A 114,508-nucleotide genomic window follows, 5' to 3' on the forward strand; every position below is an offset into this window, starting at 1 on the left:
GCTGGAGTACACGGTCATCCGCCGGGCGCGGCAGCTGCGCAACGAGAACCGGGCCCCCGACACCATGGTCCGCGCCCCGCTCGGCGCCGAGCAGACGCTGGAACTGGCGCTGCGGATGCGGGCGTTCGACGTGTGGGTGCACGAGCAGGACCTGCGGTGGGCGCTGGGCAAGCCGGGCAACCTCGACTCGCCGGGCGCGTACGTCGCCCGTGACATCCTGCTGCACACCCTGCCGAGAGTCGTCGCCAAGGACGCGGGCGCCCCGCCGAACTCGGCGGTCGTCTTCGACATCCACGGGCCGGTCGAGTTCCTGCGTACGGTACGGGTCGACGCCGACGGGCACGGCACCGTCGACGGCGCCCCCTCGCTCGGCCCGCTCGCCACGATCGCGATGGACTGGGAGACGTTCGTACGGCTCGCCTGCGGCCGGGTGCGCCCACACGCCGTCGCGGACCGGGTGAAGACCGAGGGCGACCAGGAGCTGGCGGCGGCGATCCTGCGGGACTTCGCGGTCACGCCGTAAGCCCGGCGGCTCTCACGCCGGTACGTGCACCGCCTCCACCCGGCTCGCCACCAGGCGTTCCCGCTCACGGTGCGCCGCGCGGGCGCGCAGCCGCAGGATCTGGGTGACGCCCAGTGCCTGGAGGAAGAACACCGAGGCGAACGCGATCCGGTAGTTGTCGCCGGTCGCGTCGAGCAGTACGCCCACCGCGAGCAGCGTCGTCATCGAGGCCGTGAAACCGCCCATGTTGACGATTCCGGAGGCCGTGCCCTGCCGCTCCGGCGGGTTGGCCGGGCGGGCGAAGTCGAACCCGATCATCGAGGCCGGGCCGCAGGCGCCCAGCACCACGCACAGGACGACGAGCAGCCACATCGGGGTGTGCGGCGCCGGGTAGGCGACGGCGGCGGCCCACAGGGCGGCGGTCGCCCCGACCGTGCCGAGGGCGAGCGGCGCGCGGGCCGCGTGGTGGCGGGCGATGACCTGCCCGTACACCAGGCCCACCACCATGTTGGAGAGCACGACCAGGGTCAGCAGCTCGCCGGCTGTCCCCCGCGAGTGCCCCTGCGCCTCGACCAGGTACGGCATCCCCCACAGCAGCAGGAACACCATGGCCGGGAACTGCGTGGTGAAGTGCACCCACATCCCCATCCGCGTCCCCGGCTCGCGCCAGGACTCGGCGATCTGGCGGCGTACGTAGGCCGCTCCGGCGTGGGTGACGGGCGCGGGCTCGTGGCCTTCGGGGTGGTCGCGCAGGAACAGGAGCAGCAGGACCAGGACGACCACTCCGGCGAGCGCGCTGCCCGCGAAGGTCCGCGTCCAGCCGATCCCGTGCAGCGAGCGGGAGATGACGATGGTGGAGACGAGGTTGCCCGCCATCCCGAAGAGCGCGGCGACCTGGGCGATCAGCGGTCCGCGCCGGGCGGGGAACCAGCGCGAGCCGAGCCGCAGGACGCTGATGAACGTCATCGCGTCGCCGCAGCCGAGCAGCGCGCGGGAGGCGAGGGCGGTGCCGTACGAGGGCGAGAGGGCGAAGCCGAGCTGCCCGGCCGTGAAGAGCACGACGCCGAGGGTGAGCACCTTCTTGGTGCCGAGGCGGTCAACCATGAGGCCGACGGGTATCTGCATGCCCGCGTAGACGAGCAGCTGGAGTATGGAGAAGGTGGACAGCGCCGAGGCGTTGACGTCGAAGCGGTCGGCGGCGTCGAGCCCGGCGACGCCGAGGCTGGTGCGGAAGATGACGGCGACGAAGTAGACGCCGACGCCGATGCCCCAGACGAGGGCGGCGCGGCGCCCGCCGGGAGGGTCACCGGGGAGGGAGGCTCCGGATGCGCTGGAGCTCATCGTTCCTCACCCCTGACCAGGACCTTGACCCAGCTCAGGTGCTGGCGCACGCAGTGCGCGGCGCGCTCGGCGTCGCCGTCCCGGATGGCGTCCAGCATCTCCTGGTGCTCGGCGATGTTCTTGGCGATCCGGTCGGGCTGGGCGTGCATCACGGCGACGCCCATCCGCAGCTGCCGGTCGCGCATCTGGTCGTAGAGCCGGGAGAGGATCTCGTTCCCGGCGTTGCGGACGATCTCGGCGTGGAAGCAGCGGTCGGTGACGGCGACGGCGGCGAGGTCACCGGCCGCCGCGTTCGCCTTCTGCTCCTCCAGGAGCTCTTCGAGCCGGGCGATCAGCCGCCCGGGCGCGGGGACGGCCCTGCGTGCGGCGAACTCCTCGACCAGGAGCCGTGTTTCGACCACGTCGGCGGTCTCCTGCGCGGAGACGGCCAGGACGAGGGCGCCCTTCTTGGGGTAGAGCCGGATGAGCCCTTCCACTTCGAGCTTCAGCAGCGCCTCGCGCACGGGCGTGCGCGACACCCCGACGGCCTCGGCGAGCTCCCCCTCGGTGAGGAGCGTCCCGCCCTCGTACCGCCGGTCGAGTACGGCCTGCTTGACGTGCATATAGACGCGGTCGGCGGCGGGCGGCCGCTTGATCGGGGCTGGGGCCGGTGTGGTTGCGGAGGCGGGAGCGGAGGGCATGCGCACAGGATAGATACAACAGGTGTACGTCAGAAAGGGGCGTCCGGATGCCGGAACGCCCCTTGCTTCCGCAGTTGAACGGCAGTGCCCCCGGACGCACCGGCGTCCGGGGGCACTGGTCCGCTTACGCCCAGGTGATCAGCCGCTTGGGCTGCTCCAGGATCGCCGCCACATCGGCGAGCACCTTGGAGCCCAGCTCTCCGTCGACCAGGCGGTGGTCGAAGGACAGCGCCAGCGTGGTGACCTGGCGGGGCTTCACCTTGCCCTTGTGGACCCAGGGCTGGAGCTTGATCGCACCGACCGCGAGGATCGCGGACTCGCCCGGGTTCAGGATCGGGGTGCCGGTGTCGACGCCGAAGACGCCCACATTGGTGATGGTGACCGTGCCGCCCTGCATCGCCGCCGGGGACGTCTTGCCCTCGCGGGCCGTCGAAACCAAGTCAGCCAGGGACGCGGCCAGTTGCGGCAGCGTCTTGTCGTGGGCGTCCTTGATGTTCGGGACGATCAGACCGCGCGGGGTGGCGGCCGCGATGCCCAGGTTCACATAGTGCTTGAGGACGATCTCCTGCGCCGCCTCGTCCCACGACGCGTTGACGTCGGGGTTGCGCTTGATGGCGACGAGCAGGGCCTTGGCGATGAGCAGGAGCGGGTTGACCCGCAGCCCGGCCATCTCCTTGTCGCCCTTCAGCTCCTCGACCAGCTTCATCGTGCGCGTGACGTCGACCGTCACGAACTCGGTGACGTGCGGCGCGGTGAACGCCGAGCCGATCATCGCCTGCGCGGTCGCCTTCCGTACGCCCTTGATCGGGATACGGGTCTCGCGCGCGTCCGAGGAGGCAACGGCCGCGACGGGCGCGGGAGTTGTTTCACGTGAAACGGGAGCCGGTTCGGTCACCGGGGCGGCGGCCGCGTGGACGTCCTCGCGGGTGATGACGCCGTCCGGGCCGGTCGGGACCACACGCGCCAGGTCGATGCCCAGGTCCTTGGCCAGCTTGCGGACCGGCGGCTTCGCCAGCGGCCTGGCGACCGCCGGGGCGGCGCCGTGGCCGTTCAGCTCGGCCTGCACGGCGGCGGCCGCGGCCTGCTCGGGGACCGGGATCCCCTTGCGCGGGCGGCGCTTGGTGGAGGACTCCGCGACGCCGTAGCCCACCAGGACCGGCTGGCGGCCCTTGGGCGCCTCCGGCTCCTCGGCGGGCGACTCGGCGACCGGGGCCTGGACGGGGGCGGCGGCCTCGGCGGCCGGCTCACCGGAGCCCGGGGCCACGTCCACCGAGATGATCACCTCGCCGACGTCCACCGTCGTGCCCTCGGGGAAGCGCAGCTCGTGCACCACCCCGTCGAACGGGATCGGCAGCTCGACGGCCGCCTTGGCCGTCTCCACCTCGCAGACGACCTGGCCGTCGGTGACGGTGTCACCGGGCTGGACGTACCACTTGAGGATCTCCGCCTCGGTGAGCCCCTCGCCGACGTCCGGCATCTTGAACTCGCGGAAGCGGGCAGAAGTTTCAGTCATGGTCACGGGACTCCTCAGTACGCCAGCGAGCGGTCGACGGCGTCGAGCACCCGGTCCAGACCCGGCAGGTACTCCTCCTCCAGGCGCGCCGGCGGGTACGGGGCGTGGTAGCCGCCGACCCTGAGCACCGGTGCCTCCAGGTGGTAGAAGCTGCGCTCGGAGATCCGCGCGGCGATCTCCGCGCCCGCGCCGTAGAACACCGGCGCCTCGTGGACCACGACCAGCCGGCCGGTCTTCTCGACCGACGCCTGGACCGCGTCGAAGTCGATCGGGGACATCGAGCGCAGGTCCAGGACCTCGATCGACTTGCCCTCCTCGGCGGCGGCCGCGGCCGCCTCCACGCAGACCTTCACCATCGGACCGTACGCCACCAGCGTCAGGTCCGAACCGGCCACGACCGTACGGGCCTTGTGCAGCGGGCCGGGGATCGCGTCGGTGTCGACGTCACTCTTGTCCCAGTAGCGCCGCTTGGGCTCGAAGTAGATGACGGGGTCGTCGGACTGGATGGCCTGCTGCATCATCCAGTACGCGTCGGAGGCGTTGGAGGGCGAGACCACCTTGAGGCCCGGCACGTGCGCGAAGAGCGCCTCGGGGGACTCGCTGTGGTGCTCGACCGCGCCGATGCCGCCGCCGTAGGGGATGCGGATGACGACCGGGAGCTTGATCTTGCCGAGCGCGCGGGCGTGCATCTTGGCGAGCTGGGTGACGATCTGGTCGTACGCCGGGAAGACGAAGCCGTCGAACTGGATCTCCACGACCGGGCGGTAGCCGCGCAGGGCCAGGCCGATCGCGGTGCCGACGATGCCGGACTCGGCGAGCGGGGTGTCGATGACCCGGCCCTCGCCGAAGTCCTTCTGGAGCCCGTCGGTGACCCGGAAGACGCCGCCGAGCTTGCCGACGTCCTCACCCATGATCAGGACCTTGGGGTCGGTCTCCATCGCCTTGCGCAGCGACTCGTTGATCGCCTTCGCGATGGGAAGCTTCTGTACGGTCATGGCTACTTGCCCTCCCCGTCGGCGAAGGACGCCTGGTAGGCCGCGAACTGGGCCCGCTCCTCGTCGACGAGCGCGTGCCCGTCGGCGTAGATGTTCTCGAAGATGGCCATCCGGTCCGGGTCGGGCATGGCGCGGACCGCCTCGCGGACCCGCTTGCCGAGCGTCTCGGACTCCTCTTCGAGGGAGGCGAAGAACGCCTCGTCGGCGTGCCCCTCGTTCTCCAGGTACGTCTTCAGCCGCAGGATCGGGTCCTTGGCCTCCCACGCCTCGCGCTCCTCGTCGGCCCGGTACTTCGTCGGGTCGTCGGAGGTGGTGTGCGCGCCCATCCGGTACGTGAACGCCTCGACCAGGGTCGGGCCCTCGCCGCGCCGGGCCCGCTCCAGGGCGGACCGGGTCACGGCCAGACAGGCCAGCACGTCGTTGCCGTCGACGCGGACGCCGGGGAAGCCGTAGCCCTGGGCGCGCTGGTAGAGCGGCACCCGGGTCTGGCGCTCGGTCGGCTCCGAGATCGCCCACTGGTTGTTCTGGCAGAAGAACACGACCGGGGCGTTGTAGACGGCGGAGAAGGTGAACGACTCCGCGACATCGCCCTGGCTGGAGGCGCCGTCACCGAAGTACGCGATCACGGCCGAGTCCGCGCCGTCCTTGGCCACACCCATGGCGTAACCGGTCGCGTGCAGCGTCTGCGAGCCGATCACGATCGTGTACAGGTGGAAATTGTTGCTGTTGGGGTCCCAGCCGCCGTGGTTCACACCACGGAACATGCCGAGCAGGTTGGTCGGGTCGACCCCGCGGCACCAGGCCACACCGTGCTCGCGGTAGGTGGGGAACACATAGTCGTCGTCCCGCAGGGCGCGGCCGGAGCCGATCTGGGCGGCCTCCTGGCCGAGCAGCGAGGCCCACAGGCCCAGCTCGCCCTGGCGCTGCAGTGCGGTGGCCTCGGCGTCGAAGCGCCGGGTCAGCACCATGTCGCGGTAGAGCCCGCGCAGCTCTTCGGGGGTCAGGTCAACGTCGTAGTCAGGGTGCTCGACCCGCTGGCCCTCGGGCGTCAGCAGCTGTACGAGCTGGGGGTCGGCGACAGCCTTCCCGGCGCTGCTACCGGTGCGCTTGCTGCTGCGTCGCGGTTTGCGCGCGGCAGTGCTCTCCACGGTCACGTGCGTGCTCCTCCGTCTGTCCGGCCCCCGGGTTCGCCGGTGTGGCCAGTTGCGGCTCCTCGCCTGCTTCCGGTCGCGGGGCACGGGGGTGGGTGCGCCTCACCGGGAACCAGGCGTGACAGGTGCCCCGGCGAGCGCCCTGTCATAGGCACGTTACCCAGTGCTGCGCATTACTGCGAAACCCCATTTGACCTGCGATTTTGCTTGGATTTCCAAGTAAATCGAGAAAGCGGGGAACAACCACTGGTCACAGCCTTGCAGGCCGCCGGAACAACGGCACGTTATCCCGGTCACCTGCGGCACGGGAAGAGCGAATGTGTGAGACTGATTCCGTGCGCGAACCAGGCAAAATCACCGTATTCCTGCTCGACGACCACGAAGTGGTCCGCCGCGGCGTCCACGAAATGCTCTCCGTCGAGGAGGACATCGAGGTGGTCGGCGAGGCCGGCACCGCGGCGGATGCCCTGGTCAGGATCCCTGCGACGCGTCCGGACGTGGCGGTCCTCGACGTCCGGCTGCCGGACGGGAGCGGTGTGGAGGTCTGCCGCGAGATCCGCTCCCAGAACGAGCACATCAAATGCCTGATGCTGACCTCGTTCGCCGATGACGAAGCCCTCTTCGATGCGATCATGGCCGGTGCGTCCGGATATGTCCTCAAGGCGATCCGGGGCAGTGAACTTCTTTCGGCCGTACGGGACGTGGCGGCGGGCAGATCCCTGCTCGACCCGGTCGCGACGGCCCGGGTCCTGGAGCGCCTGCGCGACGGGGGCACGGCCAAGGGCGACGACCGCCTGGCGAACCTCACCGAGCAGGAGCGCAAGATCCTCGACCTGATCGGCGAGGGCCTCACGAACCGGGTGATCGGCGAGCGCCTTCATCTGGCGGAGAAGACGATCAAGAACTATGTGTCGTCGCTGCTGTCGAAACTGGGAATGGAGCGGCGTTCCCAGGCGGCGGCGTATGTGGCCCGGATGCAGGCGGAGCGCCACTAGCGTGGCGGTTTACGGTCGGGTGCGGCCCGTCCGTGGCTGGTGGCGCGGTTCCCCGCGCCCCTGAGGTACTACGGCCGCAGCCGGAAACCCAGCTCGGCCACGGAGTCTTTCAGGGGCGCGGGGAACTGCGCGAGCAACCCGGCACGGTCCGCAGATGAACACCTGCCCCCGGGGCGAAGCCCCCGGGCCCGCCAGAGGCCACGCGGCCGAGCCGCACAGTGGCACAGCCGGGAAGGGGCGAGGAGGGGCAAACCCCACCCCCGCTACACCCCACGTGATCTAACATCTGGCGCGTGCCGCGCTCATATGCAACCCCGCCCGTGAGGGACCTGCTGCGCCGATACGCCTCGCTGGGCGAGCCGCTCACCTGCGAACCCGTCGCCCAGGGCCTCCTCAACCGCGGCTACCGCCTCGCCACCACCCGCGGCGAGTTCTTCCTCAAGCACCACCTCGACGGCGACCGCGAGGCCATCGCCCGCCAGCACGACGCCACCCGCCGCCTCCAGGCGCTCGGCGTGCCCGTCGCGCCCCCCGTACAGGACTGCGACGGCGACACCGTCACCGTCCTCGGCGGCCGCTGCTACGCCCTGCACCCGTGGGTGCACGGCCGCCACCGCGACGGCGCCCAGCTCGGCGCCGTCGGCTCCCGGCGGCTCGGCGCGCTGCTCGGCCTCGTCCACATCTGCCTGGAGCAGGTGATGGAGGGGCGCGGGCCCGCCGCCGACCACCTCAGCGCCGACCCCGCCGACACCTTCGCCCTCATCGACGACCTGCTCTCCCGCGCCCGCCGGCGCCGCCCCCGCGACTCCTTCGACGAGCTCGCCGAGCACCGGCTGCGCGAGCGCCGCCACCTCATCGAGCGGTACGCCCACCGCCGCCCGCCCCCGCAGACCACCGGCGGCTGGGTGCACGGCGACTTCCACCCGCTGAACCTGCTGTACCGCGGCAAGGAGCCCGCCGCGATCGTCGACTGGGACCGCCTGGGCGTCCAGCCCCGCGCGGAGGAGGCGGTACGGGCCGCCGTGATCTTCTTCGTACGCCCGGCCGGGGAGCTGGACCTCGACAAGGTGCGCGCGTACGCCCGCGCCTACCGGGGAGCCACCGGCGCGGACCCGGCGGAGCTCGCCGCCGCCGTCCACCGCGTGTGGTGGGAGCGGCTCAACGACTTCTGGATCCTGCGCTGGCGCTACCAGCTCCACGACCGAAGGGCCGACCCGCAGTTCCCCGCGGCGTCGGCCCTGGCGGTCTGGTGGACCCGTGAATACGAGGCGGTGTGCGAGGCGTTCGCGGGGTGAGGCGCGAACGCCCGGCGGCTCAGGGCGTCTTGGGCGTGCTGCCGCCGGCGCTCTGACCCGCGGTCGTCCCCGTGGTCGTGCCCTGGTTCGTCCCCGTGCTGGTGCCCGTGGTCGTCCCGGTGCTGGTGCCCTGGGTCGTACCGGTGCTGGTGCCCGTGGTCGTGCCCTGGTCGGTACCGGTCGTCGTGCCCTGGTCCGTCCCGGAGGTCGTCCCCGTGGTCGTGCCCTGATCCGTGCCGGTCGTCGTGCCCTGGTCCGTACCGGTCGTCGTCCCCTGGTCGGTGCCCGAGGTCGTGCCCTGGTTCGTCCCGGACGTGGTGCCCTGGTCGGTGCCCGGCGACGGCGAGCGCTTCTTGCTGTGCCTGGGCGACGGCGTGTACGGCTGCGGGTTGTCGCCGCCGGTCGTCGACGTCTGGTCCTGGCCCCGGGTGGCCTGGTCGTCGGGGCTCGGCGACGTCTTCGACTCGTCGGACGACGACGGACTGTGGGAGATCGGCGGCTTCTTCGGCGTGTGACCGCCGTCCTTCTTGTCCGCCGCCTTGATCGCGAACGCCACGCCCGCCGCGATCGCGATGATCGCGAGCACCACGAACAGGACGACCTTGCCCCGGCCGCCGCCGGAGCGGCGGCCGTTGCCGTTGTAGCCGCCGTTGTTGTAGCCGCCCGAGCCGTAACCCCCGTCGTATCCGCCGTCGTCCGGGTTCATCGGCGGCAGGATCGGACCGCGGAACTGCGAGGTCTCCCCGTGCACGGGGTGGCCCATGGCGCTGGTCGGCGCGGTCATACCCATGGCGGGGGTGTGGGAGCCCTCGTGCATGACCTCGACCGGACCGGTGTTCCAGGTGCCGGTGTGGCCGCCCTGCGCCTGGAGCATCTGCAGTCCGTACTGGACCAGGCCGCGCATCTCCTCGGCGGACTGGAAACGGTCGTCCGGGTCCTTGGCGAGAGAACGCATGACGAGGCCGTCGAGTTCCGGCGGCGCCACATCCGATGTCTGGGACGGCGGAATCGGGGTGTCCTGCACGTGCTGGTACACCACTGACAACGGTGTCTCACCGGTGAAGGGCGGGCGCAGCGCGAGCAGTTCGTACAGCAGGCAGCCCGTCGCGTACAGGTCGGAGCGGTGGTCGACGGCCTTGCCGAGCGCCTGCTCCGGCGAGAGGTACTGCGGCGTGCCCATGACCATGCCGGTCTGCGTCATCGTCGACTGCGCGCCGTGCAGGGCGCGCGCGATGCCGAAGTCCATCACCTTCACGGCACCGGTGTGCGTGATGATCACGTTGGCGGGCTTGATGTCGCGGTGCACGATGCCGTGCTGGTGCGAGTACGCCAGCGCCTCCAGGACGCCGGAGACGATGATCAGCGCCTGCTCCGGCGGCGGTGCGTCCGCCTGGACCAGCAGGTCGCGGATGGTGCGGCCCTCGACCAGCTCCATCACGATGTACGGGACGGTCTGGCCGCCCACCACGTCCTCGCCCGAGTCGTACACCGCCACCACCGCGTGGTGGTTGAGCCCGGCCACCGACTGCGCCTCGCGCGTGAAGCGGGCCTTGGAGACCGGGTCCTCGGCGAGATCGGGGCGCAGCAGCTTCACCGCGACGGTACGGCCCAGGCGTACGTCCTCCGCCGCGAAGACCTCCGCCATGCCGCCCCGGCCCAGCCGGTGCGTCAGCCGGTAGCGGCCGTCACCGACCAGTCCGCCGACCCACGACTCGTGGTCCTGCGCATCGGGCATCCCGGCGCCGTTTCCCTCGGGTTCGGGTGCCATCAGTCCTCGCCGTCGTGTCTGGCCGCGTCAGCGGTGGTTCCTTACGGGTCTTACGGTTGTGCAGTAGTGCACGCTACAGCGTTCATGCAGGCCGCCGGTTCGGGATGGACCGGCCATCCAATCGGTTCCGCGTGTACCCATGCAAATTCCATGCGATTCCTGTAACGCTTACGAGACGCTTCTTGCGCGTACGGTCACGGAACGGGCACCCGGCTTGACGTGTCGTACCCCTCGGGCAGACTTGGCTCGAAAATTCGCAGGATCATCGCTGGCCACCGCGGCCAAGGGGGATGCACAGTCATGAGCCAGGACGGCGCACAGGGCCGCTATGCGGGCGGGTCCATCGCGGGCGGGCGCTATCAGCTGCGCGACCTCCTCGGCGAAGGCGGCATGGCCTCGGTCTACCTGGCGTACGACGCCGCCCTGGACCGCCAGGTGGCGATCAAGACCCTGCACTCCGAACTCGGCCGGGAACAGTCCTTCCGCGAGCGCTTCCGCCGCGAGGCCCAGGCCGTCGCCAAGCTCCAGCACACCAACATCGTGTCGGTCTTCGACACCGGTGAGGACGAGCTGGGCGGCGCGATGATGCCGTACATCGTCATGGAGTACGTGGAGGGCCAGCCGCTCGGCTCGGTGCTGCACACCGACATCCAGCAGTACGGCGCGATGCCCGCCGACAAGGCGCTGAAGATGACCGCCGACGTGCTGGCGGCCCTGGAAGTCAGCCACGAGATGGGCCTGGTCCACCGCGACATCAAGCCCGGCAACGTGATGGTGACCAAGCGCGGCGTCGTCAAGGTCATGGACTTCGGCATCGCGCGCGCCATGCAGTCCGGCGTCACCTCGATGACCCAGACCGGCATGGTCGTCGGCACCCCGCAGTACCTCTCGCCCGAGCAGGCCCTTGGCCGGGGCGTCGACGCCCGCTCCGACCTGTACTCGGTCGGCATCATGCTCTTCCAGCTACTCACCGGCCGGATCCCGTTCGACGCCGACTCGCCGCTCGCCATCGCGTACGCGCACGTGCAGGAGGAGCCGGTCGCGCCCTCCACGGTCAACCGGTCCATCCCGCCGGCCGTGGACGCGCTGGTGGCCCGCGCGCTGAAGAAGAACCCGAACGAGCGCTTCCCGAGCGCGGCCGCGATGCGCGACGAGATCGCCCGCATCTCCGCCAGCGGCCAGACCGGCGCGGCCCCGGTGATCACCGGCGGCGGCCCGGTCGCCAGCGGCCAGGGCGTCGGCTCGACGGTCTTCCCGCCGCTGGACCCCTCGGCCCAGCAGGGCTACCAGGGCAGCGTCCAGACGCCGTACCAGGCGAGCCCGTACGGCCCGCCGACGCCGGCCCCCACGCCGCAGCCCTCGTACGGCTACCCGCAGCAGCAGATGCAGCCGCAGACCCCGATGCCCGCGCAGCACACCCCGCCGCCGTACACGATCGCTCCGAGCGCCCCGACCGGCGGCGGTTCTTCTTCGCGTTCCTCGAAGAAGAACACCCCTGTGATCGTCGGCGCGGTCGCGGTGGCGGTCCTGGCGGTCGGCGGCCTGGTCACCGCGCTGGTGATGAACGGCGACGACTCGGGCTCGGACGGCGACAAGAAGACCTCCGGCGAGAACGTCGCGGGCCACAAGGGTCCGGAGCGCAGCCGCACGCTGGACACGACCAAGTGCACCAGCCCGTCGAAGTCCGCCCTCGACCCGTCGAAGGTCCAGGCGCCCGACTTCACCTACAAGGACATCCTGTCGGTGAAGTCGTGCATCCAGGCCGCGGGCTGGAAGGTCAACACCGAGTCCGTGGACAACGGGCAGTGGGGCCAGGACACGGTGGTGACGCAGTTCCCGGCGGCGGGCGTCGACGTGGACCCGAAGGAAGCCCAGTTCACCCTGACGCTGTCGACGGGCAACCCGCCGCAGCAGTAGGTTCCGAGGCGGCGGCCCGGCTGACACACCCGGCTGACACACCCGGGGTGCCCGATATGTCGGCGCATGTGACGCTGACTCCATGGCTTCAGGGCTCCGGGCGCGGCTCCGGGCACGGCTCCGGACGCTGGGCGTGGGCGCCGCGCTGGCGGGCCTGCTGCTGGTGACCCCGCCCGGCACGCCCGCGCACGCCGAGGACCCCCCGCCGCCCGCCGCCCCCTCCGCCCCCTCCGCCCTGGACCAGCGCTTCGCGGGCACCCGGGCGGGGGAGGGCAGGGCCCGGCCGGGCCGCCCGCCGGGGACGCTCCCGTACGTACCCGACGCGTCGGCGCAACCGATCGCCGACCCGTTCGGCTCGCCCCCGCCGCCACCACCGAGCGCCCAGCCGGCGGTGGCCCGCAAGGTCCAGCCGTCCCGGCTGTCCACCACGTCCGACCTACGGGTGCACGTCCTGTCGATGGGCGCGGGCCTGACCCTGACGGGCCTCGGCCTGGGATTCCTGGCCCTGCGCCTGCGCCGCCCATGACGCACATCCATGTCCCGTCCGGGGGTGGATCACCTCTCCCCGGGGGCACAACGTGATGTGAGGCACGTGTGCGAGAGAATGGGCGGCATGGAGATGCCGAGGAACGAACAGTCGCCGGACAGCCCCCACATCCTGGTCGTCGGACAGGACGGCATGGCGATCGGCGGCGGTGACGACGAGTCGCGCGAGGTCCCGGTGACGGAGATGGTCGAACAGCCCGCCAAGGTCATGCGCATCGGCAGCATGATCAAACAGCTTCTGGAAGAAGTACGCGCGGCTCCTCTGGACGAGGCGAGCCGCGTACGCCTGAAGGACATCCACGCCTCCTCGGTCAAGGAACTGGAGGACGGCCTGGCTCCCGAGCTGGTGGAGGAGCTGGAGCGCCTGTCCCTCCCCTTCACGGACGAGGCGATCCCCTCCGAGGCGGAACTCCGCATCGCCCAGGCCCAGTTGGTGGGCTGGCTGGAAGGCCTCTTCCACGGCATCCAGACGGCCCTGTTCGCCCAGCAGATGGCAGCCCGAGCCCAACTGGAACAAATGCGCCGCGCCCTCCCCCCCGGCGCCCCGCACGACGACGAGGACGGACCGGGGGTGCGGTCGGGGCCGTACTTGTAGGAGTGCCGCAACGGGGCTGCCCTGCGGGCCTGGCGGTCCGGGGGCAGCCTTGTGGCTGTGCGCGAGAGGGTGCCCGGGGGCAGGCCCCGGTCACCACGATCCCGCTGAGGGGCGCGGGGGTAGCGCCACGCCATGTGTGCGGGCTGGGCGCAGGGGCACAGCCTCGCCGGGTGCGGGCCCGGGCACAACGATCCCGCTGAGGGGCGCGGGAGTAGCGCCGCGCCATGTGTGTGGGCTGCGCACAGGGGCACAGCCTCGCCGGGCGCGGGCCCAGGCACCACGATCCCGCTGAGGGGCGCGGGGAACTACGCGCTCAGGCCCCACCGGCCCGCAGCCGACGAACTACAACGGGGTGCAGGGGCGAAGCCCCGCTCAGGGTCCCGGGGATGGAGAACCCGGGAAACCCTTCCCCCCACCCAGCCGGGCGCAGCCCAAGGCGGGGTGCAGGGGGCGGAGCCCCCGCCCAGGGGTCCGGGGACGGAGTCCCCGGGGAACCCCCTTCCCCCACCCACCCCCACCCCCGGAGGGTTTAGGGAAGGGGCGGGGCGGGGGCTCAAACCACCAGCAAAACCTTCCCCACGTGCGCCCCCGCCTCCAACACCCGATGCCCCTCCGCCGCGTCAGCCATCCCCACCACCCGATCCACAACCGGCCGCACCCGCCCGGCAGCGACCAGCGGCCACACATGCTCCCGAACCGCCGCCACGATCGCCGCCTTCTCCGCCGCGGGCCGCCCCCGCAGGGTCGTCGCCGTCACCGCCCCCCGCTTGGCCATCAGCGCCCCGAGGTTGAGCTCACCCTTCACCCCGCCCTGCATCCCGATGACGGCAAGCCGCCCGTTGACCGCCAACGCCCGTACGTTCCGGTCGAGGTACTTCGCCCCCATGATGTCGAGGATGACGTCCGCCCCCGCCCCACCGGTCGCCGCACGGACCTCCTCCACGAAGTCCTGCTCGCGGTAGTCGATCAGCACGTCCGCCCCCAGCTCCGCGCACCGCGCCAGCTTCTCGGGCCCACCCGCCGTGACGGCGACCCGCGCCCCCACCGCCTTGCCCAGCTGGATCGCCATCGTGCCGATCCCGCTCGCACCGCCGTGCACCAACAGCGTCTCGCCGGGCCGCAGATGGGACACCATGAACACGTTGGACCACACCGTGGAAACGGCCTCCGGCAGCGACGCCGCGACCGTCAGCTCCACCCCCTCCGGCACCGGCAGCAACTGCCCCACCGGCACCGCCACCTTCTCCGCGTACCCGCCACCGCTCAGCAGCGCGCACACCTCGTCGCCCACGGACCACCCGGACACCCCGGGCCCCAGCGCGACGATCCGCCCGGAGCACTCAAGGCCCGGATACGGCGAGGCTCCCGGCGGCGGCTCGTAGTGCCCCTGCCGCTGCAACACATCCGCACGGTTGACGGCCGCCGCCGCCACCTCGACGAGGACCTCGCCCTCGCCCGCCACCGGATCGGGCACCTCGGCCCAGACCAGCGCTTCGGGACCACCCGGCTCAGAAATCGTGATCGCATGCATACGGCCGACGCTACTCCGCCGCACCCTCCGAGGCCGCCCCGCCCGCCCGTACGATCGTGATCAGCCGGTCCGTCAGCTGAAGCGGGCTTGCCCGCACGTCGTCGTAGGCGAGCAGCCGATGGCCGCGCAGCACGCTGACCGTGAGGTCCTCGGTCTCCCGGACCCCCAGCCCCACCTCGCTCTTCTTCACAGGCCGTTCGACGAGGTCGAGCCCGCTGCCCTGCTGGATCAGGTCCTCCATCACCGTGCCCGCGCTCGGGCTGAGCACGGACAGCCCGAGCAGCCGCCCCGCCGCACTCGCGCTCGTGATCACCGCGTCCGCCCCGGACTGCCGCAGCAGCGGCGCGTTCTCCTCCTCCCGCACCGCCGCGACGATCTTCGCCCCCCGATTGAGCTGGCGTGCCGTCAGCGTGACCAGCACCGCCGTGTCGTCGCGCTGCGTGGCGATCACGACCTGCCGGGCCTTCTGCACCTCGGCCCGGAGCAGCACATCACTGCGCGTCGCGTCCCCGATGACCCCGACGAACCCCTCCGCGTTGGCGGCCTCGACCACCTTCGCACTGGGGTCGACGACCACGACCTGCTCCTTCTTCAGCCCGGTCGCACACAGCGTCTGAATCGCCGAACGGCCCTTCGTCCCGAAGCCGACGACGACGGTGTGGTCTCGCAAGTTCGCCTTCCAGCGTTTGAGCCGCCACTCCTCCCGGGTCCGCTCCGTGAGGACCTCGAGAGTCGTGCCGACCAGGATGATCAGAAAGAGCACACGCAGCGGCGTCACCAGCAGGATGTTGCAGAGCCTGGCGCTGTCGCTGTACGGGACGATGTCGCCGTAACCCGTCGTGGAGAGCGTGACGGTGGCGTAGTAGGCGGCGTCCAGCAGATCCAGCCCGCCACCGGCGTTGTCGTGGTAGCCGGAACGGTCGATCCACACGATGAACGTGGTCAGCACCAGTACGCCGAGCGCCATCAGCAGCCGCTTGCCGACCTGCCGCAGCGGCCGGTCGACCACCCGGCGCGGCAGCGTCACCCGCCGGGTAACCAGATTCTCGCCCGCCTGCCGGGCAATCGCGTCTTGGCCGGGCAGTTTCACGTGAAACACCGTTCGGTGATACGGGAGTTGGGGCTCAGGGCACGAGCTTCACGAGGTTTCACGTGAAACACCGCTCGGAAATACGGGCGTTGAGCCCAGGCGCGAGGTGTTTCACGTGAAACACCCTTTGTCGGTAAGTGAGTTGAGCCACGGGGCGGCCGGGTCGTTTCACGTGAAACACCCTTCGCCCGCCCCCAGTTGCCCCCACGGAAGGTCCAGTACCTCGACCTCCTGACCGGCCCGTACCCCGCCGGGCGGTACCACCGCCAGCCCGTCCGCCGCCGCGATCCCCCGCAGCATCGCCGGGCCGTTGTAGTGCAGCGGCACGACCCGATCGCCCCGGTGCACCACGGGCACGAGCCGGGTGTCGTACGGATGCCCGTGCACCTCGTCGCGCAGCGCGGCCGTGTACGGGCCGGTGGCCCCGGCGCCGCCCGCCCGCCCCGCGAGCTCCCGCAGCAGCGGCTCGGCGAGTGTGAGCAGGGCCGAGACGGCCGCGAGCGGGTTGCCCGGCAGGCCCACCAGGTGCTTCCCGGCGGCGATCCGGGCCAGCAGCATCGGATGCCCGGGGCGGACGGCGACCCCGTCCACCAGCAGCTCGGCGCCCATCGTCCGCAGCACAGGGTGCACATGGTCGACGGGCCCGGCCGCCGTACCGCCGGTCGTCATCACCAGGTCGGCCTCCGACCCGGTCACGGCCGCGAACAGCGCCTCGGCGTCGTCCTTGAGCCGCCGCGTGGCGACGACCTCCGCGCCGAGCATGCGCAGCCAGGGCCCCAGCATCGGGCCGAGCGCGTCCCGGATCAGCCCCTCGTGCGGCAGCCCCTCGGCCAGCAGCTCGTCGCCGAGGACGAAGATCTCGACGCGGGGCCGTGGCACGGTGGCCAGCTCGTCGTACCCGGCGGCCGCCGCAAGCCCCAGGACGGCCGGGGTGACCAGCGTGGCGGCCGGCAGCAGCTGGTCGCCGGAACGGCACTCCTGCCCGCGCGGGCGGATGTCCTGCCCGTTGACGACCTCCCGCTCGGCATGGAGCAGCCCCTTCGCCTCGTCCGCGCGGGCGTGCTCGCTGCGCAGGACGGCGGTCGCCTCGGCGGGGATACGCGCCCCGGTGGCGATCCGTACGGCCTCGCCGTCCGCGAGGGGAACGGGTGCGGCGCGCCCGGCAAGGATGCCGTCGGCCGCGCCCCGGATCCGCCAGGGCCCGGGGCCCGCGACGACCCAGCCGTCCATGGCGGAGGTGTCGAAGGACGGCAGATCGGTGAGAGCGGCGAGGGGGACGGCGAGGGTCTCGCCGAGGGCCTGGGCCAGCGGCACCCGGTGGCTGCGGCGGGGCGCCGCCCGCCCGGCCGCGACGGCGATGTCCCTGGCCCGGTGCCAGGGGGCGGCGCGGTGGTGGGGGCGGGGCCCCGGCGCGGGGCCAGGGGCTGGGGCGGGGACCGGAGCACTCACGAGGGCCAGCGCCTCCTCCACCCCGTCGTCGACGGGCGACACGAACGGCTCGGCGCCGGTCACGGGGTGAGCTCGTCCTTCTCGGCGGCCCACCGGTCGGCGAGGGCGGCGGCCTTGCGGGCCGCCTCGGCGACGTCGGCGCCCGTCCCGCCCGCCTTGGCGGCCGCGTAGCCGACCAGGAAGGTCGTGAGCGGCGCGGCGGGCCGGGCCACGCCGTGGGCGGCGTCCCTGGCCAGGTCGAGCAGCACGCCGGTGTCGACGTCCAGGTCGATGCCGAGTTCGTCCTTGACTGCGGTGATCCATTCGTCCAGCACGTTCCCATGCTCCCTGATCCGGGCCCGGGCCGCCGCGATGTCCTCCCAGGTGTCGCAGTCGAACGAGGCGAGGGGCTGGGGGGCGGGGAGGTGGACGAGGTCGAGTTCCCGGGTCAGCAGGCGCAGGGGGAGCCCGCCGAGGCCCCCGTGCTCGGCTGCGAGGAGGGCGAGTTCACGGCGGAGCGGCTCGGCCCGGTAGACGGCGACGAGCGGTTGCGCCCGCCCGCTCTCGTCAACGCACAGGACGCCCTCGCGCCCGCCGGTGCCGAGCGTGTCGAGGAGGCCCGTGACGGTGGTCTCGCCCAGGAAGGGCAGGTCGGCGGAGAGCGCGAGCACCGAGGGGGCGGTGGTCAGCCTGAGTCCCGCGTCGAGCGCGGCGAGGGGCCCGCCGCCGGCCGGCTCCTCCCGCGTCCACACCACGGGCCGCGCGGTGGTCCGGCGCCCTCCGACCACCACGGTGACTCCGGCCCCGGTGCAGGCGGCGAGCACCCGGTCGAGCAGCGCCCTGCCCCCCACCCGCACCCCTGGCTTGTCCGCCCCGCCGAGCCGCCGCGCGGCCCCTCCGGCGAGCACGATGGCGTCATAGGGGGTCGTCATCCCAGCAGTATGGGCGCGCGGGGCGCGACGCGTACCGCCCGGGGTGCGAGGGGCATCCGGGGCGGGACGCCAGGACATCACGCCTGGGGCACCCACGTCATCACACCTGGAGTACGGGGCGTCACGCCTGGAGTGGCAGCGCGTGAGGGGTACCGGCGCCCCGGTACCCCTGCCCCGCTACAGCGACCGCAGCAGCACCGCCGGCTGCTCCACGCAGTCCGCCACGTACCGCAGGAAGCCGCCCGCCGTGCCGCCGTCGCACACCCGGTGGTCGAACGTCAGCGACAGCTGGACGACCTGACGTACCGCCAGCTCGCCCTGGTGCACCCACGGCTTGGGGACGATGCGGCCCACTCCGAGCATGGCCGCCTCGGGGTGGTTGATGATCGGTGTGGATCCGTCCACCCCGAACACCCCGTAGTTGTTCAGCGTGAAGGTGCCGCCGGTCAGGTCGCCGGGTGTCAGCGTGCCCGCCCGGGCCGCCTCGGTCAGCCGCGCGAACTCCTCGCTGAGCGACGTCGCGCTGCGCGCCTGCGCGTCCCGGACGACCGGCACGACCAGGCCCCGCTCGGTCTGGGCGGCGAAGCCCAGGTGCACGGCGGGCAGCCGCACGATCTCCCGCGCCGCCGTGTCCACCGTCGAGTTGAGCTCGGGGTAGCGGTCGAGGGCGGCCGTGCAGATCCGTGCCAGCAGGGCCAGCACGGAGATCTTCGGGCCGCCCACCGCGTTCATCGCGGCCCGCGCCGCCATGAGTTCGGTGGCGTCCGCGTCGACCCAGCACGTGGCGTCGGGGATCTCGGTCCGGCTGCGCGACAGCTTGTCGGCGACCGCGCCCCGTATCCCGCGCAGCGGTATCCGCGTCCCGGCGGTGGCGGCACCGGCTGCCACCGGCGCGGGCCCGGCCGCCGCCGTGGGCTCGGCCTCGGCCCGCAGTGCCGACTCCACGTCGGAGCGCAGGATCAGCCCATGGGGCCCGGAACCGGTCAGCCCGCGCAGGTCCACCCCGTTCTCACGGGCCAGCTTGCGTACGAGCGGTGAGATGACGGCCACGGGGCCATCGGACGCCGCGGCGGGCGCGGACCCGCCCGTGGCCGTCGCGGCGGCTGCGCGCGCGTGGCCGGGGGCTGCGCCCGCCGGAGGCCCGGACGGCGTCACCGGCGCGGCGGGTGCTGCGCCCACCGGCGCCGGGCGCACCCGGCGCCGCCGCCGCACGGCCTCGCCCGTCCCGTAGCCGACCAGCACATTGCCGGAGTACTCCGAGGACTCGGCGTCGGCCGCCTCGGGCGCGCCCACGGCGACGGTCAGCAGGGGGGCGCCGACCGGCAGTTCCGTGCCCTCCTCGCCGAACCGCGCCGTCACCACGCCCCCGTAGGGGCAGGGCACCTCCACCATCGCCTTGGCGGTCTCGACCTCGACCACCGGCTGGTCGATCGCCACGACGTCGCCCACCGCCACCAGCCAGCGCACGATCTCCGCCTCGGTGAGGCCCTCGCCGAGGTCCGGCAGCTTGAATTCCAGGACCTTGGGCATCAGCTCTCCGCCTCCCACTGCAGCCGCGCCACCGCGTCCAGGACCCGGTCCACGCCCGGCAGGTGGTGCTTCTCCAGCATCGGCGGCGGGTACGGGATGTCGAACCCGGCGACGCGCAGCACCGGCGCCTCCAGGTGGTGGAAGCAGCGCTCGGTGACCCGGGCCGCTATCTCGCCGCCGGGTCCGCCGAACCCGGTCGACTCGTGGACGACGACCGCCCGGCCCGTACGCCGCACCGAGGCGCACACCGTCTCGTCGTCGAAGGGCACGAGGGAGCGCAGGTCGACGACCTCCAGGTCCCAGCCCTCGGCCGTGGCCGCCTCGGCCGCCTCCAGGCAGACCGGGACGGAGGGGCCGTAGGTGATCAGGGTGGCGCTGCGGCCGGGGCGGCGGACGACCGCCTTGCCGATCGGAGCCACCTCGGTGGGCGCGTCCGGCGACCACTCGGCCTTCGACCAGTAGAGCCGCTTGGGCTCCAGGAAGACGACCGGGTCGTCGGAGGCGATGGCCGCGCGCAGCAGCCCGTACGCGTCCTCGACGGTGGCGGGCGTCACCACGTGCAGCCCCGGGGTCGCCATGTAGTACGCCTCGGAGGAGTCGCTGTGGTGCTCCACCCCGCCGATCCCGCCCCCGTACGGCACCCGCACCACGAGCGGCATGCCCATGGAGCCGGCCGTGCGGTTGCGCATCCGGGAGACATGGCTGATCAGCTGCTCGAACGCCGGGTAGGCGAACGCGTCGAACTGCATCTCCACCACGGGCCGCAGCCCGTACATCGCCATGCCGACCGCCGTGCCGAGGATCCCGGCCTCGGCGAGCGGGGTGTCGGTGCAGCGGTCCTCGCCGAACTCCTTGGCGAGCCCGTCGGTGATCCGGAAGACCCCGCCGAGCGTGCCCACGTCCTCTCCGAGGACATGGACAGTGGGGTCCTCGGCCATCGCGTCGCGCATGGCGCGCTGCAGCGCCTGCGCCATGGTGGCGGGCTTCGCCGCGACCGTGGTCATCGCTCCCCCTCGTCCTCGTCCTGGTGCGCCGCCAGCTCGGCCCGCAGCTGGGCCTCCTGTTCGCGCAGCTGGGCCGTCTTCTCGGCGTACACGTGCGCGAAGAGGTCCATGGGGTCGAGCTCCGCGTCCGCGTTCATCCGCTCGCGCAGGGCGGCGGCCATCGTCTCCGCGGCCTCGGCCGCGGCCTCCTTCGCACTGTCGTCGAGGAATCCGCGGCTGGTCAGCTCGGCCTCCAGGAGCTGGATCGGGTCGTGGTCGCGCCACGCCTCCACCTCGGCGTCCACCCGGTAGCGGGTGGCGTCGTCGGCGTTGGTGTGCGCCTCGATCCGGTAGGTCACGGCCTCGATCAGCGTGGGGCCCCCGCCGCGCCGGGCGCGCGCGACCGCGTCGGCCAGCACTTCGTGGACCGCCGCCGCGTCGTTGCCGTCGACCAGCCGGCCCGGCATCCCGTACCCGACGGCCTTGTGGGCGAGGGAGGGGGCAGCGGTCTGCTTGGCCAGCGGCACCGAGATCGCGAAGCCGTTGTTCTGCACGAGGAAGACGACCGGGGCCTGCCAGACGGCCGCGAAGTTCAGCGCCTCGTGGAAGTCGCCCTCGCTGGTGCCGCCGTCGCCGACCATGGCGAGCGCCACCACGTCGTCGCCCTTGAGGCGGGCGGCGTGCGCCAGGCCCACCGCGTGCGGGAGCTGGGTGGCGAGGGGGGTGCACAGGGGGGCGATGCGGTGTTCGTGCGGGTCGTACCCGGTGTGCCAGTCGCCGCGCAGCAGGGTAAGGGCCTGTACGGGGTCGAGTCCGCGGGCGACGGCGGCGAGGGTGTCCCGGTAGCTCGGGAAGAGCCAGTCCTGCTCCTGGAGCACCAGCGCGGCCGCGACCTCGCAGGCCTCCTGGCCGGTGGAGGACGGGTAGACCGCGAGGCGGCCCTGCTTGGTGAGGGCGGTGGCCTGCGCGTTGTACCGCCGGCCGCGGACCAGCTCCGCGTACAGCCGCAGCATCAGGGCGCGGTCGAGCGGGGCCTCCGTGCCGAGCACGCGGTACGGCTCGGGGTCCGGGAGCAGCGGGGCGGGGTCGGTGCGGGGCCTCCAGGCAGGGGGAGGGGTGGGCCGGTAGGCGGCGGCACCGGCACCGGGCAGCTCTTGGACCGTCATGACGAAGCACCTCCTCGTGAGAGCGGGAAGGAGGCACGACAGTGTGATGCGCCTCACCTACCGATTGTTCGGTCGAGAGCGCATTTTGGCTACAGGCACCGCGAGCCTGTGGACAAACGGTTCTGCACAGCCTGGGATAGAGACAGGTCGTCCATGCTAGGGAGGCGGGGGGACATGGCAGCTGAACAAATGGCCGACGAGGGCCAGGGCACTCAGGGTGCGGCGGCGCGGCCGCTGGACGCCGTCGACCGCGACATCCTGCGCATGCTCCAGACCGACGGCCGCGCGTCGATACGCTCCGTCGCCGAGCGGGTGCACGTCTCCCGTGCCAACGCCTACGCCCGGATCAACCGGCTGCTGGACGACGGGGTGATCCGCGGCTTCACCGCGCGCGTGGACCACGAGAGGGCGGGCCAGGGCGCGTCCGCGTACATCACGCTCAAGATCGTGCAGAACTCGTGGCGCACGGTCCGCGAACAGCTCCAGGCACTGCCGGGCGCCGCGCACATCGCCCTGGTCAGCGGCGACTTCGACGTACTGCTGCTGGTGCACTCGCCGGACAACAGGGCGCTGCGCGAACTGGTCCTGACCAAGCTGCAGTCCATCCCCGAGGTGCTGTCCACCCGGACCCTGCTGGTCTTCGAGGAGACCGACCTGGATCCGGGCCCCGGCACGCCGTAGGCGGGGGCGCGGGCCGTCGCCGTCAGACGCGGTGCGGCCGCGTCACGGGTGGGTGCGCAGCCCGTCGAAGGCCAGGTGGACGATCGCCTCGGTGACCTGGGCGCGCTCGGCCTCCCCGTCGCGCTGCGGCCGGTACCACTCCACCAGCGAGTTCACCATGCCGAACAGCAGCCGGGTCGCCAGGCGTATGTCCATGTCGGAGCGGAGGTCGCCGTCGGCCGCCGCGGCCTTGAGCAGGTCGGAGACACGCTGGTCGAACTCCCGACGGCGCTCCATCGCCCAGCGCTCGGTCTTGGTGTTGCCGCGCACGCGCAGCAGCAGCGTGACGTACGGCAGCTCCGCCATCAGCACCTCGACCGTACGTCTGGTGACGTACTCGACCCTCTCGATCGCGCGCCCGCGCGTGGCGCCCGGCTCGTCCAGGACGGCGAACAGGCCGTCGATGGCGCGGCTGACGGCCCGCCGCAGCAGTTCCTCCTTGCCCGACACATGGTGGTAGATCGACGACTTGGAGATGCCGGCCGCCTTGGACAGGTGCTCCATGGACGTGCCGTCGTAGCCGCGCTCGTTGAAGACCCGCACGGCGACCGTGAGCAGGGTCTCCGGGGTGTACGTGTCGCGCTTGGCGGTGGTCATGAGGCGGTCTCCTCGCCGTTGCTGTACGACTGGCGGTAGAGGGCGAGCGAGGGCGCGTACCGCCCCGTGGGGCAGCGCTCATGCATCGCCGACAGCAGGTCGTACGCCCAGTCCTGACCGAGCCGGCGGCTCCACTCGACGGGTCCGAGCGGGTAGTTGACGCCGAGGCGCATCGCGGTGTCGACGTCCTCGGGCGTGGCGACGCCCCGGGCGATGGCGTCGGCCGCGAGGTCGGCGAGCATCGCGACGGTACGGGCGACGATCATGCCGGGGACGTCCCCGATGACGCTGACCTTCTTGCCGAGCTTCTGGAACAGGCCCACGGCCTCGCTCACCGCGCGCGTGGAGGTGTCCTCGCTCGCCGAGAGCGCGATGCGGGTCGCGCCCCGGTAGTCGAGGGCGAGGTCGAAGTAGACGACGTCCGCGTACTCGACGGAGGTGCGCCCGTCGGCCGGGACGAGCTGGCCGTCGCCCGGCAGCCCGATGTAGGGGCCGCCCGACTCGACGGTCTTCACCTCGATGCCGGCCTCGCGCATCATCGCGACGAGCTCGGCGGCGGGCCCGAGGTCGCCGACGACCGTGACGGCGGTGGGCGCATCGGCGGGTTCGGCGGTGTGCGGTTCGGGCTTCACCGCGCCGTCCCCGTACGCGTACCAGCCGCGGCCGCTCTTGCGGCCGTGCAGGCCCGATTCGACCAGCCTGCGCTGGGCCAGCGACGGGGTGAACTTGGGGCTCTGGAAGAAGGACTCCCACACCGAGCGGGTCACGGCCTCGTTGACGTCCTGGCCGATGAGGTCGGTCAGCTCGAAGGGCCCCATGGCGAAGCCGCCGCTCTCGCGCAGGACGGCGTCGATGGTGGCGGGGTCGGCGCCGCGCTCCTCGTGGACGGCGAAGGCCTCCGCGTAGAAGGGCCTGGCGATGCGGTTGACCAGGAAGCCCGGGGTGTCGGCGCACCGCACCGGCGTCTTGCCCCACGCCTTCGCCGTCTCGTACGCGCGCGTGGCGGCCGCCTCCTCGGTCGCGAAGCCGGAGACGACCTCGACCAGGGGGAGCAGCGGCGCCGGGTTGAAGAAGTGCAGCCCGACGAAGCGGCCGGGGTGGCGCAGGGAACCCGCGACGGCGGTGACGGACAGGGAGGAGGTGTTGGTGGCGAGCAGGCAGTCCTCGGCGACGATCTCCTCGATCGCCGTGAACAGCTCCCGCTTGACGTCGAGTTGTTCGATGACCGCCTCGACGACCAGCGCGGCGTCCGCGAGCTCGGTCAGCTCCTGGGCCGGGTGCAGCCGGGCGAGTGCCGCGTCGCGGTCGCCCGACGCGATCCGGCCTTTCTCGACGAGCCGCTCCAGGCGGGCCGCGATGGCGGCCGCGGCCTCCCGTGCCCGGCCCGGGACGGCGTCGTACAGCCGCACGGGGTGTCCGGCGACCAGGGCCACCTGGGCGATGCCCTGGCCCATGGTCCCGGTGCCGACGACAGCGACGGCGCGGTCCGGCCCGACGGCGGAGCTCTGTTCGATGGCGGTCATGACGCGATCCTCCCCGATGAGTTGTCCACAGGTTCGACGGACCCCCTTGTCCCGACCGATCGTTCGGTTACTCTAACTCTGTCCGCCCGTCCCTGCCCAGCTCGACGAGGAGTAGGTCCGTATGGCCGCCCAGCTCAGCCCGCAGCAGCTCACCGAGACCCACCGGACCACGCTCGACCAGGCCCTGGAAGCGATCCGTACGCGCGCGTACTGGTCGCCCCACCCCGAGCACCCCAAGGCGTACGAGAACGACGGCAAGGCCGCCTTCGACGCCCTGCTCGGCACCCGCCTCGACTTGGACCAGCCCGGCACCGACGACTGGACGGGAGCGGAAGTCTCCCTGTACGGCACCGAGTTGGGCATCACCTACCCGCACCCCGACCTGGACGTGCTGCTGCCCGCGATGAAGGCCGGGATGGGCGCCTGGCGCGAGGCCGGGCCCGAGCTGCGCGCCCTGGTCTGCCTGGAGATCATCTCCCGGATCTCGGCCCGCACCCCGGAGCTGGCGCACGCGGTCATGCACACCAGCGGCCAGGCCTTCATGATGGCCTTCCAGGCGGGCGGCCCGCACGCCCAGGACCGCGGCCTGGAGGCGGTGGCGTACGCGTACCAGGAGCAGACCCGCACCCCCTCGGACACGGCGCACTGGTCCAAGCCGCAGGGCAAGCGCGACCCGCTGGAGCTCAGCAAGACCTTCGTGCCCACCGCGCGCGGCATCGCCCTGATGATCGGCTGCAACACCTTCCCGACGTGGAACGGCTACCCGGGCCTGTTCGCCTCGCTGGCCACCGGCAACCCGGTGCTGGTCAAGCCGCACCCGCGCGCGGTGCTGCCGCTCGCCCTGACCGTCCAGATCGCGCGTACGGTGCTGGCGGAGGCGGGCTTCGACCCGAACCTGGTGGCGCTGGCCGCCGAGCGGCCCGGCGAGGGCATCGCCAAGACGCTGGCCGTCCGCCCCGAAATCAAGATCATCGACTACACGGGCTCGACCGCCTTCGGCGACTGGCTGGAGGCCAACGCCCGCCAGGCGCAGGTCTACACCGAGAAGGCGGGCGTCAACACGGTCGTGGTGGACTCCACCGACGACTACAAGGGCATGCTCTCCAACCTGGCCTTCTCGCTGTCCCTCTACAGCGGCCAGATGTGCACCACCCCGCAGAACCTGCTGATCCCCCGCGACGGCATCAGCACGGACGCGGGAGCCAAGTCCTACGACGAGGTGGTGGCCGATCTCGCCGCCTCGGTCGGGGGCCTGCTCGGCGACGACGCGCGCGCCAACGCGATTCTGGGCGCGCTGGTCAACCCGGATGTGAAGACCCGCCTGGAGGCCGCTGCCGGGCTCGGCGAAGTCGCCCTGGCCTCACGGGAGATCACCAACCCGGACTTCCCGGACGCGGTGGTGCGCACCCCGGTCATCGTCAAGCTGGACGGCGCCAAGCCGGACGCGGAGGCGGCCTACCTGTCGGAGTGCTTCGGCCCGGTCTCGTTCGCCGTGGCGGTCGACTCCACTGCGGGAGCCGTGGAGCTGCTGCGCCGCACGGTCCGCGACAAGGGCGCCATGACGGTCGGCGCCTACACCACGTCGCAGGAGGTGGAGCGTGCGATCGAGGACGTCTGCCTGGAGGAGTCGGCCCAGCTGTCGCTGAACCTGACGGGCGGGGTCTACGTCAACCAGACGGCCGCGTTCTCCGACTTCCACGGCTCGGGCGGCAACCCGGCGGCGAACGCGGCACTGTGCGACGGCGCGTTCGTGGCCAACCGCTTCCGGGTGGTGGAGGTCCGCCGCCAGGCCTGACGCGCGCGTCCCGGACCCGGCCGCTTCAGAGCACCGGGTCCGCGATCGTGGCGTAGCGCTGCACCCAGGCGTGCATCGCGATCGCGGCCGCCGCGCCCGCGTTGATCGACCGGGTCGAGCCGAACTGGGCGATCGAGCACACCGCCGAGGCGTGCTCGCGCGCCTGCTCGGTGAGCCCCGGCCCCTCCTGCCCGAACAGCAGCACACACCGCCGGGGCAGCACGGTGCGCTCCAGCGGGACGGCGCCCGGCAGGTTGTCGATCCCGATGATCGGCAGCCCCTCGGCGGCCGCCCACGCCGTCAGCGACTCGGTGTCCGGGTGGTGGCGGACATGCTGGTAGCGGTCGGTGACCATCGCGCCGCGCCGGTTCCAGCGCCGCCGCCCCACGATGTGGATCTCTTTCGCCAGGAAGGCGTTGGCGGTCCGTACGACGGAGCCGATGTTGAAGTCGTGGCCCCAGTTCTCCACCGCCACATGGAAGTCGTGGCGGCGGGTGTCCAGGTCCGCGACGATCGCCTCGCGTGTCCAGTAGCGGTAGGCGTCGACGACATTGCGCCGGTCGCCGTGCGCGAGCAGCTCCGGGTCGTACCGCTCCCCCTGCGGCCAGGGCAGCGGGTGCGGCCCGACCCCGACCTCGGGCGCGTAGCCCTCGTCGTACTGAAGCGGCTCCTCGGCCGGGGCCTCGGCGGAAGGGGAAGGGCTGGGACTGGTCTCGCTGCTCACGCCACGAGCGTACGGGGCCGCTGCTCCTCCTCCGTACGCCGCTGCGGGACCACCCGTGCCGCCAGCCGCTCGCGCAGCCGCCCGACACGGCCGCCCAGCCACCGCAGGAAGCCGGTCGGCAGGAACACCGCGTCCGCCGCGATCATCGCGAGCGAGAAGAACGGCAGCCCGAGCAGCAGGGCGATGCCCGCGTGCTCCATCATCATCGCCACCAGCAGGACGTTCTTGACCCGGCGATTGAAGAGCGTGAACGGGAACGCCACCTGGACGGCGACCGTTCCATAGGTGAGCAGCATGACGATCAGGCCGCTGCCGCCGAGGATGTCCGACAGGGCGGGCCAGGGCGAGAAGTAGTCCAGGTGCAGCGGGTAGTAGAGCGCGGTGCCGTCCTGCCAGCGCGACCCCTGGATCTTGTACCAGCCGGCGGTCGCGTAGATCAGACAGACCTCGGCCATGATCACAACCATGGTGGCGTTGTGCGCGAGGTTGGCGACGACATCGAGCAGGGCGCGCGGATCGCCCTGGGCGTACCGCCCGGCCGCCCACCACAGCGCCTGCACCACCCACAGACCCCAGAAGACCAGCAGCCAGCCCCCACCGGCGTCACCGAGCAGGGTGACGGCGACGAGAGCGACCCCGAGCACGGCCCACAGCACGGGCCCCACCCGGTCCGGCACCGGCTCGCCGGACGCGGCGGCGCGCGCGGCGGCCCGCTCGCGGCGCCGCGCGTCCAGCGACCAGACCTGGCCGCAGCGGGTGAGCACCAGATAGATCGCCATCAGATGGATGACGTTGTCACCGCCGTCCCCCATGAAGACGGACCGATTCTGCAGCGAGAGGACACCCACCATGAACAGCACGGACATGGTGCGGGTGCGCCACCCGAGCATCAGCAGTGCGCTGGAGAGCACGGCGAGGGCGTACACGACCTCGAACCAGAGCGTGCTGTCCGTCCACAGCAGCGCCGTGAAGGCGTGGTTGCCGGAGACGAGCCGCTGGGCCATGTCCCAGCTCCACGGGCCGTCGGGGCCGTACAGCTCACGGCGGTGCGGCAGCTCGCGCAGCAGGAAGAGCAGCCAGGTCGCCGAGAAGCCGATACGGACGACGGCGCTCTGGTACGGCCCGAGCGCGGCGCCCGTGACCCGGCGCAGGGCCTGGGCGGGCTTGGACTCGGGGGCGGGGGCAGAGATGTGGGGTGTGTGGGGTGCTTGGTGCTCAAGGGAGGCGTGCCATCCCTGAGAGGCAGGGGACGTACGCGGCGCCCCAGGCTGCCCGCCCGTCACCTCGCGCGTCGTGCCACCCACCGGCCCGCCCGCCACTTCACTCATGGGCTCACTCATGGACTCACTAATCGACTCGCTCATCGGCCGGCCTCCGTCCGCGCGTCGGCGGAACCGGCGCCGGCGGGGAGATCGGCGGGGGTCACGGTCCACCAGGGGACGACCCGGTAGTACGGCCGGGTGTCGATCTTCTCGTCGCTCCACCGCGGAGCCTTCACGGACGTCGTCACGGACCTGACCTGTACACGCTCGACGGTCCCGCCGTCACGCCGCGCGCCGAGGCGGAGCATCACGATCCGGTGGATGTAGCGGTCGGAGAGCTCGCCGCGCAGGCCGTTGGGCTTGTTGTCGTCGGTGTGGGAGTTGATGAAGAACTCCCAGCCCCGGCGCAGCTCGTTCTGCTGGGTGTGGCTCGGCAGCGGGTTGCCGCGGATGCCGGAGCCGTCCCCGGCCGACAGGTCGATCCAGCCGGTCGTCTTGCGGTTGCCGTCCGCCATGCGGATCTCGGCGCGTGCCTGGACCGCGATGTTCTGCTGGAGTGGATTGGGAGCGAAGAGCTTCCAGTTCTGCTCGAACTCGGGATAGATCCAGTCGTCGACGACCTTGCCGTGCTGCTTGGTGACCGTGTTCGACGGCGCGACGTGCAGGAACACCATGGCGATGTGGACGACCCCCACGACGGCGGCGCCGGCCAGCGCAAGCGCGGCCGCCACCTGGTACGGGAGCGAGAGCCCGGCGATACCGCGCCCGGGGACGCCGGGTTCGGGGGACTCATGAGCCGTAACGGCCGCGGAGGCGAGGGCGGACGCGCCGGGCGCGGGGGCGGACGTGTTCGAGGCGCCGGGAGCGGGCGCGACCGGGGCGCCGGGCGCGGAGGCGGCCGCGTCCGATGCGCCGGAAGCGTAGGCGGGTGCGTCCGGCGCGCCGGTCCGGGTCACGTCTTCGCTGGTCGGAGCGGGTGTGGCAGCGCCAGGGGCGGCCTGCGGGCCGCTGTCGGCGGCGTCGGGCCCGGGCCGCCGGGCCTGCTCCTCCCCGCCCGGCACGTCCTTCTCGTCGTACGAATCCATCCCGCCCCGATCCCGGTCGGCTCCACTGGGTTATCCACAGGGTTGACACCCTACGGGCCGTCGACTCACCATTGAAGTCAATGAACCGAACGATCGGTCGGGAGCGAGTGGCCCGGCGGACGGCCCGGAATCGACAGCTCGGCAGGGGGCTCGGATGACGGCAGTGACCGCGGAGACCGGCACCAACAAGCACGGCTCACCAGCGGCGGACGACAAGGACGCCTCGGCACAGGCGGCGGCGTTCGACGCCGCCGTGGCCGCGGACGAGCGCATCGAGCCGCGCGACTGGATGCCCGAGGCCTACCGGGCCTCACTGGTCCGCCAGATAGCGCAGCACGCCCACTCCGAGATCATCGGCATGCAGCCCGAGTCCAACTGGATCACCCGCGCGCCCTCCCTGCGCCGCAAGGCGATCCTCATGGCGAAGGTCCAGGACGAAGCGGGCCACGGGCTGTACCTGTACAGCGCGGCGGAAACCCTCGGCGTCAGCCGCGACGAGCTGCTCGACAAGCTCCACTCGGGCCGCCAGAAGTACTCGTCGATCTTCAACTACCCCACCCTGACCTGGGCCGACGTCGGCGCCATCGGCTGGCTCGTGGACGGCGCCGCCATCACCAACCAGGTCCCCCTCTGCCGCTGCTCCTACGGGCCGTACGCACGGGCGATGGTCCGCGTCTGCAAGGAGGAGTCCTTCCACCAGCGCCAGGGATACGAGCTGCTCCTCGCCCTCTCCCAGGGCACCCCCGAGCAGCACGCGATGGCGCAGGACGCCGTGGACCGCTGGTGGTGGCCCTCGCTGATGATGTTCGGCCCGCCCGACGACGAGTCGTCCCACTCGGCGCAGTCCATGGCCTGGAAGATCAAGCGGCACTCGAACGACGAGCTGCGCCAGCGCTTCGTCGACATCTGCGTGCCCCAGGCCGAGGCCCTCGGCCTCACCCTCCCCGACCCCGACCTGCGGTGGAACGAGGAGCGGGGACACCACGACTTCGGAGCCATCGACTGGACCGAGTTCTGGGACGTCCTCAAGGGCAACGGACCCTGCAACGAACAAAGGCTCACCCAGCGGCGCCGCGCCCACGAAGAAGGCGCCTGGGTCCGCGACGCGGCCGCGGCGTACGCGGCCAAGCAGCACACGAACGGGGAGGCAACGGCATGACCGCACACGACTGGCCGCTGTGGGAGGTGTTCGTGCGCTCGCGCCGCGGACTGTCCCACACCCACGCCGGAAGCCTCCACGCCCCGGACGCGCAGATGGCGCTGCGCAACGCGCGCGACCTGTACACCCGGCGGTCCGAAGGCGTCTCCATCTGGGTGGTGCCCTCCACCGCTGTCACCGCCTCCTCCCCCGACGAGAAGGACTCCTTCTTCGAACCGGCCGGCGACAAGCCCTACCGCCACCCGACCTTCTACGAGATCCCGGAAGGGGTGAAGCACCTGTGACGACCCCGGCCCCCACTCCGGCCACGGAGAAGACGGCGGACACGCCCACGGCCACGGCCGCGCTGGCCCTCGGCGACGACGCACTGGTGCTCTCGCACCGGCTGGGGGAGTGGGCCGGACACGCCCCCGTCCTCGAAGAGGAAGTGGCCCTCGCCAACATCGCGCTCGACCTGCTCGGCCAGGCCCGCGTCCTGCTCTCCCTCGTCGGCGACGAGGACCAACTGGCCTATCTGCGCGAGGAGCGGGCCTTCCGCAACCTCCAGCTGGTCGAACAGCCCAACGGGGACTTCGCCCACACCATCGCCCGCCAGCTCTACTTCTCGACCTACCAGAAGCTGCTCTACGGACAGCTCGCCACAGGCGACAGCGACCTCGCCGGGCTCGCCGCCAAGGCGGTCAAGGAAGTCGCCTACCACCAGGAACACGCCGAACAGTGGACCCTGCGCCTGGGCGACGGCACCGAAGAGAGCCACCAGCGGATGCAGCGCGCGTGCGAGGCGCTGTGGCGGTTCACCGGAGAGATGTTCCAGCCCGTCGACGGCGTCGACATCGACTGGCAGGAGACCGAGCGGAGCTGGCTCACCTCGGTCACCTCGGTGCTGCGGCAGGCCACCCTCACCGTCCCCGAGGGCCCCAGGACCGGCGCCTGGGCCGCCGGAGCCGGCCGCCAGGGCCTGCACACCGAACCGTTCGGGCGGATGCTCGCCGAGATGCAGCACCTGCACCGCAGCCACCCGGGGGCGACATGGTGACCGGCACGGCCGCGGCCGCCATGACACCGCTGGAACAGGAACTGGCCCGGCTCGCCGGATCCGTCCCCGACCCCGAGCTGCCCGTGCTCACCCTGGAGGAACTCGGCGTGCTGCGCGGAGTCCACCTGGAGAGCCCCGGCAAGGTCACCGTCCAGCTGACCCCCACATACACCGGCTGCCCCGCCATAGAAGCGATGACCGCCGACATCGAACAGGTACTGCACGAGAACGGCATCCCGGACGTCTCGGTCGTCCGGGTGCTCTCCCCCGCCTGGTCGACCGACGACATCAGCGCCGAAGGCCGCCGCAAACTGGCCGAGTTCGGGATAGCGCCGCCCCGGCCCCACACCGCCGAGGGACCCGTCGCCCTCACCCTCTCCGTGCGCTGCCCGAACTGCGGCTCCACCGACACCGAGCTGCTGAGCCGGTTCTCCTCCACGGCGTGCAAGGCCCTGCGCCGCTGCGTGGCCTGCCGCGAACCGTTCGACCACTTCAAGGAGTTGTAGATGTTCCATCCACTCCGGGTGAGTGAAGTCGAACGGCTCACGGACGACTCGGTGACCGTCACCTTCGACGTGCCGCCAGAGCTGCGCGAGGCCTACCGGCACCGCCCCGGCCAGCACCTCGCGCTGCGCCGCACCGTGCAGGGCCAGGAGATCCGCCGCACGTACTCGATCTGCGCGCCCGCCGTCGAACAGCCCGGCACCCCGGTCCTGCGCGTCGGCATCCGCCTCGTCGAAGGCGGCGAGTTCTCCACGTACGCCTTCAAGGAACTCACCGTCGGCGACATCGTCGACGTCATGGAGCCGATGGGCCGCTTCATCCTGGAGCCGCGCGCCGGATACTTCGTGGCCGTCGTCGGCGGCAGCGGCATCACCCCGGTGCTGTCCATCGCCACCACTCTGCTGGAGCGGGAGCCCGAAGCCCGCTTCTGCCTCATACGCAGCGACCGCACGGTGTCGTCCACCATGTTCCTGGAAGAGACGGCGGACCTGAAGGACCGCTTCCCCGACCGGTTCCAGCTGGTCACCGCGCTCTCCCGGGAAGAGCAGCAGTCCGGCCTGCCCTCCGGACGGCTCGACCAGGAACGGCTGACGGCGCTGCTGCCCGCGCTGCTCCCCGTGGACGAGGTCGACGGCTGGTACCTGTGCGGGCCGTTCGGCCTGGTCCAGGGCGCCGAGCGGGCCCTGCGCGACCTGGGCGTCGCACGCGGCCGCATCCACGAGGAGATCTTCCACGTCGACGAGGCTCCCGTGCAGAGCACCGCGGCGGCCTCGGCCCCGGCGCACGCCACACTGACCGCAACGCTCCACGGCCGCTCCGGCACCTGGCCGGTCCAGGACGGCGAGAAGCTCCTGGACACGGTGCTGCGAGCGCGCTCGGACGCCCCGTACGCCTGCAAGGGCGGGGTGTGCGGCACCTGCCGTGCGTTCCTGGTCTCGGGCGAGGTGCGGATGGACCGCAACTTCGCCCTGGAGGAAGACGAGACCGAGGCGGGCTACGTACTGGCCTGCCAGTCCCACCCGGCGACGAAGGAAGTGGAGTTGGACTTCGATCGGTGAGAGTTCAGGGTTCCCATCCCCTAGAACCTGTTCTATCTTGACGGTCCGTCAGATTCGGCGTGCCGGGAGGACAGGGCTGTGGACTTCACCTTCACCGAGGAGCAGCAGGCGGCCGTCGAGGCGGCGAGGGCGGTCTTCTCGGGGGTCGTGCCCGACGCGGTGCCGAGCCCCGCGCTGGCTCAGGGCGCGGTGGCCGAGGAGTTCGACCGCCCGCTGTGGGCCAAGCTCGCCGAGTCGGACCTGCTGAGCCTGGTCCTCGACGCCCGGTACGGCGGAGCGGGCCTCGACCCGATCGCCCTCTGCCTGGTGCTGCGCGAATCCGCGAAGGTGCTCGCCCGGGTGCCGCTGCTGGAGAGCAGCGCGGTGGCGATGGCCGTACAGCGTTACGGGGACGCCGAGTTGGCCCATGAGCTGCTTCCCGCCGCCGGGCGGGGCGAGCTGGTGTTCACCGTCGGAGCCAACGGCCGCACCGGCCACGACCCCGCCGAACTCGCGGTCACGGCACGGCCGGAGAGCGGCGGCGGCTGGGTGCTCGACGGGGTGCAGACCGGAGTGCCCTGGGCGCAGAACGCGGACCGTATAGCCGTGCCCGCGCACACCGGGGAGGGCCGCTCCGTACTGGCGCTGGTCCCCCGAGTCCACGACGGGATCACGCTCGCCGACCAGATCTCCACCAGCGGCGAGCGCTTCGCCGAGGTCCACCTCGACTCCGTACGCATCGAAGCGCGCGCCGTCATCACGGCCGAAGGGGCCTGGGAGTGGCTGCGCGAGCTGCTGGCCACCGGCACCTGTGCGCTCGCGCTCGGCCTCGGCGAAGGCGTACTCGCGATGACCAGCCAATACACCGGGAAACGCGAACAGTTCGGGTTCCCCATCGCCACCTTCCAGGCAGTCGCCGTCCAGACCGCCGACCGCTACATCGACCTGCGCGCGATGGAAGCCACCCTGTGGCAGGCCGCGTGGCGCATCAGCACCGGCGCCGGGGGAGCACTGCCCGTCTCCGGCGACGTGGCGGTGGCGAAGATCTGGGCGTCCGACGGCGTACGCAGAGTCGTACAGACCGCCCAGCATCTGCACGGCGGCTTCGGCGCCGACACCGACTACCCCCTGCACCGCTACCACGCCTGGGCCAAGCAACTGGAACTGTCACTCGGCCCGGCCGCAGCCCACGAGGAAGCCCTCGGCGACCTACTGGCCGCGCACCCCCTCGGGTAACGGGACGTACACCACTCGCACCGCAGCGCGAGTGGCCCCATCCAGGTGGTCGTCAGAGGACGAAGGCCGGGCCCTCGCTGTCGGTGACCATGGGGCGCCCGGCGGCGTCCCACGCCTGCATGCCGCCGTCGACGTTCACGGCGTCGATGCCCTGCTGCACCAGATACTGCGTGACCTGCGCGGACCGGCCGCCGACCCGGCACATCACATACGCCCGGCGACCGTCCTCGACGGCCTGCGTCACCTCGCCGAAGCGCGCCACGAAGTCACTCATCGGCACGTGCAGCGCGCCCTCGACATGCCCGGCCGCCCACTCATCGTCCTCACGGACGTCCAGCACCAGGGCGTCGGCCGGCACGCCAGCGACATCCACGGACGGCAGCTGGGCGAAATTCATGGGTCATGCCTTCTCTCGTACACGTCGGCCAGAGCGGCCGCTCAGCGGTGTCAGCCGTAAGGGCAGGTCATCGGGAACGCTACTGCACCAGCTCGGCCAGAACCGCCTCGCGCCCGGCCACCTCGGCCAGCAGCTGCTCGGCGATCTCCTCAAGGAGCCGGTCGGGGTCGTCGGGCGCCATCCGCAGCATCGAGCCGATCGCGCTCTCCTCCAGCTCACGGGCCAGCACGGCCAGCAGCTCCTTGCGCTGGGCCAGCCACTCAAGACGGGCGTAAAGCTCCTCGCTCTCGCTGGGCCGCGCCTCCTCCGGCACCGGCCCCGCCGCCCACTCCTCGGCGAGCTCCCGCAGCAGCTCCTCGTCGCCGCGGCCATAGGCGGCGTTGACCCGGGTGATGAATTCCTCGCGCCGGGCCCGCTCCTGCTCCTCCTGCGCGAGGTCGGGGTGCGCCTTGCGCGCCAGCTCGCGGTAGAGCCTGCGCGCCTCCTCACTAGGGCGGACCCGCTTGGGCGGCCGTACGGGCTGGTCGGTGAGCATCGAGGCGGCCTCGGCGGAGATCCCGTCCGTATCCATCCAGTCGTGGAAGAGCTCGTCGACCCCGGGCATCGGCTGCACCACGGCCCGCGCCTCGCGCGCCTTGCGCAGATCCTCCGGGTCGCCGGTGAGCGAGGCCCTGGCCTCGGCGATCTGGGCGTCGAGCTCGTCGAGCCGGGCGTACATCGGGCCGAGCTTCTGGTGGTGGAGGCGGGAGAAGTTCTCCACCTCCACACGGAAGGTCTCCACGGCGATCTCGAACTCGATCAACGCCTGCTCGGCCGCCCGCACAGCCCTGTCCAGCCGGGCTTCGGGCCGTTCCGCGTTCTCAGGGTCCTCGGGCCGGGCGGTCGTCTCTTCGGCAGGTTCGTCCGTCACTGGTCCAGCGTACGGGCGCGGGGGGTGGGGGCCCCTCCCTCCCCCCACCCCCCTCCCCACCCCCCTCGTCTACACCCCCAGCTCTGCCGCCACCCGCCCGTCCCTGATCGCGGCGAGCAGCGTCGCGTGGTCGGACTCCGTGCGGTCGGCGTAGAGGACCGCGAACCCGGCCACGGCGTCGTCGAGCTCTTCGTTCTTGCCGCAGTACCCGGCTATCAGGCGCGGGTCGGCGCTGTGGGCGTGGGCGCGGGCCAGCAGTGCGCCCGTCATGCGGCCGTAGTCGTCCAGTTGGTCGGCGGCGAGTGCCGCGGGGTCGACGCTGCCCTTGCGGTTGCGGAACTGCCGTACCTGGTAGGGCCGGCCGTCGACGGTGGTCCAGCCGAGCAGGATGTCGCTGACGACCTGCATCCGCTTCTGGCCGAGGACCACTCGGCGGCCTTCGTGTCCCGCGTCCGGGGCGTGGAAGCCGGCCTTGGCCAGGTGCGGCAGCAGGGCGGAGGCGCGGGCCTCCTTGACCTGGAGCACCAGGGGCTCGCCGCGGTGGTCGAGGAGCAGCACCACATACGACCGTGTTCCGACGCTGCCGGTGCCGACGACCCGGAAGGCCACGTCGTGTATCGCGTACCGCGCGAGGAGCGGCAGGCGGTCTTCCGAGAGGGTTTCCAGGTAGGTGCCGAGCGAGGCCGCCACCGCTGCCGCCTCGGCGTCGGGCACCCGGCGCAGCACGGGCGCAGCGTCGACGAAGCGGCGGTGTCCGTCGGTGCTCTGCTCGGTGGCCTTGGCGGCGAAGCGGGCGCTGGTGTTGTTGCGGGCCTTGGCCGACACCCTCTCCAGGGTGCCGAGCAGGTCCCGCGCGTCGGTGTGGGAGACGAGTTCCTCGTCGGCTATCGCGTTCCAGGCGTCGAGCACCGGCAGTTTCGCGAGGAGCCGCATGGTCCGCCGGTAGGCGCCGACCGCGTCGTAGGCGGCGGCCCGGCAGGTGTCCTCGTCGGCGCCCGCTGCCCGGCCGGCCAGGACCAGGGAGGCGGCGAGGCGCTTGAGGTCCCATTCCCAGGGGCCGGGCACGGTCTCGTCGAAGTCGTTCAGGTCGATGACGAGCCCACCGCGCGCGTCACCGTAGAGGCCGAAGTTCGCCGCGTGGGCGTCGCCGCAGATCTGGGCGCCGATTCCGGTGACGGGGGTGCCGACGAGGTCGTGGGCCATCAGTCCGGCGGCGCCGCGCAGGAAGGCGAAGGGGGAGGCCGCCATGCGGCCCACCCGTATCGGCGTGAGCTCGGGCACGCGGCCCAGGTTCGACTCCTCGACGGCGCGGACCGCGTCGGGCCGGTCGGTGGAGAGGACCAGCGAGTCGTGCGAGGAGCGGGGCACACGGTCGCGCAGTGCCTTGCCGTCGCTCTTCGGCGAGCCGGCCCGGTGGCCCGGTCCCCGGCTCTTGTGGTGCCGGAAGCCCGGCACCTCGGGAATCCGGATCTGCCCGTCGTCGGGCACCGCCCGCATGGCCGGAATCACCGCCTCGACATCGCTCATCGCGTGCCGCCTCCCCCGTGCTCGTTCAACATCAACAGCTCGAATGCCATGAAGGTACCGTCGGCGGCCGACAGCCGTCTCCCCCTGTGGATAACTCCCGGCGATGGCCATCGGGCAGGTCATCGCCGGGAGTTGTCCACAGCCGAACGATCGAGGTCAGTCAGGCAGACGGGACAGGCAGCAGTCGAGGTCAGACGCCGACCGCTTCCTCCATCTCCTCCTCGGCCTCCCCCTCCCGGCCCCCGCGTCCGGCACCGCCTTCGGCACCGGCACCACCCACGGCGCCCACACCAGCACCAGAACCAGCACCCGCACCGGCCCCCGAGGCCACCGCCTCCCGCCCCCGCTCGGCCACCGCCGCGATGCCCATCAGCACCACGCCCGCCAGCAGCCAGAGCACCAGGACCAGTACGTGGCCGCCGAGGCCGTTGCCCGCGAAGTACACGTGGCTGCGGGCGCCCTCGACGAATCCGGCGCCGTTCCAGAAGGCGTGCAGGGCGCCGAAGAAGCCGGGCTGGAGTTCGGGCCGGAAGATGCCGCCCGAGCTGGTGAAGTTGAGCATCACGAAGAGGACCATCACGCCGAGCGTCGTCCACCTCTTGAGGAAGGTGTGCAGCCCGACGCCGATCAGCAGGATCCCGGCCGAGTACAGCCACGCCATGCCCCAGACGCCGCCGAGTCCGGTGTCGACGAGGTGGAACATCGGGCCCGCGAAGACCGCGCCGATACCGCTGACCAGGACCGACATACCCAGTGCCAGCAGCGCCCTGATCCGCAGGGGCAGCACCGCGCCGGCGCCGCCGATCACCGCGACGGACGCGTAGGAGCCGATGCTCAGCGCGACCAGGAGGAAGAAGATGCCCTGGCCTGTCGGGTCGCCCTTGGCGAGGTGCGTCACGTCGGTCACCTTGAGGGGGGCGTCCTGCGCCGCCGCCACCTTGGTGAAGACCTTCTCGACGGCGGTGGCGCTGGTGTCGGAGGAGGCGGAGGCGACGAGCAGTTCGGGCTTGGCGCCGGGGATGTAGGCGCCGTACACGTGCTGGTGCTCAAGGCTGTCGACGGCGGTCGCGCGGTCGGGGACGGTACGGACGTCGAGCGCGCCCGCGCCCTTGTCCTGGAGGGTCTGGGCGAGCACCTGCGCGCTGGGCCCCGAGCCGACGATGTCGACCCGCAGGTCGTGCGGCTGAGGGTTGTGGAAGGCCCCCAGATACGCGAGGCCCATCCCGACGCACATCAGCAGCGGGGTGAGGAGATGGCTGAGCACATGGCGCAGAGGGCTGGGAGCGGTACCGGCGGACACCACAACTCCAATGGTTGGCTTATACAACTCACTCGATACGTTGTACTCTACAACCACTTTATTGAAATGGCGAACGCCCAGATCAGAGCCCTCAGACCAGAGCACCCAGCTCACAGGAATCCGAGCAGAACTCTCAGCTCAAAGCCCCCACAACCGCCCCCCGCCCCGCCCACCACCCGCCGTTTCACGTGAAACAAGCCCCCCGGCGCCAGGGCTAACGGCTACCGGCCGCCAGCCCAACCGGACCGCCCCTACAACCCCGCATCCCGAGCCAGCAGCGCCGCCTGCACCCTGTTCTCGCACTCCAGCTTCGCCAGGATGCGGCTCACATACGTCTTCACCGTGGCCTCGCTCATATGGAGCCGCTTCCCGGCGTCCGCGTTGGACAGGCCCTCCCCGAGCAGCGCCAGTACGTCCCGCTCCCGCGCGGACAGCACCTCCACCCGGCGCCGCGCCTCCTCGCCCCGGGCCGCCGCGCGCCCCGTGGCCAGCTGGTCCACGACGTGCCGGGTCGCACCGGGCGACAGATAGGCGTCCCCGGCCGCCGCAGCCCGCACCGCGGCGATCAGCTCGGCCGGGGCGGTGTCCTTCAGGAGGAATCCCGCGCCCCCGTGCTCCAGCGCGCGCAGCACGTTCTCCCGCTCGCCGAACGTCGTGAGGATGATCACTCGGGCCGCCGGGGTGCTCCTGCGCAGCTCTGCCAGCGCGGTCAGGCCGTCCATCACCGGCATCTGGATGTCGAGCAGCACCACGTCGGCGCCGTGCGCCCGGGCCGCCTCGATGGCCTCCCGACCGTTCGCCGCCTCGGCCGCCACCTCGATGGCCGGGTCCGACGTGAGGATCATCCTGATCCCCGCCCTGATCAGCGGCTCGTCGTCCGCGATCACGACCTTGATCCGGACGCCGTGTGCGCCCCCCGGACCGAGTGAGCCGAGTGGACCGCCTGGACCGCCTGGACCCGTCACGCCTGCTCCTGTCCTCGCGCCGCGGCCGACGCGCGGCCGGCTCCCGCCCCGCCACCGCACCGCCGCTCGACCCGCACTCCGTAGCTGTACTCCGCACCCGTACCCGTACGACGAGCTAGCGCTCGACCTCGTACGACTGCTTCTCGATCAGCTTGCCGTCCTTGAAGCAGAAGCGGAAAACCGGCTCGGTCTTGACGCTGTCGCCCAACTCGGACGACATCAGCACCAGGCAGCTCGAACCGGCGGGCTCGGCGGGGCCCTTGCCGGGCAGTCCCTTGGTCATGAAGGTGTCGCCGTCGGGCAGCCGGTCGCGCACGTCCCGCTCGGGGCTGCCGACCTTGATGGCGTTGTACTCGGCGGGGTCGATCATCGCCTTGTCCGCGGACCCGGCGAGGAAGAACAGCCCGACACCCGCGGCCACCGCGAGCAGCACCACCACCGCGAAGGCGATCCCGCACCCCAGGGCGACGCCACCCCTGCTCCTGCTGCTCATGGCCAACTCCCTCTCCGCGACGTTCAGGTCGACGTTCCAGTCGACGTGCCGGCCGGCCCACTGCCGGCCGGTCCCCGTCGCACCGGCCGCACCACCGTCGCCGAGTGGGAAGGGCCCCGGCTGCTGTCGGAAGTCGTCCGCCGTATCGACGAAGGTCGTCGCCTCCGCCGCTCCGTACGGGAGTACTCCGGCCACCCGGAAGCCCCCGTCGTCGGTCCGGCCGGTGTGGACCATGCCGCCGACCAGCCGGGCCCGTTCGTGCAGCCCGGTCAGGCCCTGGCCGCCGCTGACCACTTCGTCCGGCGGCGGCCCGGCCACCGGGCCGTTGACGACCTCGACGACGAGCGAGTCGGGCTCGTAGCGCAGTTCCACGCCGATGGGGGCGCCCGGCGCGTGCTTGTACGCGTTGGTCAGCGCCTCCTGGACGATGCGGTACGCCGCGTGGTCGGAGGCGGGGGCGAGTTGGCGCGGCTCACCCGTCTCGCGCAGCTCGACCGCGGTGCCCGCCGCCCGGGCGGCCGCCACCAGGGGCTCGACGCCCGCCGTGCCGCGGGCAGCGCGCTGGGCCTCGTCCGTGTGGTGTTCCGGTGCCTCGACTCCGTCGCGCAGGATGCCGACGACCGCGCGCAGTTCGTGCATGGCGGCGACCGAGGCCTCCCGCAGCACCCCGACGGCCTCGCGCTGGCGGCCCGTCAGCGCCGGGTCGACCTCAAGGGCGCCGGTGTGCACGGAGATCAGCGCCAGTTGGTGGCCGAGGCTGTCGTGCATGTCCTGGGCGATGCGCTGGCGCTCGCGCAGCCGGGCCTGTCCGGCGACCATCGCGCGCTCGCGCAGCAGCTGCGCGTTGCGCTCCTGCATGGTCTGCAGCAGGGTGCGGCGCTGGTACCAGTAGCGGCTGGCGAGGCCCGGTACGACGGCGATCACCATGAAGAAGAGCGCCGCGAACAGGGCGAGGACGAACAGCGGCCCCTCGCCGGACTCGGTGAGCGCGATGCCGGCCAGATATCCGGCGAACGCGGCGCAGAAGGCGGCCAGGGCCCGCCCGGCCCCGGCGATGCGCCGCCCCGCCGAGCAGGCCACCACGAGCAGCAGCAGGGCGGCGCCCGCGCTGGCCCCGCTGAGCGCGGCCGTGGCGATGAGCACGCCGGCGGGGAAGGTGCGGCGCAGCGGCGTCAGGACGAGGACGGCGACGGCCACCAGGGCGGGCACCACGAGGCCGCCGTTGGCCAGCAGGCTCGCACCGGCGGCGGCCAGGGCCAGCAGGAGGGCGAGGGCCGACTCGCCGACGGTCCGGCGGCGGGACCAGGGCTCCGGTCCGGCGAGCCGGCGGCGGGCGTCCTGGATCTTCGATGACACATCCACGTCCGCACCCTAGGCAGCGGCCCGGGTGCCGGACGGCTCTCTTTCGTCGCGCCCCGCCGAGACGAAAGTCTCCGTGGCGGCCGACCCGGCGGGCACCTCGCGCGGCCGCCGAAGTCTTCCGTACATCCGGGAACGCGGAAGCCCCGCCGGTCGTTTGACCTGCGGGGCTTCCGTTCTGTGGGCGAGGGGGGATTTGAACCCCCACGTCCCGAAGGACACTGGCACCTGAAGCCAGCGCGTCTGCCGTTCCGCCACTCGCCCGAGTGGTGTCCAGTTCTTCGAACCGTTTTGGTCCGTTTCCCTGGCGACGTCGAGAAGATTAGCACGCTGCGCAGGGTGGATTCACATCCGTTGTTTCCGCTGCCCCTGGAGGGCAGGAGAGGGGGAGGAAGGGCGACGTACAGCGACGATCCGAGGACCCACAGAAACCTCACAGGGGGCCGGTGGGAACGAGGAGGGGCTCCACCCACTCCTCCACGGTGCACCCCGGGTGCGGGACACTGTCAGGAGGCCACCTCTACGATCCGTGTGAGAGGTGACACTCGTCCACCGGTCACAGAAGGGGAACCAGCCGATTTCCCGACGCGTGGATACGATCAGTAAGCAGTACCAGGACGACATCGACGGAGGAGGTGCCCCATGGGAGTCCTGAAGCGTTTCGAGCAGCGTCTCGAAGGCCTGGTCAACGGCACCTTCGCGAAGGTCTTCAAGTCCGAGGTCCAGCCCGTCGAGATCGCCGGCGCCCTCCAGCGCGAGTGCGACAACAACGCGACGATCTGGAACCGCGAGCGGACCGTCGTCCCCAACGATTTCATCGTCGAGCTCAGCGCGCCCGACTTCGAGCGCCTGAGCCCGTACTCGGGCCAGCTGGGCGACGAACTGTCCGGCCTGGTCCGCGACTACGCCAAGCAGCAGCGGTACACGTTCATGGGGCCGATCAAGGTCCACCTGGAGAAGGCCGAGGACCTCGACACCGGCCTGTACCGGGTGCGCAGTCGTACGCTCGCCTCCAGCACCGACCAGCAGGACCAGCACAACCAGCAGGAGCAGTACGGAGCCAGGCCCGCGGGTCCGGCCCGTCCCGCTCCCGCCGCCGCACCGCCGCAGTCCCCCCAGGGCCGCGGCGGCTACGGCTATCCGCCCGCCGCCGCTCCGCCGATGCCGGCCGCCCCGCCCCCCGGCGGGAACGGCGGGCCCGGCCGCCCCGGCGCGGACCGCCGCCCGACGGCTCCCGGCCCCATGCCGGGCTCCCCGGTGCGGCGCTGGATCGAGATCAACGGCACCCGCCACCAGATCTCCCGCCCGACGCTGGTGCTGGGTCGCAGCACCGACGCCGATGTGCGGATCGACGACCCCGGCGTCTCGCGCCGGCACTGTGAGATCCGGACCGGAACGCCCTCGACGATCCAGGATCTCGGGTCCACCAACGGCATCGTGGTGGACGGGCAGCACACCACCCGCGCTACGCTCCGCGACGGCTCGCGGATCGTCGTGGGCAGCACCACCATCGTTTACCGGCAAGCCGAAGGGTGAAGCGGGGGCAATGTCAGAGCTGACCCTCACGGTCATGCGGTTGGGTTTCCTCGCCGTACTGTGGCTGTTCGTCATCGTGGCCGTCCAGGTCATCCGCAGCGACCTGTTCGGCACCCGGGTCACCCAGCGCGGTTCGCGCCGGGGTGGCGACACGGGCCGCCAGCAGACCGGCCGGCAGGCGGCCGCTGCCGCCGCGCCGCCGCAGCAGCGCGGCCAGCAGGCCCCGTCGGGCGGCCGCCAGCGCCGGGGCGCGCCCACCAAGCTGGTGGTGTCCGAGGGCACCCTCACCGGCACGACGGTCGCGCTCCAGGGCCAGACCATCACGCTGGGCCGGGCGCACGACTCGACGATCGTCCTCGACGACGACTACGCGTCGAGCCGGCATGCCAGGATCTACCCGGACCGCGACGGCAACTGGATCGTCGAGGACCTCGGTTCCACCAACGGCACCTACCTGGACCGGACGCGGCTCACCACCCCGACCCCGATTCCGCTGGGCGCGCCGATCCGCATCGGCAAGACCGTCATCGAGCTGCGGAAGTAGTACGACAATGAGCGAGCGGAGCGAGCGAGCCGCGGCGGTCCGGACGACGGACCGGGACGGGCTCCCGACCGGAGGGTGGGCAGTGTGGCTCGACATGACCGGCTGTACCCCGAGCCGACGGGCGAGGTGGGTATGAGTCTCTCCCTGCGCTTCGCCGCCGGATCCCACAAGGGCATGATCCGCGAGGGCAACGAGGACTCCGGTTACGCGGGTCCGCGCCTCCTCGCGATCGCCGACGGCATGGGCGGCCAGGCCGCCGGTGAGGTCGCCTCCTCCGAGGTGATCTCCACCCTGGTCACGCTCGACGACGACGTGCCCGGCTCGGACATCCTCACCTCGCTCGGTACGGCGGTGCAGCGCGCCAACGACCAGCTGCGCATGATGGTCGAGGAGGACCCCCAGCTGGAGGGGATGGGCACCACGCTCACCGCTCTGCTGTGGACGGGCCAGCGCCTGGGCCTGGTGCACGTGGGCGACTCGCGCGCGTACCTGCTGCGCGACGGGGTGCTCACCCAGATCACGCAGGACCACACCTGGGTGCAGCGGCTGGTGGACGAGGGCCGCATCACCGAGGAGGAGGCCACGACGCATCCGCAGCGCTCGCTGCTGATGCGCGCGCTCGGCAGCGGCGACCACGTCGAGCCGGACCTGTCGATCCGCGAGGTGCGGGCCGGCGACCGCTATCTGATCTGCTCCGACGGCCTGTCGGGGGTGGTGTCCCACCAGACGATGGAGGACACCCTCGCCAGCTACCAGGGCCCGCAGGAGACGGTGCAGGAGCTGATCCAGCTCGCGCTGCGCGGCGGCGGCCCGGACAACATCACGGTGATCGTGGCGGACGTCCTGGACGTCGACTCCGGCGACACGCTGGCCGGGCAGCTCAGCGACATCCCGGTGATCGTGGGCGCGGTCGCCGAGAACCAGCTCCAGCTCAACGACGACGGGGCGATGCAGACCCCGGCGGGCCGCGCCTCCGGGCTCGGCCGCCCCACCCCGCCGCAGGGCGGCTTCGGCCCGCCCGGCAGCGGCGAGGACAGCGGCTACGGCGCCCCGCCCGAGGGCGCCTTCGGGGCCTACTCGGACGAGGACTTCGTCAAGCCGCGGCGCGGCAAGTGGCTGAAGAGATCCGCCTACATCGTGCTCGCGCTGGCCGTGATCGGCGGCGGGCTGTACGGCGGCTACCGCTGGACGCAGACCCAGTACTTCGTGGGCACCAAGGACGAGCACGTCGCGCTCTACCAGGGCATCAGCCAGGACCTGGCCTGGGTGAAGCTGTCGAAGGTGGAGACCGACCACCCCGAGATCGAACTCAAGTACCTGCCGCCGTACCAGCGCAAGCAGGTCGAGGCGACGATCGCGGAGAGCAGCCTCTCCAAGGCCGAGGCCAAGATCACCGAACTGTCCACCCAGGCGTCGGCGTGCAAGAAGGACGAGCAGCGGCGCGCCGCCGAGAACCAGAACCCGCCGAAGACCGGTACGACGGCCTCGCCGTCGCCCGGCAAGACCGGCTCCACCAAGACCACCGCCACTCCCACGCCCGGCCCCAGCCTCTCGGAGGAAGAGCAGAAGCTGGTCCCGCAGTGCGGTAAGCAGTAGGCAGCCGTAGGGGGCCTTTCCACACCATGAGCGTTGTCACCAACACGACCACCATCGGCGCGATCGACGCACCGAGCCGTCGCAACACCGAGCTCGCGCTGCTCGTCTTCGCCGTCGCCATCCCGGTGTTCGCGTACGCCAACGTGGGCCTGGCCATGACCGGCAAACTGCCGTCCGGCATGCTCGGTTACGGTCTGGGCCTCGGGCTCCTCGCAGCCGTCGGGCACCTCGTGGTGCGCAAGTTCGCCCCGTACGCGGACCCGCTGCTGCTGCCGCTGGCGACGCTGCTGAACGGGCTGGGCCTGGTGATGATCTGGCGCCTGGACCAGTCACCGCGTCTGATCCAGAGAGCCAAGAGCGCGTTCGGTGCCTTCCACCCGGACGCGCCCAAGCAGATGCTGTACACGGCGATCGGCGTGGCGCTGTTCATCGGTGTGCTCATGCTCCTGAAGGACCACCGGATCCTCCAGCGCTACACGTACATCTCGATGGCGGTCGCGCTATTCCTGCTGATCCTGCCGATGTTCTTCCCGGCGGTGAACGGCGCGAAGATCTGGATCTCCATCCCCGGTCTGGGCACGATCCAGCCCGGCGAGTTCGCGAAGATCATCATCGCGGTGTTCTTCTCCGGCTACCTGATGGTCAAGCGGGACGCGCTGGCGCTCGCCAGCCGCCGCTTCATGGGCCTGTACCTGCCGCGCGGGCGTGACCTCGGTCCGATCCTCGTGGTCTGGGGCATCTCGATCCTGATCCTGGTCTTCGAGACCGACCTCGGCACCTCGCTGCTGTTCTTCGGCCTGTTCGTCGTCATGCTGTACGTGGCCACCGAGCGCACCAGCTGGATCGTCTTCGGTCTGCTGATGTCGGCGGCCGGCGCGGTCGCCGTGGCGTCCTTCGAGCCGCACGTCCAGTCCCGGGTGAACGCCTGGCTGGACCCGTTCGCCTGCTACAAGACGGACAAGACCGGTGCCTGCGAGCAGATCGGCCAGGCGATCATGTCGTTCGGCTCCGGCGGCACGCTGGGCACGGGCCTGGGCCAGGGCAACTCCGACCTGATCGGCTTCGCCGCCAACGCCGACTTCATCCTCTCCACCGTCGGCGAGGAGCTGGGCCTGGCCGGGATGATGGCGATCCTGCTGATCTACGGCTTGATCGTGGAGCGGGGTGTGCGCACGGCGCTCGCCGCCCGCGACCCGTTCGGCAAGCTGCTGGCCATCGGCCTCTCGGGCGCGTTCGCCCTCCAGGTGTTCGTGGTCGCCGGCGGTGTCATGGGTCTGATCCCGCTGACCGGTATGACCATGCCCTTCCTCGCACAGGGCGGTTCCTCGGTCATCGCCAACTGGGCGCTGATCGGCATCCTCATCCGGATCAGCGACACCGCGCGCCGCCCGGCGCCCGCCCCTGCCCCGTCCCCCGACGCCGAGATGACCCAGGTGGTCCGACCGTGAACAAGCCCCTGCGACGGATCGCGATCTTCTGCGGGCTGCTGATCATGGCCCTGATGATCCGCGACAACTGGCTCCAGTACGTGCGCGCCGACGAGCTGAACGCGCACAAGTACAACCGCCGGGTCCAGATCGAGCGGTTCGCCCATGAGCGCGGCAACATCATCACGGCCGACGGCCAGCCGATGACCGCCTCCAAGGAGACCTCGGGCAGCGACTACAAGTTCAAGCGGACCTGGAACAACGGCACGCTGTGGTCGCCGGTGACCGGCTACAACTCGCAGGCCTTCGACTCCTCGCAGCTGGAGAACATCGAGGACAAGATCCTCTCCGGCAACGACGACCGGCTCTTCTTCGACCGCACCCTGTCGATGTTCACAGGTGAGAAGAAGCAGGGCGGCAACGTCGTCACCACCCTCAACAGCGCCGCCCAGAAGGCCGCCTTCGAGGGGCTCGGCGACAAGAAGGGCGCGGTCGCCGCGATCGACCCGCGCACCGGCGCGATCCTCGCGCTGGCCTCGACGCCGTCGTACGACCCGTCGGTCTTCGCGGGCAACACCAAGGCCGACTCCGAGGCCCGGCAGAAGCTCCTGCAGGACAAGGACAAGCCGATGCTGAACCGGGCGCTGCGCGAGACGTACCCGCCCGGCTCCACGTTCAAGGTGGTCACCGCCTCGGCGGCGCTGGAGAACGGGCTGTACACCAACATCGAGGAGCCGACCCGCTCACCGCTGCCGTACCAGCTGCCGCAGTCGACCACCCCGCTGAAGAACGAGGGGACCATCCCCTGCGAGAACGCCAGCCTCAAGGTGGCGCTCCAGTGGTCCTGCAACACCGTCTTCGGCAAGATCAGCGATGACCTCGGCAACGAGAAGATGATCAAGGAAGCCAACAAGTTCGGCTTCAACGACGAGATCTTCACCCCGGTCCGCGCCGACGCCAGCGTCTACCCCAAGGACAACCGGCCGCAGAACGCGATGGCCGGCATCGGCCAGGCCTCCAACCGCGCCACCCCGCTCCAGATGGCCATGGTCGCCGCCGCGGTCGCCAACGACGGCAAGCTGATGAAGCCGTACATGGTCGACCAGCTCCAGGCGCCCAACCTCGACGTCCTCTCCAAGACCCAGCCGGAGAAGATGAGCCAGCCGCTCTCGGCGGCCAACGCCCAGAAGGTCCAGGCGCTGATGGAGAACGTCGTCACCGACGGCACGGGCAAGAAGGGCGCCATCGACGGCGTCACCGTCGGCGGCAAGACCGGTACCGCCCAGCACGGCCTCAACAACAGCGAGAAGCCGTACGCCTGGTTCATCTCGTACGCCAAGACCGACCAGGGCTCCCCGGTCGCGGTCGCCGTGGTCGTCGAGGACGGCGAGGCCAACCGCGGCGACATCACCGGTGGCGGTCTGGCCGCTCCCATCGCCAAGGCTGTGATGAAGGCGGTGCTCAAGAAGTGACCCCGGGACGTTTCACGTGAAACAGTCCTCGTTTCACGTGAAACGTCTCTCGCGCCCTGTACCGGTCCGGTATCAGCTGACGGTCACGGACGGATCCGCTTCCGGTGCCCGGTAGCGTATGCGCGAACAGCACACCGCCGGACCACACACACGGGTGCGGTCGGGACTGACGGAGAGGGCTGGAACGTTATGGAAGAGCCGCGTCGCCTCGGCGGCCGGTACGAGCTGGGCCAGGTGCTCGGCCGTGGTGGCATGGCGGAGGTCTACCTCGCGCACGACACCCGGCTCGGCCGCACTGTCGCCGTGAAGACGCTGCGGGCCGACCTCGCCCGCGACCCGTCCTTCCAGGCCCGGTTCCGCCGTGAGGCCCAGTCCGCCGCCTCGCTCAACCACCCGGCGATCGTCGCGGTCTACGACACCGGCGAGGACTACGTCGACCAGGTCTCCATCCCGTACATCGTGATGGAGTACGTCGACGGGTCCACCCTGCGTGAGCTGCTTCACTCCGGGCGCAAGCTGCTGCCCGAGCGCACGCTGGAGATGACGGTCGGCATCCTCCAGGCCCTGGAGTACTCCCACCGCGCCGGCATCGTCCACCGCGACATCAAGCCCGCCAACGTCATGCTGACGCGCACCGGCCAGGTCAAGGTCATGGACTTCGGCATCGCGCGGGCCATGGGCGACTCCGGCATGACGATGACGCAGACCGCGGCCGTCATCGGCACCGCCCAGTACCTCTCCCCGGAGCAGGCCAAGGGCGAGCAGGTCGACGCCCGGTCCGACCTGTATTCGACCGGCTGCCTCCTCTACGAGCTGCTGACCGTCCGGCCGCCGTTCGTCGGCGACTCGCCGGTCGCGGTCGCCTACCAGCACGTACGGGAAGAGCCTCAGCCGCCGAGCAACTTCGACCCCGAGATCACGCCCGAGATGGACGCCATCGTCCTGAAGGCGCTGGTCAAGGACCCGGACTACCGCTACCAGTCGGCCGACGAGATGCGCGCCGACATCGAGGCCTGCCTCGACGGCCAGCCGGTCGCCGCGACCGCCGCCATGGGCGCGGTCGGCTACGGCGGCTACGACGCCTACACCTCGGGCCCCCAGGACCAGCCGACGACCGCGCTGCGGCCCACGGACGCGGCGGGCCAGACGTCCATGCTGCCCCCGGTCAACCCGGACGACGGCTACGGCTACGACGACCGCCCCGACCGCCGCCGCCAGAAGAAGTCGCACACCTCGACGATCCTGCTGGTCCTCGCCGGTGTGCTGGTGCTCGTCGGCGCCATCCTGATCGGCAAGGCGGTCTTCGGCGGGGGCGGCGACAGCGGCAAGGTGCCGGTGCCGCAGCTGGTCGGCGAGACCCAGAAGTCCGCCGAGACCCTGACGGCGAACGTCGGCCTCAAGCTGACCGTGTCCAAGACGGAGCCCTGCGCCGACCAGCCCAAGGGCAACGTCTGCAGCCAGACCCCGACCAGCGGCAAGCTCGACAAGGGCGAAGCCGTCTCGGTCGTCGTCTCGGCCGGCGCGCCCAAGGTCGAGGTCCCGGACGTCACGGAGAAGAAGAAGGACAACGCGACCCAGCTCCTCCAGGACAAGGGCTTCACCGTGAAGACCACCACGGTCGAGTCCGAGCAGGAGGAGGGCACGGTCGTCAGCCAGAACCCCGAGGGCGGCAAGCAGGTCGAGAAGGGCTCCGAGGTCACCCTCACCATCGCCAAGAAGAAGACGTCCAAGCTCCCCGACGTCACGGGCACGGACTACAACGCGGCGGTGGCGCAGCTCAGCACGCTCGGCTACACCAACGTGTCCCGCCAGGACGTCGACTCGGACAAGCCCGCGGGCCAGGTCGTCGACCAGACGCCCAAGGGCAACACCAACCAGACCAAGGACGTCCAGATCGTCCTGAAGGTCTCCAAGGGCCCGCAGACGCCCGCGCAGGTCCCGGTGCCCAGCGTGTTCGGGATGACCGTCAAGCAGGCCACCGAGAAGCTCAACGCGGCCGGATTCAGCAACATCCAGTTCGCACCGGGCAGCTCCGGTGACGAGAAGGCCCGGGTCACCTCGCAGACCCCGCCGGCCAACACCCCGTCCGACCCGGCCACCACGGCGATCGTCCTGACGACGATCGGCGGCGGCGGGCAGGGCGGCCAGGACGGCGGCGGGAACTTCCCGTTCGGCGGCCCGTCCGGCCGCTGACCCCCGGCACAGCGCAAAGCCCCGGTCCCCTTCGGAGGGGGCCGGGGCTTTTCCGTACGCACGCCGGGTACGCGGGCGCCGGACGGGGGCGCTAGCGCAGCTCCACGGGCTTGGTGCGCTTCTCGTCGACCTTCTGGGTGCGGACCAGCTCGCCCCACACGATGTAGCGGTAGTCGGAGGTGTAGACGGGCGTGCACGTCGTCAGCGTGATGTAGTGGCCCGGCTTCTTGGCGCCCGACTCCTTCGGCACCGGCTGCAGGACGTCGACGTTGTACTTCGACGTCTCCTTGAGCTCCGCGAACGTCTTGTAGACGTACCAGGTGTCCTTCGTCTCGAAGACGATCGGATCGCCGGTCCTTATCTTGTCGATGTTGTGGAACTTCGCGCCGTGGCCGTCGCGGTGCGCGGCCAGGGTGAAGTTGCCCTTGGTGCCGCTCGCGGGCAGGACCGCCTTCAGCGGGTCGGTGTAGTAGCCCGCGACGCCGCCGTTGAGCACCTTGGTGTCGGTGCCCTTCTTGACCAGCACCTCGCCGTTCCTCATGGCGGGTACGTGCAGGAAGCCGATGCCGCCCTTGGTGTCGAGGGCGCCGGGACCGCTGTTCGCCCAGTCGCGGCGGACGTTCTTGCCCTCCTTGGCCGCCTCGCGGTCCGCTATGACGTTGGTCCACCACAGCGAGTAGACGACGAAGAGGCCGAGCACCAGCCCGGCCGTGATCAGCAGCTCACCGATGACGCTGACGACCCCGGCGACCACGCGGCGGCGGCGCGGTCGCTGCGGGACGGGGGCCTCGGTCGGCTGCTCGTCGTGCTCGGTCCTCAACTCCACCGCACCTGTCTGTCGTTCCGTCAGCCGGCGAGCGCGTCGGGCACGCCCTTGCTGCGCGGTCGTTCGTCGACCATCTTGCCCCACACGATCATTCGGTACGTACTCGTGAATTCGGGGGTGCAGGTCGTCAGTGTCAGGTAGCGGCCCGGCCGGGTGAACCCCGAGCCGACCGGGATCGGCTTGAGCACCGAGACGTTCTTGGGGCTGGTCGACGGGAGCATCCCGGTGATCGCGTACGTGTAGTACGCCTGCTGGGTCTCCACGATCACCAGATCGCCCGGCTTGAGCCGGTTGATGTAACGGAAGGGCTCGCCGTGCGTGTTGCGGTGCCCGGCGACCGCGAAGTTGCCGCTCTTGTCGCCCGGCATCGCGGTCTTCAGGCTGCCCTGGCCGTAGTGGCCGACCATGCCCTTGTCGAGGACCTTGTGCTTGCTGGTGCCCTCGGCGACGGGGACGACCACGTCCAGCTTGGGGATGTGCATGATGGCGAAGCCCTTGCCGGGCTCGAAGGCGCCGGGGGCCTGCTTGCCGCTGGCCCAGTCGTGCGTGATCTTCTTCGCCTCGCTGCCCGCCTGCTGATGGGCGCGGATGTTGGTCCACCACAGCTGGTACGTGACGAACAGGAGCATCACCACGCCGAGCGTGATGAACAGTTCGCCGACGATCCGGCTGGCCACCACGGCCGGGCTGTCCTTGCGCGCCTTGGCGGCGCGGCGCGCCTCGGCACGGGTCTGCGGACGGCCGCTCGCCACGGGCCCGGCGGGCGCGGCCGCGGATCGGGAGGAGGCCCGGTGTCCGCGCGCCTTGGCGGCCCGGCGGCGCTCGGCCCGGCCGCCGGTGGGGGGCGCGGGCGGCTCGGCTATGCGCTTGAGCGCCATGGTCGAGTCGTCGTAGGGGACGACGTCGGGCTCGGGCTCGGCCAGGGGCGCCGGGGCGGGGTCGGGGAGCGGCGGTCCGGAGTCGGGCACAGGGTCCACGGCGGGCTCCGCGTACCACTCCTGAGCGGGCGCGGGCGCGGCTTCCGCCACGCGCGCGTAGGCGTCGCCCGGCACCTGAGCCTGGGCCTGGACCTCGTACTGGGCCTGGCCCTGGGCCTCGTACGGGGCCCCGGCCTGCGCGATGTTGTCCGCCCTGAACCAAGGCGACCCGTGACCACCCGCCGGATTGAGGCCTCCCCTGCTCGAGCGGAGCCGAGAGTTTGGGGAAGGGTCCGTCAGCGGGTCGTACTCGTGCTCGGGCCGGACGGCCGTCACGCCGCGGCCTTGCCCACCACCGGTGCCAGGCCTGCCGACCGCTCGACGGCTCCCTTGTCCCCGCACCGCACCAGCCAGTTGGCGAGCATCAGATGGCCGTGTTCGGTCAGAACGGACTCGGGGTGGAACTGGACGCCCTCCACGGGCAGCTCCCGGTGGCGCAGCCCCATCACGATCCCGTCGGCCGTCCAGGCGGTGACCTCCAGCTCCGCGGGGAGCGTGGCGGGCTCGGCGGCCAGCGAGTGGTAGCGGGTCGCGGTGAACGGCGAGGGCAGCCCCTGGAAGACCCCGGCGCCCTCGTGCAGGACCGGCGAGGTCTTGCCGTGCAGCAGCTCGGGAGCCCGGTCGACCACACCCCCGTACGCCACCATCATCGACTGCATGCCGAGGCAGACACCGAAGACCGGCACCCCGGTCGCCGCGCAGTGGCGCACCATCTCGATACAGACGCCGGCCTGCTCGGGCGCGCCAGGGCCGGGCGAGAGCAGCACGCCGTCGAAGCCGTCCTGCGCGTGCTCCAGGGACACCTCGTCGTTGCGTACCACCTCGCACTCGGCGCCCAGCTGGTACAGGTACTGGACCAGGTTGAAGACAAAGCTGTCGTAGTTGTCCACGACGAGAACGCGTGCGCTCATCGGGTCGCTCCCCTGCCCTGGTCGACGGTGACATCGTTGAACGGCAGCAGCGGCTCCGCCCACGGGAAGATGTACTGGAAGAGCACATAGACAATCGCCAGTACCAGTACGAGCGAAGTGAACGCCCGTACCCACGCGTTGCCCGGCAGATGCCGCCAGATCCAGCCGTACATGCGGTCCGCTGTCCCTTCCGACGATCGTTACCGCACCAGACTAAGGGTCGGCGCTGTGGGCAGGGGGCTCAGCCGGTCAAAGCTTGGGGCTTGCCCTGGGCCGCCGGCCGGGTGGAGTCGAGGTGGCCCCAGGCGATCAGCCGGTGGCTGCTGCCCCATTCCGGATCGCAGGTGGTGAGGGTCAGATAGCGGCCGGGGGAGCGGAACGGCGACTTGGCCGGGACCGGATCGATGACTCCTGTGTCGCTGGGCACGGTCCGGTAGGGCTTGTTGTCGAGGCGGTACGTGAACCAGGTCGTCCCGTCGGTGAGCACCACCGCGTCGCCGGGCCGCAGCTCGGGGAAGTCCTTGAAGGGGTCGCCGTAGGTACGCCGGTGCCCGGCCACCGAGAAGTTGCCCGGCTGCCCCAGGCGCGTGGTGCTGGCGTAGTGCCCGAGGCCCTTCTGGAGGTCCTTGACCCCGGTCCCCTCCAGCACGGGCTTGTGCCAGTCCTTGCCCAGCCTGGGGATGTACATGACCGCGAAGGACTTTCCCTCGCTGTACGGGGCGGGGGCGGGCGGCGCGCTCCGCTGGGGCGCGCTCGTGGCTGGGGCCCGCTCCCACTGGTGGCGCAGGGCGGATATCTGGCTGTCGGCGGCGCTGTCCGCCTTCACCCCGGTCCAGTACAGGACGTACGCGACGAAGAGGACGATCAGGGTGCCGACCGTGATGCACAGCTCGCTGAGCGTCCTGACGACCAGCCGCACCGAGACCACAGGCACCGGGCCGCCCCCCTCCCGCGCTATCCCACCGGCTTCGCGTAGTGGAGATCCACTGTGCCCGAGTAGCCGGGCAGAGTCATCGCCTTGTGCTCGTCGACTTTCCAGCCGAGCCCGTACGCCTTCACATACAGCTGGTAGTTCTGGATCGCCCGGGAGTCGGTGAGCGCCTTGCGCAGCTTCCCGGGATCGCCCACCGCGCTGATCTTGTACGGGGGCGAGTAGACGCGGCCCTGGAGGATCAGGGTGTTGCCGACGCAGCGCACGGCGCTGGTGGAGATGAGCCGCTGGTCCATGACCTGGATGCCCTGGGCGCCGCCCTGCCACAGCGCGTTGACGACGGCTTGGAGGTCCTGCTGGTGGATGACCAGGTCGTTGGGCTGGGGGGCGGGGTAGCCGGGGGCGGCCGTGGCGTTGGGCGGGGCGTCGTTGAGGGTGACGCTGAGCGCCTTGCCGGCGACCTGCTCGGTGCCGGCCGCGTCCTTGAGGGCGGCGAGTTGCTGGTCCTCGGCCTTGGTGGAGCCGTTGTCGCGCTGGGCGAGCGCGTCGACGGTGCTCCGGACGGTGGCGGTGGACTGGTCGAGCTCGGCGTTCTTGCGGCTGCGCTGCTGGATCAGGTCGGAGAGCTTCAGCAGCGAGGCGTCGGTGCGGATGTTGGTGCCCTTGGCCGTGTTGAAGCTGGTGACGAAGATGAGTCCGGCAAGGGCGAAGACGGCGGCGGAGAGCAGCCGGACGGGGCCTGCGCGAAAGCGGCGGCGCGGTTCGGCGGGCTCACCAGGGAGCCCTTGTGGGGAGTCGGCGGAATTGCTCAACGTACCCTTACTCCTTCGGCGCCACGGAAGCACTACGCTAACGGACGCCTGGGGGCAGCAGTGATCCCCTATTGCCCCTCCGCCGCCGCCCAGCCATAGTTCCCTGCGCGGTCACGCAGCGCATCGACAGGAGTGTTCCTCGTGCCGAAGTCACGTATCCGCAAGAAGGCCGACTTCACGCCGCCGCCGGCGGCGAAGCAGGCCACCGCCATCAAGCTGGGCAGCCGGGGCTGGGTGGCCCCGGTGATGCTGGCGTTCTTCCTGATCGGGCTCGCCTGGATCGTCCTCTTCTATGTGACCGAGGGCGATCTGCCGCTGAAGTCCTTCGGGAACTGGAACATCGTGGTCGGCTTCGGCTTCATCGCCGGCGGCTTCGGTGTCTCCACGCAGTGGAAGTAGCCCCTCCACAGCCTCCTCGTCAAGCCTTGCCCACGGGTTATCCACAACGCTATCCACACTGGGGAAAAGGTCAGACGATCTGTGGATAACCTCCGCCGTGTTGACGCCGGTGTGACTGCACTCTTCCACACCGGCCCACGGCCCGCCCCTTGTCTCTGCTGGGAAAACCCAGGTCAGCGACAAGGGGCACAGCTGTTCCCCACCGGGTGCACAAGATCCGGCACACACTGTGGACAACCTTGGGGGAAAGCAGGACTCCGCGTGCCCGCCCAGGTGGCGGCCCGCCGGTTCAGGTGAGCGCGGCGGTGCGGGCTATCACGATGACCACGACGGCCAGCAGGACCACGCCGCACGTCCCCCACTGGATCAGCGACCGGCGCTCGCGCGGCGCGTGGACCATGGCGTAAGCGATCACCGTGCCGCCGACCAGACCGCCGATATGGGCCTGCCAGGCGATCCCGCCCCACGGGTTGAACGTGATCACCAGGTTGATCACCAGGAGCGCGATCAGCGGGCGCATGTCGTAGTTCAGCTTGCGCATCAGCACGGCGGTGGCGCCGAACAGCCCGAAGATCGCCCCGGAGGCGCCCAGCGAGGGAGTGTTCGGGGCGGCGAGCCAGTACGTCAGCGCGCTTCCGGCGAGCCCGGAGACGAAGTAGAGCGCCAGATAGCGCACCCGGCCGAGCGCCGCCTCCAGCGGCCCGCCGATCCACCACAGGCTGAGCATGTTGAACACGATGTGCATGGGCCCGCCGTGCAGGAACATCGACGTCGCCAGGCGGTACCACTGCCCTTCTGCGACGCCCTCCATCCCGCCGCCGGGCAGGTACGAGGCCCACCCGATCAATTCGAACCTCTGGGAAAAGCTGTCGCCGACCGCCTGCTGGAGCAGATACCCGACCAGGTTCAGCCCGATCAGGATCTTGGTGAGCAGATGCGGGTCGCCCGGCGCGATCGCGGCACCCGCCATCGTGCGCGGCTGGTTGGCCGTCGGCGCATGGCCGGTGCCGGAGCCGCCGCGGACGCACTCCGGGCACTGGAATCCGACCGAGGCGCTGACCATGCACTCCGGGCAGATCGGGCGCTCGCAGCGGGTGCAGGTGATCCCCGTCTGCACGCCCGGGTGCCGGTAGCAGCTCGGCAGGCTCGCCTGGTCCATCGGGCTCCTTGTACTCGGTGCGGGTGCGGCAACCGCGCCGCCCCGCTCGTCACGTCATACGGACGAGCGGGGCGGTTTGGTTCCCCTCGAACGGGTGCCGTCGGCGGTGTCGGTTCCTCGGGTGCGCGTTGACCCCGCCGGAACCGGGCCGCGCGGGGCTCAGCCCTCGCGGGACTCGATGACGACCGACTCGATGACCACGTCCTGGACGGGGCGGTCGGTACGCGGGTTGGTCTGGGTGCTCGCGATGGCGTCCACGACCTTCCGGCCGGCGTCGGTGGCGACCTCGCCGAAGATCGTGTGCTTACGGGTCAGCCACGCGGTGGGGGACACCGTGATGAAGAACTGCGAGCCGTTGGTGCCCGGCCCGGCGTTCGCCATGGCCAGCAGGTACGGCTTGTCGAAGGCCAGCTCCGGGTGGAACTCGTCGGCGAACTCGTAGCCCGGGCCGCCGGTGCCGTTGCCCAGCGGGTCGCCGCCCTGGATCATGAAGCCGCTGATCACCCGGTGGAAGACCGTGCCGTCGTAGAGCGGGTCCGTGGACTGCTTGCCGGTCGCCGGGTGCGTCCACTCGCGCTCGCCCTTGGCCAGCTCGACGAAGTTCCTGACCGTCTTCGGGGCGTGGTTCGGCAGGAGCCGGATCTCGATGTCCCCTTGGTTGGTCTTCAGGGTGGCGTAAAGCTGCTCGGCCACGGTCTGCCTTCCTTTGGTCTGCACTGACGTCCCACGATCCTCGCACGGAGGGCCCCACGGCAAGGAAATGCCGCCGAGTGCCGCCGATCCCCGCCGAACAGGCGCGCCCCGGGGCGAACCGTGGCATCGTCGGACACGAGCTCCCCTCGCACCGCCCTCGCGCCCTCGTGCCGTACATCACCCGAAGCCGCCCCGCATGACCCGGATGCCTTTCCGCGCATGCCGGGTACCCGTCCGACAGGCATGATTTCGAGATGGGTGGAAAGGCGACACTGTGCTCATTCCGGCGACAACCCACCGGACCGCCCTGAACCCCGCCACCAAGGAGGAGGATCACGTGACCCGCATGGACAGCGTGCGCGCCGCGACCGGCTCGGCGAAGGAGAGCGTGCTGCACGCCGCGGAAGTGGTGGCGCCCTACGCCGACTCGGCCAAGAGCCATGCCGCGCGCTATGCGCACGAAACGAACGCGCGGCTCGCGCCCAAGGTGGCCAAGGCCGCCCAGCAGGCCCGCAGCCAGGCCCATCTCCAGTACGACGCGCATCTCGCGCCGCACGTGCCGCCGAAGGTCGAGGAGGTGGCCCGGGAGGCCGCCGCCCGCTCCCGCCGCGCCGCCCGCCAGGCCGCCGACTACACGGCGCCCCGCGTCAGTCAGGCGGTCGCCGCCGCCCAGCCGGTCCGCGAAGAAGCGATGGCCCGCTCGGCGGCCGCCCTCGCGGCGCTGCGCGGCCAGATCACCCCGCGCCAGATCGAGAAGCTGGCGAAGAAGCAGCGCCGCCGTGCCCGGGCCGGGCGCGCCGCCAAGTACCTCGTGGTCGTCGGCGTCCTGGCGGGCGGCGCCGTCGCCGCGTGGAAGTGGTGGGACAAGCAGGCCAACCCGGACTGGCTGGTCGAGCCCCCGGCGCCCACCGAGGTCGCCGAGCGGACCCCGCTGAGCGCGGTCGACGGCAGCGACGCCCTCGACCCGGAGGTCCAGGCCAAGGAGGCCGAGGAGGCCGAATACGGCGGCGACGAGCGCAGCGGCCACTGACGCCGGGCCACCGGCGGTACGTAACGCGACGGCGGGTGCCGTGGACCACTGGTCCACGGCACCCGCCGTCGTCGTGCTGTGGAGCCTAGGGGAGTCGAACCCCTGACATCTGCCATGCAAAGACAGCGCTCTACCAACTGAGCTAAGGCCCCGGGAAGGTGATGCGCAGACCAGAGTACCGGGTGGAACCGGGTATCCCGCAAAAGGATTGGGACTCCCGATAGACGACCACTCTCCGTAAGATGCTCGTCGGGGTTCGCGACAGCGAAGCGCCTCAATGGGGAAGCGATGGGGAGACGCGCAATGGACGCAACGCAGCAAGAAGCGACCGCAAGAGCGAGGGAGCTTCAGCGGAGCTGGTACGGAGAGCCGCTGGGGGCGCTCTTCCGCCGGCTGATAGACGATCTCGGCCTGAACCAGGCCAGGCTCGCCGCCGTCCTCGGGCTCTCGGCCCCCATGCTGTCCCAGCTGATGAGCGGTCAGCGCGCCAAGATCGGCAACCCGGCCGTCGTCCAGCGCGTCCAGGCCCTGCAGGACCTGGCGGGCCAGGTCGCCGACGGCAGCGTCAGCGCCGCCGAGGCCACCGACCGGATGGACGAGATCAAGAAGTCCCAGGGTGGCTCGGTTCTTACCAACACCGGCCAGACCACGACGAGTTCGGGCGCTCCGACCGTGCGCCGCGTGGTACGCGAGATCCAGTCGCTGCTCCGCTCTGTCGCCGCCGCCGGGGACATCATCGACGCCGCCGACACCCTCGCCCCGGCCCACCCCGAGCTGGCAGAGTTCCTCCGGGTGTACGGCGCCGGACGCACCGCGGAGGCGGTCGCCCACTACGAGGCGCACCAGAGCTGACGGCCATGGGGGCGGGGAGGTCAGGTGGGTGAGGTCTTCGCCGGTCGGTACGAGCTCATCGACCCGATCGGCCGCGGTGGCGTCGGTGCCGTCTGGCGCGCCTGGGACCACCGCCGCCGCCGCTGTGTGGCGGCGAAGGTCCTCCAGCAGAGCGACGCGCACACCCTGCTGCGTTTCGTCCGCGAGCAGGCGCTGAGGATCGACCACCCTCATGTGCTGGCCCCGGCGAGCTGGGCCGCCGACGACGACAAGGTCCTGTTCACCATGGACCTGGTGACCGGCGGCTCGCTGGCCCATCTGATCGGGGACTACGGGCCGCTGCCGCCCCGGTTCGTCTGCGTGCTGCTCGACCAGCTGCTCGCCGGGCTCGCCGCGGTGCACGCCGAGGGGGTCGTCCACCGCGACATCAAGCCGGCCAACATCCTCCTTGAGGCCACCGGCACCGGGCGGCCGCATCTGCGGCTGTCCGACTTCGGTATCGCGATGCGCAAGGGTGAGCCGCGGCTCACCGAGACGAACTACGTGATGGGCACGCCGGGGTACTTCGCGCCCGAGCAGATCATGGGCGCGGACCCGGACTTCCCGTCCGACCTGTTCGCGGTCGGCCTGGTCGCCCTGTATCTGCTGGAGGGTCAGAAGCCGGACGCCCGGGCCCTGGTGGAGTACTTCACCGCCCACGGCACTCCCGGGGCGCCACAGAGCGTCTCCGAGCCGCTGTGGCAGGTCCTGGCGGGTCTGCTGCAGCCGGACCCGCACGTCCGCTTCCGGACGGCCACGGGCGCGCGCAAGGCGCTGGCCTCGGCCGTCGAGCTGCTGCCGGACGCCGGGCCCGACGAGGAGCCGGTCGAGGTCTTCGACCAAGTCGGCCCGCTTCCCGAAGGGTTCGTCCCGCGCGAACTCCCGCCGGTCCTTCGGGGACCGCAGCCGACCGGTACGTCCGGTACATCCGGGACGCCCGCGACCCCACAGCGATCGGCCCACCTCCCGCAGGAAGAGCAGCGGAAGCAGGAGGGGGAGCAGGAACGGGAGCAGAAGCGGGCGTGGGAGCAGAAGCGCGAAGAGCAACAGCCGCTCCCTGACCACCAGTTGTCCACCCCGCCCACGGCCGACGGATTCCATCCGATCCCGCCCCCTTATCCGCCCTCGTACACACCCACCCCTGTCACTAAGAGGTACACCGGCCAAAGCGCGCAGGTTCCCACTCCGGCCCCACCGGTTTCCGCACCTGTCCACAGCCCGGCCCACACCCCGGTCCACAGCCCCACGCCTCCACCACCCGCCGCCCGGCACAAACGCCCGGGACCGCCCCCGAAGGTGACGGTCCCGGTCCTGCTCCTGGCCCTGCTCTGCTTCGCCGTCGGCTTCTGGGCGCTCAGCCAGGTCTGAACCGAGGTTCTGGGCTCAGCCAGCCGGAAAGGGGCTCCTGGGAACCCTCAGCCCGGCCTGACCGGCTGCGCCCGCCGCCGCGCGACCAGCGTCCGCACCCCCAGCCACCCCACCAGCAGCGTCCCCGTCCCGATCCCGCCCGCCGCGAGCAGCCGCATCCTCGTCGAGCCGCCGTCGTGCCCCGGCGGGGCCGCGGCCGGGACGGGGCTGGTGGTCCGGCCGTCGGCCGCGAAGTCGGGCGCGGCCCCTTCGTACGCGGGCGCCGGCTTCGCCTCGCCGCGCACGCCCACCCGCAGCGTGACGGAGTACGCCCCCGGGCCGAGCACCTGGGCAACCTTGGGGCTGAGGCTGACCGCCAGATAGTGGTCGCCCCCGAAGCGCAGCGCGGCGACCGGGCCCGAGGTGGAGTACCGGTTCTCGTACGCCACCGGCGCGAGCGGCTGGAAGGCGACGGATGCGGGCCTCCCGTCGTAGCCCGTGTACACGTCCACGACCGGGCCGAGCGCCGGGTTGTAGAGCTGGAGGTCGATGGCCTTGTCCACGTATCGGCTCCCGCCCGCACGGCCCAGTTCGGCGGTGGCGGACAGCTGCTGTCCCCAGCCGACCGGGACGCGGTAGAAGAGCGTGGCGCCCGGCTTCAGCGTGTCGCGCCACGCGCCGCCGCTCAGCGGGGCCGCGTCGGCGAAGCCCGTACCGCCATGGACCGCGCGCGCCGCCGAGGAGGGCACGGGCGGCGCGGTGGTCGCCCAGTGTGTGGGCGCGGTCGTCGCGGCGTCGACCGTGAGCCTCGGCTCCCTGGTGTGCCGCAGCTCCAGGCCCCACTCACCGGGCGTGGAAGCGGCGCCGCCGATCCGCTGGACCAACACGTAGTACGGGCCCGCCGCCTGACAGGACGTCTGATTGCGGGTCAGGCCGCGTGAGACGTACGCGGCGATCGGCCTCGGGTACTCGGGCGAGCCGAAGACCGCGCGGCCGGTGTCGCAGGTGTTGCCGTCGCGGTCCTGGAGCGTGAGCTCGATGCCGTCGCCGAAGGCGACCTCGGTGTCCGGCTTCGGCACCGCCACGGCCGACACATAGGCGTCTCCGGTGCTGCCCAGGTCGACCTGGAAGTACGCCTTGGTGCCGGGCCCGACGGCCGACCGGTACACCTTGCCCGCCGCCAGCCGCGGCGCGCCCTGCCCGGTGGCGGCCGCGGTGACCGGCCGGGCGTGCGGGTCGTAGCGGTAGGGGCTGTCAGCGCGGTACGGGCGCTGTGGGCCGGTCGCGGCCTGTGCGCCCTGGCCCGAAAGAGCCGCCAGCGCGCACAGCGCGGCCAAGGCGGCCACGGCCCGGCCCTTCCCACGCTGGTTCGTCATGCCGCCGCGCCCCCTTCAATTTTGCTTCTGCAAGCCATTGATTTGCGCAGGTGAACCCGTGGGGACGACTGCCCCGGGCACATGACAGCACAGAGCCCCGGCCGCGTCGGCGGCCGGGGCTCTGCAACTTGGACTCTGTGGGGCTCACACACCCGAACCTGCGGGCACGGAGTCGGTCGCCTCCGTCCACAGGTCCTGCTCGGCGCGATCCGCCTGGATCTGGCGGTACACGAGGAGCCCGCCGATGGCGGCCAGTGCGACCAGGAGGAGCTTCTTCACCGCGCGACCTCGTCTTTCCTTGACGTAAGGGACCTCTGCCGCCCGACTATACACACCGATCGATACCAATCGGTGATGGTCCATCCGAGTGCAGTTCATCGGAAGATCCGCCCATAACGGTGCGTCGCCCCCTCGCTCTGCGGCGCTGGTGCACATCATGAGATCCAACGCAAATCGGGCACCTGAAGAACGACCCAGAAGCGAGGAAGTCATGGCAACCAGCAAGCTCACGACGTGGTGGACCGCACTCATCGGCGCGCTCGTCGCCCTCCTCGCCTCCCTCGGCCTGACCGGCCAGGCCACCGCGGCCGCTTCCGTACCGCAGCAGGCCGCCGCGCACCACCGCGGCGAAAAGCTGCTCCCCGAGACGCCGAACGTGCGCTGGGCCCTGCCCAGTGCCTCGGCACTGCCTCCCACGATGAAGCAGCGCATCCGCGCCGAGGCCCACGGCTCCTCGCCGTCGACCCGGCACCTGCCCGGAGCCCACGACGAGAACGAGGGCGGCGACGGAGCAGGGGGCTCGACCGGTGACGAGACGCCCTCCCGGGACGACGGAGACCTGGTGGCCACACCCTGACCGCTCTCCCAGCTCCTGCCCGAGCTTGCGAGCCACGAGCCCGGCGACTCCCCCGAGTTGCCGGGCTTCTTCGTGTACGTACGTAGTACGTACACGAGAGGACCCCATGACACGGGGGTCGCACGGCATGAGGACGGCGCGGCACGAGGACCGCACGGCACAACGAAAAGGTCCCCGGACTCTCGTCCGGGGACCTTCTGCACTGTGGGGCTAACAGGATTTGAACCTGTGGCCTCATCCTTATCAGGGATGCGCTCTAACCAACTGAGCTATAGCCCCGCCGCGCTCTGCGGGATGTCCCCCGCGCGCTGACCTCTGAAGATTAGCGCACGTGGGGGCCAGTCCCAAAATCGATAGCCGTCCCCCGTTTGAACTGCGGCTACCTGCGCTTACTCGTCCTCGGCCAGCGTGAGCTCGATGCCGCCCACGAAACCGGCCGAGAGGTTGTAGATGAACGCGCCGAGCGTCGCCAGCGCGGTGGCGAGCACCACGTCGATGACCGCGATCACCGAGGTGAAGATCAGCACGCGCGGCAGTGACAGGAAGGACTGCAGGTCGAAGCCGTTGGACTCGTTGGAGCCGGTGGCCTCGCTGATGGTCCCGCCCACCGACGAGAAGACGCCCATGGCGTCCATGACCATCCACAGCACCGCCGACGCCACCACCGTGCACACGCCCAGCGCGATGGAGAGCAGGAAGCTGACCTTCATCACCGACCACGGGTCGGCCTTGGCCACCCGCAGCCGTGCCTTGCGCGTACGCGGTGTCGTACGGGCCCCTGTGCGGGGCCGGCGGATCGCGGCGGACGACGAGCCGCCGCCGCGCTGCTGGCCGCCCTGCGTCCCGTTCTGGGACGTCGGGTAGGCCTGCGGCGGGTGGTACGGCTGCGCGGGGCCCGAGGCGGGCTTGTCGCGCTCGCCGGGCAGTGCCCCGGCGGCGTGTCCCTCGTAGTCGGACCGGGCCTTGGGCCCGCGAGTGTCGGTCACCGTTACCCCCTGGGAGTCCGCGGCAGGGCCACGGGCACCGTTCGCTCCGGAAGCGGCCGATCCGGCGCCCGTGGCTCCACTCACGCTTTACTCCTCGTGCTCACCGGCCGAAGGCTCCGTGCCCTCGACTGCGGCCTCGGCAGACTCGCCCTCGGCCGCGTCGATCTCGGTCCCTTCGGGACCGTCGACCTCTTCAGCCTCGCGACCGGCCTCGGCGTTACGAGCGATACCGACGACGGCATCGCGCTTGCCCAGGTTGATCAGTTGGACGCCCATGGTGTCACGGCCCGTCTCCCTGACCTCGTTGACTCGCGTACGAATCACACCACCGCCGAGCGTGATGGCGAGGATTTCGTCCGTCTCCTCGACCACCAGCGCACCGACCAGCGAGCCCCGGTCCTCGACGATCTTGGCGGCCTTGATACCGAGGCCACCGCGACCCTGGACGCGGTACTCGTCGACGGGGGTCCGCTTCGCGTACCCGCCGTCGGTGGCGGTGAACACGAAAGTACCGGGCCGGACGACATTCATCGAGAGCAGCTCGTCGCCCTCGCGGAAACTCATCCCCTTGACGCCCGAGGTGGCGCGGCCCATCGGGCGCAGGGCGTCGTCCGTCGCCGTGAAGCGGATGGACTGCGCCTTCTTGCTGACGAGCAGCAGATCGTCCTCGGCCGACACCAGCTCCGCGCCGATCAGTTCGTCGTCGGCGCCGTCCGCGGTCTCCCGCAGGTTGATGGCGATGACGCCACCCGAACGGGGCGAGTCGTAGTCCTTGAGCGAGGTCTTCTTCACCAGGCCGCCCTTGGTGGCCAGGATCAGATAGGGCGCCGCCTCGTAGTCGCGGATGGCGAGGATCTGGGCGATCTTCTCGTCCGGCTGGAAGGCCAGCAGGTTCGCCACGTGTTGGCCGCGCGCGTCCCGTCCGGCGTCCGGCAGCTCGTACGCCTTGGCCCGGTAGACGCGGCCCTTGTTGGTGAAGAACAGCAGCCAGTGGTGGGTGGTGGAGACGAAGAAGTGGTCGACGATGTCGTCCTGCTTCAGCTTGGTGCCCCGCACGCCCTTGCCGCCGCGCTTCTGCGAGCGGTAGTCCTCGGTCTTGGTGCGCTTGACGTAGCCGCCGTTGGTGATGGTGACGACGATGTCCTCTTCGGCGATCAGGTCCTCGATGGACATGTCACCGTCGAAGGGCACCAGCTTGGAGCGCCGGTCGTCGCCGAACTTCTCGACGATCGCGGCCAGTTCCTCGCTGATGATCTGGCGCTGGCGCTCGGGCGAGGCGAGGATCGCGTTGTACTCGTTGATCTTCGCCTGGAGCTCATCGTGCTCGGCGACGATCTTCTGCCGCTCCAGGGCGGCGAGCCGGCGGAGCTGCATCTCCAGGATCGCGTTGGCCTGGATCTCGTCGATGGAGAGCAGGCCCATCAGGCCCTCGCGCGCGACCTCGACGGTGTCGCTGCGCCGGATCAGCGCGATGACCTCGTCGATCGCGTCGAGCGCCTTGAGCAGACCGCGCAGGATGTGGGCCCGCTCCTCGGCCTTGCGCAGCCGGAACCTGGTGCGCCGGACGATGACCTCGATCTGGTGCGTCACCCAGTGGCGGATGAACGCGTCCAGCGAGAGCGTGCGCGGCACGCCGTCGACGAGCGCCAGCATGTTGGCGCCGAAGTTCGTCTGGAGGTCGGTGTGCTTGTACAGGTTGTTGAGGACGACCTTGGCGACCGCGTCCCGCTTGAGCACGATGACCAGGCGCTGGCCGGTACGGGAGCTGGTCTCGTCCCGGACGTCGGCGATGCCGCCGACCTTGCCGTCCTTGACCAGGTCGGCGATCTTCTGCGCCAGGTTGTCGGGGTTGGTCTGGTACGGAAGTTCCGTGACCACCAGGCACTGGCGGTTCTGGATCTCCTCGACCGCGACCACCGCGCGCATGGTGATCGAGCCGCGCCCGGTGCGGTACGCCTCCTCGATGCCCTTGCGGCCGACCACGAGGGCGCCGGTCGGGAAGTCGGGGCCCTTGATGCGCTCGATCAGCGCGTCCAGGAGCTCCTCGTGCGAGGCCTCGGGGTGCGACAGGAACCACTGGGCGCCGTCCGCGACCTCGCGCAGGTTGTGCGGCGGGATGTTGGTGGCCATACCGACGGCGATACCGGCGGAGCCGTTGACCAGCAGGTTCGGGAAGCGCGCCGGCAGGACCGTCGGCTCCTGGTTGCGGCCGTCGTAGTTGTCCTGGAAGTCGACGGTCTCCTCGTCGATGTCGCGGACCATCTCCATGGACAGCGGCATCATCTTGCACTCGGTGTACCGCATGGCGGCGGCCGGGTCGTTGCCCGGGGAACCGAAGTTGCCGTTGGAGTCGACCAGCGGCATCCGCATCGACCAGGGCTGGGCGAGGCGGACGAGCGCGTCGTAGATCGAGGAGTCGCCGTGCGGGTGGTACGTGCCCATGACGTCGCCGACGACGCGGGCGCACTTGTAGAAGCCCTTCTCGGGCCGGTACCCGCCGTCGTACATCGCGTACAGCACACGGCGGTGGACGGGCTTCAGGCCGTCCCGGACGTCCGGCAGCGCGCGCGAGACGATGACGGACATCGCGTAGTCGAGGTAGGAGCGCTGCATCTCCGTCTCGAGCCCGACGGGCTCAATGCGCAGTACAGGTTCTTCCTCGGTGGGTTCAGTGGTCGCGGAAGTGTTCTCGTCGGCCATTGCTGGTTCTCAAGTCCTTTCGAAGCGGTCAGCGACAGACCGACTCAGATGTCGAGGAAGCGGACGTCCTTGGCGTTGCGCTGGATGAACGAGCGCCGTGCCTCGACGTCCTCGCCCATCAGTACCGAGAACAGGTCGTCGGCCTGGGCCGCGTCGTCCAGGGTGACCTGGCCCAGGACGCGGTGCTCGACGTCCATCGTGGTGATGCGCAGCTCTTCGGCGTTCATCTCGCCCAGGCCCTTGAAGCGCTGGATGGAGTCCTCGCGGATCCGCTTGCCCGACTGCTTGCCGAGTTCCACGAGCGCGTCGCGCTCACGGTCGGAGTAGGCGTACTCGAAGTCGTCCCGGCCCCACTTGATCTTGTAGAGCGGCGGGCGTGACAGGTACACGTGTCCGGCCTCGACCAGCGGGCGCATGAAGCGGAAAAGGAAGGTCAGCAGCAGGGTGTTGATGTGCTGGCCGTCGACATCGGCGTCCGCCATCAAGATGATCTTGTGATAGCGGAGCTTGTCGATGTCGAAGTCCTCATGGACCCCGGTACCGAACGCACTGATCAGCGCCTGGACCTCGGTGTTCTGCAGGATCTTGTCGATACGGGCCTTCTCGACGTTCAGGATCTTGCCGCGGATCGGCAGGATGGCCTGGTACATCGGGTTGCGCCCGGACTTCGCCGAACCACCGGCGGAGTCACCCTCGACGATGAAGATCTCGCACTTCGTCGGGTCGTTGGACTGGCAGTCGGAGAGCTTGCCGGGAAGAGAGGCGCTCTCCAGCAGACCCTTGCGGCGGGTCAGATCGCGCGCCTTGCGGGCCGCGACACGTGCCGTCTGCGCCTGGATGGCCTTGCGGATGATGTCCGCGGCCTCGTTGGGATTCCGGTCGAACCAGTCGGTCAGGTGCTCATGCACCACCTTCTGGACGAACGTCTTCGCCTCGGTGTTGCCCAGCTTCGTCTTCGTCTGGCCCTCGAACTGCGGCTCACCCAGCTTGACCGAGATGATCGCCGTCAGACCCTCGCGGATATCCTCACCCGAGAGGTTGTCGTCCTTCTCGCGCAGCAGCTTCTTGTCCCGGGCATACCGGTTGACCAGGCCCGTGAGCGCGGCGCGGAATCCCTCCTCATGCGTACCCCCCTCGTGCGTGTGGATGGTGTTCGCAAAGGAGTAAACGCCCTCGCTGTACTGAGAGTTCCACTGCATCGCGATCTCGGCCGAGAGCATGCGCTCCTTGTCCTCGGCCTCCACGTCGATCACGGTCGGGTGGATCAGCTCGCCCTTGCGCGAGTTGAGGTACTTCACGAAGTCGACGATGCCGCCCTCGTAGTGGTACGAGACCGTGAGCGCCTGCTGGTCCTCCGACTCGTCTGCCGAGTCCGCCCCGGAGACGGCCTTCGCCGACTCCCGCTCGTCCGTCAGCTTGATCGTCAGGCCCTTGTTGAGGAAGGCCATCTCCTGGAAGCGCCGCGCGAGCGTCTCGAAGGAGTACTCGGTGGTCTCGAAGATGTCGCCGTCGGCCCAGAAGGTGACCGAGGTGCCCGTCTCGTTCGTGGCCTCGTGCCGCTCGAGCGGCGCGGTCGGGGCGCCACCCTTGTACTCCTGCGTCCAGCGGTAGCCGTCCGTCTTGATGTCGACGGCGAGCTTGGTCGAGAGGGCGTTCACCACGGAGACACCGACGCCGTGCAGACCGCCGGAGACGGCGTAGCCGCCGCCGCCGAACTTGCCACCCGCGTGCAGCACGGTGAGCACGACCTCCACGGCCGGCTTCTTCTCCACCGGGTGGATGCCCACGGGGATGCCGCGACCGTTGTCGATCACGCGGACGCCGCCATCGGCCAGGATCGTCACGTCGATCGTGTCCGCGTGCCCGGCCAGGGCCTCGTCGACGGAGTTGTCGACGACTTCCTGCACCATGTGATGCAGACCACGCTCACCGGTCGAGCCGATGTACATACCAGGGCGCTTACGAACCGCGTCCAGGCCTTCGAGGACGGTGATCGCGCTGGCGTCGTACGAGGATGTGACCTCGCCGTTCTCGCCGACGACAGTGGACGGGGTGTTCTCGTTGGGGTTGCCGGAATCGGCCACGAAGCGCCCTTTCTGGCACAGCACAGCCTTCTCCTGGGCAGGCAGGAGCAGCTGCGTCGTTCAGCGATGGTCAGCGCCGGGCGGTGCCGTGGCGGCAACACCCGACCGCGTCTTTCGGTGGGTCCCGCGAGGAGGGCGGGATTATTGACCAGTCTACCGGTAGCGCCGACATGAATGGGGGTTTGCCGGTACCTGAGTCCGCATGTGCCGCCCTGAGCGGGCGGCTGCCGACTCCCCATATCCGGGCAGGGGCTCTAAGAGCCTCACACGGGCGTTCAGCGCTTCGGCCTGTCAACCTCCGGCTACCGTGAGGGACGCCTCACCCGTACCGCCCGGTTTCCTGGCGCGCGAGGGTCCTCGACGGCCAGGACGGTATGCCGCAGGGCGGTGCGCGGCGGGGGACGGCGAGGCCGGGGACGACGCACGGCCCCGCCCCACCTCATCCGTAGGTGTCGCCGGGCCCCGTGCTGCCCGGGGCCCGCAGGCGCCCGTAGCGCGTGGGCGGGCCGCCCGGCCCCAGGACCTTGATCATCCGGACCGTGCCATGGCCCAGGTCCGCGTTCAGCCGGGCCACCAGCTGGGGCGCGAGCAGCCGCAGCTGGGTCGCCCACGCCGTGGAGTCGCACTGCACCGTGAGCACGCGCTCGTCGGGGTCCTCGTCGTAGCGCAGCGGGACGCAGTGGTTGGCCAGGTCGTCGCCGACGATCTGCGGCCAGCGGCCCATCACGCCGCCGACGGCGGCCGGGGTCTCCCAGCCGCGCTCGGTGATCAGCCGGTTGATCGCGGCGCCCAGCGGCTGCGGGTCGCGCCCGTCCGCCCGGGCGCCGGAGCGCAGGCCTCCGCCACGGCGGGCCTGCTTCTTCTGCTGCGCGGCGGCGCCCCTCGCCTTGGCCTGCTCCTTGGCGGCGCGCAGCGCCACGCGCGCGAGGTCGACGCCGGAGGACTCGGGAACCTTGGGAACCGGCGTCTCGTTACCGGAGTGCTCGCTCATACCCGCGCCACCTCTCCGGCGGCGACCTCGTACCGCGCCCCCGCGAGGACGCCCGGCACGTCGTCGTCCACGGCCGCCGTGACCAGCACCTGCTCGCCCGGGGCCACCAGCTCCGCCAGTCGTTCGCGGCGCCGGGCGTCCAGCTCCGCGAAGACGTCGTCCAGGACCAGCACGGGCTCGTTGCCCTCGGCCCGCAGCAGGTCGTACGAGGCGAGCCGCAGCGCCAGCGCGTACGACCAGGACTCGCCGTGGCTGGCGTACCCCTTGGCGGGCAGCTGGCCGAGCTTGAGCAGCAGGTCGTCGCGGTGCGGCCCGACCAGGGTGACGCCCCGCTCGATCTCCTGCTTGCGTACGTCGGCGAGCGCGGCCATGAGCTGGCCGTACAGGTCCTCACGGGCGACGGCCTCGCCCTGCGCCGAGGGGCGGTACTCCAGCGCGACCGGGCCGCCGCCGGGCGCCAGCTGCTCGTACGCCTTGTCGGCGAGCGGCTGGAGCGTCGCGATCAGGTCGAGGCGCTGGGCGAGCAGCTCCGCGCCCGCCCGCGCCAGATGCTGGTCCCACACGTCGAGCGTCGACAGGTCCATGCCACGGCCGCCGTGGCGTCGGGCCATCGCCGCGGACTTCAGCAGGGTGTTGCGCTGCTTGAGGACGCGGTCGTAGTCGGAGCGCACGGCCGCCATGCGCGGGGAGCGCGCGGTGACCAGCTCGTCCAGGAACCGCCGGCGCTCGCCCGGGTCGCCCTTGACCAGCGCCAGATCCTCCGGCGCGAACAGCACGGTCCGCACTATCCCCAGCACGTCACGGGGTCTGACCTGCGAGGAACGGTTGATACGGGCCCGGTTCGCGCGGCCCGGGTTCAGCTCCAGCTCGATCAGCTGGGAGCGCTCGCCCTGGGTCACGGCCGCGCGGATGATCGCCCGCTCGGCGCCCATCCGCACCAGCGGCGCGTCCGAGGAGACGCGGTGGCTGCCGAGGGTCGCCAGATAGCCGACCGCCTCGACGAGATTGGTCTTGCCCTGGCCGTTGGCGCCCACGAAAGCGGTGACGCCCGGGTCGAGCGGAACCTCGACCCGGGCGTACGAGCGGAAGTCGGCCAGCGAGAGATGCGTGACGTGCATGGTGGTGCGCCGACCTCCCCCGGCCCTGCCAACAGCCTGTGGATTACTTCTTGGACTCGACCGCGTGGCCGCCGAACTGGTTGCGCAGCGCCGCGATCATCTTCATCTGCGGGGAGTCGTCCTGCCGGGACGCGAACCGCGCGAACAGCGACGCGGTGATCGCGGGCAGCGGCACGGCGTTGTCGATGGCCGCCTCCACGGTCCACCGGCCCTCGCCGGAGTCCGCGGCGAAGCCGCGCAGCTGGTCGAGGTGCTCGTCCTCGTCGAGGGCGTTGACCGCCAGGTCCAGCAGCCAGGAACGGATGACCGTGCCCTCCTGCCAACTGCGGAAGACCTCGCGGACGTCGGTGACGGAGTCGACCTTCTCCAGGAGCTCCCAGCCCTCGGCGTACGCCTGCATCATCGCGTACTCGATGCCGTTGTGGACCATCTTGGCGAAGTGGCCGGCGCCGACCTTGCCCGCGTGGACCGAGCCGAACTCGCCCTCGGGCTTGAGCGCGTCGAAGATGGGCTGGACCTTCGCCACGTTCTCGGCGTCGCCGCCGTACATCAGCGCGTAGCCGTTCTCCAGGCCCCAGACGCCGCCGGAGACGCCGCAGTCGACGAAGCCGATGCCCTTGAGGCCCAGCTCGACGGCGTGCTTCTCGTCGTCGGTCCAGCGGGAGTTGCCGCCGTCGACGACCACGTCGCCGGGGGAGAGCAGCTCGGCCAGCTCGTCGATGGTCGACTGGGTCGCGGCACCGGCCGGGACCATCACCCAGACGACGCGCGGGCCCTTGAGCTTGCCCACAAGCTCTTCGAGGCTGTGGACATCGGCGACGTCCGGGTTGCGGTCGTAACCGATGACGGTGTGGCCTGCGCGGCGAATCCGCTCGCGCATGTTGCCGCCCATCTTGCCGAGGCCGACGAGACCGAGCTCCATCACATGATCCTTTGACGTTGTGGCGTTCGTACCCGTGTCCGAGACTACGCCCGGACACGGGCACACACCTGTGGGGTCGGCCGCTCAGACGAACGTGGCCCCGCAGGTCAGCCGGGTGGATCAGCCGGAGAGACGCACCGGCATGATCAGGTACTTGTACGCGTCGTCCGCCTCGGCGTCGAGCGCGGGCTTGCCGCTCAGCAGCGCCGGCTTGGTCGACGTGGTGAAGGAGAGCTGGGCGACCGGGGAGTCGATGGCGCTCAGGCCGTCGAGCAGGAAGGTCGGGTTGAAGGCGATCGAGATGTCGTCGCCCTCCAGGTTGGCGTCGACCCTTTCCACAGCCTGTGCGTCGTCGCTGGAACCGGCCTCCAGGATGAGCACGCCCTGCTCGAAGCTGAGGCGGACCGGCGTGTTGCGCTCGGCGACCAGGGAGACGCGCTTGACGGCCTCGACGAAGGGGGCGGTCTCGATCACCGCCACCGAGTTGAACTCGGTCGGGAACAGCGTCCGGTACTTCGGCAGGTCGCCTTCGAGCAGCCGGGTGGTGGTGCGGCGGCCGGCGCCCTCGAAGCCGATCAGGCCCTCACCGGCGCCCGAGCCCGACAGGGCGAGCGTGACCGTGTCACCGCTGGTCAGGGCCTTGGCGGTGTCCAGGAGCGTCTTGGCGGGCACCAGGGCGACCGCGGAGGCGTCCGGGTTCTCCGGCTTCCACAGGAACTCGCGGACCGCGAAGCGGTAGCGGTCGGTCGAGGCCAGGGTGACCGTGTCGCCCTCGATCTCGATCCGGACGCCGGTCAGCACGGGCAGGGTGTCGTCGCGCCCGGCGGCGATGGCGACCTGGGCGGCGGCGGAGGCGAAGACCTCACCGGGAACGGTGCCGGTGGCGGTCGGCATCTGCGGCAGCGCCGGGTACTCCTCCACAGGCAGGGTGTGGAGGGTGAAGCGGGAGGAGCCGCAGACCACCGTCGCCCGTACACCGTCTGTGGAAATCTCCACCGGGCGGTTGGGCAGGGCACGGCAGATGTCGGCGAGCAGGCGGCCGGAGACGAGCACCGTGCCGTCCTCGTCGACCTCGGCCTCGACCGAGACCCGCGCCGAGACCTCGTAGTCGAAGCTGGAGAAGCTGAGGGCGCCGTCCTCAGCCTTCAGAAGAAGGCCCGCGAGGACGGGCGCGGGCGGACGGGCCGGGAGGCTGCGGGCCACCCACGCCACCGCCTCCGCGAGAACATCGCGCTCCACCCGGATCTTCACCGGAACCGCCTCCTGCTGTTGCTGGCTCGCCCTGCTGGCTTTCGTCGTCGGCTGTATCGCCGGGGACCAGTCTGACGTACGCCGCTGACACTCGGTGCGAGTCGGGGTCAAGTCGTGCCGAGAGGTCCGGGAGCCGCCGGGCTCGAGTTGTGCACAGGCCCCACTTCGAAGCGGAAACCTAGCTAACTCTAAGTGGGAGTAGTAGTAGGGCCTGTGGAAACCGTGGATAACCCCGTTTTCGCAGGTCAGACCCGGTTTTTTGTCCACCGCGCCTGTGGGTGGAGCCGGTGGACAACTCACCGGTTCTGTGGACACCCGAAAGTTCTGCACACCCGATGCACAGGCAGGGCCCACTTCTCCCCAGAGCTGTCCCCAGCTTTACCCACGTTCCCCACAGCCCAACCGGCCTCGTTGGTGTGACGCCTTTCACTCGGCACGGTGATGGAGGGTGTTGCGTTGCCGAACAGTGGACAGCGCTGTGGAGAAGCTGTGGGCAACAGGCCTCAGCCTGTGGGCCGCCGGTGGACAACTTTGACCACAGGCTGTGGACAGAGAATTCATCCACAGCCTGTGGAGCGCGCTCACGCACAAATCCACAAGTATCTGACCTGGGGTGATGGAGTATCAGGGCGTCGGCCTGTGGAAGCAATCTGGACAACTGAACAGTCCCCAGGGTGTGGACGGGGAAAAGTCCCCGGATCTGTGGAGAACCCCCTCTGACCGGCGCGTATTCGAACACCCGAGGCCGGAGCGAGCCGTACGGACAGGTCGCGGCGGGCCGTGCACAGGGGCGGAACGGCGCTGTGGCGAGGCTTCGAGCGGTGCCGGAGAACGCCGCAGGGAGGCTCCACGCGCGCGTGGGCGACGGGGCATTCGCGCTGACACCACTGCTCCCGGGCAGCGGCTCCACGCGCGCGTAGAGCGACAGCAAAGGGCGCCCGGGACGGTGTCCCGGGCGCCCTCTGAGGCGGTGTGAGCGGTCGGCTCAGCCGTTCTTGATGCGGTTGGTGAGCTCGGTGACCTGGTTGTAGATGGAGCGCCGCTCGGCCATCAGCGCGCGGATCTTGCGGTCGGCGTGCATCACCGTCGTGTGGTCGCGGCCGCCGAACTGCGCCCCGATCTTCGGCAGCGAGAGGTCGGTGAGCTCACGGCACAGGTACATGGCGATCTGGCGTGCCGTCACCAGGACCCGGCTGCGCGAGGATCCGCACAGGTCCTCGACGGTGAGCCCGAAGTAGTCGGCGGTCGCCGCCATGATCGCGCCGGCCGTGATCTCGGGCGCCGAGTCCTCGCCGCCGGGGATCAGGTCCTTCAGTACGATCTCGGTGAGCCCCAGGTCCACCGGCTGCCGGTTGAGCGACGCGAACGCCGTCACCCGGATCAGCGCGCCCTCCAGCTCGCGGATGTTGCGCGAGATCCGGGACGCGATGAACTCCAGCACCTCCGGCGGAGCGTTGAGCTGCTCCTGCACCGCCTTCTTACGGAGGATCGCGATACGCGTCTCCAGCTCGGGCGGCTGCACATCGGTGGTCAGACCCCACTCGAAACGGTTCCTCAGCCGGTCCTCCAGCGTCATCAGCTGCTTGGGCGGCCGGTCGGAGGAGAGCACGATCTGCTTGTTGGCGTTGTGGAGCGTGTTGAACGTGTGGAAGAACTCCTCCTGCGTCGACTCCTTGCTCGCCAGGAACTGGATGTCGTCGACCAGAAGGATGTCCACGTCCCGGTACCGCTTGCGGAAGGTGTCGCCCTTGCCGTCGCGGATCGAGTTGATGAACTCGTTGGTGAACTCCTCGGAGCTCACATAGCGCACGCGCGTGCCGGGGTAGAGGCTGCGGGCGTAGTGCCCGATGGCGTGCAGCAGATGCGTTTTGCCAAGGCCCGACTCCCCATAGATGAAGAGCGGGTTGTACGCCTTGGCCGGTGCCTCGGCGACGGCGACGGCCGCCGCGTGCGCGAACCGGTTCGAGGAACCGATGACGAACGTGTCGAAGAGGTACTTGGGGTTGAGGCGCGCGTGCGGCTCGCCGGGGCCGCCGGGCTGCGCCGAGGACGACGAGGGGCCGCCCATCGGACGCTGGGCGCCGCCGGGCTGCGGGCCGCCATGGTGCTGCGGGGCCTGCGGCTCGGGGAGGTCGTGCCGCTCATGGCGCTCGTGCCGGTCCTGGCGCTGCTGCTCGTACGGCTGCGACTGCTGCTCGTACGGCGGGCGCTCGGGCATCTGCGGCTGCCGGTAGTCGTGCTGCGGCTGCTGCGGGCGGGCGGTCGCGTACGGGTCGCGCTCCTGGAAGCCGCCCAGGCGCTGCTGCTGCCAGGACAGGTCCTCCTGGGCGCGCGGCCAGGCGCCGGGCTCGGGGCGCTGCTGCTGGTAGTCCGGGTAGGCGGGGCGCACGGTCGGCAGGCCGTCGTCGGCCGGGCGGCCGTAGGCGTCGTCCTGGTAGCGCGGGGGCTGCTGCTGGGGCGGCGCGGACTGCGGGCCGCCGCCGGGGGGCTCGCCCACGGAGTCGTCGACGGTGATCGCGATCCGGATCTGGCGGCCGCACTCACGGCTGAGCGTGTCGCTGATCAGCGGCGCCAGCCGGCCCTCCAGGACGCGCTTGCCCCACTCGTTGGGGACGGCGAGCAGCGCGGTGTCGGCGACCAGGGCGAGCGGCTGGCAGCGCTCGATCCACTGCTTGTCCTTGGGCTCGATGCCCTGCTGGCCCTCCGCGAGGAGCTGCTCCAGCACTCGTGGCCACACTGCGGCAAGATCGGCAGGTACGTCAGCCACAAGGCACGCTCTCTCGCAGGTCCCACGAATGTGTGGTTCTCGGGACGGGATGGAAGGACAGGCAAGGACAGAAAGGAAAAGGTCGCGGTCGAGCCAAGGTAGTCGCGGCGACTGACGTGGTTCAAGTTGTTGTCCACAGGCTGTGCACAGTGGGCCCCGCGGAGGGGCTGGTTTGACCGGATGGCGTAGTCGCGCGTACCGTAACCAGGTCGAGTTGTCGATGGCTGCTGCCGCCTGCCTCCGATGGGCAAAGATCACGGTCTGTGATCGTGAAGCGGTGCACTCGGGCGTATTGCGAGCTTCGCGAAACTGCGAGCTTCTCGTGGGCGCACGGTGACAGCCAGGCGATGTCCCGCCACCACCGAATCATTTCTGGAGCCCCCGAGTGAGCAAGCGCACCTTCCAGCCGAACAACCGTCGTCGCGCCAAGACCCACGGCTTCCGCCTGCGGATGCGTACCCGTGCCGGCCGCGCCATCCTCGCGAACCGCCGTGGCAAGGGCCGCGCCAGCCTGTCCGCCTAATCGCATACAGGTCATGACGTGCTGCCTACCGAGAATCGGCTGAGGCGGCGCGAAGACTTCGCGACCGCGGTACGCCGAGGACGCCGGGCCGGTCGCCCGCTCCTCGTCGTCCATCTACGCAGCGGTGCAACGGACCCGCACGCGCCTGGGGAGAGCGCTCCCCCGACGCGTGCGGGTTTCGTCGTCAGCAAGGCCGTGGGCGTAGCGGTCGTCCGCAACCTGGTGAAGCGAAGGCTTCGCCATCTGATGCGCGATCGGCTGTCCCAGCTGCCCCCCGGTAGCCTGGTGGTCGTACGAGCATTGCCCGGCGCGGGCGATGCCGATCATGCACATCTGGCCCGAGACCTGGACGCCGCTCTCCAGCGGTTGCTGGGAGGGGGTGCGCGATGAAGTACCCGCTGCTGGCCCTGATCAAGCTGTACCAGTGGACGATCAGCCCGCTGCTCGGGCCCGTCTGCAGGTACTACCCGTCGTGTTCCCACTACGGATTCACGGCCATTGACCGGCATGGCGCGGTGAAGGGCACGGCACTGACCGCCTGGCGCATTCTGCGGTGCAACCCGTGGTCGCCGGGCGGCGTGGACTACGTCCCCGAACGCAAGCGCCCTCGTTGGCACGAGGCGCTGCGCAATGCCTGGCGCGGCGACAAGGGCGGGCACTTTGCCGCCGAGACCGAGCCCAGCCCGGCCGCAGAGACCTCGCCCAATGCTCAAGGAGCCTGATTAGTGGACACGATTGCCAGTCTGTTCAGCTTTATCACCACCCCTGTTTCCTGGGTCATCGTCCAGTTCCACCGGCTGTACGGCGCGATCTTCGGTCCGGACACGGGCTGGGCCTGGGGACTGTCCATCGTGTCCCTGGTGGTGCTGATCCGGATCTGTCTGATCCCGCTCTTCGTGAAGCAGATCAAGTCGACCCGGAACATGCAGGCGCTCCAGCCGAAGATGAAGGCGATCCAGGAGCGCTACAAGAGCGACAAGCAGCGTCAGTCCGAAGAGATGATGAAGCTGTACAAGGAGACGGGCACCAACCCGCTCTCCTCGTGCCTTCCCATCCTCGCCCAGTCGCCCTTCTTCTTCGCGCTGTACCACGTGCTCAGCAACATCGCGAACAACAAGAAGGTCGGTGTCATCGACCAGTCGCTGCTCGACAGCGCGCGTAGCGCCCACATCTTCGGCGCTCCGCTGGCGGCCAAGTTCACCGACAGCGCCTCCAAGGTCGACGCTCTCGGCGCCACGCTGACCGACGTCCGCGTCGTGACCGCGATCATGATCGTGATGATGTCCGCCTCGCAGTTCTTCACCCAGCGCCAGCTGATGACGAAGAACGTGGACCTCTCGGTGAAGACGCCGTTCATGCAGCAGCAGAAGATGCTGATGTACGTCTTCCCGGTCATGTTCGCCGTGATGGGCATCAACTTCCCCGTCGGTGTCCTCGTCTACTGGCTGACCACCAACGTGTGGACCATGGGCCAGCAGATGTACGTGATCAACCAGAACCCGACGCCGGGCTCGAAGGCGCAGGCCAGCTACCTGGAGCGGCTGAGCAAGAGCATCGCCGCCCACAGCGACGTCCGGGGCAAGCGCCGTCGCGCCGTGGTCCAGGCGATCGTGGCCAAGGGCCCGGACCGCAACGACAACGAGCGCAAGTTCATCACCGGCCTGGCCAAGCAGGGCTTCGCGGCCCAGGCCGACGGCTCCGTGGTGAAGAGCGAGACCACTGTGGCCGAGGCGGAGGGCAGCGGGCCCAAGCGGCAGCAGCCCAAGCGCCAGACCAAGGCCCAGCGCCAGTCCGGTGCGGCCGCCCAGCAGGGCACGGCCGACGCCGAGGCACCGGCGAAGACCTCGCTGGACAAGGGCACGTCGGACGAGGACTCCGGGGCGAAGCAGGACGCGCCGCAGGACGCCAAGTCCAAGCCGGCCGCCAAGCCGGCCTCCGGTACCGCACGCAGCAAGGCCCAGTCCGGACAGCGCAAGGGTCAGCAGCGGCCCAAGCACCCGTCCAAGAAGTAAGAAGGAGTCCATCCGTGACGGAAGGCACCACCCCGGCCGCCGAGGGTGTCGACACCCTGTCCCGCCTGGAGCAGGAGGGGGAGATCGCCGCCGACTACCTTGAGGGCCTGCTCGACATCGCCGACCTGGACGGCGACATCGACATGGACGTCGAGGCGGACCGTGCCGCGGTTTCGATCATCAGCGACTCCAGCAGCCGTGACCTGCAGAAGCTCGTCGGCCGTGACGGTGAGGTGCTGGAGGCGCTCCAGGAGCTGACGCGACTGGCCGTGCACCGGGAGACCGGCGACCGCAGCCGTCTGATGCTCGACATCGCCGGCTTCCGGGCCAAGAAGCGCACGGAGCTGGCCGAGCTGGGTGCCAAGACCGCGGACGAGGTCAAGAACTCCGGCCAGCCGGTCAAGCTCCAGCCCATGACGCCGTTCGAGCGCAAGGTCGTGCACGACGCGGTCGCCGCCGCCGGTCTGCGCAGCGAGTCCGAGGGCGAGGAGCCGCAGCGCTTCGTCGTCGTGCTCCCCGCCTGAGCGGTTCCTTGCTTGTTCGGCCCCGTCTGTTCGCAGGCGGGGCCGATCTTTGTCAGCCTGATAGTCAGCCACCCCAGCGCGGGAAGCGCGGTATGGAAGGACGGTCCCCCGTGACGGAGGCAGCAGCAGAGCTTCCCCAGGCGCCCGAAGAGGCGCGCGCGGTATTCGGCGAGTACTTTCCGGAGGCCGTCCGGTACGCCGAGCTGCTCGCGGACGCGGGAGTCAAGCGCGGTCTGATCGGTCCGCGCGAGGTGCCCCGCCTCTGGGAGCGCCATCTGCTCAATTGCGCCGTGCTCTCCGAGGTCGTCCCCGAGGGCGTCACGGTCTGCGACGTCGGCTCCGGGGCCGGTCTGCCTGGTATCCCGCTCGCGCTGGTGCGCCCGGATCTGAAGATCACGCTCCTTGAGCCGCTGCTGCGGCGCACCAATTTCCTTCAGGAAGTCGTGGAGCTGCTGGGTCTGGACCATGTGACCGTGGTGCGCGGCCGGGCCGAGGAGATGCTGGGCAAGGTGCAGCCGGTGCACGTGGTCACGGCCCGTGCGGTGGCCCCGTTGGACCGGCTGGCCGGGTGGGGCGTTCCGCTGCTGCGCCCCTACGGCGAGATGCTGGCGCTCAAGGGCGACACCGCCGAGGAGGAGCTCCTGGGTGCGCGGGCCGCGCTGAGCAAGCTCGGTGTGGTGAACACCTCAGTGCTGCATGTCGGCGAGGGCATCGTGGACCCGATGTCCACGGTCGTGCGGGTCGAGGTCGGGGAGAGCCCGGGCGGTGTGAGGTTCGCCGCCAAGCGCGCCAAGGCCGCCAGGACCGGCCGTACCAGGCGCCGCCGCTGACCCGCGGGGGCCCGCCGAGGGGCGGATGCTCCATAGAAGGCGCGATACGTACGCATTTCGGAGTGTCGTAACGATCTGACCGCAGGGCGCGTGCATCGTGTTTCACGTGAAACGTCGCTCTCTGCTGCATGGAATCATCAGCCGCGGCCGTAATGCCGCGCCGCGCGACCGCAAGCCCTTGGGCGGGGCCCTGGAGTCCCCTTCACGGGCTACGGAGTTGTCCACAGAGGTGGATTCATCCACAGAAGAACGGGCCTCGCTGGTTCACGACCCCGAAAGCATGGCAGGCTCTGTGCATTGCGAGCCTGAAGTCGAGGAGAGTGAATCCTTGCGGTCCGACGCCAACATCGCGGGACCGATGACCGATCCGGTCCCCGGTCCCCGTACCGAGTCGGCGGGGGAGGATGTTTCACGTGAAACACCGCCCCCGATGGACGACACCCCCATCGGTCGTGCTGCCCAGCTGGCGGTGGAAGCTCTCGGCCGTGCCGGCGAGGGACTGCCCCGGCCTGAGCAGACACGCATCATGGTGGTCGCCAACCAGAAGGGCGGCGTGGGAAAGACCACCACCACGGTCAATCTCGCCGCCTCCCTGGCGCTGCACGGTGCCCGGGTTCTGGTCGTCGACCTCGACCCGCAGGGCAACGCCTCCACCGCGCTGGGGATAGACCACCATGCCGAGGTCCCCTCGATCTATGACGTCCTGGTGGAGAGCAGACCGCTCTCCGAGGTCGTCCAGCCGGTCCGGGACGTGGAGGGCCTCTTCTGTGCCCCGGCCACGATCGACCTGGCCGGTGCGGAGATCGAGCTGGTGTCGCTGGTGGCACGGGAGAGCCGGCTGCAGCGCGCCATCCAGGCGTACGAGCAGCCGCTGGATTACATCCTGATTGACTGCCCGCCGTCCCTGGGGCTCCTCACAGTCAACGCGCTCGTCGCCGGTGCCGAGGTCCTGATCCCCATCCAGTGCGAGTACTACGCGCTGGAAGGGCTGGGCCAGCTGCTGCGGAACGTCGATCTGGTGCGAGGGCATCTCAACCCCGCACTGCATGTCTCGACGATCCTGCTCACCATGTACGACGGCAGGACCAGGCTCGCCTCCCAGGTGGCCGACGAGGTGCGCAGCCACTTCGGCCATGAGGTCCTGCGGACGAGCATCCCGCGATCGGTCCGTATCTCGGAGGCTCCGAGCTACGGCCAGACCGTGCTCACCTATGACCCGGGCTCCAGCGGCTCGCTCTCGTATCTCGAAGCCGCCCGCGAGATCGCACTGCGCGGGGTCGGCATCAACTACGACCCGACGACGCACATCCCCGCGGGCATTCAGAACAACCAGCACAGCATGTCGGAGGGGATCCAGTGAGTGAGCGACGTAGAGGTCTGGGGCGCGGGCTCGGTGCGCTGATCCCCGCCGCCCCGCAGGAGAAGCCCGCACCCTCGATGGGGACGGCTTCCACGTCCCCGGCGGCGGTGCCGGTGCTGACGGCGGAGCGCGGGGTGGCGGCGGCGAAGGTGGCCACGCTCGCCACGGCTCCTGTTTCACGTGAAACATCGGTGCCGGTCCAGGCGCCCGAGCCGGCGGCGCCACAGCTGAAGGCGCCCGCGGGGGCGTACTTCGCGGAGCTGCCGCTGGACTCGATCACGCCCAACCCGCGCCAGCCTCGTGAGGTGTTCGACGAGGACGCCCTCGCCGAGCTCATCACCTCCATCAAGGAGGTCGGGCTGCTCCAGCCCGTCGTCGTACGGCAGCTGGCGCCCGAGCGCTTCGAGCTCATCATGGGCGAGCGGCGCTGGCGGGCCTGCCGTGAGGCGGGTCTGGAACGGATCCCCTCGATCGTGCGGGACACGGACGACGACAAGCTGCTCCTGGACGCCCTCCTGGAGAACCTGCACCGCTCCCAGCTGAATCCGCTGGAAGAGGCGGCGGCGTACGACCAGCTGCTGAGGGACTTCGAGTGCACCCATGACCAGCTGGCCGACCGCATCGGTCGCTCACGCCCGCAGGTCTCCAACACCCTGCGCCTGCTGCGGCTCTCGCCGCCGGTTCAGCGCAGGGTGGCGGCCGGGGTCCTCTCGGCGGGCCACGCCCGGGCGCTGCTCTCCGTCGACGACTCGGACGAGCAGGACCGGCTGGCGCACCGCATCGTGGCCGAGGGGCTCTCGGTACGGGCCGTCGAGGAGATCGTGACCCTGCTGAACTCGGAGCCCAAGAGCGCCGCCAAGGCGAAGGGCCCGCGCGCCGGGACCCGGCTGGCGCCCGCGCTCTCCGATCTGGCCTCCCGGCTCTCGGACCGCTTCGAGACACGGGTGAAGGTCGACCTCGGTCAGAAGAAGGGAAAGATCGTCGTCGAGTTCGCTTCGATGGACGATCTGGAGCGGATCCTCGGCACCCTCGCCCCGGGCGAGGGACGGGTCCTCAACAAGGGTCTCGCCGAGGAGTCCGAGGAGGGCGACGAAGCCTGAGCCGGTGACCCACTCACCGTCTGAGCCACGGCAGTTGTCGTGAAGGGCGGGCTGTGTTCCGATGCATACAGGAACACAGCCCGCACTTTGCTGTTGTGCGGTATCCGCACCGGCGATGGGTGGATACGATGCGTTCTGGTATGGCACATCCACCTTGGGCCACTTCGGAGGGAGGGCGGGGAGCCATGCGAACGGTGAGCCGTACCCGACTGGTGACAGCGGGGCTGGGCCTCGGGGCGGTCGGCGGGTTCGTTGGCGGCCTCCTCCGGGAACGGAGTGCGCTGGCTGCCGCCCAGGGGGTGGCAGGCGAGGGAAGCGAGGAACAGCCTTCATGGGGCGTCGGCTTGCACCGCTCACGCTGGACAACCTTCCGGACCTTCCCAAGCGCTGCCGCGCCTGTGTCTTCTGGGAACTTGACCCCGTCAGCGGAGAGGCCGCGATAAAGGCGGGGACGCCCGAGCTCGAAAAGGAAGCCTGGATATCGGCGGTGCTCCTGGAGTGGGGCTCCTGCGGCCGGGTCGTCTACGTAGACGAGGTGCCGGTGGGCTTCGTCCTCTACGCCCCGCCCGCGTATGTGCCGCGCTCCACTGCGTTCCCGACCAGCCCGGTGTCCCCCGACGCGGTGCAGCTGATAACGGCGTGGATCATGCCCGGGTACCAGGGCCAGGGGCTGGGGAGAGTGATGGTGCAGACGGTCGCCAAGGATCTGCTGCGCCGGGGCTTCAAGGCCATTGAGGCGTTCGGGGACGCCCGGTGGCACGAGCCCGCGTGTGTGCTGCCCGCCGACCATCTGCTGGCGGTGGGCTTCAAGACCGTACGGCCGCACCCCCGGCATCCCCGGCTGCGGCTGGAGCTGAGGACGACGCTCTCCTGGAAGGAAGACGTCGAGCTGGCCCTGGACCGGCTGCTGGGAGCCGTCCAGAAGGAGCCCGCCCTGCGGCCGCTGTAGAGCGCGCCTGCCTGGGCGGCAGGAGAAAAGCGAACGGGCCCGAACCCCTGAGGGGTCCGGGCCCGTGGCGTTGTTTCACGTGAAACAACGCGGCTGGGACTTACGCGTCGATGAAGCCGTCGAGGTCGCGCAGAAGAGCGGCCTTCGGCTTGGCGCCGACGATGGTCTTGGCCACCTCGCCACCCTGGTAGACGTTCAGGGTCGGGATGGACATCACGCCGTACTTGGCGGCAGTGCCCGGGTTCTCGTCGATGTTGAGCTTGACGATCTCGATCTGGTCGCCGTGCTCCGCCGCGATGGCCTCCAGGGACGGGGCGATCTGGCGGCACGGGCCGCACCACGCGGCCCAGAAGTCGACGAGCACGGGCTTGTCGCTCTTGAGGACGACCTCGTCGAAGTCGGCGTCGGTCACGTTCTTCAGGGTGCCGGCCACGGCAGTCTCCTTGCGGGTGGGGTGAGGGGGGAGGGAGGTCAGATGGTTCAGACGGCGGCCGCGGTGGCCTTCTCGTCGTCCGCGAGCGCCGCCAGGAAGCGCTCGGCGTCGAGAGCGGCGGAGCAGCCGGTACCGGCGGCGGTGATCGCCTGGCGGTAGGTGTGGTCCACCACGTCACCGGCGCCGAAGACACCGGTGAGGTTGGTGCGGGTGGAGGGCGCCGCGACCTTGAGGTAGCCCTCGTCGTCCAGGTCGAGCTGGCCCTTGAAGAGCTCGGTGCGCGGGTCGTGGCCCACGGCGATGAAGAGGCCGGTGACCGCCAGCTCGGAGGTCTCGCCGGTCTTGGTGTTGCGCAGGGTCAGACCGGAGAGCTTCTGGTCGCCGTGGATCTCGGCGACCTCGCTGTCCCAGGCGAACTTGATCTTCGGGTCGGCGAAGGCGCGCTCCTGCATCGCCTTGGAGGCACGCAGGCTGTCACGGCGGTGGACGATGGTGACCGACTTGGCGAAGCGCGAGAGGAAGGTCGCCTCCTCCATCGCGGTGTCGCCGCCGCCGACCACGGCGATGTCCTGGTCCTTGAAGAAGAACCCGTCACAGGTGGCACACCAGGAGACACCGCGCCCGGAGAGCTTGTCCTCGTTCGGCAGGCCGAGCTTGCGGTGCTGGGAGCCGGTGGTGACGATCACGGCCTTGGCGCGGTGGACGGTGCCGGCGGTGTCCGTGACGGTCTTGATGTCGCCGCTGAGGTCGACGGCCACGACGTCGTCCGGGAGCAGCTCGGCGCCGAACCGCTCGGCCTGCGCCCGCATGTTGTCCATGAGGTCGGGGCCCATGATCCCGTCGCGGAAGCCGGGGAAGTTCTCCACCTCGGTGGTGTTCATCAGCGCGCCACCAGCGGTGACGGCGCCCTCGAACACCAGCGGCTGAAGCGACGCACGCGCGGTGTAGAGCGCGGCCGTGTAGCCGGCCGGCCCGGAGCCAATGATGATCACGTTACGGACGTCGCTCACGGGTTTCTTCCTCGTCTCTGCGGACTGCCTACTGCCTACCGGGGCCCGGTCCAGGACTCTCACCCCACCCAACGGATCCTACGGGGCGAGCATTCCCGGGATGTCTCACCGACGGGGATAGGCGTGGGTCAGCAGCAGCTTGCCCTTGGCGCCGGGCGCGGCGGTCTCGCAGCTCGCGTCGACGACGTACGCCTGGACCTGTGTGCTGTCCGTGGGGTGCGGAAGGACGATGAGGTAGGCATGGGTGCCCTGGTAATCGCCGGTCTCGGCGGCGAGTGGCTCCGAGGTTCGGCCGGTGCCCGCCTGGACACACGGCGGCACGGGGACGCCGGCACGCAGCGGGGCGTTGGACGTGACGCCGAGGTCCGGCTTCTTGCCCGACGGGGAGGTCCCGGCGCTCTCCGAGGCGGGCCGGGAGGAGAGCAGGTTCTGCACCTGCCCGGCGAGGGGGGAACCCGAGAAGACGGCGGCGTCGGACTTCCCGGCGTGGGGATCGTCGGACGACTGGAGCGTCTGCACCAGGAAGACGCTCACCCCGATCGCCGCGGCGCCGAAGACGGCTCCGAGTACGGCCGTGCGGCGGCGCCGGGGGGTGCGGGGACGGCCGGGTCCGGTGGCGGCCCGGGGGCGCCCCGCCGGGCGGTCCGCCGCGGGAGCGTCGGCAGGGGCGGAGCCGAGCGATGTTTCACGTGAAACACGCGCCGCGTCGTCGGCCGTCTCGGCTGCGACGGATACCGCGGTCGCCCCGACGGGCATGGCTGCCTGCGGGGGCGCCGTGGCGTCGAGGAGGGCCTCGGCGGCCAGCGCCGCGTCGATCCGGCCCGCGACGTCGGCGGGCATGCGCGGCGGCCCGGGCAGGGTGCCGAGCAGCTCGCGGATCTCCGTCAGCGAGGCGTGGACGTCCGCGCAGAGGTCGCAGACGTCCAGGTGGCGGCGTACGTCGGCGGTACGGGAAGGGGGCAGCAGGCCCTCGTGGAGGTCGGAGATCTCCGAGACGTCCGGGTGCTGAGTCATGTCGGCCGTGGATGTCACGTGCGCCCACCTCCGCCCTTCACAGCAGCAGGATCATTCGGTCCTGCGTCCCTTGGTCCCGACGCAGGTGGGACGGATGTCCCCGGCGTCCGGTTCCTTCCCCCACCGCGCTCCTGGCTATCCCCGGTATCGCCGGTATCCCCGCGCAGATGACTGAGCAGGGGTTGCAGCCGCGCCCGGCCCCGGGCGCAGCGGCTCTTCACCGTCCCCACGGGCACGTCGAGGACCTCGGCAGCCTCCGCCACCGGATAGCCCTGCATGTCGACGAGGACCAGGGCGGCGCGCTGTTCGGCCGGGAGCGTGCCCAGTGCCTTCACCAGCTGCCGCTGGAGGTCCTGGCGCTCCGCCGGGGCCTCGGCCGACTCGTGGGGCTCCAGAAGCAGCTCCAGGCGCTCCGCGTCGTCCACCGGTGACGTCTTGCGGGACGCCGCCTTGCGGGCCCGGTCGAGGCAGGCGTTCACCGTGATGCGGTGCAGCCACGTCGTGACGGCCGACTGGCCGCGGAAGGTGTGTGCGGCCCGGTAGGCCGACACCAGGGCGTCCTGGACGGCGTCGGCGGCCTCCTCGCGGTCGCCCAGCGTCCGCAGGGCGACCGCCCAGAGTCTGTCCCGGTGACGGCGGACGAGCTCGCCGAACGCGTCGGGGTCACCGTCGACATGGCGGGCCAGCAGGTCCTGGTCGCTCGCGTCGCCGTAGGTGGCGTCGTCCAACGGTGAGCCCCCTCCCCGCGCTGTCGGATCTTCCTGGTGGACCGTCCGGATCAGCCGGTGAACTTCACGTCCGTTATGGCCTGCTTGTAACCCGAGTCGCTGAATTCGTCGTTCGGCGCGTACGGGGCCGCCGTGATCCACAGAACCACATAGCGGGTCTTCACCGGCTTCGTCGCCTTGAGGGCGGCCGCGGTGCCACTCGTAGTCGTGGTGGCGATCTGCTTCATCGACTCGACCGGCGCGCTCGGCGACATGGAGTCCGCCGCGTACAGCGCCAGCGTCGTGTGGTCGCCGCCGTACCGGAGCGCTATCGAGGCCGCCGAGACGTCCTTCTCGGACCCGAGGTCGTAGACGATGCCCACGCCCTCCTTGTACGGAGCGAGCTTGGGGCCGCCCTTGTAGCTCTTGGAGCGCCAGTACGTGGAGGTGCTGCTGTCGTAGGTGTTGCCCACGTCCTTGGCGTTCTGCGGCTTGCCGTCCGGGGCGTACTCCTCCGCGCCCTGGATCCGCAGCGGCACCGGCGCCTTCGGCTTGTCGCCGTCGCCCTTGTTCGGCTGCTGGGACGTCCCGGACTCGCCGGAGCCCTTGTCGTGGCCGAGGAGCGAGTCCGCGAGCTGCCAGCTGCCGAGCCCGAGCGCGGCGATCAGCAGCGCCGAGACGGCCCACTTGATCGCCTTGCCGGTACGGCCCTGGAGCGCGGGCGGCGGGGCCTGCACGACCTGGGTGACCGCCGGGTGCGGGCCCGCGGGCGGACGGCCGTAGGTCCCCTGCTGGTAGGTGGTGCGCTGGTACTCGGGCGGCGCGGTGAACGCGGGCTCCGGCGGGCGGATCCGCGGCATCGCCGAGACGGCCTTGACCAGCTCGTCCGGCGTGGTGCAGGCCGGCTCCTGGCGCGAGGCGGTGGCGCCGTCGTTGGCCAGCGCCCGCATGGCGAGCTCGGACAGGCCCCGGTGGACGCCCGCGCGCACCTGGTCGGGAGCGATCAGGCCGACGCCCTTGGGCAGTCCGTGCAGGCCGTAGGCATCGCTCTCGTACGGCCAGCGCTGGGTCAGCGAGGCGTACAGCAGCGCGCCGATCGCCTCCGTGTCGGTCCGCTGGGGGGTGTCGGAGGTGATGCCGCGCAGCGCGGCGTTCACCGCGAGGCCGCGGATGCGGTACTGCCCCGAGGAGGTCCGCAGGACCGCGCCGGGGGTCAGGCGCAGATGCGCGAGGCCCTCGCGGTGGGCCGCCGCCATGGCCTGGGAGACCTGCGTGACCAGCTGGTAGGCGTCGTGCGCCTCCAGCGGGCCCAGGGCCAGCAGCGCGGTCAGCTCGGTGGCGTCCGGCAGCCACTCGTGGACCACGTAGACGAGGTCGTTCTCCTCCACCGCGTCCAGGACCTGGACGAAGCGGGGGTCCCCCAGGAGCGCCGACGAGCGGGCGGCCGCCAGCACGGAACGCGCCCGCGGGTGGTCCGCCGGGAGCAGATGGACCCCGACGGCGCGGCGGAGCTTTTCGTCGACCGCACGCCAGCTGCTGAAACCGTCCAGACGGGTGACGCACTCTTCGAGCCGGTAGCGTCTGGCGAGCTTGTGGCCGCTGTGCAGCTCCGGTGTGGCGATGGTGGGCTCGGTGGGCTTGCGTTCACCGCCCGTGTCGCCCGGGCCCTGCTCCGCCGTGTCTGCCGTGTCGATGGATTCCGCCACCCCGTCGGTCGTGGCCGCGTCCGCCTTGGCGGTCAGCGGGTTGTCGCCGCTGTTGTCGGCCACGTCGACGGCAGCCGTGCTACGTTCCGCCACCGTCGTTCCTGCCTCCCCATCCGTTGCGTGCTGTCGGCCAGCCATGCAAAGTCCTGCCAATTGTGCCCACAGTCCGGCGCTATGCACGACACACGGCGGCGGACGATGGTTGTGCGCGGAAGAACGGACTCAGCGTCCGAGCCGTCCCCGCACCATTCCGACCATGGAGTTGAGCTCCTCGATCCGCATCTTCTTCGCCGCGACGAAGAAGACACCGAGCAGCACGGTCCCGCCCGCCACGAGTGCCACCAGCGAGCCGAGCGCCCCCTGGCCGAGCCCCTTCAGGACGACGTAGCCCAGCGCGCCGCCGATCCCCGCCGCCGGCACGGCCGCCAGGGACAGCCTCGCGTACGTACGCAGGACACGCGCGCCGTCCAGGTCGCCGCCCAGGCGGTTGCGCAGCCGGCGCCAGGCCACTCCCACGCCCACGGCGTAGGCGAGACCGTAGGCGCCCGCCATCCCCACGACTGCCCACTGGGCGGGCAGCATCACATAGCAGGCGGCCGAGACGGCGGCGTTGACCGCGGCGACGATGACCGTGTTGTAGAACGGCGTCCGCGTGTCCTCGTAGGCGTAGAAGCCGCGCAGGACGACGTACTGGACCGAGTACGGGATCAGCCCCAGCGCGAACGCCATCAGGATGAAGCCCATGGACCGGCCCGCCTCGACGCCGCTGCTGGAGTACAGCAAGGTGCACATCGGGACGCCGAGCGCGAGGAACATGAAGGAGACCGGGACGATCGCGACCGCCGAGTTGCGCAGGCCCTGCGAGATGTCGTCGCGGACCGCGCCCGGGTCGTTGTCGTGCGCGGCCCGGGAGATGCGCGGCAGCAGGGCCGCCATCACCGAGACCGTGATGATGGCCTGCGGCATGCCCCAGATCAGCTGGGCGTTGGAGTAGGCGAGGAAGCCGGCGCCATGCTCGCCGGAGGCCTTTCCGGCCGCCGTGGCGAGCTGGGTGACGACGAGCACGCCGGCCTGGTTGGCGAGCACGAACAGCACGGTCCACTTGGCGAGCTGGATCGTCTTGCCGAGGCCGTGGCCCCGCCAGTCGAAGCGCGGCCGGAAGCGGAAGCCGGTCTCCCGCAGGTACGGGATCATCGCCAGGGCCTGGACGACCAGGCCGAGCAGGGTGCCGATGCCCAGGAGGCGGATGCCCTCCGGCGGGATCGTCTGCACACCCATGTGGGAGTCGGCCGAGGTGCCGTACACCCAGATGAACAGGCCGAACGTGCCGATCATGACGATGTTGTTGAGGACCGGGGTCCACATCATCGCGCCGAACTTGCCGCGGGCGTTGAGGATCTGGCCCATCACCACGTGCACACCCATGAAGAAGATCGTGGGCAGGCAGTAGCGGGCGAAGGTGACGGCGACGCTGTTGGCGGCCGTGTCGTCGGAGATGGTGCCCGACATCAGCTTGATCAACAGTGGCGCGGCGAAGACGACGATGGCGACGATGGCGCCGAGCGCCACCATGACGAGGGTCAGCAGCCGGTTGGCGTACGCCTCGCCGCCGTCCTCGTCGTCCTTCATCGACCGCACCAGCTGCGGCACGAAGACCGAGTTCAGGCCGCCGCCGACGGTGAGGATGTAGATCATCGTCGGCAGCGTGTACGCGACGGTGTACGTGTCGCCCAGCAGCGAGGTGCCGAGCGCGGCGGTGATCACCAGGCTGCGGACGAAGCCGGTCAGACGCGACACGAGCGTGCCCGCGGCCATCACGGCGCTCGACTTGAGCAGCCCCGAGGCGCGGCCGCCGGACTTCTGCTGCGGCGCGGCGGGCAGCGGCTCGGGCTCCGGGGAGGCCGGGGCCGGGCCGGACCCCTGCTGGTCGCGGTAGAGGTAAGCGAAGGCGTCCTGCTCGGGCGGCTCCTCGCCCGCCTGCGTGACCAGGTCGTCGACGCCCACGAACTGCGTGGTGCCCGGGGTGTCGCCGTACGGCAGATGACGCGAGGGGCCGTCCGGCTCCGGCGGCGGGGTCTGCGCCCAGATCCGGGGGTCCGGCGCGTACTGCTGCGCCGGCGGCTGCTGGTAGAGCGGCTGCGGCTCGGCGTAGGTGCCCGGGGGCGGCGGCGGGTGCGCGGCGCGGTCGTACAGCGCCTCGGTCACCGGGTCCTGGGCGTACAGGTCCTGCGCCCGGTACGGATCGTTGCCGTAGGCGTCCTGGAAGTACGGGTCCGGCACGGGCTGCTGCGGCGGCACCTGCTCGGCGTAGGGAGGCACCGGGGGCGTGTTGCCGGACGACGCGGAGCCGCCGCCCGCGCCCTGCCCGCGGTCACCGTCGTACGGCGCGTTCATGGATACCCCACCTCATCGTCCCCGGCCTGGCCGGCCACGGTGCATAGCGATAGCTCAATGCTCCACTTTCTCACCCGTGCCGGGCGAGGCCCCGCTTTCCGGACCGGTGTCCGGTGTCGGGTCACTCGGCTGCTCGGGATCGTCGCCGCCGGCCGCCTCCGCGCCGTCGCCCTCCCCGGCCTCCCCGGCCGCCTTCCGGGCCGTGGACCGCTTGCGCTGGGTGTACATCCTGATGCCCGCGAGGACGAGCAGCAGGACACCGCCGGCGATCACCAGCATCACGGTCGGGGTGATCTCGGAGACCTTGACCGTGAACTCCATCGGATCGCCGTAGGGCGTGCCGTCCTGCGTGTACAGCCGGGCGGTCACCTGGACGGGGCCGTTGGCGTTGGCGGTGGCCGTGAACTTCACCGACTGGCTGTGACCGCCGTCGATCTTGACCGGCTGTCCGCCGTTCGCGTCCTCGTTGGTGGTGACCTTGAGGCGGGAGGGGTTGCTCGGCTCCAGCCGCAGCACCAGGTTGCCCACGGGCTGGACCAGCTGGTTCTGCACGGTGACGGCCAGGGTGGCGCTGCGCCCCGACATGGTGGCCGTGGACTTCTGGATGAGCCGCACCTCGCCGGTGAGGCCGTCCAGGTAGCTCTGCACCCCGGCCCGGTAGATCACGGCGCCTTCGCGGTCGTCGCGCCAGGAGGTCGACATCTCGCGGTTGATCGCGTTGCCGAAGGGGGTGACGACGCGGTCGGGCGCGGTGAGGATGACCTTGAACTTGTCCAGGGTGCCCTGGGTGCTCTTCATGTCCTGGAACGCCTGCACCGGCAGTTCCTGCTTGCGCAGCGATCCGGGGTACGAGGAGGAGCTGGGCACCCGGGCGGTGGCGCGCGCGTCCGGCTTGGCCGCGGCGGCAGCGGTGAGGTCGAGCGGCTCGGTCCAGCGCTGTGCGCTCAGGGCGCGGATGGCGCTCGCCATCGTCTGGGCCTGGCTGGCGGACGGCATCCGCTGTGGGGCCACGACGACGCTGCGCTGCTTCTCGGTGTCCTGGAGCGTGATCGCCAGCGTCTGGGCGAGGAACTGCTGGATGGCCGGTGTGGAGTTCCCGGCCCTGGACATGTCGCCCTCGAACGCCGTCGAGAGCCGGGCGTCGGAGACCACGGCGGTGGTGCCGCCGCCGATCGGCCGCGCGGCCGACGGCGAGTAGGAGAGGTTGTTGGTCTCGCGGAGGCTGTCGCTGCGGGCGATCACGTTGTGGGCGCCCGCCGAGGTGGCCACGTCGACGATCGAGGGGTCCACCGCGCCCTGCACCGGCCAGGCGAAGTCGACCGAGGGCGTCACGTGGAGGATGGTCTCCACGGTCTTCTCGGCCACCTCCGTGGCTCCCTGGAGGTGGCTCAGCGACCCGGAGACCTCCTTGCCCCGATGGGCGAGCGAGGCCAGGTCCGGGTCGGCGAAGGGCACCGCGACGACCTTCTTGCCCTGCACCGCGTCCTCGAGCTCGCCCAGCCACTGCTTGGCCACGTCCTGGTTGGTGCCCGGCACATCGCTGTCGCCGGACTTGACCCGGTAGTTGCGGGTCATCGCATCGACGGTGGCGAGCAGATCGGGGTCGATCACCCAGGTCACCGGCAGCTGGCTGCCCAGCGAGACCATCCGCTCCAGGCGGCCGCCGGGCGCGAGCTCCGCGGCCAGCGCGTCGTCGGCGAAGACCGGTGTCTGCTGCTCGTCCGAGCCCGTTTGCGCGGTGAGGTGGGTCGACGTCATCAGCGGCCACATGTACGTGAGCTGCGACTTCTTGCCGTCGACGGCCTCGGGCTGCCACGGCAGGAAGGTCCGCTGGATGCCCAGGACCTGCTCGTACGGCTGGTTCGCCGTCTGCCCGGACAGGGAGACGCCCAGCTGGTAGACGCCGTCGCCGTCCAGCCCCAGCTTGCTCACCGGCACCGAGAGGGTGAAGTCCCTGCTGATCCCGGAGGCCAGCTTCGGGAACTTGACCGTGTACTTGTCTCCGACCTCGGCGGCGTCCAGGGTCGCCGAGTAGCCGCTGCGCTGGGAGGCCTCGTCGATGCCGGTCCGGCCGTTGAGCCGCTGACCCACCCGCAGACCCACATGGGCGCTGGTGACGGCCTGCCTGCCCGTGTTGGTGACCGTGCCGGAGATCGTCAGCGTGTCGCTCTTGACGGGAGCGCTGGGGGTCATCGAGTCGAGGGTGACCTGGACCGTGCGCGAGACCGGCTGCGCCTTGGCCGGCGTGGCCGCGGTGGTGGCGTGGGCCGCCGTCGTGGCGGCCGTGCCGGAGAGCAGACCGGCGATCAGAGGGGCGCCGAGGATCAGCGCCGCTGTGCGGCGCCTCCACCGGCGGGCAGGAGAGGGGCCCATCCCCTGAGAAGCTGCCGCCTCGGCCACGCGTCGCCCGTCCCTCGTCGTCGTCAGCTGTGTCGGTGGTTGTCGATTCCTGCGTCCACGCATGGTAACGAGGTGGACTGTGGCGAAGTGCCGTGGACTGCTCCACATGATCGGAAGAGTGTGCCAGGGAGCCAGGTGGGGCGGCTTCCCGGGGCCGTGGAGAGCCCGCGAGGACGGGTGAGCCGGAGCGGGCGGAAACGGTGACGCCCCGGTCGGCCGGGGCACGTACCCTTTTCTGTTGTGCCGAACGCCAACGAAGACAATCCCAGCGCCCTGAGCCAGGTGCAGCGCCGCGCGGTCAGCGAACTGCTGCGGGTGTCCCCGGTCGCCGACGACCTCGCCCGCCGCTTCCAGGAGGCCGGGTTCTCGCTTGCCCTGGTCGGCGGCTCGGTACGGGACGCGCTCCTCGGCCGGCTCGGGAACGACCTGGACTTCACGACCGACGCCCGCCCCGAGGCCGTGCTGAAGATCGTGCGCCCGTGGGCGGACGCGGTCTGGGAGGTCGGGATCGCGTTCGGCACCGTCGGCTGCCAGAAGGACGGCTATCAGATCGAGGTGACGACGTACCGCTCCGAGGCGTACGACCGGACCTCGCGCAAGCCCGAGGTGTCCTACGGCGACTCCATCGAGCAGGACCTGGTCCGCCGTGACTTCACGGTCAACGCGATGGCCGTGGCGCTCCCCGAGAAGGAGTTCGTGGACCCGCACGGCGGCCTGGAGGACCTGGCGGAGCGCGTCCTGCGCACCCCCGGCACTCCGGAGGAGTCCTTCTCCGACGACCCGCTGCGCATGATGAGGGCCGCGCGCTTCGCGGCGCAGCTCGACTTCGAAGTGGCTCCCGAGGTCGTCGCCGCGATGACGGCGATGGCCGAGCGGATCGAGATCGTCTCCGCCGAGCGGGTACGGGACGAGCTGAACAAGCTGCTGGTCTCCGCACACCCGCGCAAGGGTCTGCGGCTGCTCGTGGAGACCGGGCTCGCCGACCACGTACTGCCCGAGCTTCCGGCGCTGCGGCTGGAGAGCGACGAGCACCACCGGCACAAGGACGTCTACGAGCACTCGCTCACCGTGCTCGACCAGGCCATCGCCCTGGAGAAGGACGGGCCCGACCTGGTGCTGCGCCTCGCCGCGCTGCTGCACGACATCGGCAAGCCGAGGACGCGCCGGTTCGAGCAGGACGGCCGGGTCTCCTTCCACCACCACGAGGTGGTCGGCGCGAAGATGACCAAGAAGCGCATGACCGCGCTGAAGTACTCCAACGACATGGTCAAGGACGTCTCGCGCCTGGTGGAGCTGCATCTGCGCTTCCACGGCTACGGAACCGGCGAGTGGACCGACTCGGCGGTGCGCCGGTACGTACGCGACGGCGGTCCGCTCCTGGAGCGGCTGCACAAGCTGACCCGCTCGGACTGCACCACGCGCAACAAGCGCAAGGCGACCGCGCTGTCACGGGCCTACGACGGGCTGGAGGAGCGGATCGCGCAGCTCCAGGAGCAGGAGGAGCTCGACTCGATCCGCCCGGACCTGAACGGCAACGAGATCCAGGAGATCCTGGGGATCGGGCCCGGCCCGGCGATCGGTCAGGCGTACAAGCACCTGCTGGAGCTGCGCCTGGAGAACGGGCCGATGGAGCACGACGCCGCCGTCGCGGCGCTCAAGGAGTGGTGGGCCGAGCAGGGCTGAGGTCGCCCGGGACGACGTTTCACGTGAAACAGGCCTCGTCGTTTCACGTGAAACGTGGGCCGTTGTTTCACGTGAAACATGGCGGCGAACCCGGCGGCCGTAGAGATGCCGAGGGGCGGTGTTTCACGTGAAACACCGCCCCTCGGTCTCTGCCGCGAACTACTTCTTGTAGTTCTCCAGGCAGAGGGTGAAGTGCTTCTTGCCGCGCGTCTCGGTGTACTCCGAGTACTTGGTGCGGTCGCAGCCGGTGATGTCGTCCTTCTTCTCGACGACCTTGTACTTGGCCTTCGAGTCGCCGCAGTCCACGACCTTCAGGTCCGGGTTGGTCGTGGAGTCGGGGTTGCCGATGCTCATGCAGTCGCCGACCTTGGCGGTGTCGGCGTCATGACGGCTGGACCACCAGCCCACGGCCGCGGCGATGACGACGCTCACCACGACGACGATCCGGACGATCTTCTTGATGTTGCGGCGCGGCGGGGCGGGCGCCGGCGCGTGGGGTATCGGACCGCCCTGGTTGAAGTAGGGCGACTGCTGCGGCGGGACTCCCGGCTGACCCGGCTGGCCGTACGGCGCACCGCCCTGCGGCTGCCCGTACGGGGCTGCGCCCTGCGGCTGTCCGTGGGGAGCGTTGGGCTGCGGCGCGTACGGGTTCTGGCCCTGGGGCGGCGGAGTGGACACGTGGGGGTTCCCCCTTGGTGAAAACAGGTGATGTATGACGCCCGTAAGGTAGCGGGCCCGGCTGACATCCCTGCTATCGGAGGGGACTCTGTGGCCCTGATGTGACACTCAGCCCTTCTGAAACCGGGTCATAAACACCGCTACTGCTGCGTAGATCACAGAGACCGTGACAACCAGAAGGGCCGACTTCCCGTCAGGGGGCAGCATCAGCGCGGCAACCGCGGCGGCGCCGACGAAGGCGACGTTGAAGAGCACGTCGTACAGCGAGAAGATCCGGCCTCGGTAGGCGTCGTCCACCGAGGACTGCACCACGGTGTCCGTGGAGATCTTCGCGCCCTGGGTGACCAGCCCCAGGACGAAGGCGGCGACGAGCACGGGCACGGGGGCGAACGGCAGCCCCAGGGCGGGCTCCAGGACTGCCGCCGTCCCCGCGCACACCGCCATCCATCTGTAGGGCCCCAGCCGCGCCACCGCCCCCGGAGTCACCACCGCCGCCGCGAAGAACCCGGCCCCCGAGATGCCCACCGCCAGCCCCAGCAGCGCCAGCCCGTCCGAGGTGCCGTCGGACCAGGCGTACCGGCAGAGCATCAGCACCAGCACGGTCAGCGCCCCGTAACAGAAGCGCAGGAGTGTCATCGCGATGAGCACGCGCGCGGCCGTCCGGCGCTCGCGCAAGTGGCGCAGCCCGTCGGCGAGTCCGCGTGCCGTCGTCCCGATCGCGGCGCCGATCCCGGGCCGGGCCGCGTCGGGGTCGGGCCCCAGCAGACCGGGCGGCAGGCGCAGCGACCACAGGGCCGCGCACAGATAGAGGAGCGAGCCGAGCAGCACGGTGGCGGCGTCCGCCGGGAGCACCAGCCGCAGCCCGAAGGCCAGTCCGCCGCCCGCGGTCGCGGCGAGCGTTCCGGCGGTTGGCGAGAGGGAGTTGGCCATGACGAGCCGCTCCTCGTCCACCACACGGGGCAGCGCCGCCGAGAGGCCCGCGAGGACGAAGCGGTTGACGGCCGTGACGCAGAGCGCGGAGGTGTAGAAGAGCGCGTCGGGCGCCGAGGTCAGCAGGAGCAGCGCGGTGCATCCGGCCAGCAGGGCCCGCAGCAGATTGCCGTACAGAAAGACCTGGCGCCGCTGCCAGCGGTCCAGGAAGACACCCGCGAAGGGTCCGACGACCGAGTAGGGCAGCAGCAGCACGGCCATGGCCGAGGCGATCGCGGTGGCCGAGGTCTGTTTCTCGGGGGAGAAGACGACGTGGGTGGCGAGCGCGACCTGGTAGACGCCGTCCGACGCCTGGGAGAGTAGTCGTACGGCCAGCAGATGCCGGAAATTCCTCAGGCGCAGGAGTACGCGCAGATCACGCACGACAGGCATGTGTGCAAGCGTCACATATGAAGAGGGCCCCCGCGCCGGCACGGCACGGGGACCCTCAACAGTCGGACGGAAGCCGGGTCTTAGCGCTCGACCTCGCCCTTGATGAACTTCTCGACGTTCTCGTAGGCCTCGTCGTCGAAGTACTGGACCGGCGGGGACTTCATGAAGTACGAGGACGCGGAGAGGATCGGGCCGCCGATGCCGCGGTCCTTGGCGATCTTCGCGGCGCGCACGGCGTCGATGATGACACCCGCGGAGTTCGGGGAGTCCCACACCTCGAGCTTGTACTCGAGGTTCAGCGGGACGTCACCGAAGGCGCGGCCCTCGAGGCGCACGTACGCCCACTTGCGGTCGTCCAGCCAGGCCACGTAGTCCGAGGGGCCGATGTGGACGTTGTTGTCGCCCAGCTCGCGGTCGCGGATCTGCGAGGTGACGGCCTGCGTCTTCGAGATCTTCTTGGACTCCAGGCGCTCACGCTCGAGCATGTTCTTGAAGTCCATGTTGCCGCCGACGTTCAGCTGCATGGTGCGCTCCAGGCGGACACCGCGGTCCTCGAAGAGCTTCGCCATGACGCGGTGCGTGATGGTGGCGCCGACCTGGGACTTGATGTCGTCGCCGACGATCGGGACGCCCGCCTCGGTGAACTTGTCCGCCCACTCCTTGGTGCCGGCGATGAAGACCGGAAGGGCGTTGACGAACGCGACCTTGGCGTCGATGGCGCACTGCGCGTAGAACTTCGCGGCGACCTCGGAACCGACGGGGAGGTAGCAGACCAGAACGTCGACCTGCTTGTCCTTGAGGACCTGGACGACGTCGACCGGGGCCTCGGAGGACTCCTCGATGGTCTGGCGGTAGTACTTGCCCAGGCCGTCGTGGGTGTGGCCACGCTGGACCGTGACGCCCTTGTTGGGGACGTCGCAGATCTTGATGGTGTTGTTCTCGCTCGCACCGATGGCGTCCGCGAGGTCGAGGCCGACCTTCTTGGCGTCCACGTCGAACGCGGCCACGAACTCCACGTCCTTGACGTGGTAGTCGCCGAACTGGACGTGCATCAGACCCGGCACCTTGCCGGCCGGGTCGGCGTCCTTGTAGTACTCGACGCCCTGCACCAGCGAGGCGGCGCAGTTTCCTACGCCGACGATGGCTACGCGAACCGAACCCATTCCGGTTGCTCCCTGTGTGTTCTCGACGAAGTCCTGCGGACGCAGGGCCTTCAGTTGGCGGTGTCCTCGGACGGATCCGGCCGGGTGCTGTCCCGATGCCGGGGCAGGCCGCCCGTCTCTCCTGTTGTGTGGTCCTGCTGAGCGGAGCCGGTGGCCGGGCCGGATCGCTGATCCCGCCCCGCCCGCTCGCTCTCGATGAGCTCGTTCAGCCAGCGCACTTCGCGCTCCACGGACTCCATGCCGTGACGCTGCAGCTCAAGCGTGTAGTCGTCCAGGCGCTCGCGCGTACGGGCCAGGGAGGCGCGCATCTTTTCGAGGCGCTCCTCCAGCCGGCTGCGACGACCTTCCAGCACGCGCATCCGCACCTCGCGCTCCGTCTGCCCGAAAAAGGCGAATCGTGCCGCGAAGTGCTCGTCCTCCCAAGTATCGGGACCGGTGTGGGAGAGCAGTTCTTCGAAATGCTCCTTCCCTTCGGCCGTCAACCGGTAGACGATCTTGGCCCGGCGCCCTGCGAGTGAAGCAGCGAGAGCGTCCTCGGGAGCGCTGCCCGGTTCCTCGATCAACCAGCCGCTCGCGACCAGCGTCTTGAGGCAGGGGTAGAGGGTCCCGTAACTGAAGGCCCGGAAGATCCCCAGTGAGGTGTTGAGCCGCTTGCGCAGCTCGTACCCGTGCATCGGGGCCTCGCGAAGCAGGCCGAGTACGGCGAATTCGAGGATGCCGGAGCGCCTGCTCAACCTTCGCCTCCTCTGCCGCCGCGGACCTTTATGCCGTGCTGATGTATCGACTCGATACATCCTGACGATAGAACGGTGGAGCCCCTGCGACAAGGGGGGCCATCGTGAACGGCGTCACATCGTCAATTCGTGGGAAGCAAGTTGCCTGATTTGGGGTGAACTTCGGCCCCTGGCTGGTTTTGACCGTGCGTAGTCTGTGCGGCATGCAGACCACCGGGAGCCGAGTGACGTCAGGGGGCGTCGGCGCGTACCGCGCCATCGGCATACCGGGTGCACGGCGGACGAGCTCGTCGCAGGGCCGGTCCGTCTGTCGGGGGGACCGGAACTCACCAGTCGCTTTCAGGCGCTCTCGCCTGCCCGAGGAGTAGTCGTTCGATGAGCGAGCACCGTCGCAAACCGCCGGAGTCGCAGGGCGGCGGCCGGGCCGCCGCCCGACGGGCTGCCCAGCAGCCGTCCGGTCGCCGCGCGGCCCCCGCCCGGGACTCGGTGACGAGTTCCCCCTCCGACTCGTACGGAGAGCAGCGGCCGGCCGGTGGGCGCGCCGAGGCGCGACGGGCCGCCCAGCGGGGCGGACGCAGACGAGCGGCCGAGCCCGGCGGTGGCGGCCCGGCGGGGCCGGGCGGGCGCCGCGGCGGTACGGGCCCCGGCAACCGGCGGCCCGGCAAGAAGCGGTTCATCGACTACCCGCGCTTCAACAAGAGCGGGTGGCGGCGCTGGATGCCCTCCTGGAAGCTCGTCAGCGGGCTGTGTCTGGGCTTCCTCGGCACCCTGGTGATCGCGATCGGCATCGCCTACTGGATGGTGAGCGTCCCGAACGTGGCCCAGGCGGCCCAGGCCGAGAACAACGTCTACTACTGGGCCGACGGCTCCCAGATGGTCGCGACCGGCGGCGAGGTCAACCGCCAGATCATCGCGTACGAGAAGATCCCCGCGGCCATGCGGTACGCGGTGATCTCGGCCGAGAACAAGACCTTCGAGACGGACTCCGGCGTCGACCCCCAGGGCATCGCACGCGCCCTGGTGAACATGGCCAAGGGCGGCCACACGCAGGGTGGCTCCACGATCACCCAGCAGTACGTGAAGAACGCCCGGCTCGACGACCAGTCGCAGACACTGACCCGTAAGTTCAAAGAGCTCTTCATCTCCATCAAGGTCGGCGCGACCAAGAAGAAGAGCGAGATCATGGCGGGCTATCTGAACACCGCCTACTACGGGCGCGGTGCCTACGGTCTGCAGGCCGCGGCCCGTACGTACTACAGCAAGGACGCCAAGGACCTCGACCCCAGCCAGTGCGCCTTCCTCGCCTCGCTGCTCAAGGGCGCCACCTATTTCGACCCGGCCGGTGCCACCGAGATCGATCCGGCGGCCACGCCGGAGCAGAACACCAAGAACGCCATGAACCGGTGGGCCTGGATCCTCGACGAGGAAGTGAAGGACGGGCACCTCACCGCGGCCGACCGGGCCAAGTACAAGAGCTTTCCGATGCCGGACAAGCCCAAGAAGAACGCGCAGCTCAGCGGGCAGATCGGCTATCTGGTCAGCCTCTCCAAGGCGTACTTCGTGAACAACAACACCCAGGGCATCAGCGCCAGTGACCTGGACCAGGGCGGCTTCGAGATCCACACGACCTTCGACAAGAAGAAGGTCCAGGCGCTCGAAGGGGTCGTGAAGAAGGTCCGCAAGGAGAACATCGACCCCAAGAAGCGGCCGGAGAAGGACACATTCGTCCAGTTCGGCGCCGCGTCGGTGGACACCAAGAGCGGCGCGATCAAGGCGATCTACGGTGGTGAGGACGCCACCAAGCACTTCACCAACAACGCCGACCAGACCGGTGCGCAGGTCGGCTCGACCTTCAAGCCGTTCGTGCTGGCCGCCGCCATGGAGTACGGCAAGCGCGATCCGAAGGGCCCCAAGGAGCAGGGCGAGTCGGAGCGGACGCCGGTCTCCCCGAAGAGCATCTACAGCGGTATGAACAAGCTGAAGATCAAGAACTACGACGGGAGCGTGTGGACCAACGAGAACGGCGAGCAGTGGCTGCAGACCAACGACGGCAATGAGTCGTACAACAAGCCCACCTACGCCATCGACCTGCGGTACGCGATGCAGGAGTCGGCGAACACGCCCTACGTGCAGCTCGGCATGGACGTCGGCACGGACAAGGTGAGGGACGTCGCCCTCGCCACGGGCCTGCGCAAGGACAGCCTGGCCTCGTCGAGCGTGCCGTCGTTCTCCATCGGCACCTCCTCCCCCAGCGCGATCCGGATGGCCGGTGCCTACGCCACCTTCGCCACCAGCGGGATGCACCACGACGCCTACTCGGTCGAGAAGGTGATGCGCCGCGGCAGCGTCATCTACAAGCACGAGGACAAGGCGACCCGGGCCTTCTCGGCGGCCGTCGCGGACAACGTCACGGACGTCCTGAAGAACGTCGTCGAGAAGGGCACCGGTACCAACGCCCAGCTCAGCGGCCGTGACGTGGCGGGCAAGACCGGTACCACCGACGGCAACCGCTCCGCGTGGTTCGTGGGGTACACGCCGCAGCTGTCGACCGCGGTGAGCATGTACCGCCTCGACGACAACGAGACGAACAAGAAGCGCGAGTTCCTGAAGATGTTCGGGACCGGCGGCCAGAAGAAGATCCACGGTGCGTCGTTCCCGTCGACCATCTGGCACGACTACATGGAGCAGGCGCTGACCGGCGTCCCGGCCGTCGACTTCCCGACGCCCGAGGCGATCGGCGAGAAGGTGTACGGCGGCGGCATGTCGCCCAGCCCGACCCCCTCTCCGTCGCCCTCCGACTCCCCGTCGCCCTCCGGGACCCCCTCGCCCACCCCGTCGCTGACGCCGTCGCCCACCCCGAAGCCCACCAAGTCCTGTGGCAAGTGGGACTGGAACTGCGGCGGCCCCGGAGGCCCCGGCGGCTCCGACGCGGGCACGGACGCGGGCACCGACCAGGGCACCACCGTCGGGGACACCAGCGGCCCCACCGGTAGCCCGTCACCCACTAAGTCCAAGCCGGGCAGCGGCACCCAAGGAAATATCTTCGGAGGCCCGACCGGCTAGCCAGCCCGGCGCCCGCGGCTGAATGTCAGGGGCGGTGTTTCACGTGAAACCAGCGATGGTGTTTCACGTGAAACATCGCCCCTCGGCATTTCCACAGAGGTGTACGGCAGGATGTGCGGCATGACGAGCGAGACCAGTGCCCGCGCGTACGAGGACAGGCGCGGGGAGCCCGCCGAACCCGTCGTACGGCCCACGGAGCAGGACGAGGTCGCCGCGGCCGGCAGCGAGCTGCTGGGCGGCCCCATGGGCCGCTGGGCCTGGGGGGCGGGCCACTGGCTCACCCCGGTCCGGGTGATCGCCCTCGTCGCGATCGGTATGTTCGCCCTGGGGATGGCGCAGAAGGCCCCCTGCTACGACTGGGCCTGGTTCCGGGGGGTGAACTCCCAGTACACCCACGCCTGCTACTCCGACATCCCGCACCTGTACGTGGGGCGGGGCTTCGCCGACGATCTCGTGCCGTACTTCGATCGGCTGAGCGGCGACATGGACTACCTCGAGTATCCCGTCCTGACGGGACTGTTCATGGAGGTGGCCTCCTGGTTGACGCCCAGCGGCGGCAGCATGCAGCACCGCGAGCAGATGTACTGGATGGTCAACGCGGGGATGCTGATGGCCTGCACGGCCGTCATCGCCGTCTGTGTCGCGCGCACGCACCGCCGCCGCCCCTGGGACGCCCTGCTGGTCGCCCTGGCGCCTGCCTTCGCGCTCACCGCCACGATCAACTGGGACCTCTTCGCCATCGCCCTGACGGCCGCCGCGATGCTGATGTGGTCCCGCAGCCGCCCGCTCGCCTTCGGCATCCTCATCGGGCTGGCGACGGCCGCCAAGCTCTATCCCGCGCTCCTCCTCGGACCGCTGCTGTTCCTGTGCTGGCGGGCCGGGAAGTGGCGGGAGTACGGGCTTGCCGTGTTCGGCGCGGCGGGCGCCTGGCTGGCGGTGAACGTGCCGGTGATGCTGCTCGCGCCCGAGGGCTGGAAGAAGTTCTACACCTTCAGCCAGGAGCGGTCGGTCGACTTCGGCTCGTTCTGGCTGATCATCTCGCAGCGCACCGGCAAGTCCCTGGACGTCGACATGGTGAACAACCTGGCGACGCTGCTGATGGTGCTGCTGTGCGCGGGCATCGCGGCCCTGACGCTCACCGCGCCGCGCCGGCCGCGCTTCGCGCAACTCGCCTTCCTGGTCGTCGCCGCGTTCATCCTGACCAACAAGGTCTACTCGCCGCAGTACGTGCTGTGGCTGATCCCGCTGGCCGCGCTGGCCCGGCCGCGCTGGCGGGACTTCCTGATCTGGCAGGCAGGTGAGGTCGTCTACTTCCTCGGGATCTGGATGTACCTCGCGTACACGATGAGCGGCGAGAAGCACCAGGGACTGCCGCCGGAGGGCTACCAACTGGCCATCGCCGCCCATCTGCTGGCGACGCTCTACCTGTGCGCGGTGATCGTGCGGGACATCATGATGCCCGAGCGGGACGTCGTACGGCGCGACGGCTCGGACGACCCGTCCGGCGGCGTTCTCGACGGGGCCAAGGACGTCTTCGTCCTGGGGCAGGCGGCGCATCCGCCCCGGCACGCGGCTCCCTTCGTGGAGGGGCCCCTGGTGGAATGGGGCACACGGCGGCCGGGCGCCTAGCCCCGGCGGCCGGCAGGCAATGCGGAGGGCCCCCGCCGGTGGCGGGGGCCCTCCGTCGTGTCCGGGTGTCCGGCTGGTGCCTAGCGGTCGACCAGGCGGTCGAACTGCGTCGTGGTGTGCCGCAGATGGGCCACCAGCTCATCGCCCACGCGCGGCTCCTGGGAGTCCGAGGGGACGAAGAGGATCGACACCTGCATGTGCGGCGGCTCCGCGAACCAGCGCTGCTTGCCGTCCCAGACGAACGGCGACAGGTTGCGGTTGACGGTCGCGAGACCGGCCCGGGCGACGCCCTTGGCGCGCGGCATCACACCGTGCAGCGCCTTGGGCGCCTCAAGGCCGACGCCGTGCGAGGTGCCGCCCGCGACCACGACCAGCCAGCCGTCGGAGGCGGCCTTCTGCTGGCGGTAGCCGAAACGATCCCCCTTCGCTACCCGGGTGACGTCCAGGACGGCGCCCCGGTACTCGGTCGCCTCGTGGTCGCCGAGCCACAGCCGCGTACCGATGCGGGCGCGGAAGCGGGTCTGCGGGAACTGCTGCTGCAGCCGCGCCTGCTCCTCGGCCCGCAGGTGGCTGACGAACATGGTGTGCAGCGGCAGCCGGGCCGCGCGCAGCCGGTCCATCCAGCCGATGACCTCCTCGACCGCGTCCGAGCCGTCGGTGCGGTCGAGCGGGAGGTGCAGGGCGAAGCCCTCCAGGCGCACGTCCTCGATGGCGGAGTGGAGCATGCCGAGCTCCTCCTCCTTGATGCCGTGGCGCTTCATCGAGCTCATGCACTCGATGACCACGCGCGCGCCCACCAGGGCGTGCACCCCGTCCACCGACGACACGGAGCGGATGACGCGGTCCGGCAGCGGCACCGGCTCCTCGCTCCGGCGGAACGGCGTGAGCACCAGCAGGTCGCCGCCGAACCAGTCCTTGATGCGGGCCGCCTCGTAGGTGGTGCCGACCGCCAGGATGTCCGAGCCGAAGCGGTTCACCTCCTCGGCCAGCCGCTCGTGGCCGAAGCCGTAGCCGTTGCCCTTGCAGACCGGGACGATGCCCGGGAACTGGTCGACCACGGACTTCTGGTGCGCCCGCCAGCGCGCGGTGTCGACGTAGAGGGAGAGCGCCATGGCCGGATCCGGAACCTTTCTGGTGGCTGCGGTGTATCAGAGGTATGAGAGACGAGATTACGCAACCATCAGCGCCGCGACATGTAGATGTCGAGGGCCTTGTGCAGCAGCTTGTTCAGCGGGAAGTCCCACTCGCCGACGTACTCGACGGCCTCGCCGCCGGTGCCCACCTTGAACTGGATGAGACCGAAGAGGTGGTCGGTCTCGTCGAGCGAGTCGGAGATGCCGCGCAGGTCGTAGACGGTCGCGCCCATGGCGTACGCGTCGCGCAGCATCCGCCACTGCATCGCGTTCGAGGGCCGGACCTCACGGCCGATGTTGTCGGAGGCGCCGTAGGAGTACCAGACGTGCCCGCCGACGACGAGCATCGTGGCCGCCGACAGGTTCACGCCGTTGTGCCGCGCGAAGTAGAGCCGCATCCGGTTGGGGTCCTCGTTGTTGAGGACCGTCCACATGCGCTGGAAGTACGAGAGCGGGCGCGGCCGGAAGTGGTCGCGCACAGCGGTGATCTCGTACAGCCGCTGCCACTCGGCCAGGTCCTCGTAGCCGCCCTGGACGACCTCGACACCGGCCTTCTCGGCCTTCTTGATGTTGCGGCGCCACAGCTGGTTGAAGCCCTTGAGGACGTCGTCCAGCGAGCGGTTGGCGAGCGGCACCTGGAAGACGTAGCGCGGCTGCACGTCGCCGAAGCCGGCGCCGCCGTCCTCGCCCTGCTGCCAGCCCATCTTCCGCAGCCGGTCGGCCACTTCGAAGGCACGCGGCTCGATATGGGTGGCCTCGACGTCCCGCAGACGCTTGACGTCCGGGTCCTGGATGCCGGACTTGATGGCGGCCGAGTCCCAGCGGCGGATGACGACCGGCGGGCCCATCTTCACCGAGAAGGCGCCCTGGTGCTTGAGGTGCGCCAGCATCGGCTGGAGCCACTCGTCGAGGTTCGGGGCGTACCAGTTGATGACCGGGCCCTCGGGGAGATACGCGAGGTACCGCTTGATCTTCGGCAGCTGGCGGTAGAGCACCAGGCCGGCGCCGACCATCTGGCCGTTCTTGTCGAACCACCCGAGGTTCTCCGAGCGCCATTCGGTCTTCACATCAGCCCACGCCGGGACCTGGCAGTGGCTAGCCGCGGGCAGGCTCTGGATGTACGCCAGATGCTGCTCTCGGCTGATGGTCCTCAGGGTCAGGCTCATGCGGGGCGCTCCTCGGCAGGTGTGTCCCCATGGGTACAGGGGCTCCGGCTCTCGCGCCGAAGCCTACTGCGCCCGGGGAGCGCCCCGGATGGCTGTACGGACCCTGGGTCGGTGCGGGGTGCTCTCAGCCGCCGACCACACCGCCGAAGAGGCCGCCGTGCGCCATGCCCAGGAAGAAGCCCACCGCGGAGGCGCCGAGCCCGAGGATCAGCAGGAACCGCTCGCGGGTGGTCTCCGAGATGAACTGTCCGTACGCACCGGTGAGGATCCCGATGAGGCCCGCCCAGGAGCTCAGCAGGTGCAGGTTGTGGAAGAACGCGGTGGTGAACGCCAGCGCGCCCAGCACGACGGTCACCGCCATGAAGGCGTCCTGAAGGGGATGGGGCTTGCCATCGGTGGCGAGAAGGGAGACGACGGACGAGTTCGATCGCATTGCCTGTGCCATGGGGCACCTCCTGGCGGAAGCGGAGCGCGGCGAAGGGTAGCGCCGCGCACACCCGATGTGTACAGATTGTGCCCCTTGACCGCCGGATTTCAACCGGACGCGGGTGTGCAGGTACTCTGTACGGTCTGCACCGATGTCTGCCCTGGCCAGGACGCGGTCCCCCTCTTCCGGAGCGGGATTGTCAGTGGCGGCGGATACCGTTGCTTACGCATCACGACCCTCCTGCCACGGAACGACCGTGGCCGCTGAGTCCAAAGGAGGTGGGTTCCACATGCGTCACTACGAGGTGATGGTCATCCTCGACCCCGATCTGGAGGAGCGCGCTGTCTCTCCCCTGATCGAGAACTTCCTCTCCGTCGTCCGTGAGGGCAACGGAAAGGTCGAGAAGGTCGACACCTGGGGCCGTCGTCGTCTCTCCTACGAGATCAAGAAGAAGCCCGAGGGCATCTACACGGTCATCGACCTCCAGGCCGAGCCTGCGGTCGTCAAGGAGCTCGACCGTCAGATGAACCTGAACGAGTCGGTCCTCCGGACCAAGGTCCTCCGCCCCGAGACCCACTGAGCTTCCGCTCAGAGGTCAACGGGTTCCGAGTAGCAACACAGCAGCCAGCAGCAATCCCCGCCGAGAGGTTCACCCATGGCAGGCGAGACCGTCATCACGGTCGTCGGCAATCTCGTCGACGACCCCGAGCTGCGCTTCACCCCGTCCGGTGCGGCCGTCGCGAAGTTCCGTATCGCGTCGACTCCCCGCACCTTCGACCGTCAGACCAATGAGTGGAAGGACGGCGAAAGCCTCTTCCTGACCTGCTCGGTCTGGCGTCAGGCGGCGGAGAACGTCGCCGAGTCGCTTCAGCGAGGCATGCGCGTCATCGTGCAGGGCCGGTTGAAGCAGCGGTCGTACGAGGACCGCGAGGGCGTCAAGCGCACGGTCTACGAGCTGGATGTCGACGAAGTCGGCCCCAGCCTCAAGAGCGCCACGGCCAAGGTCACCAAGACCACCGGTCGAGGCGGCCAGGGTGGTTACGGCGGCGGTGGCCAGCAGCAGGGCGGCGGCAACTGGGGTGGAGCCCCCAGTGGTGGTCCTCAGGGTGGCGGCGCTCCCGCCGACGACCCCTGGGCCTCCAGCGCGCCGGCCGGCGGCGGTCAGCAGCAGGGCGGCAGCGGTGGCGGCTGGGGCGGAAGCTCCGGCGGCTCCGGTGGCGGCTACTCGGACGAGCCGCCCTTCTAGGGCAGCCCGTACCCCCACTTCTTGATCACACAGGAGAAACACCATGGCGAAGCCGCCTGTGCGCAAGCCTAAGAAGAAGGTCTGCGCTTTCTGCAAGGACAAGACCGCTTACGTGGACTACAAGGACACGAACATGCTGCGGAAGTTCATTTCCGACCGCGGCAAGATCCGTGCCCGCCGCGTGACCGGCAACTGCACGCAGCACCAGCGTGACGTCGCCACGGCCGTCAAGAACAGCCGTGAGATGGCGCTGCTGCCCTACACGTCCACCGCGCGATAAGGGAAGGGTGACCGAAAAATGAAGATCATCCTCACCCACGAGGTCTCTGGCCTCGGTGCCGCTGGCGACGTCGTCGACGTCAAGGACGGCTACGCTCGCAACTACCTGGTCCCGCGTGGTTTCGCGATCCGCTGGACCAAGGGCGGCGAGAAGGACGTCGAGCAGATCCGTCGTGCTCGCAAGATCCACGAGATCGCCACCATCGAGCAGGCCAACGAGATCAAGGCCCGCCTCGAAGGCGTGAAGGTGCGTCTGGCTGTTCGCTCCGGCGACGCCGGCCGTCTCTTCGGCTCCGTCACCCAGGCCGACGTCGCTGCGGCGATCAAGGCTGCCGGTGGCCCGGACGTGGACAAGCGTCGCGTCGAGCTCGGCTCGCCGATCAAGACCCTGGGCGCGCACCAGGTGTCCGTGCGTCTGCACGCCGAGGTTGCCGCGAAGGTTGGCGTCGAGGTCGTCGCCGCCTAAGCGCAGCGCTCAGCAGAGCATAAGAAGGGCCGCATCCTCCGGGGTGCGGCCCTTCGCTTTTGGGCGGTGCGTGCGATGTTTCACGTGAAACGCGCGCTTGAGGGAAACCGCTCTGGCTGGCTCCCGTGTTTCACGTGAAACATCGCAGGCCCTGCGGCGCAGCCCTCAGCGCGTCGCGCCCGTCACCAGCCAGCGGCCCGAGCGGGCACGGAGCCACAGCGTCAGCATCCGGACGGCCATCATCAGCGTCATCGCCCACCACAGTGCGGTGAGCCCGCCGCCGAGTGTCGGGACCAGCAGTGCCACCGGAGCGAAGCAGGCGAGCGTCAGCAGCATCGCCCAGGCCAGATACGGGCCGTCGCCCGCACCCATCAGCACCCCGTCGAGGACGAAGACGACGCCCGAGATCGGCTGGGAGACGGCGACCACGAGGAGGGCGGGCAACAGAGTGTCCTGGACTGTGTGGTCCCCGGTGAAGAGCGGGATGAACAGGGGTCGGGCGACGGCCACCAGCACGCCGAGCACGACTCCGGCCGCGATGCCCCACTCCACCATGCGCCGGCACGCCTGGCGGGCGCCCTCTGTGTCCTCGGCCCCCAGATAGCGCCCGATGATGGCCTGCCCGGCGATGGCGATCGCGTCGAGGGCGAACGCCAGCAGGCTCCACAGGGACAGGATGATCTGGTGGGCGGCGATGTCGGCATCACCGAGCCGGGCGGCCACGGCGGTGGCGATCATCAGCACGGCCCGCAGCGAGAGCGTACGGACAAGGAGCGGGACTCCTGCCTGGGCGCTGGCGCGGATGCCCGCCGCGTCCGGACGCAGGGAGGCGCCGTGCCGTCGGGCTCCCCGTACGACGACCGAGAGGTAGACGGCCGCCATCGCGAACTGGGCGATCACGGTGCCCCAGGCGGAGCCCGCGATGCCGAGGTCCGCCCCGTAGACGAGCCCGACGTTCAGCGCCGCGTTGAGTGCGAAGCCGCCGACGGCCACATACAGCGGCGTCCTGGTGTCCTGGAGGCCGCGCAGGATGCCGGTGGCCGCGAGCACCATCAGCATGGCGGGGATACCGAGGGCGGAGATGCGCAGATAGGTGACGGCGTAGGGGGCGGCGGTGTCCGAGGCGCCGAAGAGATCGATGAACCAGGGGGCCGCGGGCAGGACGACGGCGATGACGGCCGCGCCGAGCAGCAGAGCGAGCCAGACACCGTCCATGCCCTGGCGGATGGCGGCCTGCAGGTCTCCGGCGCCGACGCGGCGTGCGACGGCGGCCGTGGTGGCGTAGGCGAGGAAGACGAAGACGCTCACGGCGGTGGTGAGGAGTGCCGCGGCGATGCCCAGACCGGCCAGTTGCGGGGTGCCGAGGTGGCCGACGATCGCGCTGTCGGCCATGACGAAGAGCGGCTCGGCGACGAGTGCGCCGAAGGCGGGCACGGCGAGGGAGACGATCTCGCGGTCGTGTCGGCGCCGGATATTCCTCGGTGCCACTGGGGCCTGTGTCATGAACTCAATCTAATCTTCCACAGGTAAGAGATGCAATGCATTAGTGATCCTTACCTTGGAACCGGAGTGCGGTTCGGCTGTGCGCCGTTTGTCGTGATCTTGGGCCAGCCGGGAAAGTTTTTCTCCCCCACAGCCGGTGGACGGAAAAGCCGCAGGTCACAGTGGTGTTGGCAGGGTGGCTATGACTTTGTCCACAGTGCTGTCCCCCGGTCCGTGCACAGGTTCTGCGGGGTTCTCCACAGCATCTGGTCCGTCGTCCACATGGCCTGTGGATAACCAGATTGGCTGACGGTGCAGACGGGCCTAACGTGGACCGGCGCCCGACGCGCCGGAAGCGGAGTCGGGCCTCTCGTTTTGTCAGTGTCGTGCCGTAGAAAGAGTGGCACGGCTAGGTCCGCGGAGCGGACGGGAGGAGGTGGCCCGGTGAGCATTCCCGAGCCCTTGGACGACCCCTGGGCCGACAGCGGTCCGGGTGACCGTCTGCCCGTATCCCGTCCCCGCCGCGCCGACGGACGGGGCCGCGGCCGCGACGACCAGCACGACCGGGGCAGCGAGAGCGAATCCTGGGACGGCGGCGGCTCGTCCGGCTTCGAACGGGTCCCCCCGCAGGACATCGACGCCGAGCAGTCCGTTCTCGGCGGCATGCTGCTCTCCAAGGACGCCATCGCGGACGTCGTGGAGATCATCAAGGGCCATGACTTCTACCGTCCGGCGCACGAGACCGTCTATACGGCGATCCTCGACCTGTATGCGAAGGGCGAGCCGGCCGACCCGATCACCGTCGCGGCCGAGCTGGTCAAACGGGGCGAGATCACCCGCGTCGGCGGCCCTACATATCTGCACACCCTGGTCCAGTCGGTGCCGACCGCGGCCAACGCGTCGTACTACGCCGAGATCGTCCACGAGCGGGCGGTGCTCCGCCGTCTCGTCGAGGCGGGCACGAAGATCACGCAGATGGGATACGCGGCGGACGGCGACGTCGACGAGATCGTCAACTCCGCCCAGGCCGAGATCTACGCGGTCACCGAGCAGCGCACCAGCGAGGACTATCTGCCGCTCGGCGACATCATGGAGGGCGCGCTCGACGAGATCGAGGCGATCGGCTCCCGCAGCGGCGAGATGACCGGTGTGCCGACCGGCTTCACCGACTTCGACTCGCTCACCAACGGTCTCCACCCGGGCCAGATGATCGTCATCGCGGCCCGTCCCGCCATGGGTAAGTCCACGCTGGCGCTGGACTTCGCCCGGGCCTGCTCGATCAAGCACAACCTGCCCAGCGTGATCTTCTCCCTCGAAATGGGCCGCAACGAGATCGCGATGCGTCTGCTGTCGGCCGAGGCCCGGGTCGCGCTGCACCACATGCGCTCCGGCACCATGACCGACGAGGACTGGACCCGGCTCGCCCGCCGTATGCCGGACGTCTCCCAGGCCCCGCTGTACATCGACGACTCCCCGAACCTGTCGATGATGGAGATCCGCGCCAAGTGCCGTCGGCTCAAGCAGCGCAACGATCTCAAGCTCGTCGTCATCGACTATCTCCAGCTGATGCAGTCCGGCGGGTCCAAGCGCGCCGAGAGCCGCCAGCAGGAGGTCTCGGACATGTCCCGAAACCTCAAGCTGCTCGCCAAGGAGCTGGAGCTCCCGGTCATCGCGCTGTCGCAGCTGAACCGTGGCCCCGAGCAGCGTACGGACAAGAAGCCGATGGTCTCCGACCTGCGTGAGTCCGGCTCCATCGAGCAGGACGCGGACATGGTCATCCTGCTGCACCGCGAGGACGCGTACGAGAAGGAGTCCCCGCGCGCCGGCGAGGCGGACCTGATCGTGGCCAAGCACCGTAACGGTCCGACGGCCACGATCACGGTGGCCTTCCAGGGCCACTACTCGCGCTTCGTGGACATGGCACAGACCTGACCGGGCCCTGACACTCACGAACCGGCACGCGCGGCGTGGACAGCGCGGCCGGCGCCAACTCGGGCGCGTCGGACGAAACCCGTTCGACGGGCGCGTGGCCCCGGGGATAGACCTGGGGTTATGACCTCATCCCCGCATGTGCCGATCACCCCGCCGATGACCACGGCCCCCGCCGGCCTTCTGGCCAGTACGGAACGCGCTCTGATCCACCGCCTCGCCGTCGCCCAGTCCGAGGGGCGGCTCCCTTCGCTCGTCGCCGCCGTGGTGCGCGGAGGCCGGATCGTCTGGACGGGCTCGCGCACCTCGGTCGACGGTCATGGTCCGGACGCGGACGTCCAGTACCGCATCGGCTCGATCACCAAGACCTTCACGGCCGTCCTGGTGATGCGGCTGCGGGACGAAGGGCTGCTGGACCTCGACGACCCGCTGGAGAAGCACCTGCCCGGCACCGGAGTAGGGGAGGTCACCATCGCCCAACTACTCAGCCACAGCGCCGGGTTGGCGGCCGAAACGCCCGCGCCCTGGTGGGAGCGGAGCTCGGCGGCGCTGCGCCCCGAGCTCTCGGACGTGCTGGGCGAGAACCCATTCCTGCACCCGGTCGGCAGGCTGCACCACTACTCCAACCCCGGTTACACACTGCTCGGTTCGCTGGTCGAGGCCGTGCGGGGAGTGTCCTGGGAGGAGGCGCTACAGAGCGAGATCCTCGATCCACTGGGGCTGACCAGGACGAGCACGCAGCCGGTGGCGCCGCACGCGGGCGGCTGGGCCGTGCACCCGTGGGCCGACGCGCTGCTGCCCGAGCCGTCCGAGGACCTGGGGATCATGGCGCCCGCGGGCCAGTTGTGGTCGACGGCCGCGGACCTCTGCCGCTTCGCTGTTTTCCTCGCCGAGGGAGACGACCGGGTGCTGAGCGCCGCGGGCGTACGGGAGATGCGGACGCCGTCCGCGCCGCCCGAGGCAGGGGACTGGCAGGGCGGTTACGGACTGGGCATGCAACTGAGCCGCCAGGACGACCACCGCACCCTCGCCGGGCACACCGGCTCGCTGCCCGGGTTCGTCGCCGGGCTGTGGATCAGCGTGCAGGACGGCATCGGGGCGGTCGCGCTCGCCAACGCCACCTCGGGGACGGCGCCGGCCGTCGCCGCCGACCTCGTCCGGATCGTGGCCGAGGCCGAACCGAAGCTCCCCGAGCCGTGGCGCCCCCTGTCCGGGGTCGACCCGGCCCTGCTGGAGCTCACCGGCCCTTGGTACTGGGGGACTTATGCCTACGGCCTGCGGCTGAGCGCCGACGGCACGGTGGCGCTGGAGCCGCTGCGCGGAACCGGCCGCGCCGCGCGGTTCGAGGCCCGTGGCGATGGCACCTGGATCGGCCTCAACGGCTACTACAAGGGCGAGATCCTGCGGGCGGTGCACCGGCCGGACGGCTCGGTGAGCCATCTCGACCTCGGGTCGTTCGCCTTCACCCGGGAGCCGTACGGGCCGGACGACGCGGTCCCGGGCGGTGTCGACCCCGAGGGCTGGCGCGGGGTCTGATGTTTCACGTGAAACGTGGTCCCGGCGCCCCGGGACCACGTGCGTGCCCCGGGGCGCTCAGCGAGGTCCGGTCCTGGAGGCTCAGAGGGCTTTCTTGAAGCCCAGATGGGACGCCTCGAAGCCCAGCCGCTCGTAGAAGCGGTGGGCGTCGATGCGGGTGGCGTCCGAGGTCAGCTGGACCAACTGGCAGTCCAGGCGCCCTGATTCATCGACGGCCCACTCGATGAGCCGGGTGCCGAGGCCGCTGCCGCGCTCATCGGCGTGGATGCGTACGCCTTCGATGATCGAGCGGGTGGCGCCGCGCCGCGAAAGCCCCGGGATGACGGTCAGCTGGAGGGTGCCGACGACCTGGTCGTCGCGGACGGCGACGACCAGGTGCTGGTTCGGGTCGTTGGCCAGCCGGTCGAAGGCGGCGAGGTACGGGGCCAGGTCGTCCGGCGACTCCCGCTGGGCGCCCAGCGGGTCATCGGCGAGCATCGCCACGATCGCCGGGATGTCCTCGGGCGCCGCCGGCCTTATCTCAAGATCGCTCATGGCCCGGAGACTACGCCGGGACGCGGAGTTCCTCGACGGCCCTGACCAGCGGGGCGAGCTCCGGGTTCCGCGCGGCCTCGTCGAGCGCCTCGCGCAGTGCGCGGTCATTGGTCGGCCGGGCCTCGGAGAGCAGCTCCAGGCCGGATTCCGTGACGTCGGTGTAGATCCCGCGCCGGTCGGTGTCGCAGAGGTACCGGGTCAGCAGGCCGCGGTCCTCCAGGCGGGTGACCAGCCGGGTGGTGGCGGACTGGCTGAGGACGACCGCGTCCGCGACCTGCTTCATCTGCAGATGGCCGCCCGGGCCGCTGTGCTGGCGGCTGAGGACGTCCAGGAGCGAGTACTCGCGCACGCTCAGCTCGTGCCCCGACTGGAGGGCCCGCTCGATGTGGGCCTCGATCTTTCCGTGCAGCAGGGAGAGGGCGCACCAGCCCTGGGAGAGGGCGGTGAGTGCGGGGTCCGTCGCGGTCATGCGTCTGTCCTCCGTCCGGAGCGGCTTGAGACCAGGATAGGCCACGAGTGCAATAGCCCGCGTTTGCAATTAACCCGCGTCTGCAATTATTGTGGACGCTCGTAAGGCGCTCGTGCAATCTCCTGGAAGGGTGAACATCCCATGCCACTCGCGCTCCTAGCCCTGGCCATCGGGGCGTTCGGTATCGGCACCACCGAATTCGTGATCATGGGCCTGCTCCCGGAGGTGGCCGACACCTTCGACGTGACCATCCCCATGGCCGGCTACCTGGTGACCGGATACGCGCTCGGCGTGGTGCTCGGCGCCCCGCTGATGACGGTCCTGGGCACCAGGATCTCCCGCAAGCGCATGCTGATGCTGCTGATGGGCTTCTTCATCATCGGCAACGTGCTCTCCGCCGTCGCCCCGGTCTTCGGGCTGATGCTGGCCGGACGGATCGTCGCCTCCCTGGCGCACGGCGCGTTCTTCGGCATCGGCTCGGTCGTCGCGGCCGATCTGGTCGCCCCGGAGAAGAAGGCCGGCGCCATCGCGATGATGTTCACCGGCCTGACCGTCGCCAATGTCATCGGCGTCCCGCTGGGCACGCTGGTCGGCCAGCAGATCGGCTGGCGTACGACGTTCTTCATCGTGGCCGCGCTCGGCGTGGTCGGGCTCCTGGGCGTCGCCAAGCTCGTCCCCGACATGCCGAAGGCCGAGGGAGTCCGGCTGCGCCACGAGATCGCCGCGTTCCGCAACGTCCAGGTGCTGCTCGCCATGGCGATGACCGTGCTCGGCTTCGGCGGCGTCTTCGCCGCGATCACCTACATCACGCCGATGATGACCCACGTCACCGGCTACGCGGACGGCTCCGTCACCTGGCTGCTCGTCCTCTTCGGCCTCGGCATGGTCGCCGGGAACCTGATCGGCGGCCGGTTCGCCGACCGGGCCCTGATGCCCATGCTGTATGTGTCGCTGAGCGGGCTCGCCACCGTGCTGGCCCTGTTCACGCTCACCGCCCACGACAAGACCGCCTCAGCCGTCACCGTCTTCCTGATCGGCGCGCTCGGCTTCGCGACCGTACCGCCGCTGCAGAAGCGGGTCCTGGACCAGGCCGCGGGCGCCCCCACCCTCGCCTCCGCCGTGAACATCGGCGCCTTCAACCTCGGCAACGCGCTCTCCGCCTGGCTCGGCGGCCTCGTGATCGCCGCCGGACTCGGCTACACCGCC

103 protein-coding genes and 3 tRNA genes (2 of these 106 cut by a window edge) are annotated in these 114,508 nt (G+C 70.4%); 44 read left to right on the forward strand and 62 right to left on the reverse strand.

Annotated features, from left to right (window positions below; genetic code table 11):
• A protein-coding gene (locus BX283_RS20955) for a maleylpyruvate isomerase family mycothiol-dependent enzyme (protein ID WP_101389096.1) crosses the window boundary here: on the forward strand, positions 1-523 show its 3' portion. It extends 302 nt beyond the left edge of the window; 523 of the gene's 825 nt are visible here — the last part of the coding sequence; the start codon falls outside the window, past its left edge; its stop codon occupies positions 521-523.
• 12 nt (positions 524-535) lie between these two features.
• On the opposite strand, the gene BX283_RS20960 is transcribed toward BX283_RS20955, so the two are convergent.
• The 5 genes from BX283_RS20960 to pdhA (BX283_RS20980) all read right to left on the reverse strand — a co-directional run bounded on the left by BX283_RS20960 (position 536) and on the right by pdhA (BX283_RS20980) (position 6,185).
• On the reverse strand, positions 536-1,843 hold the full coding sequence (locus BX283_RS20960) for a nitrate/nitrite transporter (RefSeq protein WP_101389097.1): 1,308 nt from the start codon (positions 1,841-1,843) through the stop codon (positions 536-538).
• Positions 1,840-2,523, reverse strand: coding sequence for a GntR family transcriptional regulator (locus tag BX283_RS20965; RefSeq protein ID WP_101392486.1), 684 nt, complete (start codon positions 2,521-2,523; stop codon positions 1,840-1,842). Before BX283_RS20965 ends, BX283_RS20960 begins: the two co-directional genes overlap by 4 nt.
• A 124-nt stretch (positions 2,524-2,647) precedes the next feature.
• Complete coding sequence (locus tag BX283_RS20970; protein ID WP_101389098.1) at positions 2,648-4,036, reverse strand: dihydrolipoamide acetyltransferase family protein; 1,389 nt, start codon at positions 4,034-4,036, stop codon at positions 2,648-2,650.
• Positions 4,037-4,050: 14 nt separating this feature from the next.
• On the reverse strand, positions 4,051-5,031 hold the full coding sequence (locus BX283_RS20975) for an alpha-ketoacid dehydrogenase subunit beta (RefSeq protein WP_101389099.1): 981 nt from the start codon (positions 5,029-5,031) through the stop codon (positions 4,051-4,053).
• 2 nt (positions 5,032-5,033) lie between these two features.
• Complete coding sequence (pdhA, locus tag BX283_RS20980; protein ID WP_101389100.1) at positions 5,034-6,185, reverse strand: pyruvate dehydrogenase (acetyl-transferring) E1 component subunit alpha; 1,152 nt, start codon at positions 6,183-6,185, stop codon at positions 5,034-5,036.
• A gap of 332 nt (positions 6,186-6,517) precedes the next feature.
• On the opposite strand from pdhA (BX283_RS20980), the gene BX283_RS20985 reads away from it, so the two are divergent.
• Positions 6,518-7,177 (forward strand): response regulator transcription factor, encoded by a 660-nt coding sequence (locus BX283_RS20985; protein ID WP_101389101.1) that lies wholly within the window; start codon positions 6,518-6,520, stop codon positions 7,175-7,177.
• 293 nt (positions 7,178-7,470) lie between these two features.
• Positions 7,471-8,472 (forward strand): phosphotransferase, encoded by a 1,002-nt coding sequence (locus BX283_RS20990; protein ID WP_101389102.1) that lies wholly within the window; start codon positions 7,471-7,473, stop codon positions 8,470-8,472.
• A gap of 19 nt (positions 8,473-8,491) precedes the next feature.
• Here the strand turns inward: BX283_RS20990 and BX283_RS20995 are convergent, their stop codons facing one another.
• On the reverse strand, positions 8,492-10,240 hold the full coding sequence (locus BX283_RS20995; protein ID WP_101389103.1) for a protein kinase: 1,749 nt from the start codon (positions 10,238-10,240) through the stop codon (positions 8,492-8,494).
• A gap of 300 nt (positions 10,241-10,540) precedes the next feature.
• On the opposite strand from BX283_RS20995, the gene BX283_RS21000 reads away from it, so the two are divergent.
• The 3 genes from BX283_RS21000 to BX283_RS21010 all read left to right on the forward strand — a co-directional run bounded on the left by BX283_RS21000 (position 10,541) and on the right by BX283_RS21010 (position 13,298).
• Positions 10,541-12,157, forward strand: a complete 1,617-nt coding sequence (locus tag BX283_RS21000; protein ID WP_101389104.1) for a protein kinase — start codon at positions 10,541-10,543, stop codon at positions 12,155-12,157.
• An 82-nt stretch (positions 12,158-12,239) separates the two neighbouring features.
• Positions 12,240-12,683, forward strand: a complete 444-nt coding sequence (locus tag BX283_RS21005) for a hypothetical protein (protein ID WP_143676445.1) — start codon at positions 12,240-12,242, stop codon at positions 12,681-12,683.
• Positions 12,684-12,770: 87 nt separating this feature from the next.
• Positions 12,771-13,298, forward strand: coding sequence for a bacterial proteasome activator family protein (locus BX283_RS21010; RefSeq protein ID WP_067164116.1), 528 nt, complete (start codon positions 12,771-12,773; stop codon positions 13,296-13,298).
• A 553-nt stretch (positions 13,299-13,851) separates the two neighbouring features.
• Here the strand turns inward: BX283_RS21010 and BX283_RS21015 are convergent.
• From BX283_RS21015 to pdhA (BX283_RS21045), 7 genes are all read right to left on the reverse strand, one after another.
• Positions 13,852-14,829 carry an NAD(P)H-quinone oxidoreductase gene (locus tag BX283_RS21015; protein WP_101389106.1) on the reverse strand — a complete coding sequence of 326 codons (978 nt, stop codon included), beginning with the start codon at positions 14,827-14,829 and terminating at the stop codon, positions 13,852-13,854.
• 10 nt (positions 14,830-14,839) lie between these two features.
• Positions 14,840-15,919, reverse strand: coding sequence for a TrkA family potassium uptake protein (locus BX283_RS21020; protein WP_101389107.1), 1,080 nt, complete (start codon positions 15,917-15,919; stop codon positions 14,840-14,842).
• Between the two features lie 168 nt (positions 15,920-16,087).
• Positions 16,088-17,431, reverse strand: coding sequence for a molybdopterin molybdotransferase MoeA (locus tag BX283_RS21025; protein ID WP_306822813.1), 1,344 nt, complete (start codon positions 17,429-17,431; stop codon positions 16,088-16,090).
• Positions 17,428-18,279, reverse strand: a complete 852-nt coding sequence (locus BX283_RS41650) for a DUF6457 domain-containing protein (protein ID WP_257583348.1) — start codon at positions 18,277-18,279, stop codon at positions 17,428-17,430. The genes BX283_RS21025 and BX283_RS41650 overlap by 4 nt, the downstream gene beginning before the upstream one ends.
• A gap of 177 nt (positions 18,280-18,456) precedes the next feature.
• Positions 18,457-19,809 carry a dihydrolipoamide acetyltransferase family protein gene (locus tag BX283_RS21035; protein WP_101389110.1) on the reverse strand — a complete coding sequence of 451 codons (1,353 nt, stop codon included), beginning with the start codon at positions 19,807-19,809 and terminating at the stop codon, positions 18,457-18,459.
• The gene (locus BX283_RS21040) at positions 19,809-20,813 is read right to left on the reverse strand and encodes an alpha-ketoacid dehydrogenase subunit beta (RefSeq protein ID WP_101389111.1); all 1,005 of its coding nucleotides are present in this window, start codon (positions 20,811-20,813) and stop codon (positions 19,809-19,811) included. Before BX283_RS21040 ends, BX283_RS21035 begins: the two co-directional genes overlap by 1 nt.
• Positions 20,810-21,958 (reverse strand): pyruvate dehydrogenase (acetyl-transferring) E1 component subunit alpha, encoded by a 1,149-nt coding sequence (pdhA, locus tag BX283_RS21045; protein WP_101389112.1) that lies wholly within the window; start codon positions 21,956-21,958, stop codon positions 20,810-20,812. The genes BX283_RS21040 and pdhA (BX283_RS21045) overlap by 4 nt, the downstream gene beginning before the upstream one ends.
• A gap of 174 nt (positions 21,959-22,132) precedes the next feature.
• Here pdhA (BX283_RS21045) and BX283_RS21050 point away from each other — a divergent pair, with 174 nt between their 5' ends.
• Positions 22,133-22,639: an Lrp/AsnC family transcriptional regulator gene (locus tag BX283_RS21050; RefSeq protein ID WP_101389113.1), complete on the forward strand. Its 507-nt coding sequence runs from the start codon at positions 22,133-22,135 to the stop codon at positions 22,637-22,639.
• 42 nt (positions 22,640-22,681) lie between these two features.
• On the opposite strand, the gene BX283_RS21055 is transcribed toward BX283_RS21050, so the two are convergent.
• Together BX283_RS21055 and BX283_RS21060 are read right to left on the reverse strand one after the other, a co-directional pair.
• A complete protein-coding gene (locus BX283_RS21055) occupies positions 22,682-23,275 on the reverse strand; it encodes a TetR/AcrR family transcriptional regulator (protein ID WP_101389114.1) in 594 nt (197 codons plus the stop codon).
• Positions 23,272-24,798, reverse strand: a complete 1,527-nt coding sequence (locus tag BX283_RS21060; protein ID WP_101389115.1) for a 3-hydroxyacyl-CoA dehydrogenase — start codon at positions 24,796-24,798, stop codon at positions 23,272-23,274. The genes BX283_RS21055 and BX283_RS21060 overlap by 4 nt, the downstream gene beginning before the upstream one ends.
• Before the next feature lie 121 nt (positions 24,799-24,919).
• On the opposite strand from BX283_RS21060, the gene paaN reads away from it, so the two are divergent.
• Positions 24,920-26,593: a phenylacetic acid degradation protein PaaN gene (paaN, locus tag BX283_RS21065; protein ID WP_101389116.1), complete on the forward strand. Its 1,674-nt coding sequence runs from the start codon at positions 24,920-24,922 to the stop codon at positions 26,591-26,593.
• 25 nt (positions 26,594-26,618) lie between these two features.
• On the opposite strand, the gene BX283_RS21070 is transcribed toward paaN, so the two are convergent.
• Genes BX283_RS21070 through BX283_RS21080 form a run of 3 tightly spaced genes read right to left on the reverse strand, consistent with a single transcriptional unit; the run spans position 26,619 to position 29,664 of the window.
• Positions 26,619-27,317 carry a TrmH family RNA methyltransferase gene (locus tag BX283_RS21070; protein ID WP_101389117.1) on the reverse strand — a complete coding sequence of 233 codons (699 nt, stop codon included), beginning with the start codon at positions 27,315-27,317 and terminating at the stop codon, positions 26,619-26,621.
• Entirely contained in the window at positions 27,314-28,645 is a 1,332-nt protein-coding gene (locus BX283_RS21075; RefSeq protein ID WP_373979252.1) for an HTTM domain-containing protein, read from the reverse strand. The genes BX283_RS21070 and BX283_RS21075 overlap by 4 nt, the downstream gene beginning before the upstream one ends.
• 32 nt (positions 28,646-28,677) lie before the next feature.
• Positions 28,678-29,664, reverse strand: coding sequence for a DUF5819 family protein (locus BX283_RS21080; RefSeq protein WP_257583358.1), 987 nt, complete (start codon positions 29,662-29,664; stop codon positions 28,678-28,680).
• Between the two features lie 154 nt (positions 29,665-29,818).
• Here BX283_RS21080 and paaA point away from each other — a divergent pair, with 154 nt between their 5' ends.
• From paaA to BX283_RS21110, 6 genes are all read left to right on the forward strand, one after another.
• A complete protein-coding gene (paaA, locus tag BX283_RS21085) occupies positions 29,819-30,823 on the forward strand; it encodes a 1,2-phenylacetyl-CoA epoxidase subunit PaaA (protein ID WP_101389118.1) in 1,005 nt (334 codons plus the stop codon).
• Positions 30,820-31,107 (forward strand): 1,2-phenylacetyl-CoA epoxidase subunit PaaB, encoded by a 288-nt coding sequence (gene paaB / locus BX283_RS21090; protein ID WP_101389119.1) that lies wholly within the window; start codon positions 30,820-30,822, stop codon positions 31,105-31,107. Before paaA ends, paaB begins: the two co-directional genes overlap by 4 nt.
• On the forward strand, positions 31,104-31,859 hold the full coding sequence (paaC, locus tag BX283_RS21095; protein ID WP_101389120.1) for a 1,2-phenylacetyl-CoA epoxidase subunit PaaC: 756 nt from the start codon (positions 31,104-31,106) through the stop codon (positions 31,857-31,859). Before paaB ends, paaC begins: the two co-directional genes overlap by 4 nt.
• Positions 31,853-32,365 (forward strand): 1,2-phenylacetyl-CoA epoxidase subunit PaaD, encoded by a 513-nt coding sequence (gene paaD / locus BX283_RS21100; RefSeq protein WP_101389121.1) that lies wholly within the window; start codon positions 31,853-31,855, stop codon positions 32,363-32,365. The genes paaC and paaD overlap by 7 nt, the downstream gene beginning before the upstream one ends.
• Positions 32,366-33,421: a 2Fe-2S iron-sulfur cluster-binding protein gene (locus BX283_RS21105; RefSeq protein WP_101389122.1), complete on the forward strand. Its 1,056-nt coding sequence runs from the start codon at positions 32,366-32,368 to the stop codon at positions 33,419-33,421.
• Between the two features lie 78 nt (positions 33,422-33,499).
• Entirely contained in the window at positions 33,500-34,636 is a 1,137-nt protein-coding gene (locus BX283_RS21110; RefSeq protein WP_101389123.1) for an acyl-CoA dehydrogenase family protein, read from the forward strand.
• Positions 34,637-34,688: 52 nt separating this feature from the next.
• Here BX283_RS21110 and BX283_RS21115 read toward each other — a convergent pair whose 3' ends face one another.
• From BX283_RS21115 to BX283_RS21145, 7 genes are all read right to left on the reverse strand, one after another.
• Positions 34,689-35,033, reverse strand: coding sequence for a rhodanese-like domain-containing protein (locus BX283_RS21115; protein WP_101389124.1), 345 nt, complete (start codon positions 35,031-35,033; stop codon positions 34,689-34,691).
• Between the two features lie 79 nt (positions 35,034-35,112).
• A complete protein-coding gene (locus BX283_RS21120) occupies positions 35,113-35,943 on the reverse strand; it encodes a hypothetical protein (protein WP_101389125.1) in 831 nt (276 codons plus the stop codon).
• A gap of 69 nt (positions 35,944-36,012) precedes the next feature.
• Positions 36,013-37,470 carry a DUF2252 domain-containing protein gene (locus BX283_RS21125; protein WP_101389126.1) on the reverse strand — a complete coding sequence of 486 codons (1,458 nt, stop codon included), beginning with the start codon at positions 37,468-37,470 and terminating at the stop codon, positions 36,013-36,015.
• 190 nt (positions 37,471-37,660) lie between these two features.
• Positions 37,661-38,704 carry a hypothetical protein gene (locus tag BX283_RS21130; RefSeq protein WP_373979607.1) on the reverse strand — a complete coding sequence of 348 codons (1,044 nt, stop codon included), beginning with the start codon at positions 38,702-38,704 and terminating at the stop codon, positions 37,661-37,663.
• 317 nt (positions 38,705-39,021) lie between these two features.
• Complete coding sequence (locus BX283_RS21135; RefSeq protein WP_101389127.1) at positions 39,022-39,657, reverse strand: response regulator transcription factor; 636 nt, start codon at positions 39,655-39,657, stop codon at positions 39,022-39,024.
• Positions 39,658-39,850: 193 nt separating this feature from the next.
• Positions 39,851-41,590: a sensor histidine kinase gene (locus BX283_RS21140; RefSeq protein WP_373979256.1), complete on the reverse strand. Its 1,740-nt coding sequence runs from the start codon at positions 41,588-41,590 to the stop codon at positions 39,851-39,853.
• A 178-nt stretch (positions 41,591-41,768) separates the two neighbouring features.
• Positions 41,769-41,851 (reverse strand) — tRNA-Leu (locus tag BX283_RS21145).
• Positions 41,852-42,229: 378 nt separating this feature from the next.
• Between BX283_RS21145 and BX283_RS21150 the strand changes: the two genes are divergently transcribed.
• The 6 genes from BX283_RS21150 (at position 42,230) to pknB (ending at position 50,355) form a co-directional block, all read left to right on the forward strand.
• Positions 42,230-43,123 (forward strand): DUF3662 and FHA domain-containing protein, encoded by an 894-nt coding sequence (locus BX283_RS21150; protein WP_101389128.1) that lies wholly within the window; start codon positions 42,230-42,232, stop codon positions 43,121-43,123.
• A 10-nt stretch (positions 43,124-43,133) separates the two neighbouring features.
• Complete coding sequence (locus BX283_RS21155; protein WP_101389129.1) at positions 43,134-43,667, forward strand: FHA domain-containing protein; 534 nt, start codon at positions 43,134-43,136, stop codon at positions 43,665-43,667.
• 132 nt (positions 43,668-43,799) lie between these two features.
• Positions 43,800-45,263 carry a Stp1/IreP family PP2C-type Ser/Thr phosphatase gene (locus tag BX283_RS21160; RefSeq protein WP_101389130.1) on the forward strand — a complete coding sequence of 488 codons (1,464 nt, stop codon included), beginning with the start codon at positions 43,800-43,802 and terminating at the stop codon, positions 45,261-45,263.
• 26 nt (positions 45,264-45,289) lie between these two features.
• Positions 45,290-46,711 (forward strand): FtsW/RodA/SpoVE family cell cycle protein, encoded by a 1,422-nt coding sequence (locus tag BX283_RS21165; protein WP_101389131.1) that lies wholly within the window; start codon positions 45,290-45,292, stop codon positions 46,709-46,711.
• On the forward strand, positions 46,708-48,162 hold the full coding sequence (locus BX283_RS21170; RefSeq protein ID WP_101389132.1) for a penicillin-binding protein 2: 1,455 nt from the start codon (positions 46,708-46,710) through the stop codon (positions 48,160-48,162). The genes BX283_RS21165 and BX283_RS21170 overlap by 4 nt, the downstream gene beginning before the upstream one ends.
• 189 nt (positions 48,163-48,351) lie before the next feature.
• Positions 48,352-50,355: a Stk1 family PASTA domain-containing Ser/Thr kinase gene (pknB, locus tag BX283_RS21175; RefSeq protein ID WP_101389133.1), complete on the forward strand. Its 2,004-nt coding sequence runs from the start codon at positions 48,352-48,354 to the stop codon at positions 50,353-50,355.
• A gap of 91 nt (positions 50,356-50,446) precedes the next feature.
• Here pknB and BX283_RS21180 read toward each other — a convergent pair whose 3' ends face one another.
• The 6 genes from BX283_RS21180 to BX283_RS21200 form a co-directional block, all read right to left on the reverse strand.
• Complete coding sequence (locus tag BX283_RS21180; RefSeq protein ID WP_101389134.1) at positions 50,447-51,181, reverse strand: class E sortase; 735 nt, start codon at positions 51,179-51,181, stop codon at positions 50,447-50,449.
• 20 nt (positions 51,182-51,201) lie between these two features.
• Positions 51,202-52,434: a class E sortase gene (locus BX283_RS21185; protein WP_180357214.1), complete on the reverse strand. Its 1,233-nt coding sequence runs from the start codon at positions 52,432-52,434 to the stop codon at positions 51,202-51,204.
• Entirely contained in the window at positions 52,431-53,069 is a 639-nt protein-coding gene (locus tag BX283_RS21190) for an aminodeoxychorismate/anthranilate synthase component II (RefSeq protein WP_101389135.1), read from the reverse strand. The genes BX283_RS21185 and BX283_RS21190 overlap by 4 nt, the downstream gene beginning before the upstream one ends.
• Complete coding sequence (locus tag BX283_RS40695; protein ID WP_180357215.1) at positions 53,066-53,242, reverse strand: hypothetical protein; 177 nt, start codon at positions 53,240-53,242, stop codon at positions 53,066-53,068. The genes BX283_RS21190 and BX283_RS40695 overlap by 4 nt, the downstream gene beginning before the upstream one ends.
• Positions 53,243-53,310: 68 nt before the next feature.
• On the reverse strand, positions 53,311-54,003 hold the full coding sequence (locus BX283_RS21195) for a class E sortase (protein ID WP_257583368.1): 693 nt from the start codon (positions 54,001-54,003) through the stop codon (positions 53,311-53,313).
• 20 nt (positions 54,004-54,023) lie between these two features.
• On the reverse strand, positions 54,024-54,812 hold the full coding sequence (locus BX283_RS21200; protein ID WP_101389136.1) for a DUF881 domain-containing protein: 789 nt from the start codon (positions 54,810-54,812) through the stop codon (positions 54,024-54,026).
• Positions 54,813-54,953: 141 nt separating this feature from the next.
• Between BX283_RS21200 and crgA the strand changes: the two genes are divergently transcribed.
• Complete coding sequence (gene crgA, locus BX283_RS21205) at positions 54,954-55,211, forward strand: cell division protein CrgA (protein WP_101389137.1); 258 nt, start codon at positions 54,954-54,956, stop codon at positions 55,209-55,211.
• Positions 55,212-55,500: 289 nt separating this feature from the next.
• Here crgA and BX283_RS21210 read toward each other — a convergent pair whose 3' ends face one another.
• Together BX283_RS21210 and BX283_RS21215 are read right to left on the reverse strand one after the other, a co-directional pair.
• On the reverse strand, positions 55,501-56,370 hold the full coding sequence (locus tag BX283_RS21210) for a rhomboid family intramembrane serine protease (protein ID WP_101389138.1): 870 nt from the start codon (positions 56,368-56,370) through the stop codon (positions 55,501-55,503).
• Positions 56,371-56,529: 159 nt separating this feature from the next.
• Entirely contained in the window at positions 56,530-57,063 is a 534-nt protein-coding gene (locus BX283_RS21215; protein ID WP_101389139.1) for a peptidylprolyl isomerase, read from the reverse strand.
• A 337-nt stretch (positions 57,064-57,400) separates the two neighbouring features.
• Here BX283_RS21215 and BX283_RS21220 point away from each other — a divergent pair, with 337 nt between their 5' ends.
• Positions 57,401-58,093 (forward strand): DUF5324 family protein, encoded by a 693-nt coding sequence (locus BX283_RS21220; protein ID WP_101392492.1) that lies wholly within the window; start codon positions 57,401-57,403, stop codon positions 58,091-58,093.
• Between the two features lie 79 nt (positions 58,094-58,172).
• On the opposite strand, the gene BX283_RS21225 is transcribed toward BX283_RS21220, so the two are convergent.
• Positions 58,173-58,245, reverse strand: a tRNA-Ala gene (locus tag BX283_RS21225).
• Between the two features lie 151 nt (positions 58,246-58,396).
• Here BX283_RS21225 and BX283_RS21230 point away from each other — a divergent pair.
• Together BX283_RS21230 and BX283_RS21235 are read left to right on the forward strand one after the other, a co-directional pair.
• On the forward strand, positions 58,397-58,945 hold the full coding sequence (locus tag BX283_RS21230; protein WP_101389140.1) for a DNA-binding protein: 549 nt from the start codon (positions 58,397-58,399) through the stop codon (positions 58,943-58,945).
• Positions 58,946-58,969: 24 nt separating this feature from the next.
• Complete coding sequence (locus BX283_RS21235) at positions 58,970-60,331, forward strand: serine/threonine-protein kinase (protein WP_101389141.1); 1,362 nt, start codon at positions 58,970-58,972, stop codon at positions 60,329-60,331.
• Between the two features lie 47 nt (positions 60,332-60,378).
• On the opposite strand, the gene BX283_RS21240 is transcribed toward BX283_RS21235, so the two are convergent.
• Together BX283_RS21240 and BX283_RS41060 are read right to left on the reverse strand one after the other, a co-directional pair.
• Positions 60,379-61,686 (reverse strand): hypothetical protein, encoded by a 1,308-nt coding sequence (locus BX283_RS21240; protein WP_101389142.1) that lies wholly within the window; start codon positions 61,684-61,686, stop codon positions 60,379-60,381.
• A gap of 144 nt (positions 61,687-61,830) precedes the next feature.
• Entirely contained in the window at positions 61,831-61,965 is a 135-nt protein-coding gene (locus tag BX283_RS41060; RefSeq protein WP_003958712.1) for a DLW-39 family protein, read from the reverse strand.
• A 211-nt stretch (positions 61,966-62,176) separates the two neighbouring features.
• Here BX283_RS41060 and BX283_RS21250 point away from each other — a divergent pair, with 211 nt between their 5' ends.
• A complete protein-coding gene (locus BX283_RS21250; protein WP_101389144.1) occupies positions 62,177-62,542 on the forward strand; it encodes a DUF6344 domain-containing protein in 366 nt (121 codons plus the stop codon).
• Positions 62,543-62,747: 205 nt separating this feature from the next.
• Here the strand turns inward: BX283_RS21250 and BX283_RS21255 are convergent.
• The 9 genes from BX283_RS21255 to dnaA all read right to left on the reverse strand — a co-directional run bounded on the left by BX283_RS21255 (position 62,748) and on the right by dnaA (position 75,361).
• Positions 62,748-62,821, reverse strand: a tRNA-Ile gene (locus tag BX283_RS21255).
• 110 nt (positions 62,822-62,931) lie between these two features.
• Positions 62,932-63,528 (reverse strand): DUF3566 domain-containing protein, encoded by a 597-nt coding sequence (locus BX283_RS21260; protein ID WP_257583378.1) that lies wholly within the window; start codon positions 63,526-63,528, stop codon positions 62,932-62,934.
• A gap of 87 nt (positions 63,529-63,615) precedes the next feature.
• The gene (gene gyrA / locus BX283_RS21265; RefSeq protein ID WP_101389146.1) at positions 63,616-66,228 is read right to left on the reverse strand and encodes a DNA gyrase subunit A; all 2,613 of its coding nucleotides are present in this window, start codon (positions 66,226-66,228) and stop codon (positions 63,616-63,618) included.
• A 44-nt stretch (positions 66,229-66,272) separates the two neighbouring features.
• The gene (gene gyrB / locus BX283_RS21270; RefSeq protein WP_101389147.1) at positions 66,273-68,336 is read right to left on the reverse strand and encodes a DNA topoisomerase (ATP-hydrolyzing) subunit B; all 2,064 of its coding nucleotides are present in this window, start codon (positions 68,334-68,336) and stop codon (positions 66,273-66,275) included.
• Between the two features lie 415 nt (positions 68,337-68,751).
• Entirely contained in the window at positions 68,752-69,303 is a 552-nt protein-coding gene (locus BX283_RS21275; RefSeq protein ID WP_101389148.1) for a DUF721 domain-containing protein, read from the reverse strand.
• Positions 69,300-70,421 carry a DNA replication/repair protein RecF gene (gene recF, locus BX283_RS21280; RefSeq protein WP_101389149.1) on the reverse strand — a complete coding sequence of 374 codons (1,122 nt, stop codon included), beginning with the start codon at positions 70,419-70,421 and terminating at the stop codon, positions 69,300-69,302. Before recF ends, BX283_RS21275 begins: the two co-directional genes overlap by 4 nt.
• Positions 70,422-70,464: 43 nt before the next feature.
• Positions 70,465-71,343 (reverse strand): phosphogluconate dehydrogenase (NAD(+)-dependent, decarboxylating), encoded by an 879-nt coding sequence (gene gnd, locus BX283_RS21285; protein WP_101389150.1) that lies wholly within the window; start codon positions 71,341-71,343, stop codon positions 70,465-70,467.
• A gap of 120 nt (positions 71,344-71,463) precedes the next feature.
• The gene (dnaN, locus tag BX283_RS21290; protein ID WP_101389151.1) at positions 71,464-72,594 is read right to left on the reverse strand and encodes a DNA polymerase III subunit beta; all 1,131 of its coding nucleotides are present in this window, start codon (positions 72,592-72,594) and stop codon (positions 71,464-71,466) included.
• 985 nt (positions 72,595-73,579) lie between these two features.
• On the reverse strand, positions 73,580-75,361 hold the full coding sequence (gene dnaA, locus BX283_RS21300; RefSeq protein WP_101389152.1) for a chromosomal replication initiator protein DnaA: 1,782 nt from the start codon (positions 75,359-75,361) through the stop codon (positions 73,580-73,582).
• 385 nt (positions 75,362-75,746) lie between these two features.
• Here dnaA and rpmH point away from each other — a divergent pair, with 385 nt between their 5' ends.
• From rpmH to BX283_RS21345, 9 genes are all read left to right on the forward strand, one after another.
• Positions 75,747-75,884, forward strand: coding sequence for a 50S ribosomal protein L34 (gene rpmH, locus BX283_RS21305; protein WP_006381191.1), 138 nt, complete (start codon positions 75,747-75,749; stop codon positions 75,882-75,884).
• Between the two features lie 18 nt (positions 75,885-75,902).
• On the forward strand, positions 75,903-76,274 hold the full coding sequence (gene rnpA, locus BX283_RS21310) for a ribonuclease P protein component (protein ID WP_101389153.1): 372 nt from the start codon (positions 75,903-75,905) through the stop codon (positions 76,272-76,274).
• Complete coding sequence (gene yidD, locus BX283_RS21315) at positions 76,271-76,606, forward strand: membrane protein insertion efficiency factor YidD (protein ID WP_101389154.1); 336 nt, start codon at positions 76,271-76,273, stop codon at positions 76,604-76,606. The genes rnpA and yidD overlap by 4 nt, the downstream gene beginning before the upstream one ends.
• A 3-nt stretch (positions 76,607-76,609) precedes the next feature.
• Positions 76,610-77,896, forward strand: coding sequence for a membrane protein insertase YidC (gene yidC, locus BX283_RS21320; RefSeq protein ID WP_101389155.1), 1,287 nt, complete (start codon positions 76,610-76,612; stop codon positions 77,894-77,896).
• 14 nt (positions 77,897-77,910) lie between these two features.
• Complete coding sequence (locus BX283_RS21325) at positions 77,911-78,420, forward strand: R3H domain-containing nucleic acid-binding protein (protein WP_101389156.1); 510 nt, start codon at positions 77,911-77,913, stop codon at positions 78,418-78,420.
• Between the two features lie 110 nt (positions 78,421-78,530).
• Positions 78,531-79,250 carry a 16S rRNA (guanine(527)-N(7))-methyltransferase RsmG gene (gene rsmG, locus BX283_RS21330; protein WP_101389157.1) on the forward strand — a complete coding sequence of 240 codons (720 nt, stop codon included), beginning with the start codon at positions 78,531-78,533 and terminating at the stop codon, positions 79,248-79,250.
• A 280-nt stretch (positions 79,251-79,530) separates the two neighbouring features.
• Entirely contained in the window at positions 79,531-80,610 is a 1,080-nt protein-coding gene (locus tag BX283_RS21335; protein ID WP_101389158.1) for a ParA family protein, read from the forward strand.
• Positions 80,607-81,710, forward strand: coding sequence for a ParB/RepB/Spo0J family partition protein (locus BX283_RS21340; protein WP_101389159.1), 1,104 nt, complete (start codon positions 80,607-80,609; stop codon positions 81,708-81,710). The genes BX283_RS21335 and BX283_RS21340 overlap by 4 nt, the downstream gene beginning before the upstream one ends.
• A gap of 331 nt (positions 81,711-82,041) precedes the next feature.
• Positions 82,042-82,659 carry a GNAT family N-acetyltransferase gene (locus tag BX283_RS21345; RefSeq protein WP_101389160.1) on the forward strand — a complete coding sequence of 206 codons (618 nt, stop codon included), beginning with the start codon at positions 82,042-82,044 and terminating at the stop codon, positions 82,657-82,659.
• 100 nt (positions 82,660-82,759) lie between these two features.
• Here BX283_RS21345 and trxA read toward each other — a convergent pair whose 3' ends face one another.
• The 7 genes from trxA to BX283_RS21380 all read right to left on the reverse strand — a co-directional run bounded on the left by trxA (position 82,760) and on the right by BX283_RS21380 (position 92,323).
• Complete coding sequence (gene trxA / locus BX283_RS21350) at positions 82,760-83,092, reverse strand: thioredoxin (protein WP_101389161.1); 333 nt, start codon at positions 83,090-83,092, stop codon at positions 82,760-82,762.
• A gap of 47 nt (positions 83,093-83,139) precedes the next feature.
• Entirely contained in the window at positions 83,140-84,102 is a 963-nt protein-coding gene (trxB, locus tag BX283_RS21355; RefSeq protein ID WP_101389162.1) for a thioredoxin-disulfide reductase, read from the reverse strand.
• Positions 84,103-84,207: 105 nt separating this feature from the next.
• Positions 84,208-85,134, reverse strand: a complete 927-nt coding sequence (locus BX283_RS21360; RefSeq protein WP_101389163.1) for an anti-sigma factor — start codon at positions 85,132-85,134, stop codon at positions 84,208-84,210.
• The gene (gene sigM / locus BX283_RS21365) at positions 85,131-85,844 is read right to left on the reverse strand and encodes an RNA polymerase sigma factor SigM (RefSeq protein WP_101389164.1); all 714 of its coding nucleotides are present in this window, start codon (positions 85,842-85,844) and stop codon (positions 85,131-85,133) included. Before sigM ends, BX283_RS21360 begins: the two co-directional genes overlap by 4 nt.
• 50 nt (positions 85,845-85,894) lie before the next feature.
• The gene (locus tag BX283_RS21370) at positions 85,895-87,622 is read right to left on the reverse strand and encodes a protein kinase family protein (protein WP_101389165.1); all 1,728 of its coding nucleotides are present in this window, start codon (positions 87,620-87,622) and stop codon (positions 85,895-85,897) included.
• A 129-nt stretch (positions 87,623-87,751) separates the two neighbouring features.
• Positions 87,752-89,923: a murein biosynthesis integral membrane protein MurJ gene (gene murJ, locus BX283_RS21375; RefSeq protein WP_101389166.1), complete on the reverse strand. Its 2,172-nt coding sequence runs from the start codon at positions 89,921-89,923 to the stop codon at positions 87,752-87,754.
• A 54-nt stretch (positions 89,924-89,977) separates the two neighbouring features.
• Entirely contained in the window at positions 89,978-92,323 is a 2,346-nt protein-coding gene (locus BX283_RS21380; RefSeq protein WP_180357216.1) for a DUF6049 family protein, read from the reverse strand.
• A gap of 240 nt (positions 92,324-92,563) precedes the next feature.
• Between BX283_RS21380 and BX283_RS21385 the strand changes: the two genes are divergently transcribed.
• Positions 92,564-94,006, forward strand: a complete 1,443-nt coding sequence (locus BX283_RS21385; protein WP_101389167.1) for a CCA tRNA nucleotidyltransferase — start codon at positions 92,564-92,566, stop codon at positions 94,004-94,006.
• Positions 94,007-94,165: 159 nt separating this feature from the next.
• Here BX283_RS21385 and BX283_RS21390 read toward each other — a convergent pair whose 3' ends face one another.
• The 4 genes from BX283_RS21390 to BX283_RS21405 form a co-directional block, all read right to left on the reverse strand.
• On the reverse strand, positions 94,166-94,684 hold the full coding sequence (locus BX283_RS21390; RefSeq protein WP_101389168.1) for a hypothetical protein: 519 nt from the start codon (positions 94,682-94,684) through the stop codon (positions 94,166-94,168).
• Positions 94,685-94,792: 108 nt separating this feature from the next.
• A complete protein-coding gene (locus tag BX283_RS21395; protein ID WP_101389169.1) occupies positions 94,793-96,046 on the reverse strand; it encodes an MFS transporter in 1,254 nt (417 codons plus the stop codon).
• Positions 96,047-96,126: 80 nt separating this feature from the next.
• The gene (locus tag BX283_RS21400; protein ID WP_101389170.1) at positions 96,127-97,209 is read right to left on the reverse strand and encodes an inositol-3-phosphate synthase; all 1,083 of its coding nucleotides are present in this window, start codon (positions 97,207-97,209) and stop codon (positions 96,127-96,129) included.
• Between the two features lie 50 nt (positions 97,210-97,259).
• Positions 97,260-97,943 carry a PadR family transcriptional regulator gene (locus BX283_RS21405; protein ID WP_067162171.1) on the reverse strand — a complete coding sequence of 228 codons (684 nt, stop codon included), beginning with the start codon at positions 97,941-97,943 and terminating at the stop codon, positions 97,260-97,262.
• 375 nt (positions 97,944-98,318) lie between these two features.
• Here BX283_RS21405 and BX283_RS21410 point away from each other — a divergent pair, with 375 nt between their 5' ends.
• Together BX283_RS21410 and BX283_RS21415 are read left to right on the forward strand one after the other, a co-directional pair.
• On the forward strand, positions 98,319-101,006 hold the full coding sequence (locus tag BX283_RS21410) for a transglycosylase domain-containing protein (protein ID WP_101389171.1): 2,688 nt from the start codon (positions 98,319-98,321) through the stop codon (positions 101,004-101,006).
• 120 nt (positions 101,007-101,126) lie between these two features.
• A complete protein-coding gene (locus tag BX283_RS21415; protein ID WP_257583431.1) occupies positions 101,127-102,635 on the forward strand; it encodes a glycosyltransferase family 87 protein in 1,509 nt (502 codons plus the stop codon).
• Positions 102,636-102,715: 80 nt separating this feature from the next.
• On the opposite strand, the gene BX283_RS21420 is transcribed toward BX283_RS21415, so the two are convergent.
• The 3 genes from BX283_RS21420 to BX283_RS21430 form a co-directional block, all read right to left on the reverse strand.
• Entirely contained in the window at positions 102,716-103,747 is a 1,032-nt protein-coding gene (locus BX283_RS21420; protein WP_101389173.1) for an alanine racemase, read from the reverse strand.
• Positions 103,748-103,815: 68 nt separating this feature from the next.
• Entirely contained in the window at positions 103,816-104,934 is a 1,119-nt protein-coding gene (locus tag BX283_RS21425; RefSeq protein ID WP_101389174.1) for a peptidoglycan bridge formation glycyltransferase FemA/FemB family protein, read from the reverse strand.
• Between the two features lie 124 nt (positions 104,935-105,058).
• Complete coding sequence (locus BX283_RS21430) at positions 105,059-105,379, reverse strand: hypothetical protein (protein WP_101389175.1); 321 nt, start codon at positions 105,377-105,379, stop codon at positions 105,059-105,061.
• Positions 105,380-105,650: 271 nt separating this feature from the next.
• On the opposite strand from BX283_RS21430, the gene rpsF reads away from it, so the two are divergent.
• The 4 genes from rpsF (at position 105,651) to rplI (ending at position 107,352) form a co-directional block, all read left to right on the forward strand.
• Positions 105,651-105,941, forward strand: a complete 291-nt coding sequence (gene rpsF / locus BX283_RS21435) for a 30S ribosomal protein S6 (RefSeq protein WP_067162183.1) — start codon at positions 105,651-105,653, stop codon at positions 105,939-105,941.
• Positions 105,942-106,016: 75 nt separating this feature from the next.
• Positions 106,017-106,607: a single-stranded DNA-binding protein gene (locus BX283_RS21440; protein WP_101389176.1), complete on the forward strand. Its 591-nt coding sequence runs from the start codon at positions 106,017-106,019 to the stop codon at positions 106,605-106,607.
• A 43-nt stretch (positions 106,608-106,650) separates the two neighbouring features.
• A complete protein-coding gene (gene rpsR / locus BX283_RS21445; RefSeq protein WP_005315025.1) occupies positions 106,651-106,887 on the forward strand; it encodes a 30S ribosomal protein S18 in 237 nt (78 codons plus the stop codon).
• Between the two features lie 18 nt (positions 106,888-106,905).
• Positions 106,906-107,352, forward strand: coding sequence for a 50S ribosomal protein L9 (rplI, locus tag BX283_RS21450; RefSeq protein WP_067162187.1), 447 nt, complete (start codon positions 106,906-106,908; stop codon positions 107,350-107,352).
• A 165-nt stretch (positions 107,353-107,517) separates the two neighbouring features.
• On the opposite strand, the gene BX283_RS21455 is transcribed toward rplI, so the two are convergent.
• The gene (locus BX283_RS21455; protein WP_101389177.1) at positions 107,518-108,855 is read right to left on the reverse strand and encodes an MATE family efflux transporter; all 1,338 of its coding nucleotides are present in this window, start codon (positions 108,853-108,855) and stop codon (positions 107,518-107,520) included.
• Between the two features lie 423 nt (positions 108,856-109,278).
• Between BX283_RS21455 and dnaB the strand changes: the two genes are divergently transcribed.
• A complete protein-coding gene (gene dnaB / locus BX283_RS21460) occupies positions 109,279-110,766 on the forward strand; it encodes a replicative DNA helicase (protein ID WP_101389178.1) in 1,488 nt (495 codons plus the stop codon).
• A gap of 120 nt (positions 110,767-110,886) precedes the next feature.
• Positions 110,887-112,299 carry a serine hydrolase domain-containing protein gene (locus BX283_RS21465; RefSeq protein WP_373979275.1) on the forward strand — a complete coding sequence of 471 codons (1,413 nt, stop codon included), beginning with the start codon at positions 110,887-110,889 and terminating at the stop codon, positions 112,297-112,299.
• Between the two features lie 81 nt (positions 112,300-112,380).
• On the opposite strand, the gene BX283_RS21470 is transcribed toward BX283_RS21465, so the two are convergent.
• Both BX283_RS21470 and BX283_RS21475 read right to left on the reverse strand, forming a co-directional pair.
• Positions 112,381-112,833 (reverse strand): GNAT family N-acetyltransferase, encoded by a 453-nt coding sequence (locus tag BX283_RS21470; RefSeq protein ID WP_101389179.1) that lies wholly within the window; start codon positions 112,831-112,833, stop codon positions 112,381-112,383.
• Positions 112,834-112,843: 10 nt separating this feature from the next.
• Positions 112,844-113,302, reverse strand: coding sequence for a MarR family winged helix-turn-helix transcriptional regulator (locus BX283_RS21475; protein ID WP_101389180.1), 459 nt, complete (start codon positions 113,300-113,302; stop codon positions 112,844-112,846).
• A 141-nt stretch (positions 113,303-113,443) separates the two neighbouring features.
• On the opposite strand from BX283_RS21475, the gene BX283_RS21480 reads away from it, so the two are divergent.
• Positions 113,444-114,508 carry the 5' portion of an MFS transporter gene (locus tag BX283_RS21480; RefSeq protein WP_101389181.1) on the forward strand. It continues 147 nt past the right edge of the window, so only the first 1,065 of its 1,212 coding nucleotides appear in the window; the start codon lies at positions 113,444-113,446; its stop codon lies beyond the right edge, outside the window.

The organism is Streptomyces sp. TLI_146 (genome assembly GCF_002846415.1).
Classification (GTDB): Bacteria; Actinomycetota; Actinomycetes; order Streptomycetales; family Streptomycetaceae; genus Streptomyces.

What these genes read in the sequence shown, in the direction of transcription:
- BX283_RS21160 (WP_101389130.1), top strand. Translation starts at nt 43,800, where the DNA reads ATGAGTCTCTCCCTGCGCTTCGCCGCCGGATCCCACAAGGGCATGATC.
- BX283_RS21395 (WP_101389169.1), bottom strand. Translation starts at nt 96,046, where the DNA reads ATGCCTGTCGTGCGTGATCTGCGCGTACTCCTGCGCCTGAGGAATTTC.
- BX283_RS21250 (WP_101389144.1), top strand. Translation starts at nt 62,177, where the DNA reads ATGGCAACCAGCAAGCTCACGACGTGGTGGACCGCACTCATCGGCGCG.
- BX283_RS21275 (WP_101389148.1), bottom strand. Translation starts at nt 69,303, where the DNA reads ATGAGCGAGCACTCCGGTAACGAGACGCCGGTTCCCAAGGTTCCCGAG.
- BX283_RS21165 (WP_101389131.1), top strand. Translation starts at nt 45,290, where the DNA reads ATGAGCGTTGTCACCAACACGACCACCATCGGCGCGATCGACGCACCG.
- BX283_RS21335 (WP_101389158.1), top strand. Translation starts at nt 79,531, where the DNA reads ATGGCAGGCTCTGTGCATTGCGAGCCTGAAGTCGAGGAGAGTGAATCC.
- pknB (WP_101389133.1), top strand. Translation starts at nt 48,352, where the DNA reads ATGGAAGAGCCGCGTCGCCTCGGCGGCCGGTACGAGCTGGGCCAGGTG.
- BX283_RS21345 (WP_101389160.1), top strand. Translation starts at nt 82,042, where the DNA reads ATGGGGCGTCGGCTTGCACCGCTCACGCTGGACAACCTTCCGGACCTT.
- rpsR (WP_005315025.1), top strand. Translation starts at nt 106,651, where the DNA reads ATGGCGAAGCCGCCTGTGCGCAAGCCTAAGAAGAAGGTCTGCGCTTTC.
- BX283_RS21410 (WP_101389171.1), top strand. Translation starts at nt 98,319, where the DNA reads ATGAGCGAGCACCGTCGCAAACCGCCGGAGTCGCAGGGCGGCGGCCGG.
- paaD (WP_101389121.1), top strand. Translation starts at nt 31,853, where the DNA reads ATGGTGACCGGCACGGCCGCGGCCGCCATGACACCGCTGGAACAGGAA.
- BX283_RS21130 (WP_373979607.1), bottom strand. Translation starts at nt 38,704, where the DNA reads ATGTGCGTCGGGATGGGCCTCGCGTATCTGGGGGCCTTCCACAACCCT.
- BX283_RS21230 (WP_101389140.1), top strand. Translation starts at nt 58,397, where the DNA reads ATGGACGCAACGCAGCAAGAAGCGACCGCAAGAGCGAGGGAGCTTCAG.
- BX283_RS40695 (WP_180357215.1), bottom strand. Translation starts at nt 53,242, where the DNA reads ATGTACGGCTGGATCTGGCGGCATCTGCCGGGCAACGCGTGGGTACGG.
- BX283_RS21440 (WP_101389176.1), top strand. Translation starts at nt 106,017, where the DNA reads ATGGCAGGCGAGACCGTCATCACGGTCGTCGGCAATCTCGTCGACGAC.
- BX283_RS21415 (WP_257583431.1), top strand. Translation starts at nt 101,127, where the DNA reads ATGACGAGCGAGACCAGTGCCCGCGCGTACGAGGACAGGCGCGGGGAG.
- BX283_RS21400 (WP_101389170.1), bottom strand. Translation starts at nt 97,209, where the DNA reads ATGGGTTCGGTTCGCGTAGCCATCGTCGGCGTAGGAAACTGCGCCGCC.
- murJ (WP_101389166.1), bottom strand. Translation starts at nt 89,923, where the DNA reads ATGAACGCGCCGTACGACGGTGACCGCGGGCAGGGCGCGGGCGGCGGC.
- BX283_RS21190 (WP_101389135.1), bottom strand. Translation starts at nt 53,069, where the DNA reads ATGAGCGCACGCGTTCTCGTCGTGGACAACTACGACAGCTTTGTCTTC.
- gnd (WP_101389150.1), bottom strand. Translation starts at nt 71,343, where the DNA reads ATGGAGCTCGGTCTCGTCGGCCTCGGCAAGATGGGCGGCAACATGCGC.
- rpsF (WP_067162183.1), top strand. Translation starts at nt 105,651, where the DNA reads ATGCGTCACTACGAGGTGATGGTCATCCTCGACCCCGATCTGGAGGAG.
- BX283_RS21240 (WP_101389142.1), bottom strand. Translation starts at nt 61,686, where the DNA reads ATGACGAACCAGCGTGGGAAGGGCCGGGCCGTGGCCGCCTTGGCCGCG.
- BX283_RS21425 (WP_101389174.1), bottom strand. Translation starts at nt 104,934, where the DNA reads ATGAGCCTGACCCTGAGGACCATCAGCCGAGAGCAGCATCTGGCGTAC.
- rplI (WP_067162187.1), top strand. Translation starts at nt 106,906, where the DNA reads ATGAAGATCATCCTCACCCACGAGGTCTCTGGCCTCGGTGCCGCTGGC.
- BX283_RS20960 (WP_101389097.1), bottom strand. Translation starts at nt 1,843, where the DNA reads ATGAGCTCCAGCGCATCCGGAGCCTCCCTCCCCGGTGACCCTCCCGGC.
- BX283_RS21420 (WP_101389173.1), bottom strand. Translation starts at nt 103,747, where the DNA reads ATGGCGCTCTCCCTCTACGTCGACACCGCGCGCTGGCGGGCGCACCAG.
- paaN (WP_101389116.1), top strand. Translation starts at nt 24,920, where the DNA reads ATGGCCGCCCAGCTCAGCCCGCAGCAGCTCACCGAGACCCACCGGACC.
- BX283_RS21035 (WP_101389110.1), bottom strand. Translation starts at nt 19,809, where the DNA reads ATGCCCAAGGTCCTGGAATTCAAGCTGCCGGACCTCGGCGAGGGCCTC.
- BX283_RS41650 (WP_257583348.1), bottom strand. Translation starts at nt 18,279, where the DNA reads ATGACGACCCCCTATGACGCCATCGTGCTCGCCGGAGGGGCCGCGCGG.
- BX283_RS21430 (WP_101389175.1), bottom strand. Translation starts at nt 105,379, where the DNA reads ATGGCACAGGCAATGCGATCGAACTCGTCCGTCGTCTCCCTTCTCGCC.
- yidD (WP_101389154.1), top strand. Translation starts at nt 76,271, where the DNA reads ATGAAGTACCCGCTGCTGGCCCTGATCAAGCTGTACCAGTGGACGATC.
- BX283_RS21010 (WP_067164116.1), top strand. Translation starts at nt 12,771, where the DNA reads ATGGAGATGCCGAGGAACGAACAGTCGCCGGACAGCCCCCACATCCTG.
- BX283_RS21210 (WP_101389138.1), bottom strand. Translation starts at nt 56,370, where the DNA reads ATGGACCAGGCGAGCCTGCCGAGCTGCTACCGGCACCCGGGCGTGCAG.
- BX283_RS21080 (WP_257583358.1), bottom strand. Translation starts at nt 29,664, where the DNA reads ATGGATTCGTACGACGAGAAGGACGTGCCGGGCGGGGAGGAGCAGGCC.
- BX283_RS21470 (WP_101389179.1), bottom strand. Translation starts at nt 112,833, where the DNA reads ATGAGCGATCTTGAGATAAGGCCGGCGGCGCCCGAGGACATCCCGGCG.
- BX283_RS20975 (WP_101389099.1), bottom strand. Translation starts at nt 5,031, where the DNA reads ATGACCGTACAGAAGCTTCCCATCGCGAAGGCGATCAACGAGTCGCTG.
- BX283_RS20965 (WP_101392486.1), bottom strand. Translation starts at nt 2,523, where the DNA reads ATGCCCTCCGCTCCCGCCTCCGCAACCACACCGGCCCCAGCCCCGATC.
- BX283_RS21055 (WP_101389114.1), bottom strand. Translation starts at nt 23,275, where the DNA reads ATGACCACCGCCAAGCGCGACACGTACACCCCGGAGACCCTGCTCACG.
- BX283_RS21005 (WP_143676445.1), top strand. Translation starts at nt 12,240, where the DNA reads ATGGCTTCAGGGCTCCGGGCGCGGCTCCGGGCACGGCTCCGGACGCTG.
- pdhA (WP_101389112.1), bottom strand. Translation starts at nt 21,958, where the DNA reads ATGACGGTCCAAGAGCTGCCCGGTGCCGGTGCCGCCGCCTACCGGCCC.
- BX283_RS21455 (WP_101389177.1), bottom strand. Translation starts at nt 108,855, where the DNA reads ATGACACAGGCCCCAGTGGCACCGAGGAATATCCGGCGCCGACACGAC.
- paaB (WP_101389119.1), top strand. Translation starts at nt 30,820, where the DNA reads ATGACCGCACACGACTGGCCGCTGTGGGAGGTGTTCGTGCGCTCGCGC.
- paaA (WP_101389118.1), top strand. Translation starts at nt 29,819, where the DNA reads ATGACGGCAGTGACCGCGGAGACCGGCACCAACAAGCACGGCTCACCA.
- recF (WP_101389149.1), bottom strand. Translation starts at nt 70,421, where the DNA reads ATGCACGTCACGCATCTCTCGCTGGCCGACTTCCGCTCGTACGCCCGG.
- BX283_RS21475 (WP_101389180.1), bottom strand. Translation starts at nt 113,302, where the DNA reads ATGACCGCGACGGACCCCGCACTCACCGCCCTCTCCCAGGGCTGGTGC.
- BX283_RS21050 (WP_101389113.1), top strand. Translation starts at nt 22,133, where the DNA reads ATGGCAGCTGAACAAATGGCCGACGAGGGCCAGGGCACTCAGGGTGCG.
- gyrA (WP_101389146.1), bottom strand. Translation starts at nt 66,228, where the DNA reads ATGGCCGACGAGAACACTTCCGCGACCACTGAACCCACCGAGGAAGAA.
- BX283_RS21105 (WP_101389122.1), top strand. Translation starts at nt 32,366, where the DNA reads ATGTTCCATCCACTCCGGGTGAGTGAAGTCGAACGGCTCACGGACGAC.
- BX283_RS20970 (WP_101389098.1), bottom strand. Translation starts at nt 4,036, where the DNA reads ATGACTGAAACTTCTGCCCGCTTCCGCGAGTTCAAGATGCCGGACGTC.
- BX283_RS21060 (WP_101389115.1), bottom strand. Translation starts at nt 24,798, where the DNA reads ATGACCGCCATCGAACAGAGCTCCGCCGTCGGGCCGGACCGCGCCGTC.
- BX283_RS21150 (WP_101389128.1), top strand. Translation starts at nt 42,230, where the DNA reads ATGGGAGTCCTGAAGCGTTTCGAGCAGCGTCTCGAAGGCCTGGTCAAC.
- BX283_RS21125 (WP_101389126.1), bottom strand. Translation starts at nt 37,470, where the DNA reads ATGAGCGATGTCGAGGCGGTGATTCCGGCCATGCGGGCGGTGCCCGAC.
- BX283_RS21465 (WP_373979275.1), top strand. Translation starts at nt 110,887, where the DNA reads ATGACCTCATCCCCGCATGTGCCGATCACCCCGCCGATGACCACGGCC.
- BX283_RS20995 (WP_101389103.1), bottom strand. Translation starts at nt 10,240, where the DNA reads ATGGCACCCGAACCCGAGGGAAACGGCGCCGGGATGCCCGATGCGCAG.
- BX283_RS21075 (WP_373979252.1), bottom strand. Translation starts at nt 28,645, where the DNA reads ATGAGTGAAGTGGCGGGCGGGCCGGTGGGTGGCACGACGCGCGAGGTG.
- BX283_RS21000 (WP_101389104.1), top strand. Translation starts at nt 10,541, where the DNA reads ATGAGCCAGGACGGCGCACAGGGCCGCTATGCGGGCGGGTCCATCGCG.
- BX283_RS21115 (WP_101389124.1), bottom strand. Translation starts at nt 35,033, where the DNA reads ATGAATTTCGCCCAGCTGCCGTCCGTGGATGTCGCTGGCGTGCCGGCC.
- BX283_RS21155 (WP_101389129.1), top strand. Translation starts at nt 43,134, where the DNA reads ATGTCAGAGCTGACCCTCACGGTCATGCGGTTGGGTTTCCTCGCCGTA.
- BX283_RS21040 (WP_101389111.1), bottom strand. Translation starts at nt 20,813, where the DNA reads ATGACCACGGTCGCGGCGAAGCCCGCCACCATGGCGCAGGCGCTGCAG.
- BX283_RS21015 (WP_101389106.1), bottom strand. Translation starts at nt 14,829, where the DNA reads ATGCATGCGATCACGATTTCTGAGCCGGGTGGTCCCGAAGCGCTGGTC.